Origin of the sequence: Kribbella yunnanensis (genome assembly GCF_039529655.1) — a bacterium.
GTDB classification, from domain to species: domain Bacteria; phylum Actinomycetota; class Actinomycetes; order Propionibacteriales; family Kribbellaceae; genus Kribbella; species Kribbella yunnanensis.
Genome location: NZ_BAAANF010000016.1, coordinates 348,750 through 450,401, shown reverse-complemented (window position 1 = coordinate 450,401; position 101,652 = coordinate 348,750). Strand labels below are relative to the sequence as shown.

The 101,652-nt window shown below is 68.1% G+C and carries 102 protein-coding genes (1 of these 102 cut by a window edge); 30 read left to right on the top strand and 72 right to left on the bottom strand.

The annotated features are described in order from the left end of the window. Window positions 1-62 precede the first annotated feature (62 nt). The gene (locus ABD231_RS23070; protein ID WP_344155561.1) at window positions 63-1,406 is read right to left on the bottom strand and encodes a 6-phospho-beta-glucosidase; all 1,344 of its coding nucleotides are present in this window, start codon (window positions 1,404-1,406) and stop codon (window positions 63-65) included. A gap of 49 nt (window positions 1,407-1,455) precedes the next feature. Next, window positions 1,456-2,208, bottom strand: coding sequence for a DeoR/GlpR family DNA-binding transcription regulator (locus tag ABD231_RS23065; RefSeq protein ID WP_344155558.1), 753 nt, complete (start codon window positions 2,206-2,208; stop codon window positions 1,456-1,458). Window positions 2,209-2,336: 128 nt separating this feature from the next. Here ABD231_RS23065 and ABD231_RS23060 point away from each other — a divergent pair, with 128 nt between their 5' ends. Genes ABD231_RS23060 through ABD231_RS23030 form a run of 7 tightly spaced genes read left to right on the top strand, consistent with a single transcriptional unit; the run spans window position 2,337 to window position 8,775 of the window. Continuing rightward, window positions 2,337-3,284 (top strand): carbohydrate kinase family protein, encoded by a 948-nt coding sequence (locus ABD231_RS23060; protein ID WP_344155555.1) that lies wholly within the window; start codon window positions 2,337-2,339, stop codon window positions 3,282-3,284. A 4-nt stretch (window positions 3,285-3,288) separates the two neighbouring features. Then, window positions 3,289-4,581: an ABC transporter substrate-binding protein gene (locus tag ABD231_RS23055; RefSeq protein ID WP_344155552.1), complete on the top strand. Its 1,293-nt coding sequence runs from the start codon at window positions 3,289-3,291 to the stop codon at window positions 4,579-4,581. Beyond that, complete coding sequence (locus ABD231_RS23050; protein ID WP_344155549.1) at window positions 4,578-5,501, top strand: carbohydrate ABC transporter permease; 924 nt, start codon at window positions 4,578-4,580, stop codon at window positions 5,499-5,501. Before ABD231_RS23055 ends, ABD231_RS23050 begins: the two co-directional genes overlap by 4 nt. Next, window positions 5,498-6,322: a carbohydrate ABC transporter permease gene (locus ABD231_RS23045; RefSeq protein ID WP_344155546.1), complete on the top strand. Its 825-nt coding sequence runs from the start codon at window positions 5,498-5,500 to the stop codon at window positions 6,320-6,322. Before ABD231_RS23050 ends, ABD231_RS23045 begins: the two co-directional genes overlap by 4 nt. Window positions 6,323-6,364: 42 nt before the next feature. Continuing rightward, entirely contained in the window at window positions 6,365-6,559 is a 195-nt protein-coding gene (locus ABD231_RS23040) for a hypothetical protein (protein WP_344155543.1), read from the top strand. A gap of 25 nt (window positions 6,560-6,584) precedes the next feature. Continuing rightward, entirely contained in the window at window positions 6,585-7,931 is a 1,347-nt protein-coding gene (locus tag ABD231_RS23035) for a flotillin family protein (RefSeq protein WP_344155540.1), read from the top strand. Window positions 7,932-7,989: 58 nt separating this feature from the next. Beyond that, window positions 7,990-8,775 (top strand): M23 family metallopeptidase, encoded by a 786-nt coding sequence (locus tag ABD231_RS23030; RefSeq protein ID WP_344155537.1) that lies wholly within the window; start codon window positions 7,990-7,992, stop codon window positions 8,773-8,775. Window positions 8,776-8,827: 52 nt separating this feature from the next. Here the strand turns inward: ABD231_RS23030 and ABD231_RS23025 are convergent, their stop codons facing one another. The 8 genes from ABD231_RS23025 to ffh form a co-directional block, all read right to left on the bottom strand. After that, window positions 8,828-9,952, bottom strand: a complete 1,125-nt coding sequence (locus ABD231_RS23025; RefSeq protein ID WP_344155535.1) for a S1 family peptidase — start codon at window positions 9,950-9,952, stop codon at window positions 8,828-8,830. A gap of 96 nt (window positions 9,953-10,048) precedes the next feature. After that, on the bottom strand, window positions 10,049-10,687 hold the full coding sequence (locus tag ABD231_RS23020; RefSeq protein WP_344155533.1) for a response regulator: 639 nt from the start codon (window positions 10,685-10,687) through the stop codon (window positions 10,049-10,051). Beyond that, a complete protein-coding gene (locus ABD231_RS23015; protein WP_344155531.1) occupies window positions 10,678-11,910 on the bottom strand; it encodes a sensor histidine kinase in 1,233 nt (410 codons plus the stop codon). The genes ABD231_RS23020 and ABD231_RS23015 overlap by 10 nt, the downstream gene beginning before the upstream one ends. Window positions 11,911-11,974: 64 nt before the next feature. After that, the gene (locus ABD231_RS23010; protein WP_344155529.1) at window positions 11,975-13,315 is read right to left on the bottom strand and encodes an N-acetylmuramoyl-L-alanine amidase; all 1,341 of its coding nucleotides are present in this window, start codon (window positions 13,313-13,315) and stop codon (window positions 11,975-11,977) included. A gap of 141 nt (window positions 13,316-13,456) precedes the next feature. Continuing rightward, window positions 13,457-14,533 carry an amidohydrolase family protein gene (locus ABD231_RS23005; RefSeq protein ID WP_344155526.1) on the bottom strand — a complete coding sequence of 359 codons (1,077 nt, stop codon included), beginning with the start codon at window positions 14,531-14,533 and terminating at the stop codon, window positions 13,457-13,459. Window positions 14,534-14,558: 25 nt separating this feature from the next. Further along, entirely contained in the window at window positions 14,559-15,701 is a 1,143-nt protein-coding gene (locus ABD231_RS23000) for a lytic transglycosylase domain-containing protein (protein WP_344155523.1), read from the bottom strand. 215 nt (window positions 15,702-15,916) lie between these two features. Beyond that, the gene (locus tag ABD231_RS22995) at window positions 15,917-17,203 is read right to left on the bottom strand and encodes a lytic transglycosylase domain-containing protein (protein WP_344155520.1); all 1,287 of its coding nucleotides are present in this window, start codon (window positions 17,201-17,203) and stop codon (window positions 15,917-15,919) included. Window positions 17,204-17,357: 154 nt separating this feature from the next. Then, window positions 17,358-18,926, bottom strand: coding sequence for a signal recognition particle protein (ffh, locus tag ABD231_RS22990; protein WP_344155518.1), 1,569 nt, complete (start codon window positions 18,924-18,926; stop codon window positions 17,358-17,360). A gap of 257 nt (window positions 18,927-19,183) precedes the next feature. Between ffh and ABD231_RS22985 the strand changes: the two genes are divergently transcribed. Further along, window positions 19,184-20,074, top strand: coding sequence for an arginase family protein (locus ABD231_RS22985; RefSeq protein ID WP_344155515.1), 891 nt, complete (start codon window positions 19,184-19,186; stop codon window positions 20,072-20,074). Here ABD231_RS22985 and ABD231_RS22980 read toward each other — a convergent pair. Genes ABD231_RS22980 through ABD231_RS22960 form a run of 5 tightly spaced genes read right to left on the bottom strand, consistent with a single transcriptional unit; the run spans window position 20,067 to window position 25,631 of the window. Next, a complete protein-coding gene (locus ABD231_RS22980; protein ID WP_344155512.1) occupies window positions 20,067-20,573 on the bottom strand; it encodes a hypothetical protein in 507 nt (168 codons plus the stop codon). The two genes, ABD231_RS22985 and ABD231_RS22980, sit on opposite strands and share 8 nt — an antisense overlap. Before the next feature lie 45 nt (window positions 20,574-20,618). Next, entirely contained in the window at window positions 20,619-21,674 is a 1,056-nt protein-coding gene (locus ABD231_RS22975; protein ID WP_344155509.1) for a DUF2332 domain-containing protein, read from the bottom strand. A 10-nt stretch (window positions 21,675-21,684) separates the two neighbouring features. Beyond that, window positions 21,685-23,943: a [protein-PII] uridylyltransferase gene (locus ABD231_RS22970; protein WP_344155506.1), complete on the bottom strand. Its 2,259-nt coding sequence runs from the start codon at window positions 23,941-23,943 to the stop codon at window positions 21,685-21,687. Then, window positions 23,944-24,282 (bottom strand): P-II family nitrogen regulator, encoded by a 339-nt coding sequence (locus tag ABD231_RS22965; RefSeq protein ID WP_344155503.1) that lies wholly within the window; start codon window positions 24,280-24,282, stop codon window positions 23,944-23,946. Continuing rightward, window positions 24,279-25,631, bottom strand: coding sequence for an ammonium transporter (locus ABD231_RS22960; RefSeq protein ID WP_344155500.1), 1,353 nt, complete (start codon window positions 25,629-25,631; stop codon window positions 24,279-24,281). The genes ABD231_RS22965 and ABD231_RS22960 overlap by 4 nt, the downstream gene beginning before the upstream one ends. Window positions 25,632-25,894: 263 nt before the next feature. Here ABD231_RS22960 and ABD231_RS22955 point away from each other — a divergent pair, with 263 nt between their 5' ends. Next, entirely contained in the window at window positions 25,895-26,500 is a 606-nt protein-coding gene (locus tag ABD231_RS22955) for a TetR/AcrR family transcriptional regulator (RefSeq protein WP_344155497.1), read from the top strand. On the opposite strand, the gene ABD231_RS22950 is transcribed toward ABD231_RS22955, so the two are convergent. The 3 genes from ABD231_RS22950 to ABD231_RS22940 all read right to left on the bottom strand — a co-directional run bounded on the left by ABD231_RS22950 (window position 26,492) and on the right by ABD231_RS22940 (window position 28,110). Continuing rightward, complete coding sequence (locus tag ABD231_RS22950; protein WP_344155494.1) at window positions 26,492-26,701, bottom strand: hypothetical protein; 210 nt, start codon at window positions 26,699-26,701, stop codon at window positions 26,492-26,494. The genes ABD231_RS22955 and ABD231_RS22950 overlap by 9 nt on opposite strands. Then, on the bottom strand, window positions 26,698-27,054 hold the full coding sequence (locus ABD231_RS22945) for an RNA polymerase sigma factor (RefSeq protein ID WP_344155491.1): 357 nt from the start codon (window positions 27,052-27,054) through the stop codon (window positions 26,698-26,700). Before ABD231_RS22945 ends, ABD231_RS22950 begins: the two co-directional genes overlap by 4 nt. Window positions 27,055-27,159: 105 nt before the next feature. Continuing rightward, window positions 27,160-28,110 (bottom strand): NAD(P)/FAD-dependent oxidoreductase, encoded by a 951-nt coding sequence (locus tag ABD231_RS22940; protein WP_344155488.1) that lies wholly within the window; start codon window positions 28,108-28,110, stop codon window positions 27,160-27,162. 58 nt (window positions 28,111-28,168) lie between these two features. Between ABD231_RS22940 and ABD231_RS22935 the strand changes: the two genes are divergently transcribed. Both ABD231_RS22935 and ABD231_RS22930 read left to right on the top strand, forming a co-directional pair. Then, window positions 28,169-28,744 (top strand): helix-turn-helix domain-containing protein, encoded by a 576-nt coding sequence (locus ABD231_RS22935; RefSeq protein WP_344155486.1) that lies wholly within the window; start codon window positions 28,169-28,171, stop codon window positions 28,742-28,744. A 37-nt stretch (window positions 28,745-28,781) separates the two neighbouring features. Continuing rightward, on the top strand, window positions 28,782-29,741 hold the full coding sequence (locus ABD231_RS22930; RefSeq protein ID WP_344155483.1) for an asparaginase: 960 nt from the start codon (window positions 28,782-28,784) through the stop codon (window positions 29,739-29,741). Here the strand turns inward: ABD231_RS22930 and ABD231_RS22925 are convergent. The 7 genes from ABD231_RS22925 to ABD231_RS22895 form a co-directional block, all read right to left on the bottom strand. After that, on the bottom strand, window positions 29,713-30,936 hold the full coding sequence (locus ABD231_RS22925) for an RNA polymerase sigma factor (protein ID WP_344155481.1): 1,224 nt from the start codon (window positions 30,934-30,936) through the stop codon (window positions 29,713-29,715). The genes ABD231_RS22930 and ABD231_RS22925 overlap by 29 nt on opposite strands. Beyond that, complete coding sequence (locus ABD231_RS22920; RefSeq protein ID WP_344155479.1) at window positions 30,914-31,321, bottom strand: YciI family protein; 408 nt, start codon at window positions 31,319-31,321, stop codon at window positions 30,914-30,916. Before ABD231_RS22920 ends, ABD231_RS22925 begins: the two co-directional genes overlap by 23 nt. 263 nt (window positions 31,322-31,584) lie before the next feature. Beyond that, the gene (ftsY, locus tag ABD231_RS22915) at window positions 31,585-32,763 is read right to left on the bottom strand and encodes a signal recognition particle-docking protein FtsY (protein WP_344155477.1); all 1,179 of its coding nucleotides are present in this window, start codon (window positions 32,761-32,763) and stop codon (window positions 31,585-31,587) included. 55 nt (window positions 32,764-32,818) lie between these two features. Continuing rightward, window positions 32,819-34,387, bottom strand: a complete 1,569-nt coding sequence (cydC, locus tag ABD231_RS22910; protein WP_344155474.1) for a thiol reductant ABC exporter subunit CydC — start codon at window positions 34,385-34,387, stop codon at window positions 32,819-32,821. Window positions 34,388-34,500: 113 nt separating this feature from the next. Further along, window positions 34,501-36,123 carry a thiol reductant ABC exporter subunit CydD gene (gene cydD / locus ABD231_RS22905; protein WP_344155471.1) on the bottom strand — a complete coding sequence of 541 codons (1,623 nt, stop codon included), beginning with the start codon at window positions 36,121-36,123 and terminating at the stop codon, window positions 34,501-34,503. Continuing rightward, window positions 36,120-37,103 carry a cytochrome d ubiquinol oxidase subunit II gene (cydB, locus tag ABD231_RS22900; RefSeq protein WP_344155468.1) on the bottom strand — a complete coding sequence of 328 codons (984 nt, stop codon included), beginning with the start codon at window positions 37,101-37,103 and terminating at the stop codon, window positions 36,120-36,122. Before cydB ends, cydD begins: the two co-directional genes overlap by 4 nt. Window positions 37,104-37,114: 11 nt before the next feature. Beyond that, window positions 37,115-38,533 carry a cytochrome ubiquinol oxidase subunit I gene (locus ABD231_RS22895; protein WP_344155465.1) on the bottom strand — a complete coding sequence of 473 codons (1,419 nt, stop codon included), beginning with the start codon at window positions 38,531-38,533 and terminating at the stop codon, window positions 37,115-37,117. A gap of 79 nt (window positions 38,534-38,612) precedes the next feature. Here ABD231_RS22895 and ABD231_RS22890 point away from each other — a divergent pair, with 79 nt between their 5' ends. From ABD231_RS22890 to ABD231_RS22880, 3 genes are read left to right on the top strand one after another with little or no spacing between them, the layout of a single operon-like run. After that, entirely contained in the window at window positions 38,613-38,999 is a 387-nt protein-coding gene (locus ABD231_RS22890) for a BlaI/MecI/CopY family transcriptional regulator (protein WP_344155462.1), read from the top strand. Further along, complete coding sequence (locus ABD231_RS22885; protein ID WP_344155459.1) at window positions 38,996-39,901, top strand: M56 family metallopeptidase; 906 nt, start codon at window positions 38,996-38,998, stop codon at window positions 39,899-39,901. The genes ABD231_RS22890 and ABD231_RS22885 overlap by 4 nt, the downstream gene beginning before the upstream one ends. Before the next feature lie 10 nt (window positions 39,902-39,911). Further along, window positions 39,912-41,609: an aldehyde dehydrogenase family protein gene (locus ABD231_RS22880; protein ID WP_344155456.1), complete on the top strand. Its 1,698-nt coding sequence runs from the start codon at window positions 39,912-39,914 to the stop codon at window positions 41,607-41,609. Here ABD231_RS22880 and ABD231_RS22875 read toward each other — a convergent pair. The 5 genes from ABD231_RS22875 to ABD231_RS22855 form a co-directional block, all read right to left on the bottom strand. Further along, window positions 41,592-41,837 (bottom strand): dihydrofolate reductase family protein, encoded by a 246-nt coding sequence (locus ABD231_RS22875; RefSeq protein WP_344155838.1) that lies wholly within the window; start codon window positions 41,835-41,837, stop codon window positions 41,592-41,594. The genes ABD231_RS22880 and ABD231_RS22875 overlap by 18 nt on opposite strands. A 210-nt stretch (window positions 41,838-42,047) precedes the next feature. Then, a complete protein-coding gene (locus tag ABD231_RS22870) occupies window positions 42,048-43,139 on the bottom strand; it encodes a threonine aldolase family protein (protein WP_344155453.1) in 1,092 nt (363 codons plus the stop codon). A 33-nt stretch (window positions 43,140-43,172) separates the two neighbouring features. After that, entirely contained in the window at window positions 43,173-43,853 is a 681-nt protein-coding gene (locus ABD231_RS22865; RefSeq protein ID WP_344155450.1) for an anti-sigma factor family protein, read from the bottom strand. Beyond that, window positions 43,850-44,380, bottom strand: a complete 531-nt coding sequence (locus tag ABD231_RS22860) for a sigma-70 family RNA polymerase sigma factor (RefSeq protein ID WP_344155447.1) — start codon at window positions 44,378-44,380, stop codon at window positions 43,850-43,852. The genes ABD231_RS22865 and ABD231_RS22860 overlap by 4 nt, the downstream gene beginning before the upstream one ends. A gap of 37 nt (window positions 44,381-44,417) precedes the next feature. Next, window positions 44,418-44,903, bottom strand: a complete 486-nt coding sequence (locus ABD231_RS22855) for a COG4315 family predicted lipoprotein (RefSeq protein WP_344155444.1) — start codon at window positions 44,901-44,903, stop codon at window positions 44,418-44,420. A 70-nt stretch (window positions 44,904-44,973) separates the two neighbouring features. Between ABD231_RS22855 and ABD231_RS22850 the strand changes: the two genes are divergently transcribed. Beyond that, window positions 44,974-45,297: a nuclear transport factor 2 family protein gene (locus ABD231_RS22850; RefSeq protein ID WP_344155442.1), complete on the top strand. Its 324-nt coding sequence runs from the start codon at window positions 44,974-44,976 to the stop codon at window positions 45,295-45,297. On the opposite strand, the gene ABD231_RS22845 is transcribed toward ABD231_RS22850, so the two are convergent. From ABD231_RS22845 to ABD231_RS22775, 15 genes are all read right to left on the bottom strand, one after another. After that, window positions 45,287-46,255, bottom strand: coding sequence for a zinc-dependent alcohol dehydrogenase family protein (locus ABD231_RS22845; RefSeq protein ID WP_344155439.1), 969 nt, complete (start codon window positions 46,253-46,255; stop codon window positions 45,287-45,289). The genes ABD231_RS22850 and ABD231_RS22845 overlap by 11 nt on opposite strands. Continuing rightward, window positions 46,252-47,277, bottom strand: coding sequence for an alcohol dehydrogenase (locus ABD231_RS22840; RefSeq protein WP_344155436.1), 1,026 nt, complete (start codon window positions 47,275-47,277; stop codon window positions 46,252-46,254). Before ABD231_RS22840 ends, ABD231_RS22845 begins: the two co-directional genes overlap by 4 nt. Window positions 47,278-47,351: 74 nt before the next feature. After that, a complete protein-coding gene (locus ABD231_RS22835; RefSeq protein WP_344155433.1) occupies window positions 47,352-47,918 on the bottom strand; it encodes a TetR/AcrR family transcriptional regulator in 567 nt (188 codons plus the stop codon). A gap of 40 nt (window positions 47,919-47,958) precedes the next feature. Continuing rightward, window positions 47,959-48,363 (bottom strand): type II toxin-antitoxin system VapC family toxin, encoded by a 405-nt coding sequence (locus ABD231_RS22830; RefSeq protein WP_344155431.1) that lies wholly within the window; start codon window positions 48,361-48,363, stop codon window positions 47,959-47,961. Then, window positions 48,360-48,635, bottom strand: a complete 276-nt coding sequence (locus ABD231_RS22825; RefSeq protein ID WP_344155428.1) for a type II toxin-antitoxin system Phd/YefM family antitoxin — start codon at window positions 48,633-48,635, stop codon at window positions 48,360-48,362. The genes ABD231_RS22830 and ABD231_RS22825 overlap by 4 nt, the downstream gene beginning before the upstream one ends. A 38-nt stretch (window positions 48,636-48,673) precedes the next feature. After that, window positions 48,674-52,222 (bottom strand): chromosome segregation protein SMC, encoded by a 3,549-nt coding sequence (smc, locus tag ABD231_RS22820; RefSeq protein ID WP_344155425.1) that lies wholly within the window; start codon window positions 52,220-52,222, stop codon window positions 48,674-48,676. 270 nt (window positions 52,223-52,492) lie between these two features. Continuing rightward, window positions 52,493-52,648: a hypothetical protein gene (locus ABD231_RS22815; protein ID WP_238176310.1), complete on the bottom strand. Its 156-nt coding sequence runs from the start codon at window positions 52,646-52,648 to the stop codon at window positions 52,493-52,495. Window positions 52,649-52,840: 192 nt separating this feature from the next. Continuing rightward, window positions 52,841-53,695 (bottom strand): bifunctional DNA-formamidopyrimidine glycosylase/DNA-(apurinic or apyrimidinic site) lyase, encoded by an 855-nt coding sequence (mutM, locus tag ABD231_RS22810; RefSeq protein WP_344155420.1) that lies wholly within the window; start codon window positions 53,693-53,695, stop codon window positions 52,841-52,843. Then, window positions 53,696-54,448 (bottom strand): ribonuclease III, encoded by a 753-nt coding sequence (gene rnc, locus ABD231_RS22805; RefSeq protein ID WP_344155417.1) that lies wholly within the window; start codon window positions 54,446-54,448, stop codon window positions 53,696-53,698. A 13-nt stretch (window positions 54,449-54,461) separates the two neighbouring features. Further along, window positions 54,462-54,653, bottom strand: a complete 192-nt coding sequence (rpmF, locus tag ABD231_RS22800) for a 50S ribosomal protein L32 (protein WP_132408468.1) — start codon at window positions 54,651-54,653, stop codon at window positions 54,462-54,464. Window positions 54,654-54,720: 67 nt separating this feature from the next. Further along, window positions 54,721-55,236, bottom strand: coding sequence for a YceD family protein (locus tag ABD231_RS22795; protein ID WP_344155409.1), 516 nt, complete (start codon window positions 55,234-55,236; stop codon window positions 54,721-54,723). Between the two features lie 126 nt (window positions 55,237-55,362). After that, complete coding sequence (gene coaD / locus ABD231_RS22790; protein WP_344155406.1) at window positions 55,363-55,836, bottom strand: pantetheine-phosphate adenylyltransferase; 474 nt, start codon at window positions 55,834-55,836, stop codon at window positions 55,363-55,365. Then, entirely contained in the window at window positions 55,829-56,389 is a 561-nt protein-coding gene (gene rsmD / locus ABD231_RS22785; RefSeq protein ID WP_344155403.1) for a 16S rRNA (guanine(966)-N(2))-methyltransferase RsmD, read from the bottom strand. The genes coaD and rsmD overlap by 8 nt, the downstream gene beginning before the upstream one ends. 112 nt (window positions 56,390-56,501) lie before the next feature. After that, a complete protein-coding gene (gene recG, locus ABD231_RS22780; protein ID WP_425554197.1) occupies window positions 56,502-58,745 on the bottom strand; it encodes an ATP-dependent DNA helicase RecG in 2,244 nt (747 codons plus the stop codon). Next, window positions 58,742-60,358, bottom strand: a complete 1,617-nt coding sequence (locus ABD231_RS22775) for a DAK2 domain-containing protein (protein WP_344155397.1) — start codon at window positions 60,356-60,358, stop codon at window positions 58,742-58,744. The genes recG and ABD231_RS22775 overlap by 4 nt, the downstream gene beginning before the upstream one ends. A 302-nt stretch (window positions 60,359-60,660) precedes the next feature. Between ABD231_RS22775 and ABD231_RS22770 the strand changes: the two genes are divergently transcribed. Further along, window positions 60,661-61,647 carry an SAM-dependent methyltransferase gene (locus tag ABD231_RS22770; protein ID WP_344155394.1) on the top strand — a complete coding sequence of 329 codons (987 nt, stop codon included), beginning with the start codon at window positions 60,661-60,663 and terminating at the stop codon, window positions 61,645-61,647. A gap of 172 nt (window positions 61,648-61,819) precedes the next feature. Here ABD231_RS22770 and rpmB read toward each other — a convergent pair whose 3' ends face one another. The 5 genes from rpmB to ABD231_RS22745 form a co-directional block, all read right to left on the bottom strand. Then, entirely contained in the window at window positions 61,820-62,041 is a 222-nt protein-coding gene (rpmB, locus tag ABD231_RS22765; protein ID WP_184830723.1) for a 50S ribosomal protein L28, read from the bottom strand. 84 nt (window positions 62,042-62,125) lie between these two features. Next, window positions 62,126-64,108, bottom strand: coding sequence for an aldo/keto reductase (locus tag ABD231_RS22760; protein WP_344155387.1), 1,983 nt, complete (start codon window positions 64,106-64,108; stop codon window positions 62,126-62,128). Window positions 64,109-64,143: 35 nt separating this feature from the next. Continuing rightward, on the bottom strand, window positions 64,144-64,974 hold the full coding sequence (locus ABD231_RS22755; protein ID WP_344155384.1) for a carbohydrate ABC transporter permease: 831 nt from the start codon (window positions 64,972-64,974) through the stop codon (window positions 64,144-64,146). Further along, entirely contained in the window at window positions 64,961-65,998 is a 1,038-nt protein-coding gene (locus ABD231_RS22750) for a carbohydrate ABC transporter permease (protein WP_344155381.1), read from the bottom strand. Before ABD231_RS22750 ends, ABD231_RS22755 begins: the two co-directional genes overlap by 14 nt. A 1-nt stretch (window position 65,999) precedes the next feature. Further along, the gene (locus ABD231_RS22745; protein ID WP_344155378.1) at window positions 66,000-67,292 is read right to left on the bottom strand and encodes an ABC transporter substrate-binding protein; all 1,293 of its coding nucleotides are present in this window, start codon (window positions 67,290-67,292) and stop codon (window positions 66,000-66,002) included. A 130-nt stretch (window positions 67,293-67,422) separates the two neighbouring features. Between ABD231_RS22745 and ABD231_RS22740 the strand changes: the two genes are divergently transcribed. Both ABD231_RS22740 and ABD231_RS22735 read left to right on the top strand, forming a co-directional pair. Then, window positions 67,423-68,040 carry an HAD-IA family hydrolase gene (locus tag ABD231_RS22740; protein ID WP_344155375.1) on the top strand — a complete coding sequence of 206 codons (618 nt, stop codon included), beginning with the start codon at window positions 67,423-67,425 and terminating at the stop codon, window positions 68,038-68,040. A gap of 139 nt (window positions 68,041-68,179) precedes the next feature. Next, window positions 68,180-69,727, top strand: coding sequence for a GxGYxYP domain-containing protein (locus tag ABD231_RS22735; RefSeq protein ID WP_344155372.1), 1,548 nt, complete (start codon window positions 68,180-68,182; stop codon window positions 69,725-69,727). Between the two features lie 1,182 nt (window positions 69,728-70,909). Here ABD231_RS22735 and ABD231_RS22730 read toward each other — a convergent pair. The 3 genes from ABD231_RS22730 to ABD231_RS22720 all read right to left on the bottom strand — a co-directional run bounded on the left by ABD231_RS22730 (window position 70,910) and on the right by ABD231_RS22720 (window position 73,071). Then, entirely contained in the window at window positions 70,910-71,155 is a 246-nt protein-coding gene (locus ABD231_RS22730; protein WP_344155370.1) for a hypothetical protein, read from the bottom strand. Window positions 71,156-71,329: 174 nt separating this feature from the next. Continuing rightward, window positions 71,330-72,460, bottom strand: coding sequence for an MFS transporter (locus ABD231_RS22725; protein WP_344155367.1), 1,131 nt, complete (start codon window positions 72,458-72,460; stop codon window positions 71,330-71,332). Further along, entirely contained in the window at window positions 72,457-73,071 is a 615-nt protein-coding gene (locus ABD231_RS22720) for an HAD-IA family hydrolase (RefSeq protein ID WP_344155364.1), read from the bottom strand. The genes ABD231_RS22725 and ABD231_RS22720 overlap by 4 nt, the downstream gene beginning before the upstream one ends. Window positions 73,072-73,119: 48 nt before the next feature. On the opposite strand from ABD231_RS22720, the gene ABD231_RS22715 reads away from it, so the two are divergent. Further along, window positions 73,120-74,277 (top strand): ROK family protein, encoded by a 1,158-nt coding sequence (locus ABD231_RS22715; protein ID WP_344155361.1) that lies wholly within the window; start codon window positions 73,120-73,122, stop codon window positions 74,275-74,277. 225 nt (window positions 74,278-74,502) lie between these two features. On the opposite strand, the gene ABD231_RS22710 is transcribed toward ABD231_RS22715, so the two are convergent. The 3 genes from ABD231_RS22710 to ABD231_RS22700 are packed head-to-tail and all read right to left on the bottom strand — an operon-like array spanning window position 74,503 to window position 76,989. Continuing rightward, window positions 74,503-75,231 (bottom strand): DinB family protein, encoded by a 729-nt coding sequence (locus ABD231_RS22710; RefSeq protein ID WP_344155358.1) that lies wholly within the window; start codon window positions 75,229-75,231, stop codon window positions 74,503-74,505. Further along, window positions 75,228-76,025 carry a bifunctional hydroxymethylpyrimidine kinase/phosphomethylpyrimidine kinase gene (gene thiD / locus ABD231_RS22705; protein ID WP_344155355.1) on the bottom strand — a complete coding sequence of 266 codons (798 nt, stop codon included), beginning with the start codon at window positions 76,023-76,025 and terminating at the stop codon, window positions 75,228-75,230. The genes ABD231_RS22710 and thiD overlap by 4 nt, the downstream gene beginning before the upstream one ends. Window position 76,026: 1 nt before the next feature. Then, window positions 76,027-76,989 (bottom strand): thiamine-phosphate kinase, encoded by a 963-nt coding sequence (locus tag ABD231_RS22700; RefSeq protein ID WP_344155352.1) that lies wholly within the window; start codon window positions 76,987-76,989, stop codon window positions 76,027-76,029. A 140-nt stretch (window positions 76,990-77,129) separates the two neighbouring features. Here ABD231_RS22700 and ABD231_RS22695 point away from each other — a divergent pair, with 140 nt between their 5' ends. The 3 genes from ABD231_RS22695 to ABD231_RS22685 are packed head-to-tail and all read left to right on the top strand — an operon-like array spanning window position 77,130 to window position 78,584. Further along, window positions 77,130-77,366: an Lrp/AsnC family transcriptional regulator gene (locus ABD231_RS22695; RefSeq protein ID WP_184806149.1), complete on the top strand. Its 237-nt coding sequence runs from the start codon at window positions 77,130-77,132 to the stop codon at window positions 77,364-77,366. A gap of 32 nt (window positions 77,367-77,398) precedes the next feature. Further along, entirely contained in the window at window positions 77,399-77,854 is a 456-nt protein-coding gene (locus ABD231_RS22690; protein ID WP_344155349.1) for a DUF3515 domain-containing protein, read from the top strand. Between the two features lie 46 nt (window positions 77,855-77,900). After that, on the top strand, window positions 77,901-78,584 hold the full coding sequence (locus ABD231_RS22685) for a DUF4129 domain-containing protein (protein ID WP_344155346.1): 684 nt from the start codon (window positions 77,901-77,903) through the stop codon (window positions 78,582-78,584). On the opposite strand, the gene ABD231_RS22680 is transcribed toward ABD231_RS22685, so the two are convergent. Next, window positions 78,521-79,639: a D-alanine--D-alanine ligase family protein gene (locus ABD231_RS22680; protein ID WP_344155343.1), complete on the bottom strand. Its 1,119-nt coding sequence runs from the start codon at window positions 79,637-79,639 to the stop codon at window positions 78,521-78,523. The genes ABD231_RS22685 and ABD231_RS22680 overlap by 64 nt on opposite strands. A 20-nt stretch (window positions 79,640-79,659) precedes the next feature. Then, window positions 79,660-80,859 carry a cytochrome P450 gene (locus ABD231_RS22675; protein WP_344155340.1) on the bottom strand — a complete coding sequence of 400 codons (1,200 nt, stop codon included), beginning with the start codon at window positions 80,857-80,859 and terminating at the stop codon, window positions 79,660-79,662. Window positions 80,860-80,968: 109 nt separating this feature from the next. Here ABD231_RS22675 and ABD231_RS22670 point away from each other — a divergent pair, with 109 nt between their 5' ends. Together ABD231_RS22670 and ABD231_RS22665 are read left to right on the top strand one after the other, a co-directional pair. Further along, entirely contained in the window at window positions 80,969-81,604 is a 636-nt protein-coding gene (locus ABD231_RS22670; protein ID WP_344155337.1) for a TetR/AcrR family transcriptional regulator, read from the top strand. Further along, on the top strand, window positions 81,594-82,706 hold the full coding sequence (locus ABD231_RS22665) for a trans-sulfuration enzyme family protein (RefSeq protein ID WP_344155334.1): 1,113 nt from the start codon (window positions 81,594-81,596) through the stop codon (window positions 82,704-82,706). The genes ABD231_RS22670 and ABD231_RS22665 overlap by 11 nt, the downstream gene beginning before the upstream one ends. Here ABD231_RS22665 and ABD231_RS22660 read toward each other — a convergent pair. Continuing rightward, window positions 82,690-83,853 (bottom strand): MFS transporter, encoded by a 1,164-nt coding sequence (locus ABD231_RS22660; protein WP_344155331.1) that lies wholly within the window; start codon window positions 83,851-83,853, stop codon window positions 82,690-82,692. The genes ABD231_RS22665 and ABD231_RS22660 overlap by 17 nt on opposite strands. Then, complete coding sequence (locus tag ABD231_RS22655; RefSeq protein WP_344155328.1) at window positions 83,850-84,626, bottom strand: DeoR/GlpR family DNA-binding transcription regulator; 777 nt, start codon at window positions 84,624-84,626, stop codon at window positions 83,850-83,852. The genes ABD231_RS22660 and ABD231_RS22655 overlap by 4 nt, the downstream gene beginning before the upstream one ends. A gap of 52 nt (window positions 84,627-84,678) precedes the next feature. Between ABD231_RS22655 and ABD231_RS22650 the strand changes: the two genes are divergently transcribed. Together ABD231_RS22650 and ABD231_RS22645 are read left to right on the top strand one after the other, a co-directional pair. After that, window positions 84,679-85,839 (top strand): MFS transporter, encoded by a 1,161-nt coding sequence (locus tag ABD231_RS22650; RefSeq protein WP_344155325.1) that lies wholly within the window; start codon window positions 84,679-84,681, stop codon window positions 85,837-85,839. Then, the gene (locus ABD231_RS22645) at window positions 85,832-87,001 is read left to right on the top strand and encodes an MFS transporter (RefSeq protein ID WP_344155322.1); all 1,170 of its coding nucleotides are present in this window, start codon (window positions 85,832-85,834) and stop codon (window positions 86,999-87,001) included. The genes ABD231_RS22650 and ABD231_RS22645 overlap by 8 nt, the downstream gene beginning before the upstream one ends. A gap of 94 nt (window positions 87,002-87,095) precedes the next feature. Here the strand turns inward: ABD231_RS22645 and ABD231_RS22640 are convergent, their stop codons facing one another. The 3 genes from ABD231_RS22640 to ABD231_RS22630 all read right to left on the bottom strand — a co-directional run bounded on the left by ABD231_RS22640 (window position 87,096) and on the right by ABD231_RS22630 (window position 89,597). Continuing rightward, window positions 87,096-87,344 carry a hypothetical protein gene (locus ABD231_RS22640; protein ID WP_344155319.1) on the bottom strand — a complete coding sequence of 83 codons (249 nt, stop codon included), beginning with the start codon at window positions 87,342-87,344 and terminating at the stop codon, window positions 87,096-87,098. 153 nt (window positions 87,345-87,497) lie between these two features. After that, on the bottom strand, window positions 87,498-88,505 hold the full coding sequence (locus tag ABD231_RS22635) for a sugar phosphate isomerase/epimerase family protein (RefSeq protein ID WP_344155316.1): 1,008 nt from the start codon (window positions 88,503-88,505) through the stop codon (window positions 87,498-87,500). A 12-nt stretch (window positions 88,506-88,517) separates the two neighbouring features. Further along, window positions 88,518-89,597: a Gfo/Idh/MocA family protein gene (locus tag ABD231_RS22630; RefSeq protein ID WP_344155313.1), complete on the bottom strand. Its 1,080-nt coding sequence runs from the start codon at window positions 89,595-89,597 to the stop codon at window positions 88,518-88,520. Between the two features lie 73 nt (window positions 89,598-89,670). Here ABD231_RS22630 and ABD231_RS22625 point away from each other — a divergent pair, with 73 nt between their 5' ends. Further along, window positions 89,671-90,792 (top strand): ROK family transcriptional regulator, encoded by a 1,122-nt coding sequence (locus ABD231_RS22625; protein ID WP_344155310.1) that lies wholly within the window; start codon window positions 89,671-89,673, stop codon window positions 90,790-90,792. Here the strand turns inward: ABD231_RS22625 and ABD231_RS22620 are convergent. The 4 genes from ABD231_RS22620 to ABD231_RS22605 are packed head-to-tail and all read right to left on the bottom strand — an operon-like array spanning window position 90,781 to window position 95,516. Beyond that, window positions 90,781-92,445: a hypothetical protein gene (locus ABD231_RS22620; RefSeq protein WP_344155307.1), complete on the bottom strand. Its 1,665-nt coding sequence runs from the start codon at window positions 92,443-92,445 to the stop codon at window positions 90,781-90,783. The genes ABD231_RS22625 and ABD231_RS22620 overlap by 12 nt on opposite strands. A gap of 25 nt (window positions 92,446-92,470) precedes the next feature. Next, complete coding sequence (locus ABD231_RS22615) at window positions 92,471-93,751, bottom strand: aminoglycoside phosphotransferase family protein (RefSeq protein WP_344155304.1); 1,281 nt, start codon at window positions 93,749-93,751, stop codon at window positions 92,471-92,473. After that, complete coding sequence (locus tag ABD231_RS22610) at window positions 93,748-94,749, bottom strand: NAD(P)H-dependent glycerol-3-phosphate dehydrogenase (RefSeq protein WP_344155301.1); 1,002 nt, start codon at window positions 94,747-94,749, stop codon at window positions 93,748-93,750. The genes ABD231_RS22615 and ABD231_RS22610 overlap by 4 nt, the downstream gene beginning before the upstream one ends. Next, a complete protein-coding gene (locus tag ABD231_RS22605) occupies window positions 94,746-95,516 on the bottom strand; it encodes a lysophospholipid acyltransferase family protein (protein ID WP_344155299.1) in 771 nt (256 codons plus the stop codon). The genes ABD231_RS22610 and ABD231_RS22605 overlap by 4 nt, the downstream gene beginning before the upstream one ends. Before the next feature lie 16 nt (window positions 95,517-95,532). On the opposite strand from ABD231_RS22605, the gene cofC reads away from it, so the two are divergent. After that, window positions 95,533-96,204 carry a 2-phospho-L-lactate guanylyltransferase gene (cofC, locus tag ABD231_RS22600; RefSeq protein WP_344155296.1) on the top strand — a complete coding sequence of 224 codons (672 nt, stop codon included), beginning with the start codon at window positions 95,533-95,535 and terminating at the stop codon, window positions 96,202-96,204. Window position 96,205: 1 nt separating this feature from the next. Then, window positions 96,206-96,412, top strand: a complete 207-nt coding sequence (locus tag ABD231_RS22595) for a hypothetical protein (RefSeq protein ID WP_344155293.1) — start codon at window positions 96,206-96,208, stop codon at window positions 96,410-96,412. Between the two features lie 65 nt (window positions 96,413-96,477). On the opposite strand, the gene ABD231_RS22590 is transcribed toward ABD231_RS22595, so the two are convergent. From ABD231_RS22590 to leuC, 4 genes are all read right to left on the bottom strand, one after another. Further along, on the bottom strand, window positions 96,478-97,080 hold the full coding sequence (locus tag ABD231_RS22590) for an HU family DNA-binding protein (protein WP_132413273.1): 603 nt from the start codon (window positions 97,078-97,080) through the stop codon (window positions 96,478-96,480). Window positions 97,081-97,247: 167 nt separating this feature from the next. Next, window positions 97,248-98,408 (bottom strand): magnesium/cobalt transporter CorA, encoded by a 1,161-nt coding sequence (gene corA / locus ABD231_RS22585; RefSeq protein ID WP_344155287.1) that lies wholly within the window; start codon window positions 98,406-98,408, stop codon window positions 97,248-97,250. 245 nt (window positions 98,409-98,653) lie between these two features. Beyond that, window positions 98,654-99,253 (bottom strand): 3-isopropylmalate dehydratase small subunit, encoded by a 600-nt coding sequence (leuD, locus tag ABD231_RS22580; RefSeq protein ID WP_344155284.1) that lies wholly within the window; start codon window positions 99,251-99,253, stop codon window positions 98,654-98,656. A gap of 14 nt (window positions 99,254-99,267) precedes the next feature. Then, the gene (leuC, locus tag ABD231_RS22575; RefSeq protein WP_344155281.1) at window positions 99,268-100,698 is read right to left on the bottom strand and encodes a 3-isopropylmalate dehydratase large subunit; all 1,431 of its coding nucleotides are present in this window, start codon (window positions 100,696-100,698) and stop codon (window positions 99,268-99,270) included. Window positions 100,699-100,810: 112 nt separating this feature from the next. Here leuC and ABD231_RS22570 point away from each other — a divergent pair, with 112 nt between their 5' ends. Further along, a complete protein-coding gene (locus tag ABD231_RS22570) occupies window positions 100,811-101,530 on the top strand; it encodes an IclR family transcriptional regulator (protein ID WP_012922430.1) in 720 nt (239 codons plus the stop codon). Here ABD231_RS22570 and ABD231_RS22565 read toward each other — a convergent pair whose 3' ends face one another. Further along, a protein-coding gene (locus ABD231_RS22565) for a LacI family DNA-binding transcriptional regulator (protein WP_344155278.1) crosses the window boundary here: on the bottom strand, window positions 101,531-101,652 show its end. It continues 859 nt past the right edge of the window; the window shows 122 of its 981 coding nt (coding positions 860-981); its start codon lies off the right edge, out of view — the gene reads right to left on this strand; it ends in the stop codon at window positions 101,531-101,533.

The following is a 101,652-nucleotide window of genomic DNA, read 5'->3' as shown; positions in this document are numbered from 1 at the left end:
GTTAGGCGCGGGGGTGGCTAGGCGCGGGGTGGCTAGGGGCGGGGTGGCTAGGGGCGGGGTGGCTAGGGGCGGAGGTAGGTGAGGTCGGGGAGGTGGGTGGTGTAGGCGTCGAGGAGGTGGTGGGCGGCGGTGACGGAGTCGACTAGGGGGTGCCAGGCGAAGGCTCGGAGGGCGGCGGAGCGGGAGGTGGTGGTGGCGGCCTCGATGGTGGAGCGTTCGACGGCTTTGACGGCGGTGACCAGGCCGGCCTGGTGGTCGGTCAGTTGGGAGACGGCGAGTGGGAGGGCGCCGTTGGCGTCGACGGTGCAGGGGATTTCGACTACGGCGTCGTCGTCGAGGTGGTGGAGGATGCCGCGGTTGCGGACGTTGAGGATGAGGGATGCGCGTTCGTTGTGGGCGATGGCGCGCATCAGGGAGAGGGCGACTTGTTCGTAGCCGCCGGCGGCCATGTCGCGTTCGTCGCGTTCACCTGCGTCGGCGACCTCGCGGCTCTCCACCATGTACGTCGATTCGCGCTCGGCGCGGGTCTTTTGCCACAGCTCGAGCGCCTGGTCGGGGTGCTGGGTCGTCTCGGCGTAGAACGCGGACTGCTGTTCGAGCAGGAACGTCCCGCGAGTCTGCCGGACAGCCTGTACGGCGGCCAGCGTCTCGCGCGCGAAGTAGTAATAGTGCAGGTACTCGTTCGGAATCGAACCGAGGGACCGCAACCAGTCCACCCCGAACAGCCGCCCTTCCTCGAAGGAAGTGAGCTCCTCCGTGGAGGTCAGCAGCTCGGGCAGCCGGTCGACCCCACCGGACCGCAGACCGCGCAACCAACCCAGGTGGTTCAGCCCCGCGTAGTCGTAGAACGCGGTCGCCGGATCCACGCCGAGTGCGAGCGCAGCCCGCCGACCGAGACCCGAGGGTGAGTCGCAGATCCCGATCACGCGGTCACCGAGGTACGGGATCATCGCCTCGGTCACCATCCCGGCCGGGTTGGTGAAGTTGATGACCCAGGCCTCCGGAGCAATCGCCGCAATCCGCTGCGCGATCGCCGTCGCCACCGGAATCGTCCGCAGTCCATACGCGATCCCACCCGCCCCGACCGTCTCCTGACCCAGTACGCCGAGATCCAGCGCCACCCGCTCGTCGACAGTCCGCCCCTCGAGCCCGCCCACGCGAATAGCCGAGAAGATGAAGTCGGCACCACGCAATGCGTCGTCGAGGTCGGTAGTAGCGGTCACCACAGGCGGTTCCAGCACGCCGACCGCTTGCTGGCGGAGTACGGCGGCGATCGAGTCGAGGCGGGTTCGGTCGGTGTCGTAGAGGGTGACTTCGGTGATGCGGCCGGGGCCGTGGTCGCCCAGGAGGGCGTGGTAGACGAGCGGGACGCGGAATCCGCCGCCGCCGAGGATTGTCAGTCTCACTCCGTACCCACCTGTCGTAACGTCCGAAAGCACGCACCGCGTGCGAGGCTCATGCGAGCACCACTTGGGCGCCGGCTTCTGTTAGTTGGGCCCGGGTCGCCTCATCGGCGGCGGGCTCGGTGATGACCGTATGCAGTTCGCCGGGTTCGCAGACGCGGGCGACGCCGTGACCGGGGAACTTGGTCGCGTCGGCGAGCAGCACGACACGGTCGGCGGCCTGGATCATCGCGCGCTTCACCGGGACCTCGATCATCGTGCTGTCCATCACGCGGCCGTCGGGGCGAACCCCGCTCGTGCCCAGGAACAGCCAGTCGACGTGGATCTGCCGCAGGCTCTCCTCGGTCAGATACCCGACGAGTGAGCGATAGCTGCGCCGGACGAAACCGCCGAGGACGATGAGCTCGATCGACTCGTCGTACTGCAGTTCCTCGAGCACAGCAAGGTTGCTCGTGACAACAGTCAGTGATCGCCCATGCAGGTGCTGGGCGACGCGCAAGGCCGTGGTCCCGATATCGAGCAGCACCGACTCGCCGTCCTGAACCAGCTCGGCGGCCCGCCGCGCGATCCGGTCCTTCTCCGCGGCATGGACGGCGTTCACGTCGGCGAACGGCTCATCCCCGCCGTCGACGGCGAGAGCGCCGCCGTACACCCGGGTCAGCCGGCCCTCGTCGTGCAACTGCTCGAGGTCGCGACGGATCGTCGCCTCGCTGACGCCCAACCGGGCGGCCAGCACCTTCACACCTCCGGCCCCGTCGGCCCGGAGTGCGCGCACGATCTCGTCCTGACGCTGCTTCGGCAACACATCACGACCGTATCACGCAAACTCTGTCATTTTCAGTCACAACCGTGATTGGGTATTGAAAAGTTTGACGGTCGGGTTCAAGATTCACGCAAGAGTTTGATCAGACCTGCAGGAGTGTGGGACAGCTCATGAACGAGCTTGACGTGGTCGTATCAGGCCTGGTGTTCCAGGATCTGGTGCTCGGCCTGCCCACGCCCCCGCGGCCGGGCACCGAGGTCTGGGCGACGGATTCGCACGAGAGCCCCGGCGGCATCGCCAACTTCGCGGTCGCCCTCGCGCGGCTCGGGCTGCGCACGGGGATGGCAGCGACGTTCGGGGTCGACGATCTGGGCGCACGACTGTGGGATCGCCTGCAAGCGGAGCACATTGATCTGAGCCTGTCCCGCAAGCTCGGCAACTGGCCGACCCCGCTCACCGTGGCCCTTGCCTATGACAACGATCGGGCGCTGGTCACCCGCGGTACCACTCCCCCGCTGTCGGCCGACGACCTCATCAGTACGCCGCCCAGAGCCAAGGCCGTTGCCGCCCACATCGGTCCCTGGCCGAACGAGTGGCTGGCCAAGGCGAAGGCCGCCGGGAGTCTGGTGTTCGCCGACGTGGGCTGGGATCCGAGTGAGCACTGGGATCCCGCCGTCCTCGACCAGCTCGAGCACGTCGACGTCTTTCTCCCGAACGCCGACGAAGCGATGGCCTACACCCGTACGACGTCGCCGGGCGCGGCGCTGGAGTCACTCGCCACGAAGGTCCCGGTGGTCGTCGTGTCCAACGGCGCGCACGGGGCCGAGGCGATCGACGGCCGGACCGGCGAGCGCGTCGCCGTACCGGCCTTCTCAGTCCCGGCGGCGGACACCACCGGGGCGGGTGATGTGTTCGCCGCCGGCTTCATCGCGGCCACGCTCTGGGACCTGCCGCTCGCGCAGCGGGTCCGCTTCGCCGCCCTCACCGCAGCGCTGTCGGTCACCAAGCTCGGCGGCGCAGATGCCGCCCCGCGCTGGGAAGACCTCGCCCAGTGGCAGCGAGAACACCCCGAAGACCGGCACCTCGAAGCGCTGATCAGCGCACACTCAGGAAGGTAAGACCATGGATCTGTCACGTCGAACGCTGCTTGCTGGGGGCCTCGCAGCCGTGCTCGGCGGCACCGTCGTCGCCTGCTCGTCCGGAATGGACACCGGCTCGACGCCGAAGAAGAACGCCACCGGCAACCTGGCGCTGTGGTGCTGGCCGGGCGGTCTGGGCAAGTCCGTCCTGGACGACACCATCGCGCACTTCCCGGACCAGCACATCAAGTACTCCGAGGTCGGCGGCGACTTCAAGCAGAAGCTGCTGACCACGTTCAGCGGCGGTACGTCGATCCCGGACATCACCGGCATCAAGGGTGAGGACATCGCCTCGCTGTTGCCGCAGGCGAGCCGGTTCGTGGACCTGAAGACGATCGGCGCCGACGACGCCTTCCTCAGCCAGTACCTGGAGTGGAAGGTCAAGCAGGCCACGACGCTGGACGGCAAGGTGCTCGGCATCCCGATCGACATCGGCCCGACCGCGCTGTTCTACCGCGAGGACATCTTCACCGCGGGCGGCCTGCCCGGGGATCCGAAGACCGTCGCCGAGCAGATCAAGACCTGGGACGACTTCCTGCAGGCCGGTGTCCAGCTGAAGGCGAAGAACCCGAAGGCGCTGATCGTCGCGGACGCGGTCGACATGTACGGCACGATCGTCAACCAGGGCACGTCGCGCTACATCGACAAGGACAACAAGTTCATCGGCGACCAGGACCACATCCGCAAGGCGTGGGACACCGCGGTGAAGGCGATCACGCTCAAGGTGGACGGCAGGTCACTCGGCGGGTCGAACGACTGGAACGCCGGTCTCGACCAGGGCACCGTGCCGACCATCGTCGGCGCGGCCTGGGTCGCCCTCGACGTCAAGGCCGCCGCGAAGACCAGCGTCGGCAAGTGGCGGCTCGCGCCGACCCCGAGCGGCCCGGCGAACTTCGGCGGCTCGTTCCTGGCGATCACCAAGAACGCACCCGACCCGAAGGCCGCGTTCGAGGTGATCAAGTACATGCTGAGCGCGGACAACGAGGCCAAGGCGTTCACCGACGCGCAGATCTTCCCGGCGACGCCGGCGGCGTACGACAAGCCGCAGTTGAAGGCGGCCGACCCGTTCTTCGGTGGTCAGGTGCCGATCGAGGTGTTCGGGCCGGCTGCCAAGGACATTCCGATCGCGTACGAGGCCCCGCTGGACGCGGCCCTCTCGGTACCGTTCACCGACGCGCTGAAGCTGGTGCAGGTCGGCAAGAAGACCTCCGACGCGGGCTGGGCCGAGGCCGTCGAGAAGGCCAAGCAGATCGGCAAACGTCAGGGCGTTCAGTGACGCTGACCGCACAAGCTCCCACCAAGCCGGTACGACGAGGGCGCCGCCGCGGCGTCCTGTCGTACTGGCGGTTCTACCTGGCGTTGTCGCCGTTCTACATCCTGTTCCTGGTCTTCGGGCTCTACCCGATGGCCTCGACGATCCTGCTCGGGTTCCAGAAATGGGACGGGTTCACGCCGCGGACCTTCGTCGGCCTGCAGAACTTCGCCTTCCTGCTCGAGGACAGCACGTTCTGGCTGGCCCTGAAGAACACGGTCGTGCTGTTCTTCATGTCCACGGTCCCGACGCTGGCGATCGCCCTGGTGCTGGCGGTGATGCTCAACTCCGCTGTCCGGTTCTCGAGTGTCTACCGGGTCGCCTACTTCATCCCGAACATCACGTCGCTGGTCGCGGCCGCGATCTTCTTCGCGGCCGTCTTCAGCACGAACTTCGGGCTGATCAACTCCGGACTGCGGGCCCTCGGCATCGAGACCCAGGACTGGCTCGGGCAACCGTGGGGGATCAAGATCGCGATCTCGACGATGATCGTGTGGCAATGGGCCGGGTACAACACGATCATCTATCTGGCCGGGTTGCAGGCGATCCCGAAGGAGCAGTACGAGGCGGCCAAGGTGGACGGCGCCGGCCCGGCCCGGACGTTCTTCTCGATCACCCTGCCGCAGCTGCGCCCCGTCGTACTGTTCACCGTGGTCACGTCGACCATCGGCGGCCTGCAGACCTTCACCGAGCCGCAGGTCATGGTCGGCAACAGCGGCGGTGTCGGCCAGAGCGGCATGACGATCGTCATGTACTTCTACCAGCAGGCCTTCCTCAACAACGACTACGGGTACGCCGCGGCGATTGCCCTGAGCATCTTCATGCTCGTGCTGCTGTTCACGGCGATCAACTGGAAGCTGGTCGGCGGAAGGGGTAAGCAGTGAGGTGGCAGTGGCGCGGTGTCACGCTGCACGTCGTCCTGGCGGTCGCGGGCATCCTGAGCCTGTTCCCGTTCTACTGGACGCTGGTGATGGCAACCAACACCACCGCGGACATCTACCGGTTCCCGCCGAAGTTCACTCTCGGCTCGCAGCTGGACGACAACGTCCGCGCCGTACTGGAGAACGTCGCGTTCTTCCAGTCGATGGGCAACACGTTGGTGGTGGCGGTCTCGACCACACTGCTGGTGCTGTTCTTCGACTCGCTGGCCGCGTTCACGTTCGCGAAGTTCCGGTTCCCGGGGCGCAACGTGCTGTTCGTGATCCTGCTGGCGACGATGCTGCTGCCCGCGCAGCTCGGGGCGATCCCGCAGTTCCAGACGATGGCGGCGTTCGGCTGGGTCGGATCCTTGAAGGCGCTGGTCATCCCGGCCGCGGCCAATGCCTTCGGCATCTTCTGGTTGCGGCAGTACTTCTCGAGTTCCATCCACGACGAGCTGGTCGAGGCGGCCACGCTGGACGGCTGCGGCTTCCTGGGGGTCTATCGGAACGTGGCGCTGCCGTCGGCCCGGCCGGCGCTGGCGTTCCTGGGCATCTTCACCTTCGTCGGATCCTGGAACGACTACTTCTGGCCGTTGGTCGTGCTGACCAACCCCGATCACCTGACGCTGCAGGTCGCGCTGTCGACCCTGAACCGTTCGCACGGGGTCGACTACTCGATGGTGATGACCGGTGCACTGATGGCGATGGTGCCGCTGATCGTGATCTTCATCGTCTTCGCGCGGCAGTTCATCAAGGGCGCAACCGAGGGAGCCATCAGAGGATAAGATCCGGAACCGGGAGCAGCAGCGGTACGTCGGAGGGGCGTCATGGTTGGCAAGCGGGGACGCGTGATCGGGCGGATCGCACCAGGAATCGTCGGCGAAGTGATGTTGCCGGTGCGTGGTGCCACCGAAGCCTTCTACGCTTACCCCGCGGTCGACGAAGAGATCGAGGTCGGTGCGCAGGTCGTGGTCGTGGACTTCGACCCGCCGCGCACGGTCTACGTCTCGCGCGCGCTCTAACACTCACGGGTTCCCTGGAGGGGAAATGCTCACGTACCTGATCGGTGGCGCTGTCGCCCTGGTCGTCCTGCTCATCATCTTCCGGATGGTCTGGCGGGTTGCCGAACCGAACGAGGCGCTCATCATCTCGGGTCTCGGGGCGCACTCGAGCAACGAGCAGGTCAACGAGACGCTCGGCTTCAAGATCGTCGTCGGCCGGGGCACCGCGGTCCTCCCCGGTTTCCAGACCGTACGGCGGTTGCCGCTGGACATCCGCGCGACCCCGCTGACCGTCACCTGCGTGTCCAGCCAGGGCATTCCGTTGCACATCAAGGGCGTCACGGCGTACAAGGTCGGTGACGACTACGGCTCGATCGCGAACGCTGCCCGGCGCTTCCTGGAGCAGAGCGACGAGCAGGTGATGGGCACGATCCACGAGCTGTTCGCCGGTCACCTGCGGGCGATCGTCGGTTCGACCACGGTCGAGGAGATGCTGCACGACCGCGAGACGCTGACCACGAACATCCGCGGCTCGCTGGCCGGTGACATGGAGAAGCTCGGCCTGGTGGTCGACTCGCTGCAGATCCAGGAGATCGACGACGAGTCCGGCTACATCCGCAACCTCGGTCGTCCGCAGGCCGCCGCCGTTGAGGCCGCCGCACGAATCGCGCAGGCCGAGCGGGACAAGGAAGCCACCGAGCGCGAGCAGGTCGCCGCGGCGGCCAAGGCGGCCGCCGTACGGCAGAGCTCGATCGCGCAGGCCGGTTACCAGGCCGAGGTCGACCAGGCGAACTCGAAGGCGTCGCAGTCCGGCCCGCTGGCCGAGGCGCTGGCCCGCCAGGAGGTTGTGGTCGCCGAGACCGAGACCGCGAAGCTGAACGCGTCGCTGGCCGAGAAGCAGCTGGAGTCGTCGGTGCTGAAGCCGGCCGACGCCGAGGCGTACCGGCAGCGCACGCTGGCCGGTGCCGCCCGGGACGCGCAGATCGCGGCCGCCGAGGCGAACGCCCGCGAGGTCACGCTGCGCGGTGAGGCGCAGGCGAAGGCGACCGAGCTGACCGGTAAGGCCGAGGCCGCCGCCGTCCAGGCGAAGGCGATGGCCGAGGCGGCCGGTATCAAGGCCCGCGCCGAGGCGCTCGCCACGAACACCGACGCGGTCGTCGCGCAGCAGCTGGCCGAGGCCTACCCGCAGATCGTTGCCGCGGCCGCCTCGTCGTTCGAGAAGGTCGGCAACATGGTCGTCCTGAACGGTGCCCAGGGCATCGAGGACACCTTGGTCAAGACCATCACCATGGGTGGCTCGGGCTTCGCGCTCGCCAAGCAGCTGATCGAGTCGCTGAGCAGCAAGGAAGACGCCAAGCCGACCCTCGAGCCGGTCCCCGACCAGACCGCCTGACATTTATTCACCACGTAGCCTCTTGCGTGGTTTGTTGTTCACGGGCGACACTGCAAAAATGCCGCCCAGAAAATTGTTAGCAGTTTTCGCCGCGCTCCTGCTCGGTGCCGCCACCCTGGTGGCGGCACCGACCCAGGCGCAGGCCGCGCCGAATTTCAAGGCCCCGTTCCCGTGTGGCCAACGCTGGACCTACAGCCATCACTCCGCTGAGGTCCGCCGTGCACTCGACTTCATCCGCTCCGACGGGGGAACCACGAACGGTACGCCGGTGCTCGCATCCGCGGGCGGTACGGCGTACCGGGAGTACCAGGCCGGTGGAGCCGGCAACTGGATCCGGATCGAACACGGCGGTGGCTGGAAGACGTACTACTTCCACCTGTCCGCCTACTCGGTCGCCAACGGGTCAGCCGTTTCCCAAGGCCAGCAGATCGGGGTGACCGGGAGCACCGGCGCCTCATCCGGTCCGCACATCCATTACGAGCAGCTGTACAACGGCACCGGCCAGAACATCGTCATCAACGGCAGCGGGCTCGCCTATCCGGGCTCCTACGGCAGCTACCACCTGACCAGCGACAACGGTTGCAGTGGGCCCGGAAAACCCTTCATGACCTGGGGTTCCGACGTACGGGTCCGGTCCACGCCGCGCCTGAACGGGTCGGTCGTGCACACGTTCGGCGGTCCGACGTCGGTCCGAGTGATCTGCCAGGTCCAAGGTGACACCGTGACCGCAGAGGGGTACACCAACAACTGGTGGGCCAAGCTGAACTCACCGGTCACCGGCTACATGACCAACATCTACATCGACGATCCGAACGCGAAACTGCCCGGCGTACCGGAGTGCTGAACCAGGTGCCCCGGATCCCCTATTGCGCGGGGGATCCGGGGCATCTGCCTTGTTATGCGGTGTGCAGAGTCAGCCCGTAGGCCTGGAGAATCTCGTTGACCGGCTGGAACCACGTCTCGCCACCGCTGCTGCAGTTGCCCCAGCCACCGGACGTCACGCCCTGAGCCTGGTCACCGGTGATGAACGAGCCGCCGGAGTCGCCGCCTTCGGCGCAGACGCTGGTCTTCGTTGCTCCGTAGAACAACTGACCGTTGCCGTAGTTCACCGTTTCGTTCTTGGCCAGTACGGCGCCACAGTGCCAGTGCGTCGTCGAGCCGCTCCGGCAGACCGACGAACCGATCGGCGCTTCCCACGATCCGCGGACGAGCGAGTCGCTGGTCTGACCCCAGCCGAGTACGACGGGCACGGTCCACCAGCCGTAGCCGGTCTGCACCCAGGCATAGTCGTTGCCGGGGAACGACCAGCCGCGGAACTCGCCTTGGTTCGAACCGTCCCAGCCACGGACCACACCGCCGCGGCCGCAGTGTCCGGCGGTGACATACCCGCCGTGCACGGAGAAGCCGATCGAGCAGCGAATGTTGCTGACGTAGTACGGGTCGCCGCCGACCGTGCCGGCCGCGAACGTCCGCGGCGCTTGAGCCGCGACCTCCTTCACCGTCACAACACCGGTCATGGCGATCTTGGCCACGAACGCATCGACGGCCGGAGAACGCTTACCTGCTTGGACATTGACGACGACACTGCCAGTCTTCGCGTCCGCTGCCCAACCACTGACGGCCGCCGGGACCGACTTCCCGGCCAGCTTGTCGACGGCGTTCTTCTGCTTGTCCAGTACGGCGGCCGCCGTCGGTACCGCGACCGTGTCGACACCAGCCGCCTGTACGGCGTTCGCCCGGCTCGAACCGGCGAGTCCGACGACGAGCTTCTGCCGGGCGGCGTCGTACCAGGCACCGCCGAACTCGGGGCCGGCCGCCTTCTGAGCAGCCGGCAACAGCTTGGCGGCGTCGGTCTCGGACTTGAGCCGTGCGTTCATCTGCTGCTCGGTCAGGCCGAAGTCCTTCTGCATCGCGGCGGCCTGACCGGCGACGGTCAACGGCTTGTCGATGCCTGCGGCAACAGCCTGGCCGGGGATGCCGACGGCACTCACCACGAGCACCGCAGCCAATAGAACCTTCATGGATCTCTCCTCACCTAGGGGCGGTTTCGGTGGGTGTGAGAGCGCTCTCTGGACTGAGAGTGGCGTACGCCGCAGCGATCGTCAAGACCGCGCGGGTCAGAGTCCCAAGTAGGCCAGAACCGCCAGCACGCGGCGATGTCCGGAATCGGACGGCGGCAGGTCCAATTTCAAGAAAACGTTTCCAACGTGTTTGTGCACAGCACCTTCGGAGATCACGAGCTTCTCCCTGATCTCCGCATTGCCGAGTCCTTCGGCCATCAGCGCGAGCACTTCCCGCTCGCGCGGTGTCAACCGGTCGAGCGGATTGCTCTTCTTCACCATCAGCTGGCTGACGACTTCGGGGTCGAGCACGGTACCGCCGGCCGCGACCCGCCGTACCGCATCGAGGAACTCGTCGACGCGGGAGACCCGGTCCTTCAGGAGATAACCGACGCCCTCACTGCCGGCCGCGAGCAATTCGGCCGCGTAGATCTCTTCGACGTACTGCGAGAACACCAGCACCGGAAGGCCGGGCCGGACCCGGCGTGCCTCGATCGCGGCGCGCAATCCCTCGTCGGTGAAGGTCGGTGGCAACCGGACGTCGACGACCGCGATGTCCACCTCGTGCTCGGAGATCGCCTTGGCGAAACCGTCGGCATCGGCAGCGACCGCAGAAACCTCGAACCCGGAATTGCTCAGCAGCAGACCGAGCCCCTCGGCCAGGATCGGGTTGTCCTCGAGAATGATCACTCGCACGGAAGGATGACCTCGATCGTGGTGGGTCCGCCGATCGGGCTCCGCAGTTCCAGGTGGCCGTCGATCGCTTGCACACGATGGAGCATGCCATGCAGGCCACTCCCCCGGCCCAGCAGGTCGGACTGCTCGTTGATGCGCGCGCCACCGATACCGTCGTCGGTGATCTCCAGGTAGAGCTCAGGGCCACGCCGCTCCATCGTGAGGTCGACGCGTCCGGCGGCGGAGTGCTTGGTGACGTTGGTGAGGGACTCCGCCACGACGAAGTAAGCAGCAGCCTCTACTGCGGCTGGGACCTGACCCAGCTCGCCCATCCGCAGCTCTACCGGCAGTGGACAGCGCGCGCACAGTGCGGACACCGCACCGGCCAGACCGCGGTCCTGAAGGATCGGTGGGTACATAGTGCGCAGTACGCCGCGTAGCTCGTGCATGGCTTGTTCGGCTCCGTCACGCGCGTCGTCGAGCATCTTGGCCGCCTTCTCGGGGTCATCCGCCATCACCTGCTTGGCAACGCCGATGCGCATCGCCAGCGACACCAGCTGAGCCTGAGTCCCGTCGTGCAAGTCCCGCTCGATCCGCCGCAGCTCAGCACCGTGCGAGTCCACCGCACCGGCCCGGCTACGCGTCAGCTCGTCTACGCGCCGACTGAGCCGCTCAGTCTCCAACTGCTCCGCACTGGGCGCCAAGAGCTTCTGCACTGTCCTGGCGTGGGCTCTGGCGAGTGCTGGTGCCACCCAGCCCAGCAGGCCGAGTCCAACCAGAATCTGCAGCGGCGCGGTCCACAGGACTTCCCACCAGCTGTCGATCTCGACGCCGAGCATGGTGAAGTTGCCAGGGTCGACCGGCCACAGCACTGCGGTCAGCACTGCACTCGGTACGGCGAAGATCGCGCTCACAGCGACGAACATCTCCGGCACCATCGCCACCACACCCAGGTACAGCCAGAGGCTCCGCTTGAACGACTGGTCCTTGGCCAGCGTCACCAGATCCCCCGAGGCCCGCGGCATCGCGGCCGGCAACTGAGGAGAGCTCTTGCCGAGGTACTTGCCGGCCCGGTAGAGCTCGCTGTTCGCGAGCTTGACCAGACCAGCCGTCACGCCGGGAATCAGCCAGCCCAGCATCAGACTGATCGGCGTCGCTGCCATCAGCACCATCGACTTCAGGTACCGGATCATCAGGTACCCACTTGCCGGTCCCCCGCGAGCCAACCGCTGTGTCCACGTCATACCTCGATCATCCGGCATGACGTGGACACGGTCGGTACAGCAGGCTCTACTCTTCTTCCTCCAGCTAGCAGTCCGCTACGCCGGGGAGTTTCGGGTTGGCGGCGGCGATGTAGACGTTCGTCATGTAGCCGCCCTGGTCGCGCAGCTTGGCCCACCAACTGTTGGTCTTGCCTTCGGCATTGACCGTGTCGCCCGGGGTCTGGCAGGTGACGAAGACCTGCGTCGGGCCCGGGAGCTCGGTGAGGATGGTGCCGTTCAGGCGGGGCGTCGCGCGGACGCGGACTCCGCTGCCGTAGGTGGTGAAGTTGTACGTCGGCGGGTTCGGGTCGCCGCCGTTCACCAGTTGCATGTAGTAGGTCCAGTTCCAGTTCGGACCCGGGTCGGTGTGCGTCTGGTTCGGGAACTCGCTGTGGCCCTTGATGTGAGCCCGGTCCTTCGGGATGCCGCGCCGGTCCGCGATGTTGCGGGTCAGCGCCGCCGAGGAGCGGTACATGGCGTCGGTGAACCAGGACGGCTGGTCGACCCAGCCCTCGTGCTCGATGCCGACGGTGTAGCCGTTCTCGGTGCCGACGTGCCAGGCCTTGTCCTTCTCGGCGACCATCTGCGTGACCTGGCCGTCGCTGGACCGGATCACGTAGTGGGCGCTGACCTGGGCCGACGGGTTCTTGAACCAGCTGATGGTTCCGGCGTACGAGCCCTGCGTCACGTGGATGGTGATCGCGGAGATCGCCTTGGTCCGGCCGACGGTGTAGTTGCTGGGACTGGCCGCGTTCCAGATCGCGCCCGGGTAGTCGACGGCCTCGACCGAGGACTCGGTCTGGGTACCGAGCGGGGCGACCTTCGCATACTGGCCACGCTGCGGGGCGACTCCGATGATCCGGAAGACCTCGTCGGTGTACAGGCGAGCGGTCGGCGCGTCGGCGGAATGCGAGTACTTGGCGACGACCTCGTACCAGCGCCGGGCGTCCTTGCGCGCATCACCCTGCAGGCCCGACGCGTCGGCGTACGAGTCGAGGACGGCCGCGGCGCCGAGGATGTTCGACGGGGTGTCCTTGGCGAGCTGCTCGACCGGCAGGCCGGTCAGCTTGGTGGCCTCGGACATCGTGGGGTTCTTGTTGTTGCTGACCAGGTGCATGACGCCGTAGCCGTTGGCCTGGCTCGGCTTGCCGTCATGACCGTCCAGGTGCGACTCCGCGTACCCGACCGCGACCAGCACCTCACGCGGTACGTCGTACTTCGCGGACGCGTTGGTAAAGGCAGTCGAGATGTCGACCGGGGCGGTGCCGACAGGCTCTGACGGCTGGGCGGCGTTACTCGGCAGAGCGCTGAGTGCGAGCGCACCGGCGGCCGCTGCGGCCAGCAGTGCGGAGAGTTTGGACACGGGTACTCGGGCGGATTTCCCCATGGGCGGTTCCTTCCCTTGGCCGGTCCACCGAGGGGCGGTCGATGGTCCCGGAGACAAGCTAGCCGTCACGCTAGGCGAAAACCTTCCGTCATGACCAGCGATTGAGTGAACTTTTTCCGGTCACGACATGAAGTTGCCACGTCACGTGATGATGCCACGCAGACAGATCACCTTCGGGTGCGACAGGACGGCCGGGTTCACTCGCGGATCCTCGTCGTAGACCACCAGGTCGGCCGGGTCCCCCGGCTGCAGCGTGTTCGGTACGCCGAGCCACTCGCGCGCGGCCCAGGATCCGGCCGCCAAGGCCTGCTCACCCGACATGCCGATCGCGGTCAGCGCCTGGATCTCCTGCGCGATCAGTCCGTGCCCGAGGACACCGCCCGCGTCCGTTCCGGCGTACACGGGGACGCCCGCCTCGAACGCATCCCGGAGCCGATGCAACCGCCGCTCGTACAGGTCGGTCATGTGCGCCGAGTAAAGCGGGAACTTGCCGGCCGACTGCTCGGCGTACTCGGGGAAGTTCTCGATTTGGATCAGCGTCGGTACGACGGCCACCTGCCGCTCGGCCATCATCGCCAGCATGTCCGGTTCGACGCCGGTGCCGTGCTCGATGCAGTCGATCCCGGCAGCCAGCAGATCGGGCAGCGCATGCTCACCGAACACGTGCGCGGTCACCCGGGCACCGAGCTCGTGCGCGCGGGCGATGGCCGCGTTCAGCGCCTCGGCGGGCCAGCACGGGGTCAGGTCGCCGGCCTCGCGGTCGATCCAGTCGCCGACCAGCTTCACCCAGCCGTCACTGCGGCGGGCCTCCTGCTCGACGTACGCGACCAACTCGGCGGGCTCGATCTCCCAGCCATAGTTGCGGATATAGCGCTTCGAACGGGCGATGTGCCGACCGGCCCGGATGATCTTCGGCAGATCCGGCCGATCGTCGATCCAGCGCGTGTCGGTCGGCGAGCCGGCATCGCGGACCAGCAGCGCCCCGGCGTCCCGATCGGCGATCGCCTGCAGCTCCGCGGTCTCCCGATCGACACCACCGTGAGTGTCGAGCCCGATGTGACAGTGCGCATCGACCAGCCCCGGAATGATCCAGCCGCCGGTGTGCACGGTGGTGGCATCGCCAGTGGCGGGCCGGTCGACGACCAGCCCGCCACTGACATACAGCTCCTGCTGCTCACCGGACGGCAACACCGTGCCAACGAGCTTGAGTACGGTCATGGGTCGACCGTATCCCGGGGTTTGGTCAGCCGTGCGAGCCGCCGCCCGGCGTACACGTCGGGTTGGTCGGGTCGGCCGTACACGGCGTACCGGTCGGGGTGTCCGTCGGCGTCGGGGTGGGTGTCGGCGTCGGAGTCGGAGTGGGGGTCGGCGTCGGCGTGGGAGTCGGCGTCGGGGTCGGCGTCGGCCGCTGTGTCGGCGGCTTCGTCGGCTTGTGCGTCGGCGGCTTGGTCGGCTCGTCCACCGGGTCCGGCGTCGTCGTCGGCAGCGTTGTCGGCGGCTTCTTCGTCGGCGTCGGCGTCGGGGTCTTGGTGTTGTCGTCCGGCACGTCCGGGACCTGGCGCGGGTCGACCTTGCGCTCGGCGTTACCGGTCGGCTTCGGGACCGACAGCTGACCCTTCTCGTTCGGGATCAGGACCGCGTTCTTGCTGTAGACGCGCATCCACTTCAGCACCGTGGCGACGAAGTCCTTGGAGTGCTGGTACCGCAGCAGCGACTCGACCAGGTCCCGCGGGCGCTTCAGGTCGTCGCCCTCGGCGCAGAGATAGACGGCCACCGTGGTCACCGCGTCGTACACGTTGTTCGGGTTCCGGAAGCCGTCGCCGTTGCCGTCGGCGCCGTAGTCGGCCCAGACCTGCGGGATGATCTGCATCGGCCCGACGGCGCGGTCCCAGGTCAGGTCGCCGTCGTACTTCCCCTTGTCGCTGTCGGGGATCTTGCCGTTACCGCCCTTGCCGTTCAGCATCGGGCCGAAGATCTTGCCGCGGGTGGTGCCGGCCACGTCGACCCGGCCGCCGCTGGCGTGGTCGGACTCGACCTTGCCGATCCCGGCCAGCAACGGCCAGGTGAGACCACAGTTCGGCCGGACCACGGCGAGATTCGCGGTGGCGCGGCGGTAGGCGGGGAAGACCCCGCGCGGGATGCCGTTGACGGCGTCCGGCCGCCCGGGGCGGACGACGGAGCGGCCGTCGGTGGCCCCTTGCACGGGAACGTCGGCACGGGCGGGCTTGTCGGATCCGAGCCGGCCGTCCACTCCGGGACGCTGCGGCACGATCATCGTCAGTTCGTCGAACTCACCGCTGTTCAGTCCGGCTCCAGGCTGGGGAGCTACCGGACTGTCCGTCGCGAGCTGACCGGAGGCACCGGCCCCGCCCGAAGCCACTGTCACGATGGCCCCGACCAGGAGCGGGACTGTGCACAGTGACGCGATGACGATTTTGACCCGACGGTTTCCACTACGGGTTAGGCGCATAGTCGGCTCAACGACCGATGCGCCAGAAAGTTACATCAAGTCGGTGCAAAGTTACCTGACCCGCAAGGGCCCCCGGAAACGGGCACCCAACAGCACGAAAACGTGCAGGTCAAAGGGGTGTTGCGAGGGGCTCAGCTACCGGCCTTCGGCGCCTCTTCCGGGGTCGCGCCGGCCGGCGTCGGGGTCGGCGTGGTGCACGGCGGCGGGGTCGCCGGGTCGTCGGCCTGCGCCTGCTGCCCGGTGGGAGTGCTGTCCGGCGTAGTCGTCGGAGTGCCTTCCGGGGTGGGTGTCGGCGTCGGCGTGCAGACCGGCGGGGTCGGCGTGGGGGTTGGCGTCGGCGTCGGAGTGGGCGTCGGCCGGGGCGTCGGCGTCGGCGTGTACGGCGGCTTCGGCGTCGGGGTGGACGTCGTCGGCGTACTCGGCTTGGTCGGCGTCGGCTTCGGCGTCTTGGTCGGCGTCGGCTTGGGAGTCGGCGTCGGGGTGACCGTCGGCGTCGGGGTCGGCGTCGGGGTGGTGGTGTTGCGGGTCGGGTTGGTGACGTTGCCGTCGTCGTCCGGCGGGTCGATCGCGCCTGGGGTGTCCGGCACCTTCACGGTCTGCTTGCTGTACGACTGCATCCAGCGCAGCACGGTGGACACGTAGTCCATCGAGTGGTTGTACCGCAGCACGGACTGCACGAGCCCCTGGGCATCGGCCAGGTTGGCCCCGCCCGAGCAGAGGTAGTCACCGGCGGCCCGGGCCGCGTCGAAGACGTTGTGCGGGTTCTTCACGCCGTCGCCGTTACCGTCGGCCCCGAACGACTTCCAGGTCCCCGGAATGAACTGCATCGGCCCGACCGCGCGGTCCCACTGCTTGTCGCCGTCGTACTGACCCTGGTCGGTGTCGGAGATGGCGGCCATCCCGGGCCCGCCGTTCAGCACCGGGCCGAGGATCTGGCCGTTGGTGTTCCCGTTCGCGTCGACCTTGCCGCCGTTCGCGTGGTCGGACTCGACCTTGCCGATCCCGGCCAGCAGCGGCCAGGTGATGTGGCAGTTCGGCTTCGCGACGGCCAGGTCGTTCGCGACCTTCTGGTACGCCGCCAGGACGGTGCCGGGGATGCCGGACGCGTCACCGGGGACCCCGGGGATCGGCTGGACGCTGCCGTCGGTCGTCCCGGTGACCGGAACCGTGACCGTGGACTTCTCCTGGGTCGGCAGGCTGCCGTCGACACCGGGCTGGTTCGGTACGTCGTTGACCAGATCGTCGAAGACCGAGTCCGGGCGCTGGCCGGCCAGGGCGTGCGCGTCGACGATGAACGTGTTCGACGTGACGCCGCCGATCACGAACACGGCGACCATCGCGGTCGGCGGAGCCAAGCACACCCAGGTGGCGGTGAGCTTCCCCCGCCACGTGTCCAGGTTCTTGAACTGCTGCCTCATCCGATCCGTCCTTCGACGATCCGCAGTACCGACTTTCTCCGGGCGTAGGCACGATCTTAGCGGGCCCAGGATCATCGACAACGGGTAACGGGGTGTCACTTCGTGCAGTGACCGGTTGTCCGATCGGGCAGCACCATCCCCCCGTCACATCAGGCTACTGCCCGCCGAGCATTTTCTTCAGGTCGTCGGGCAGCTCGAAATCGCCGCCGTTCTGGCCGCCGCCGAACGCGGCCGGCAGCTGACCCGGCTGCGGCTCCTGCGGCTGCGGCGCACCGCCACCGCCGGCCCGCTTGGCCGGGTTGCCCGAGCCGCGCTTCTTGCCCTTCGCCAGCTTCTGCTGCTTCGCCTTGCGCCCACCGGCGGCACCGCCGCCGGGCATCCCCGGCATCCCGGGCATGCCCGGGATCCCCTTGCCGGACGCCATCGCGGCCATCATCTTGCGGGCCTCGAAGAACCGCTCGACCAGACCGCTGACGGTCGCGACCTCGGTGCCCGAACCCTTCGCGATCCGGGCCCGGCGGGAGCCGTTGATGATGTTCGGGTCGTTGCGCTCGGCCGGCGTCATCGAGTGGATGACCGCCTCGATCCGGTCGATCTCGCGCTCGTCGAAGTTCTCCAGCTGGTCCTTGAACTGGCTGGCGCCGGGCAGCATGCCGAAGATCTTGGTCAGCGGGCCCATCTTGCGGACCGACTGCATCTGGGCGAGGAAGTCGTCCAGGGTGAAGTCCTTGCCGCCCTTCTTCTGCAGCTTGGCCGCCGTCTTCGCGGCCGCCTCCGCGTCGAAGGTGCGCTCGGCCTGCTCGATCAGGCTCATCACGTCACCCATGCCGAGGATGCGCGACGCCATCCGGTCAGGGTGGAAGACGTCGAAGTCCTCGAGCTTCTCGCCGTTGCTGGCGAACATCACCTGGCGGCCGGTCACCTGCGCGATCGAGAGCGCCGCGCCACCGCGGGCGTCACCGTCGAGCTTGGACAGCACCACGCCGTCGAAGCCGACACCGTCGAGGAAGGCCTGCGCGGTGGTCACCGCGTCCTGACCGATCATCGCGTCGACGACGAACAGGATCTCGTCCGGGTTCACCGCGTCGCGGATGTCGGCGGCCTGCTTCATCAGCTCTTCGTCGACACCCAGCCGGCCGGCCGTGTCGACGATCACCACGCTGTGCTGCTTGGCCCGAGCCTCGTCCATCGCCTTCCGGGCCACGTCCACCGGATCGCCGACACCGTTACCCGGCTCGGGCGCGTAGACCGGCACCCCGGCGCGCTCGCCGACCACCTGGAGCTGGGTGACCGCGTTCGGCCGCTGCAGGTCGGCCGCGACCAGGATCGGCGTCTGGTGCTTGGTCTCCTTCAGCCACTTGGCCAGCTTCCCGGCCAGGGTCGTCTTACCAGCACCCTGCAGACCGGCCAGCATGATCACCGTCGGCGGCCGCTTCGCCATCCGCAGCTCACGGGTCTCCCCGCCGAGGATGCCGATCAGCTCCTCGTTCACGATCTTGATCACCTGCTGCGCCGGGTTCAGCCCCCCGCGCACCTCGGCCCCGCTGGCCCGCTCGCGGATCTTCGCGATGAACTCCCGGACCACCGGCAGCGCGACATCCGCCTCCAGCAGCGCGATCCGGATCTCCCGCGTCGTCGCTTCGATATCGGCGTCGGTCAGCTTGCCCTTGCCGCGCAGATTCTTGAACGCAGCTGACAACCGATCGGAAAGCGTGTCGAACACGGGAAAGTCCATCCTCTAGCGAGCACCGAACAACTCCCCGAGTCTACCGGCCACCCCACGCCCCTCCAGACCGACCGCATCCCTGATCCGCGCACCGACAGGACGTATACGCCCACCGCCCTACCCGACCACCACCATCCGAGCGTCACCCCACCACCCAGCAGACAGATACGTCCTGTCGTTCCGCAGATGATCGGCCTGGGCGGGGTTAGGATGCGCTAACCGGATTGCGATTGATCAATGGTTAGGGAGTCATTGTGGCGCGGAGTCGGGTGGTGCTGGACGGGCCGTCGAACTTGGGGTTGCGGCCGCCGGTGGAGGGGACTGTGCCGGGCTGCTACAAACTGGCCGGGGCATTGCGGGACCAGGGCATCGTGACGCGGATCGGGGCCGCGGATGCGGGATGTGTGGTGCCGCCTCGCTACGACCGCGGGTGCTGGAAGCCCGGGGACGGGGTGTTCAACGCCGCCGCGATGGCGTCGTACAGCGTGCGGCTGGCGGATCGCGTCGGCAGCTTGGTCGACGACGACAAGTTCGTCGTACTGCTGGGCGGTGAGTGCAGCAACCTGCTCGGGCCGGCGCTCGCACTGAAGAGGCGCGGCCGGTACGGCGTGGTCTACCTCGACGGCCATTCGGACATGCGGACGGTCGACAACGACGAGTACGTCGGCGCTGCGGGTGGCGAGGCGTTGGCACTGGTGACCGGGCGCGGGCAGGGCGATTTGACCGACCTGGAGGGATTGTCGCCGTACGTCCGCGACACGGATGCCGTGATGCTCGGGTATCGCGAGGACGAGTCCTACCTGGAGACGCTCGAGGAGGCCGGGATCCCGCACTGGTCCGCCCTCAACATCATCGAAGACCCTGCGGCTGCGGCATCCGGAGTGCTCACCCACCTCGAGCGGGCGGAGCTCGACGGCTTCTGGGTGCACCTGGACGTCGACATCCTCGACGCGGCGATCATGCCCGCGGTCGACAGCCCCGACCCGGGCGGTATCGACCACGCCCAACTGCAGACCCTCCTGCACCCACTGCTCGCCTCGCAGAAATGCGTCGGGATCGACATCGGCATCTACGACCCCGACCTCGATCCCGAGCAGGTCTACGCGGCAGAACTCACCGACACCCTGGTGGCAGCTCTTAGCTGAACGACACCGGAATGTAGACGTCGCCAGTGCGGTCACTCGCCGCGAAGTGGTCGCGGCGGGAAACGATCGCACAGGTGATGTCCGGGTCACTACAGTCGAGACCGCTATTAACCTCGGCAATCCGGATCTGCGCGGTAAAGGTGCCGTTGGAAGCGATCGGGTACGACGCGCTGCCACCGAGCGGGTTGTTCGTCACCCACGCGGACGGCCCAACCGTCGTACCGCCCTGCCCGTCACCACCGGCGCACGGACTGGGCTTAGTGCCGTAGCTGTAGTCCGACGGCACCGCACACAGCGCGACGTAATACCCCTGGGCCGGGTTGTAACCACTGCCGGTAACAGTGATCGTCTCCCCAGCCTTCGCCAGCCCGGTCGCGTTCGACGCATTCAGGGTCTTGCCAAGATTCGAAGCACTACCAGGCGCAGCCGAAGCCGGCGCAACCACGCCACCAGTCAGTGCCACAGCAGCGGTGAGAGTCAGAACGACACGACGCATCATCTGAGCGGAACTCCCTTGAATTAGGTAAGCCTTACCTAATTCACCCTAGTCGTTCCCGGACGCCGAGGGGAAGCTCCAGACCATTCCTTGGCCGTGGGGGTCGGCGTGGCCGAGGACTTGGCGGGTGGCGCCTGGCCAGGTTTCGAGTTCGACCAGGAACTCGTCGCCCCATTCGCCTGGTGGCTCGAGTCGGAGGCGGGCCAGTGGGGTCGACTCGGTCGCGTGTGCGCCTAGGTCGGCCATGGCGGTGTCTACGGCTGACTGCTCGTCCTTGGAGAGGTAGCTCCACATGATTGAGTGCCAGAGGACGGTCAGGTGGCCCTCGGAGAGCTCCAGGCTGCGGACGAACGAGACGGCGTCGGCACGTCGTACGTCGGCCGGCACCTCTCGGGCGATCGTCAGTGCGCCTCGCAGTCGTGTCAGGCGCTCCAGCTGGTCTGCCCAGACGTAGGAGGTGAGTGTTCGCGCGCCCTCCTCGGACAGGGCATTCACTGGTGCCAGGTCGCTTCCGACTCGCTCGGCGATGCGCAGGGGTGAGTGCGGGATCTGCCGGCCCGACCACGCGTCTTCGATCACCACTGGGCTGTCGGCACGGCCGTACGACGTGCCGTCGGCCAGGTTGTAGCGGAAGTGGTCGGCTCGGAGGTTCAGTCCGGCGCTTGAGCCGATCTCCATCAGTCGCACGGGCAGCGGGATCTCGTGGACCAGTTGGAGGAGACCGCCGTACAGGGCGACGGATCGGCGGACCTCGTTGGTTTGGGGTGGCTGGAGGAGCGTGGCTCGCAGTTCGGCGGCTCGGGACTGCAGTACTTGGGCGAAGGCCTCCCAGCCGAGCACTGGGTCCCAGACTCCACCGGCGCTGGGGTAGAAGCCTGCAAGCTCCGGCGCCTCTCCTGCCAGCACGAGCCGGTGCACGGCACCCAGTAGGGGCAAGGCAATGGACTCGTCGCGCTCGTGCCCTTCGTAGCTTCCGAGTACGCCGGCGGTTGCGCCGCCGAGCTCGTAGTCGTCCACCATGAGCCGCGCCAGCTCGGCGTACATCGGCGACCCGAGCTCTTCGCAATCGACGGCTTGCTGCTGTAGTCCCGCTACGACACCCATGGCGTCGAGGTTAGAAGGTCAGGCGATCCAGAACCGTCTTGGCGGTGGTGCGCGCGTCCTCCTCCTCGAGGGGCGAGCCATGGCGGTCGGTGAGGTAGAAGACGTCCACACACTCAGCGCCCAGCGTGCTGACGTGTGCCGAACGGATGTCTGCACCAGTCGCCGCGATAGCCGAGGCAACGTCGTACATCAGGCCAGGCCGGTCGTGAGCACGCACCTGCAGCACAGTCGCCGTCTCGGATGCCCCCGGCAACAGATCGACGCGACTGGCCACTCGAGGAGCCTTTGAGTCCCGCGCCGCCAAACGCCGTACCAGGTCAGTGTTGTCCCGCAGCGCAACCGCAAGCCGGTCCCGCAACCGCACTGGGTCCGGCGCCGAGCCGGCCACCGTCCACTGCGAGATGCCAAGCCCATCAGCCGACGTCACTACCGCAGCACGCACGGAGAGTCGCTCAACAGCCAGTACGGCGGCCACTGTCGACAGCGTGCCCACCTGATCCGGTACGGCGACGTTGACCCGCAGGTCCCCGTGATGATCGACCACGGTCACCCCGAGCCGACCAATCCCCACAACCTGGTGCAATTCGGGCACCGGAATCGGTGGAGTGTCGGTCCACATCCCCTGTCCCCCACCAGCCAGCTCACCACGCACCCGACGGCATAGCTCGCCGACCAACCGCATCCGCCACGGCGACGACGCCGCCGGGCCAGCCGCACGCGCATCGGCATACGTGAGCGCTTCCAGCAGGTCGAGCGTCTCGGTGTCGCGCACAATCCCTGACACCAGCTCAACCGTCATCGGGTCGTCCAGGTCGCGCCGAGTGGCGACCTGCGCCAGCATCAGGTGCTGCCGGACCAGCAGGGTGATCGTGTCGGAGTCTGTCTCGTTGAAGCCGATCCGGCGCGCGATGCGAGCAGCAATCACCGCACCGGTGACACTGTGGTCGCCCTCGACCGCCTTACCGAGGTCATGCAGCAGTGCGGCGACCAGCAACAGATCAGGGCGTCGTACGTCACGCACCATCTTTGCTGCCTCGACACAGGTCTCCAGCAAGTGCCTGTCGACAGTGAAGCGGTGGACCGCCGACTGCGGCGGCCGGAAGCGCACGGTGTCCCACTCCGGCAGGATCCGCGAGATGTACCCGGCCTGGTCGAGCGCCTCCCACACCTCAAGCAGTCCGCTACCCGCACCCAGCAGTGCACACAGCAGCCGCTGCGCCTCACCAGGCCAGGGCTCAGGCAAGGCGAGCGCCTTGGCAGCCAACCGCGCGCAGACAGCAGGCGACAGACCGAGCTCACGATCCGCAGCAACCGCCGCAGCCCGCAGACCCAGTACGGCGTCCCGCTCCGGCCGCGCATCCGGCATCAGCACGACTTCACCCTCGTGCTGGCCGACACCCTCATCGAGCGCGAGCAGCAGCGGCCCACCGGTCCGTTGGAACCGCCGCGAGCGCGGAGGCCGAGTCAGCAGACTCTCCACCCGCCGCCACGACATGTCGCACACATAGGCGAGCGTCCGGCCAGTCGCATACACATGACGCAGCAACTCGTCCCGACCACTCAGTCCGAGCCCAGCCGCAACCTCACCGGCCACATCAGCGACCAGACGGTCAGTCGCCCGACCAGCCACCGTGTGCAGCTCGTCGCGCACATCCAGCAGGTCCCGCCGGGCCCGCTCCACCACGGGATGCGGGATGTCGATCAACCACGACGCCACCAAAGCACGCAGTACGACGGCATCCCGCAGACCGCCGTACGCCTCCTTGAGGTCCGGCTCGGCCAGGTGGGCGACCTCGCCGACGCTGGACGCCCGATCCCGGCACGCCTGCGCCAGCTCGGGCAGCCTGGTCTTCGCAGTACGTCGCCAGTCCGCCATCAGCACGGACCGCAGCTCCAGCGTCAGATGCGAGTCCCCCGCGACATGACGCGCGTCGAGCAGCCCCAGTGCAACTCGTACGTCGTCCGCCGCGGACTCACGTGCCTGGGCAACGGTCCGGACGCTGTGGTCAAGCTTGGTCCGCGAGTCCCACAGCGGGTACCAGATCTGGGCAGCCAGCTCGTCCAGCCGTGGGTACCCGTCGACGTGCAGAAGCATCACGTCGAGATCGCTGTACGGCGAGAGCTCCTCCCGGCCGTAGCCGCCGACCGCGACCAGGGCAACGCCCTCGGTAGGTACACCGAGGGCGTCACAAGCCTTGGAGAGGAGCAGGTACAGCAGCGCGTCGGCCTCTTCGGCCCGGGCGCGCCGCTGTTCTGCCCGATCTGCCATCTAGAGGGCGTCTCCGTCCAGCTCACCGGTGCGCACCCGAACGATGGTCTCGACCGGGGTGACCCAGACCTTGCCGTCACCGATCTTGCCGGTCTGCGCGGCCTTGACGATCACGTCCAGTACGTCGGCGCCGTCACTGTCCTCGACGACCACCTCGAGCCGCACCTTCGGGACCAGGTCCACCTCGTACTCGGCGCCCCGGTAGACCTCGGTGTGGCCCTTCTGGCGACCGTAACCGCTCGCCTCGGAGACCGTCATACCGGTGACGCCGAACGTCTCCAGTGCGGCCCGGACGTCTTCCAGCTTGTGCGGCTTGACCACCGCGGTGATCAGCTTCATGCGTTGGCACCTTCCTTCTCGGAAGTCTCGGTGGAGCCATTGTCCGTGGTCGCCGCCGCGGGCGCCGGGCGGGCCGACAATGCGCCGCGCAGACCCGTCGCGCTGAGGAAGTCGTACGCCGTCTCCGCGTGCTCGACCTGGTCGACACCGGTGATCTCGTCCTCTTCGGTGAGCCGGAAGCCGATGGTCTTGTCGATCAGCTTGGCCAGCAGGAAGGCGATCACGAAGGAGTACACACCGACTGCCACGTTGGCCAGCGCCTGCCGCCCCAGTTGGCCGGCACCGCCACCGTAGAACAGACCGTCGACCGCGGACGGCGCTGCCGCCGTACCGAGCAGGCCGATCGCGAGCGAACCGAACAGACCGCCGACCAGGTGCACACCGACCACGTCGAGCGAGTCGTCGAAGCCGAGCTTGTACTTCAGCGAGACCGCGAAGGCACAGATCGCACCGGCGAAGACACCGAGGATGATCGCGCCGATCGGGGTGACCGCGCCACAGGACGGGGTGATCGCGACCAGACCAGCGACCGCACCCGAGGCCAGACCCAGCGTCGTCGCCTTACCGTGCACGAGCCGCTCGACGATCAGCCAGCCGATGACGGCGGCCGCGGTGGCGACCTGGGTGTTCACGAAGGTGACCGCGGCGGTGGTGCCCGCGCTCAGCGCCGAACCGGCGTTGAACCCGAACCAGCCGAACCACAGCAGACCGGCGCCGAGCAGGACCAGCGGCAGGCTGTGCGGCCGCATCGGGTCCTTCTTCCAGCCGATCCGCTTGCCCAGCACGATCGCCAGGGCCAGCGCGGCTGCACCGGCGTTCACGTGCACCGCCGTACCACCGGCGAAGTCGATCGCCTTCAGCTTGTCGCCGATCCAGCCGCCGTTGCCCTCGTCCAGGAACCACACCGAGTGTGCGACCGGGAAGTAGACCAGGCAGGTCCAGCCGACCACGAACGCGATCCAGCCGCGGAACGTCACCCGGTCGGCGATGGCACCTGAGATCAGCGCCGGGGTGATGATCGCGAACATCAGCTGGAAGGCGACGAAGGCGAGGGTCGGAGTGGTGCCCGTGATCGCCTCCGGCGCCAGCAGGCCCTTCAGCCCGACCTCGGAGAAGTTTCCGATCACGTGCCCGTTGTCACCGCCGAACGTCAGCGAGTAGCCGACCACCACCCACAAGATGGTGACGACGGCGATGGTGATGAAGCTCATCATCATCATGTTCAGCACGCTCTTCACGCGCACCATGCCGCCGTAGAAAAAAGCCAGGCCCGGTGTCATCAGCATCACCAGGGCGGCGCTAGCCAAGACCCAGGCGGTATCGCCGGCGTTGATCTCCATCAACGTCATCCCTTCCATCTGCATCTGGGGGTGGCCGGCGTCCTCGATCGGGAGAACTCCACAACTCCGGGGAGCCCGCGCCCAGCCACACCGCACACGGTGCCGACACGCCGTTTCAGCCGATCGGTCCAAATGTTTCCGGCATGTGACAAAGCGCCCTCCCAGGTGACATCGGCGTGACATGGGTACCGGGAGGGCCAGGTATGGCACTCTGGCCTGGACCACACGGGACCGCAGCCGCGCCACTGCCCCCGTCCGAAGTAGGGAACGAAATGGAGATCGATCACGGGGTGACGCCGCGTCGCGGCCGGCCACGCGACCCGGACGCAGAGCCGAGGATCCGCCGGTACGCCGTCCAGCTGCTGCTGGAACGCGGATTCGACGGAATGACGGTGGACGATGTCGCGGAGGCCGCGGGAGTCGGCAAAGCGACGATCTACCGGCGGTGGGCGAGCAAAGAGGAGCTCGCGAACGATGCCATGGCCGGTCTGTTCGACATCGAGATCCCGGACGCCGACACCGGCTCGCTGGCCGGCGATCTGCGCGAGGTCTACGGGAACGCCCTGAGCTTCGTGAACAGCCCGGCCGGAGTCGCGCTGATGCGGCTGGGGATCAGTGAGGCGAACCGCGACGAGCGGTCCGCGGCCATCTACCGATCGTTGATCGATCGCCGCATCGAGCTCACAAAGGCTGCCCTGCAACGCGCCTGGGCCCGCGGTGAGCCGGTACGCCGCTCGGCGGACCCGGTGATGATGGTGCAGTGGCTGTCCGGTCTGTTCGTGCTCAGGATCCTGCTGAACGAGCCGATGCCGGCGATCGAGGACGCCGACCATCTGGTCGAGATCACCTTGCGAGTGATCCAGGAGGAGTCAGCCTGAGACGGGCAACCAGCCGTAGGCGAACGCGACCAGGACGGCCAGCGCGATTCCCAACGCCAGCAGCACTCCGACGACCGTCGTACGGCGTCGGCGGCGTTTGAGGATCACGCCGGCCGTCCAGGCCCGGTCCGCCAGATCGAGCTCCGGCAGTTCGTCGGACACCTGGCTGAGTAGCGGACCGACGTCCTCACGCCTCATCATCTGGTCTCTCCCGCCGTGAGTGCTCTGCGGAACCGTTCGAACGCGGACAGTCCCTGCGCGTGCACAGCGGTGTGCGACATGGTCAGTACGTCGGCCACTTCGAACTCGGTGAGTTCTTCCAGGTGCAGGAGCACGAGGATCGTGCGCTGGGTGGGTGTGAGGTCCGCGAGGGCCCGTTCGACCGGGTCCTCACTGTCCGGAAACGGCCGCACCCGGCTCCACCGCGTCAGGGCCGGCTGGTAGAGCAAACGCTGGACGAAGACGTCCGGATCGTCCACCTTGGGCCAGGTCAGTGACAGCCGGGTGAAGGCGTGCAACAGAGCGTGCTCTGCCCGCTCCAGCTCTCCATACACAAGGTACGCAGTGCGTAGCCATCTACCCTGTCGCGCATCAACGTACGAAGCGAACTCCGGGTCGACCGTCTCGAGCATCCACCCCTCCTGAGGCCATTCAACCTCTCAACTACCGCGCGCGGCGAGAGCCAATCGCGTCTCTTCTGCGATCAGATCCCCATTGATCGCCGCACCGGCCCGCAGCCCCGCACCGGCCGCGTGCAGGACCTGTGCCATCGGGTCCGTCACGTTGCCGGCCGCAAACACCCCAGGCACTGCAGTCTCCCCCTTGGCGTCGACTTCAATCGCGTCTCCGTAGACGGACCCGGCCATCTCCAGTACGGCGGTTTTCAGGCCGAGGTCGATCAGGAAGCCGGCGCGGGAGCGCAGGACCGTCTGCACGGTCAGTGCGTCGCGAGGGATCACCTTGCCGCCCGCCAGCCGCACGCTGGTGAGCTTTCCGTCCACCACCTCGACCTGCTCGACTCTGCCTTGTACAACAGCGATCTGACGCGCTGCGAGTTCCTCCCACTGCGCATCGGTCAGCTCGATGCTGTCGTGGAGGAACAGCGTGACGTCGTCACTCAACTGCCGGAACATCTGCGCCTGGTGCACAGCCTGCGGACTGGTCGCCAGCACACCGATCGCCTGGTCCTGCACCTCCCAGCCGTGGCAGTACGGACAGTGCAGCACGTCCTTACCCCACTGCTCAGCCAGACCAGGCACATCAGGCAGTACGTCGGTCAGTCCGCTCGTGACCAGGATCCGCCGGCCCTGGTACGTCGTACCGTCCGCCAGCTCGACCGTGAACCCGTCACTGCGCCGGACCGCCGTGACGGTGCCGGTGGCGAACTGACCGCCGTACCCGGCGACCTCCTCGCGGCCGATGGCGTAGAGCTCGCTCGGTGGGGTGCCATCCCGGGTCAGGTAGTTGTGCACGTGGCCGGCCGGGGCGTTCCGCGGCTGACCGTCGTCGATCACCAGCACCGACCGGCGCGACCGCACCAATGCGAGCGCCCCACTCAGACCGGCCGCACCGCCGCCGATCACGATCACGTCGTACTCAGTCGTCTTCATATCGCAAAGATCCGCGATGACATTCGTTTTCGACAACATTGTTTGCCATAGTGGCAAGGTGGAGGATTTCGAGGATGTGCTGGATGCGGTCGGGCCAAGGCTGCGATCGCTGCGGGCCGAGAAGGGCACGACACTGGCGCAGTTGTCGGACTCGACCGGGATCTCGGTGAGCACGCTGTCCCGGCTGGAGTCCGGTCAGCGCAAACCGACGCTGGAACTGTTGTTGCCGTTGGCACGCGCTCATCAGGTGCAGCTGGACGAACTCGTCGACGCACCGACAACCGGCGACCCACGGATCCACGCCAAGCCGATCGTGCGGCACGGCGCGACCTACATCCCACTCAGCAAACGGCCCGGCGGGCTGCAGGCGTTCAAGCAGATCGTGCCGGTGGGCTGGCCGGGTGGTGAGGTCATTCAGAAGACCCACGAGGGCTATGACTGGGTCTATGTGCTGTCCGGACGGCTCCGGATCGTGCTCGGCGACAAGGACTTCATCCTCACCGAGGGAGAGGTGGCCGAGTTCGACACGAGGGTGCCGCACTGGTTCGCGAACGCCGGGACCACACCGGCCGAGATGCTGTGCCTGTACGGACCGCAGGGGGAACGGATGCACGTCAGGGCGCGCACCCGCTAATCTTCGGCCGTCGGTCCGGACTGTGGAGGAGCTGGTAGTGAGCGTCGCGTTGTTCACCTTGGGCGGCACCATTGCGATGGTCGGCGACGGCCGACTGACCGGAGCGGAGCTGACTGCCGCCGTACCGGGTCTGGCCGAGCTGGGCCACGCGGTGGAGATCCAGGACGTCGAGAAGGTCTCCAGTGCCAACCTGACGATGGCGAAGATGCTCGAGGTCGTCGACGCCGCTTCGAAGGCCGTCGCCGCCGGCGCCACCGGTGTCGTGGTCACGCAAGGCACCGACTCGCTCGAGGAGACGGCGTTCCTGGTCGATCAGGTGTGGCCGCACCCGCAGCCCTTCGTGCTGACCGGTGCGATGCGCAACCCGACCCTGGCCGGGCCGGATGGACCTGCCAACATCGTGGCCGCGTGCCGCGTCGCCTGCTCCCCCGCTGCCCGCGACCTCGGCGCCCTGGTGGTGTTCAAGGAGGAGATCCACGCCGCCCGCTGGGTACGCAAGACACACAGCACCAGTACGGCGACCTTCGTGTCGCCGAACGTCGGCCCGATCGGTCACGTGGTCGAGGACCAGGTCCGCATCCTCGCCCGGCCCGTTCGCCTGGACGGTGTCCAGGGCAGCGCCGAGCCGGCCGATCTGGACGCCAACCAGGTGGCGCTCTACTCGATGACCATGGACGACGACGGGCTGCTGCTGAAGAACCTGGCCGAGACCCATCGCGGTCTGGTGGTGGCTGGCTTCGGTGTGGGACACGTCCCGGAGAAGCTCGCTCCGGTGCTCGGTGAGCTTGCGGCGGCGATGCCCGTCGTACTGACGTCGCGGACCGGCGCCGGCTCGATCGTGCGGAACACCTACACCTCGGCGGGCTCGGAGATCGACCTGCTGCAGCGCGGACTGATCGACGGTGGCTTCCTCGACCCCTACAAGGCGCGGGTGCTGCTCCGGTTGCTGCTGGCAACCGATGACGACATCACTGCGGCCTTCGCTCAGTACCAGTGAGGGCGTCCGCCTTCATCGTCAGATAGTCGCGCTCGGGCAGGCTCGTCGTACGGCGAGCTGCCGCCCGGAAGTACTCGACCGCCGTCTCGTGGTCGCCGCGCATCTCATGCAGATGCCCGCGCGTCGCATCGAGACGGTGGTTGTCCTTCAGCTCGTCGTCGATCGCCTCCAGCAGCTTCAGTCCGGCGTCGGGTCCGTCGACCATGGCCGCAGCGATCGCGCGGTTGAGCTTCACTATCGGGTTGCCGGACAGGTCCTCCAGCAGTCCGTAGAGCGCATAGATCTGCGGCCAGTCGGTGTCCTCGGCGCGCTCTGCCTCGTCGTGGAGAGCAGCGATCGCGGCCTGCAGCTGGTACTCACCTAGCGGTGGCGCATGGAAGGCTTCGACTGCCAGTGCGACGCCTTCGGTGATGTAGTCCGCGTTCCACAGCGTGCGGTCCTGCTCGGCGAGTGGGATGAGCTCTCCGGCGCTGCCGGTGCGTGCTGCGCGGCGTGCGTCGGTCAGCAGCATCAGGGCCAGCAGACCGGTGACCTGTCCGTCCTTGAGCTGCGCATGCACTGCGCGGGTCAGCCGGATCGCCTCACTGGACAGGTCGTTGCGCTGCAGCTCTGCGCCGCTGCTGCTCGCATAGCCTTCGTTGAACATCAGGTAGAGCACATGCAGCACGTTGCGCAGCCGGTCCGCATCGGCGGTGAGCTCGAAGGTCGCACCCTTGAGCCGGCTCTTCGCCCGGCTGATCCGCTGCGCCATCGTTGCCTCAGGCACCAAATACGCGGTGGCGATCTCGGCGGTGGTGAGTCCGCCGACCGCCCGCAGCGTAAGCGCGATCGCCGACGCCGGGGTGAGCGACGGGTGGCAGCACAGGAACAACAGCCGAAGCGTGTCGTCCTGCTCCTCAACCTCCTCCGGCGGCAGCTCGCGCAACGCGGCGCGTTCCTCGCGGCGGCGTCGGGCCTGGGCCTGCCGCACCTCGTCGATGAACCGTCGCGAGGCAGCCTGAATCAGCCAAGCCTTCGGATTGTCCGGCTGCCCGTCCCGCGGCCACGTGGTCGCCGCCGACAGCAGAGCCTCCTGTACGGCGTCCTCGGCCGCCGCGAAGTCGCCGCAGCGCCGAACGACCACGCCGAGGACCTGCGGCGTCAGCTCACGCAGCAGGTCCTCGAGCGCGTGGTCAGATGTCCCAGAAGTCTGCATCCGACTCCATCAGTCGACGCACCTCGATCGGCTGCTCGATCGGCACGCCACCAGGCCCAGGCGCACTGGACTGCTCCGCGGCGATCTCCAGCGCCCGCTCCTCCGACTCAACGTCGATCAACGTGTACCCGGCCAGGATCTCCTTGGCCTCGGCATACGGCCCGTCCGTCACCACCGGCGCCGTGACACTCGCCGCCCGAACCACCTTCGCATGCTTTGGCCAGGTGAGCCCCTGTACGTCGACCAGTTCACCGTTCTCGCGGAGGCGATCCAGGGTCGCGTTCAGGTGGTCCAGGTGAGCCTGCCGGTCCGCCTCGCTCCACTCGTGCATGGTCGTCGTCGACGTGCCGCCGTCATGGTTCATCAGCAGCAGAAACTTGGTCATCTCAGGTCCTCCTCGGTGAGCATTTACCCGAAGGACGAAGCCGGCACCGGGCCCTCGACATGCTATGCACCCGCAAGGGTCGGTGGGGTATCAGATGGCGTGGGTTCGACCGGAAATCGGGTCTCCACTCCACCGCCCCTCACGCAAAGGTGGGCGCGCTGCTCTTTGTGCGCGAACACCCACTTTGTGAACCCACCAACCATTTCGAGGCGCTCTGCGTGGTTGGTGCGTGCCCAAAGATGCCCAGCATGAACAAAGATGGGTCAGTCGAGGAGGGCGTCTACGAACTGTTCGGGGTCGAAGGGGGCCAGGTCGTCGGCGCCTTCGCCGAGGCCGACCAGTTTGACCGGTACGCCGAGTTCGCGCTGCACGGCGATCACGATGCCGCCCTTCGCCGTACCGTCGAGTTTGGTCAGCACCAGACCGGTGACGTTGATGACCTCGCTGAAGACGCGCGCCTGGGTGAGGCCGTTCTGTCCGGTGGTGGCGTCGATGACGAGCAGCACCTCGTCGACCTCGGCGGACTTCTCGATTACCCGCTTCACCTTCCCGAGCTCGTCCATCAGGCCGGCCTTGGTGTGCAGCCGGCCGGCGGTGTCGATCAGGACGACGTCGGCCTCCTCGGCGATGCCTTCCTTGACCGCGTCGAACGCGATGCTGGCCGGGTCACCGCCCTCCGGGCCGCGCACGGTCCGGGCGCCGACGCGCTCGCCCCAGGTCTGCAGCTGGTCCACTGCCGCGGCGCGGAACGTGTCCGCCGCGCCCAGGAGGACGTGCTTCTCCTCGGCGACGAGCACCCGGGCCAGGCGGCCGACGGTCGTGGTCTTGCCGGTGCCGTTGACGCCGACGACCAGGACAACCGCCGGCTGCGACTCCTTGCGGGTGACGGCGAGCGAGCGGTCCATCGACGGGTTCACCAGCGCGATCAGCTCCTCGCGGAGGATCTCCCGCGCCTGGGCCGGTCCGACTCCTTCGACGCGCATCCGGGTCCGGAGCTTCTCCACCAGCTCCTGGGTCGGCGCAACGCCGACGTCGGCGGTGATGAGGGTGGTCTCGATGTCCTCCCACGCCTCTTCGTCGAGCTTGTCCCGCGACAGCAGCGCGAGCAGCCCCTTGCCGAGCGAACCCTGCGAGCGCGCCAGCCGCGCCCGCAGCCGAACCAGTCGGCCCTGCGCCGACTCGGGCTTCTCGAGCACCGGTGGCTCGGGCAGCTCGGTGTCCTCGAGCGTCCGGGTCGGGGTGTCGCGCGGTGTCTCGGCATCCTCACCGACCGTCGGCTCGGCCGTCTCGAGCGGGGCCGGGCGGTCCGCCGAGGGCAGCGCGGAGCGGCGACGCCGGGTCACGACGAGTCCGGTCGCGCCGCCCAGTACGACCACCGCGACGACGATGATCGCGATCAGGACCTGGTCAGTCAGCAAGGTGACAAGCTCTGGGGTCAACACGGTTCCCCATCTTGGCAGACACCCGGCCCGCCGCCAGCATCCATCAGATCAGCCGTCACGGGAGGTGTACTGCCTGTCGCCGTGCGTGAGTGGGTGCTAGGTCAGGTCTGTGGGTCAGCAGCACCACAGTCCGTCTGCCTGCGGCTTGGAACAGGTCGGCGAGGAGCGCGCGGCCGGTCTCCTCGTCCAGGTGTTCGGTGGGCTCGTCCAGCACGAGTACGTCGCGGTCCGCGAGCAGCAATCGGGCGAACGCGAGCCGCTGTCGCTCACCACCGGACAGCCGAGCCCCGTGCTCGCCGACCATCGTGTCCAACCCGTCCGGCAGTCCTTCGACGAACACTCCGAGCCGGGCGAGGTACAGCGCCCGCCACAACCGCAGGTCGCTGGCTCCGGGGTGGGCGAGCAGCAGGTTCTCCCGGATGGTCGTGTCGAACACATGGCTCTCCTGGGTCAGCAGCCCGACCACCGACCGCACCTGATCGCCTTCGAGGCTCGCCAAATCCACACCGTCCAGGAGCACCTCTCCATCGCGCGGCTCCAAGAACCGGAGCAGGACCGCCGCCAGCGTGCTCTTCCCCGATCCGCTCGCCCCGGTGATCACCACCCGGCTCCCGGCCGGCATGTCCAGGCTCAGCCCATCCAGTACGTCGTCGTCGCTGTACCCGACCCGGAGGTGCTTCACCTCCAGGTCACGCCCGCGCGGCAGCGCCACCGCGGTGGCCGGCTCACGCACCGGCTCGGGGGCGTCGACCAGCTCCTGCACGCGGCCGAGGGCGGCTCGCACCCGAATGGCGAGCTGCGCCGCAGCCGGGATCCCGCCGAGGACATCTGCCAGGGCGAGCGGGGTGAGGACGAGCACGGCGAACACCGCGCCGGTGATGTTCGCCGTGCTGCCCAGAACCAGACCGGCAATGCTCGCGCCGCCCACACACAGCACGAGGAGCGCACCGCCCAGCCCGGCGCTCCAGGCCGAACGGCGCTCCGCCGCAGCCAGCCTGGCGTCACTGGCACTGAAGTCCGCCAGTACGTCGTCGACCGCGTTGAACGCGACGATGTCGCCCGCAGTCAGCAGCGTCTCGGTAGCGGACGCCGCCACGTCGCCCCGCTCCCCCGCCAGCCGCCGCTCAGCACGCGCCGCCGTCCGCGCGGTCAGCCACGGCACGACGGTGCACGCGACCAACACAGCCACCGCGACCGCAGCACCGGCGGTCGGCAGCAGCAGCGCCAACAGAGCCACGGTCGCGAGCGCCGTCACCATCGCGACGGCGACCGGCAACAGCACCCGCAGCCACAGATCGAGGACCGCATCCACGTCAAGCACCAGCCGTGCCAACAGATCGCCCTGCCGACGACCGCTCAACCCGCCAGGCGCGATCCGCTCCAGCCGACCGGTGATCCGCGCCCGGGTCTCCCCCAACACCCGGTACGCCGCATCGTGGCCGGCCAGCCGTTCGACGTACCGGAAGACGCCCCGCCCGACCCCGAAGGCGCGCACAGCCACGATCGGCACCAGCAAGATCAGCACCGGCGGCTGAGCGGCAGCCGTGGTGATCAACCAAGCCGACGTAGCCAGCAACGCCACCGCAGACCCCGCAGCCGCAACCCCCGCCACGAGAGCAAGCACCAACCGCCACCACACTCCCCGCTGCGGCCGCACCAACGCCCAAGTCCCCTTCGTCACGCGATGTGGGGATCGGGGAGTAGGCGGGAGGTGGCTCGCGGGTTGTTGTTGGCGGCTCATGCTGGCACCAGTTCCTGGTTTCCGACGACGACTGTGCGGTCGGCGGCTGCGATCAGGGCGGGGCGGTGGGCTACTAGGAGGACTGTGCGGCCGGTGGCTCGAAGGGTGGCGATGACGGTGGCTTCGCTATCGGCGTCGAGGCCGGCGGTGGGCTCGTCCAGGAGGAGGACCGGGGCTTCGGTGATGAGGGCTCGGGCGAGGGCTACTCGGCGTTGCTGGCCGCCGGAGAGGAGTTGGCCGCGTTCGCCGACTGGTTTGTCCAGGTCAAGGTCGGCGCCGGCCGCCAGAAGGGCCAGGCGGACGGCGTCATCCGTGGCGGTGGGGTTGCCGAGGCGGACGTTGTCGGCGACCGTCCCCATCCGCAGTCCCGGCCGCTGGGGCACCCAGGCGAACTGTCGCCGCCACACAGTCGGATCGAATTCGTCCGCCGCACTCCCACCGACGACAACCACACCCCGCTCCGGTACGACGAAGCCAAGCAGCACTGCGAGCACCGTCGACTTGCCAGCACCGCTTGCTCCGGTGAGCGCGACCACCTCCCCCGGCCGCACCTCCAGGTCGAACCCTTCGAGTGCCGGCTCCGACCTCCCCGGATACCGCACCGACACGTCAAACAACTGCAGAGTGTGAGACCGCAGATCCGGTACGTCGGTCCGCTCGCCCCGCTCCGGCAGTGGCGTCTCCAGCACCCGAAACACCTCCTCGCCGGCCGCAACCCCGTCCGCGCTGGCGTGGAAGTGCATGCCTACCTGACGCAACGGCAGGTAGGCCTCCGGCGCGAGGATCAGCACCATCAGCGCGGTCTGCAGGCCGAGGTGTCCTTCGATCAGCCGGAGCCCAACCCCGACCGCCACCAGCGCCACCGAGATGCTGGCCAGCAACTCCAACGCGAACGACGACAGGAACGCGACCCGCAAACTGCTCATCGACGCAACCCGGTGCCGGTCCGTGACCCGGCGTACGGCGTCCTCCTGGGCCTTCGCCCGACCAAACAGCTTCAATGTCGGCAGACCGGTCACGACATCGGTGAAGTGGTGTGCGAGCACCCCCAGCGCCTGCTGACGCCGTCGGCTGTGTGCCTGGGTCGCCCAGCCGATCAACGCCATGAAGATCGGAATCAACGGCAGCGTGACCACCACCGTCCCGGCCGCGATCAGATCGCCGGTCGCCATCCAGCCGACCACTCCGGCCGGAACTGTTGCCGCGAGCACCAATTGCGGCAGATACCGGGCGAAGTACGGATCGAGGTCGTCGAGTCCCTTGGTCAGCAGCGTGGTCAGCGCACTGCTGCGCTCACCGCTCAGCCACACCGGACCAAGCTTCAACGCATGCTCCAGCACCTGGCGACGCAGTGTGGACTTCACTGCGGCCGCAGCGCGCTGCGCCACCACCTCCTGCAGCCACAGCAGCGCCGCACGCCCAGCCACCACCGCAGCCAGCGCCCACGCAACCCCTGTCACGTCCGCACCGTGCAGCACCGCTCCCGCAATACCCTGCGCCAACAGGACCGCCTGCACGATGATCAGCGCCCCACTGGCGATGCCGATCAGCACCGACGCCACCAGGAAGCTCCGCGCCGCCTTGGCCCGGCGCAGCAACCGTGGATCGAGGGGCTTCATGCCACCACGACCCGCTTGCGGAAGACCCAGTAAGTCCAACCCTGGTAGAGCAGAACCAGCGGCGTGAAGATCGCCGCGATGATCGTCAGGATCTTCAGCGTGTACGCCGTCGATGCCGCCTCGACCGCGGTCAGCGTCGACTGGGGATCCAGGGTGGACGGGATCACCACCGGGAACAGCGCGGCGAACAGCGACACCACGGTCAGGCCGGTAGCAACCGCCGTACCGGTGAAGGCCCAGCCCTCGCGGCCGAATCGGTTGGCTACCAACCCGCCGACGAAGGTCACCGCAGCCGCAACCGCGACGACCGCCGAGCCAGTGTCACCGCGTAGGGCCTGCGCCCACCAGAGGAAGGCGACCGCCAGCAACGCGGTCACCAGGCCGAGCCGCCTAGCCAGCCGGTTCGCCCGCTCCCGCAGGACGCCGTCGGTCCGCAATGCCAGGAAGATCGCACCGTGGGTCGCGAAGACCGCCACGAACGTCACTCCGCCGAGCAGCGCGAACGGCCCGAACAGATCGCCGAGACTGCCGACGAACTCATGTGAGCCGTCCAACGGAACGCCGCGGACCACGTTGGCGAAGATGATCCCCCAGAGCAGCGCAGGCACCACCGAGCCGATCGTGATCAGCGTGTCCATTCGGCCACGCCACTCCAGGTCGGCCCGTTTCCCGCGGTACTCCAGTGCGACGCCACGCAGGATCAGCGCGACCAGGATCGCGAACAGCGGCAGGTAGAAACCGCTGAACAGCGTCGCGTACCAGTCCGGGAAGGCCGCGAATGTTGCCGCACCGGCCATCACCAGCCACACCTCGTTACCGTCCCAGACCGGGCCGATCGTGGTGATCGCCGCCCGCCGCTCGGGTTCGTCCCGGCCGATCACCCGCAGCAGCGCGCCGACCCCGAAGTCGAAACCCTCCAGCACGAAGTAGCCGGTCCACAGCCCCGCGATCACGAGGAACCAGACAGTCGTGAGCTCCATCAGTCAGCCCTTCAGTACGCGAACGACAGTGGTTTGTCGGCGGGTTCGGAATCGTCGTCCGGTGCGGAACCCGGTGCCGGGGTGTCCGTCCCGGCCAGGCCGGCCCGGATGGTGCGGAGCATCAGCTTCACCTCGACCACCGCGAGCACGCCGTACAGGACGGTGAAGCCGGCCAGTGAGGTGATCACCTCAGCGGCCGTGGTGCCCGGTGAGACGCCCGATGCGGTGGGCAGCAGCCCGAACACCAGCCACGGTTGGCGTCCGGTCTCGGTGAAGATCCAGCCGAAGCAGTTCGCCACCAGTGGCATCAGGGGTAGTGGTGCGACCGTCCAGATCAGCCACTTGGCCGGCGCCCGGCCCTTCCTGGTTGCCCAGAGCAACCACAGCGCGATCCCCCCGGACGCCAACCCGACGCCGATCATCAACCGGAACGTCCAGTACGCCAGCGGGATGTTGGGACTGTAGGAGCCCGGGCCGTAGAGCTTCTCGTAGGCCTCCTGCAGCGAGTCGATGCCCTTGACCTCGCCGTCGAAGTGGCCGGTGCCGAGGAACGACAGCAAGTACGGCACCTTGACCGAGAAGATCTCCTTCGAACCGTCCAGCGTGCCGATCGTGAACACCGAGAACGACGCCGGCTTCTCGGTCTCGTAGAGCGCCTCGGCGGCCGCCATCTTCATCGGCTGCACCTCGGTCATCACCTTGCCTTGCTGGTCACCGCTGATCGCGACCCCGGCGCTGGCCGCGAGCACGATCACCGCGCCGATCTTCAGCGCCGTCCGGAACACATCGCGGTCCACGTCGGGCCGCCGGAGCAGGTGCCACAGCGCGACCGCGGCGACGAACGCACCGCCGACCATGAAGGCGGCGAAGATCGTGTGTGGGTAGGTGACGAGCACGACCTTGTTGGTGAGCACCGCCCCCAGATCGGTCAGCTCGGCCCGGCCGCGCTCGGCGTTGTAGCGGAAACCGACCGGGTTCTGCATCCAGGAGTTGGCGGCCAGGATGAAGTACGCCGACAGCTGCGTGCCCAGCACCACCATCCAGATGCAGCCGAGGTGCACGAGCTTCGGCAGCCGGTCCCAGCCGAACATCCACAACCCGATGAAGGTCGACTCGACGAAGAACGCGAGCAGCCCCTCCAGCGCCAGTGGCGCGCCGAACACGTCACCGACGAAGCGCGAGTAGTCGCTCCAGTTCATCCCGAACTGGAACTCCTGGACGAGGCCGGTGACCACGCCCATCGCGATGTTGATCAGGAACAGCTTCCCGTAGAACTTGGTCAGCCGGAGGTACTTCTCCTTGCCGGTCCGGTACCACGCGGTCTGCAGACCGGCGGTGATCGCGACCAGCGCGATCGTCACCGGGACGAAGAAGAAGTGGTACACGGTGGTGACGGCGAACTGCCACCGGGCCAGATCCAAGGTGTCCACGAGCCCTCCAGACACGTCTACGACGTTGCGTAGTAGATCGTAGCGCAGATCTACTACAACGCGTAGTTATACTGGTCACGTGACCAGTGAGGAGAAGGCCCCGCGACCGCTCGGCGATCTCGAGCGCGTCGTCATGGAGCAGCTGTGGGCGGCGCCGGACGCGCTCACCGTGCGCGCGGTCTACGAGCAGGTCTCCACCACCCGCGACCTGGCCTACACGACCGTGATGACCGTGCTGGACCGGTTGGCGAAGAAGAAGCTAACCGAGCGCGAGCGCGACGGCAAAGCCTGGCGGTACCGGGCTGCCGCGCCCCGTGAGGAGATGGCCGCCGACCTGATGCGCGACGCACTCGACCGCGCTGGTGATCGCCGTGAGGCGCTGGTCCGGTTCGTCGACCAGGTGAGTGACGAAGAGGCCGAGCTGCTCCGAGAGGCGCTGGCCAGGTTGGAGGAGCGGGAGGGGTGATCACCCCGGTCCTGCTCGCCGTACTGGCCCTGGCGCTCACCGGACCGGCGCCGGCCCTGCTGGCACGTTCTGCCTGGCCGTACCGGGTCCCCCGCGCCGCGGTCGCACTGTGGCAGGCGATCGCACTCGCCGCCGTACTGGCCGCACTCGGTGCCGGTATTGCGCTCTCCTACTCGACAGCCGGTCAGCCGGGTGAGCCACGCTTCAACCCGTCGTCGCCCCGCGACCTCTTGGCTGCAGCAATCCTCGCGATGACCGCGCTGGTTGTACTGCGTCTTCTGTGGGCCACCGGGAAGGTGGCCGTCGGCACTCGGGCCCGACGCCGCCGGCATCGCGACCTGGTCGACGTACTGGCCACTCCGGACGGTCTGATCCCCGGACTGCGCGTTCTGGCTGAAGAGACTCCACTCGCCTACTGCCTGCCCGCGATCAGCGGCCACCGGGTGGTCGTCTCCGTCGGCGCACTCGACCGGCTCGACGGCACCGAGCTCAAAGCCGTCCTCGCCCACGAGCAGGCACACCTGCGGGCGCGACACGACCTGGTCCTGGAGGCGTTCACCGCACTCCACGCGGCCTTCCCGCGCTGGGTGCGCAGCGAGGTCGCGCTCGAACAGGCCCGCACGCTCGTAGAGCTACTCGCCGACGACGACGCCCGCCGCCGCAACGGTCCGCGCCCACTGGCCCGGGCATTGGTCGCACTGGCCGGCTCCCCCGCCCCTGAGGCCGGTCTCGCCGCTGCAAAATCATCTACTGTCCTGCGAGTCCAACGACTGGCCGACCCCGAGCCGGGGAACACTGCACTTGCCGTCGGCACCTATACCGTCGCCGCCCTGTTGCTGGTCGTGCCGACCATCACCGTCGCGGCCCCTATCGTGCAGGCAATCGTCAACGCCGTCAGCTGAGGAGCCCCCCATGGACAGCACCGCCCTCGACCAGGCCGTCCGCGACCTCACCGATGCGAAGGACCGCTGGGCCGAGCTGCCCATCGCGGGCCGGATCGGCTATCTCGATCGGATCCGGTCCCTGCTCGCGGAGCGTTCGGACCGCTGGGTCGCCCTGGCAGCAGAAGCCAAGGGGCTGCGCGAAGACTCGCCGCTGCTCGGCGAGGAGTGGCTGGCGGGCCCGTACGGCGTACTGACCTGGCTGGCTGCCATCTCGGAGACGCTGCAGGCGATCGACGCCGGCACGGATCCGCTGCGAGGGTCTGTCGTGAGCGAGCGCGCCGACGGTCAGACGGTGGTGCGCGTCGCGCCGCACGACTTCAACGAGTGGCTGCTCCTCAACGGCTTCAGCTCCGAGGTGTGGATGCAGCCTGGCGTCACGGCTGCGAACGTCCGCGACCACCTCGGTTCCGCATATCGCGGCCCGCGTGCCGCCGGCAAGGTCGCGCTGGTGCTCGGTGCTGGGAACGTCTCGTCGATCGCACCGCTCGACGTGCTCTACAAGCTGTACGCCGACAACGAGGTCGTGATCTGCAAGCTGAACCCGGTGAACGACTACCTCGGCCCGCTGTTCGAGGAGATCTTCGCCCCGCTGATCGCGGACGGCTTCCTCCGCTTCGTCAACGGCGGCGCGGACGTCGGCGAGTACCTCTGCACCCACCCCGGCGTCGACAGCATCCACGTGACCGGCAGCGAGCGCACCCACGACGCGATCGTGTACGGCGTCGGTCCCGAGGCCGCGGCCCGTCGGGAACGCGACGAACGCGTCAACCCGAAGCCGGTCACGTCGGAGCTCGGCGGGGTCGGCCCGACGATCGTCGTGCCCGGCCCGTGGTCGAAGGCCGACATCGCCTTCCAGGCCGAGCACATCGCCACCCAGAAGCTGCAGAACAGCGGCTTCAACTGCATCGCCGCGCAGGTCTTGGTACTGCCCGAGGGGTGGGAGCACACCGAGGCGCTGACCGTCGCCGTACGGGACGCTCTCGCCCGGGCTGAGCAGCGACCGGCCTACTACCCCGGTGCCGACGATCGGCGGCAGGGTGTGAACGACGCCTACCCACAGGCGGAGACGCTGGCCGGCAGCCGCACCCTGGTGCCTGGGATCGACGCCGCGGACCCGAAGGCCTACGCGTTCACGACCGAGTTCTTCGCACCGGCACTGGCCACCACCTCGCTGCCCGCCGGATCAGCCGCCGACTTCCTGGACCAGGCGGTGACCTTCGCGAATGAGCAGCTCCACGGCACGCTTGGCGCCAACCTCCTGATCCACCCGAAGACGATCCGCCAGCTCGGTCCGAAGCTCGACGACGCGGTGGCTGCCTTGCGCTACGGCACGGTCGGGGTCAACGCCTGGACCGCAGTCGGCTACAGCAGCCCGCGCGCGACCTGGGGCGCATTCCCCGGTCACACGCCGGACGACGTACAGAGCGGGATCGGTGTGGTGCACAACGCGCTGCTCTTCGACCGCCCGCAGAAGACCGTCGTCCGCGGGCCGTTCACCCCGTTCCCCCGCTCGATCAGCGCGGGCGAGTCGTCGATGTCACCGCGCCCGCCATGGTTCGTCACCAACAAGACCTCGCTCGTCACCTCGAGGCGGCTCGCCCGGTTCGCAGCCGACGGGAAGCTACGTCACCTCCCCGGCATCCTGCTCTCAGCGATGCGCGGCTGATCCCGTCGGCCGGTAGCGCAGCAGGGACCCGTGCTCGCCCCACGCGCGCGCCTCGATCAGCTCGAGGCCCAGCGTCGAGCCGTCGGCGGGGAACACGCCGCGCCCCGCACCGAGCAGGATCGGGCAGACCCGCAACTCGATCTCGTCGACGAGGCCGGCGGCGAGCAACGAGTGGAACAGCGAGATGCTGCCCCACAGGATGATGTCCTTGCCGTCCTCGGCCTTCAGCGCGCGGCGTGGCCGTCGAGAGTGACGTACTCCTGGAAGATGAGCTGTCTCATCCGGGGAGGTTAGCCGAAGTGTTTGCCTTCGCCGCGGGCGACAGCGAGCAGGACCAGTCCGGCCAGCACGAGTAGAACAACCATGGTTACAACGAACGTCAGCACTTCTCTCCCCGATTTCCCCACACGATCCCCAGCATCTATCGGGTGGACGTGTTCAGCCTCGCAAAAGTTCCCCATACGCCTTGGTGATCTCGGCCACCGACCACTGCAGGGTGTTCGGAGTGATCACCAGCTCGAGCCACGACCAGCCCGGTACGGCGGCCGGCTGCCAGCCAGCGCAGATCGACTCGCGGGTCCGCTCCATGCGGTCGACCGCGGCGGCGTCCATCGCCGCGGCGTCCCGTGGTGCGTACACCTGGAACGAGTTGGTGTGCGGCGGGTCGGGCACCACGCGATAACCCTCACCCTGCAGAGCCGTGGCCACCTCGACCGCACGCTCATACAGCTCGCCCATCAGCGGGAGCGCAGTGCGCAGACCCTCGCGTGCAGCAACGGCGTACGGGAGCATCGTGTACAGGTTGCCGCCGAGTCGGCGCTGCCAGCGTCGGGCCTCGGCTATCAGGTCCTCGGGCCCGGCCAGGACCGCACCGGCCAATCCGCCAAGACCCTTGTAGAACGACACGTACACCGAGGTCGCCAGCGCGGAGATCTCCGCCAGGCTGTGCCCCAGGTACGGCGTGCTCTCCCACAGGCGGGCGCCATCGAGATGCAGCGGTACGCCGCGGTCCGCGCAAGCGGCCGCGAATACCACCAGCTCGTCCCAGGTGGGCAGCAGGAATCCCGGGTCGCGCAGCGGCAGCTCCAGCGTCACCGCGGCGAGCTTGCCGGGAATCGCGGCCAGCTCGTCCGGCCGCGGCTGCCGTGGGTCGGAGGTGAGCCGCTCGATCCGAAGCTGGTGCACCTCCTCCAGCGCGTTCAGCTCATGAACCAGGAGGTGCGACTGCCCGTGGACGGCGACCCGCTTGGTCCCGGCACGGTCGGCGTATACGCGCAGGATGCTCTGCTGCGCCATGATGCCGGACGGCATGAACACCGCCGCCGGCTTGCCGAGCAGGTCGGCGACCTCCTGCTCCACGGCCTCGATGTCACCACCGTGGCCGTAGCTGTCGTACTTCTCCTCAGTAGCCGCCTCGGCCAGGCGCCGCAACCGCTCCGGCGCCGGCACGAAGGCATGTGACAACCAGCGGTCACAGTTCTCGCTGGCGGACTTACGACGGTCTCGGAGGTCGTCTGCGGAGGTAGCCACGAGTCCATCCTCTCGTGCGCCGCAAGAAGATTTTCAGACCGTCGTCGTGACCACGTGCTCGCCCTGCACGGTCTTGATCTCCACCGACTTCACCTGGTCCGGTGGCACCAGCACTCCACCACCGAAGCGGCTGCCGTCGCGCGCAGCTTTGTCAGAGATGAGCCAGCTGCCCGCAGTCCACGTCTTCCCGGCCTTGTCGGTCACGAGCATCACGCACTCGGCACCAGGCTTCAGACCGGTGATCTTGACCTGGATCCAGGCCCAGCCTTCCCGGGGCTCCACTGTGGTCGCCATCGTCGTCCCGGTCGCCGCATCCGTCGCCGTAACCTGCCTGGAACCCGGAACGGGCGCATCAGCCTGGTCGACGGTCTGACGACCGATCAGCACGCCGCCGCCCAGCACACCCGCCACCAGGACCACTGCGGCCGCGACCAGCAGCCACGGCTTCCACTGGTTCTTCTGACGGACAGGCTTTGCGGTCTCCCGCACCTCGCGCAGCGTGCGCTGCAACAGCAGGTCACCGTCCTCGGGCGGCCCGTCCAGGAACGCCTCCGGCGGCACCTCGCCGAGGAACTCCTTCATCTCCTCGAGCTCGGCCAGCTCGGCCTGGCACTCGGCACACGTGGCCAGGTGCTCATCCACCTCGCGCCGCTCGGCGGCGTCCAGCGCATCCAACGCGTAGGCACCCAGTTGTGAGTGGTCATGCTCAGTCATCGGGCCACCTCCCCGTTGTGTCCGGCCATCACCGCGCGCAGAGCTCGGAGGGCGTAGTACGTTCTTGATTTCACGGTACCCGGCGGCACCCCGAGTTCTTTGGCCGCCTCTGCCACCGAGCGGTCCCGGTAGTACAGCTCGACCAGCACCTCGCGGTGCTCGGGTGATACCTGATCCAGGGCACCCAGCACCACCATGGTGTTCACCACCGACTCTGAATGATCCCGCTCGACCGGAGGCTGGTCGACCACGTCCGCCACCTCGACAGGTCGCGCGGCTCGCGCTCTGGCCCGGTCGGTGACGATATTGCGCGCCACCGTCAGCAGCCAGCCCCGCACCGAGCCCTTGGACTGGTCCAGGTCGTCTGCGTGCTTCCACGCCCGGACCAGCGTCTCCTGTACGACGTCCTCGGCCGCGGCCCGGTCGCCGGTCAGGCGGGTCGCGTACGCCAGCACGCTACGACCGTGCTCGGCGTACAGGTTGCGGACGAACGTCTCGCCCGCATCCGGACCCTGGTAGGCACTCACCGACGGAACGATAGCGGGTGCCCAGGCCGGGAAGAACTCAGTAGCCGGCGTTGCCATCGTTCGAGGGCTGGGTCGTGATCTTCTTACCGTCCGGGCCGACCACCCACCAGATCCCGCCAACAGCCTGTCCCTTGGTGTCGCCGCCCTTGCCGTCACCCGCGAACAGGTAGATCGGCAGTCCGCCGACCGCCAGCTGCTTGCTGCCGTCGGAACGGGTGATCGTCGTCACCTCGACCCCGTCGAGTTTCGGCGTGCTGTCGCCGGCCGCTACCGCCGGCCACTTCGCGAGGCACTCCCCCTCACAGTTGGACTTGCCGGCCGTGTCCTTGTCGAACACGTACACGGTCCGTCCGTTGCCATCGACAAGGATCTTGCCGAGTCCGCTGTCCGCGGTCTTCAGCTGCGCCGCGGACTGCGACGTACTGGTGCTGGGGTTGCTCCCCGCGCCCGTGTCGTCACCACAAGCAGTCAGCGCACCGAGCCCCAGCACGATCGCTCCCACCACACCGGCCACACGCTTCATCAGGTCCTCCTCGGAATGTCCGTTGAACACCTGCCATACGTGCCGATCCGGCTAGTGGTTCAATCGCGTTATGAGCCAAGAGATTCCGGCCGCGGTCCAGCGTGCGCTCACCGCGATCGACCAGCAGGACAACGACGCGTTCGTGGCAGCCTTCGCCGACGACGGGTACGTCGACGACTGGGGCCGCCAGTTCCGCGGCCACGACGGTATCCGGTCCTGGAGTGACAACGAGCTGATCGGCAAGCGGGCGACGTTCACCGACACCCGCGTGTCCACACCAGGCAATCCGATCACCCTGGTGACTCAGGTGGGCGGTGACGGCTTCAACGGCCCGTCCCACTTCACCTTCGACGTCCAGGGCGATCAGCTTGCCTCGATGACCATCACGGCCTGAGCAGTACCTTCCCGGTGCGGTCCGGCTGCCGCGAGTGCTGCACTGCCTTGGCGAACTCCGCCACGGGGTAGGTCGCCGCGACCCGCGCCCGCAGTACGCCGTCCACGGTCAGCCGGGCCAGTTCGCCGTACGTCTGCTCGATCTCACTCGCAGGTGTCTGCTCAAGCCAGTTAGGGATCCACAGGCCGCGCAGCTGCAGCTGCTGGAAGATGTGGTCACCCAAACCGACAGCTGGCGCTTGGCCGGTCACTGACGAGTAGCTGACCACAGTGCCGCCAAACGCGGCCCAATGCGCCAGTGCGCCGACTGTTGAGTCCCCGGCGCCGTCGAGCACCAGCTCGAACCGGTCCGTCCCCAGTGCGGATCGGATGCGCTCACTGAGGTCGTCACCGTCGACCAGGACCACGTCGGACTCCAGTCCCTCCGCGGCTTCCGGTCGCCGTACGACGCTGAGCACCTTGAGCCCGGCGTGTTTCGCCAGCGCGGTCACGTACTGCCCGACCGCGGAGTTGCCCAGGTTCTGGCCGATCCAGTCACCCGGTTTCAGATCGACGAACTTGGTCAGCGCGAGGTGCGCCGTCAACGGGTTGGTGCCGACCATCGCCAGCTGCAACGGATCGCCGCCGTCCGGGATCGGTACGACGTTCGTCGCCTTCACCACGACCTGGTCGGCCCAGGTGCCCTGCTCGTAGTTCGGCAGGATCAGCACGCGCCGTCCGTGCAGGGCCGGGTCGACGGCGGTACCCACCTCGGTCACCCGCCCGATGCCTTCGGTGCCGAGATCGAACGGCACCTTGGGCAGGTAGCCGTAGTTGCCAGAGGCAAGCATCGTGTCGACCGGGTTGATCGTGGCCGCCTCGATCGCGACCAGCACGTCGCCCGGCCCGACCGGGTCTGCGGCGGATTCGAGGACCGAGCTGTCGAGCAGCTCGCCCAGTGCCTTCAGGACTACCTTCATCGTGCTGCTCCTGTCGTGAGAACCATCCGGAATCGGGCCGCGCCGGACATCATCCGGGCGTAGGCCTCCGCGGCCTGCTCGAGCGGGACCCGCTCGACCATCGGCCGCACGTCACGGGCGAGGGCGAACGCGAGGTTCGCCTCGTTCTCGCTCGGGGTGCCGGTGAGCGACCCCTCGATCGACCGGCCACCGAAGATCAGCGCGCCGGTGCCGACCTCGATCGGGTCGGCGGCCGCGCCGAGCACGATCAACTTGCCGCGCAGGCCGAGCCCCTCGACCAGCGGTGACATCGAGGCGCCACTGGCCGCGGTCGCGACGATCACCTGGGCACCGCCGAGCTCCTGCAACGCCTTGCCCGGGTCGACCGCCGAGCTGTCGATGTAGTCGGTCGCGCCGAGCTTGAGCGCCAGTTCGCGCTTGTCCACACCGCGAGCGATCGCGACCACGCGCAGGCCGAGCTTGGCGGCGTACTGGATGGCGAGATGGCCGAGCCCGCCGATGCCCTGCACCGCTACGAGACCACCCGGGCCGGCCGCGCCCTTGCGCAGACCGTTGAACACCGTGATGCCCGCGCACAGCAGAGGCGCTGCCTCCGCCGCATCCCACTCATCCGGTACGGCGACCAGTCCGCTCGCCGGCGCGGTCAGGTACTCGGCGTACCCGCCGTCGATGGTGTCGCCGGTGACGGGCTGGTCGGTGCAGAACACGAAGTCGCCGCGGCGGCAGCTCTCGCAGACACCGCAGTGTCCGGCGAGGAAGCCGACACCGGCGCGTTGGCCGACGGTCCAGTTCGCGACCCCGGTGCCGACCGCGTCGATCCACCCGACCACCTCGTGGCCCGGGACCACCGGCGTACCGGCTGGACGGCTGCCGTTCAGGTTGTGCACGCCCAGGACGTCGCTGTGACAGACCCCGCAGGCCTCGACCCGGATCCGCACCTGGCCGGCGCCGGGTGCGGACAGCTCGCGCTCGACCTGTTGGAAGGCTCCGTCGAGAGCCTCGATCGCGCGATAGGTAGCCATGATTCTCCTCTAAGACGGTCGGTCATCTTGGATTACTCAAGAGAAAGCCGCCCTCGTCTGAGGACGGCTGAAATTCAGGCCAGCAGAGAGCTGAAGGTGAGGTCGAAGAAGATCTCGAAGGCCTCGCCGGACTTGTCCGCCCGGGCCCGCAGGATCGCGCCCTCCCAGGCGCTGGTCAGGTAGCGAGCGGTCCGCTCGGGATCGAGGCCGGCGCGGATCTCCCCCGCTGCCTGCCCCGCCGCGATCGTCTCGGCCAGCGCCGACGACCAGTAGTCCAGGCCACCCTTCACCCGCAACCGCAGCGGCTCACTGTGGTCGACCACCTCGGCCGCGAAGTTCCCGTACATGCACCCCTTGGTGTACTCCGACAACTCCGCCCCCAATGACTCGAAGTGCCGCCGGATCCGCACCACCGGCGCCAGCGACTCGTCCCGCAACAACGGCACCGGCCGCGTCTCGCCGTACCGCTCCAGCGCCACCGCGGCGAGTGCCTCTTTGCTCTCGAAGTGGTTGTAGAACGACCCCTTCGGCACCCCCGCCCGGTCAGTGATGTCCTTCACCGCCGCCGCGTTGAACCCCCGCTCCAGGAACAACTCCACCCCGGACTCGAGGATCTCCTCCCGCATACTCCGTCTGGCCATGAACCCAATATGACCGGTCGTCTCAGCAATTGCAAGCGGTTCAGACCGAGTAGACGGTCAACACGTCGTCGAGCCCCCGGAAGTCCGCCGGATTCCGCGTGTACAGCGGGAGGTTTCGGCTCGACGCCGTAGCGGCGATCATCAGATCCATCCGCCGCGGCCGCGGATCTCGGCCTGCTGCGACCGTCAACGCCACCAAGGTCCCGTACCGCGCCACGGCATTCCCGTCGAAAGGCAGCGGGTCGAACATTCGCGCCGCCGAGGCCAGCACCTCAGCCCGAGCCGCGCGAGTGAACGGATCCTTCGCCATACTGACGCCCTGGTGCAGTTCTGCCAGCGAGACGGCCGCCAACTCCCAACGCTCGGGGAGGTCTGCAGTCTCCAGATCCAGCAAGTCGATGTAGGTGCAGGTGTCCAGAACACCCACCGATGGCAGCTCGCTCATACGCGCTCGAACGGATCGTCATCATCCCCGAGGCGGTCTTCGGAACCGAAGAACTCATCCGCCTCTCTCCGCATCGCCGCGGCGTCGATGCGAGGCAGGAGCCGGGCCTGAGCCAGCAACTCCTCGGTCGTCGGCTGACGCCGCCTGGTCAGCGGACGCAACTCCGCGACCTCAGTGCCGTTCCTGGTGATGTGGTAGGTCTCGCCGGCCTCGACAGCATCCATCACCGCCGCGGACTGATTGCGGAACTCCCGCTGAGTAATCACCTTCATGAATCAAGCGTAGCGCGGTGAGACACACCGCGCTGCAGCTACACCGGTTCGGGTTCGCGGATGCGTTGGGAGATGACCGCGGAGACGCCGTCGCCGCGCATGGTGACGCCGTACAGGGCGTCGGCGACCTCCATGGTGCGCTTCTGGTGGGTGATGACCAGGAGCTGGCTGTTCTCGCGGAGTTCTTCGTAGATCTCCAGGAGGCGGCCGAGGTTGGTGTCGTCGAGGGCAGCCTCGACCTCGTCCAGGATGTAGAAGGGCGAGGGGCGGGCCTTGAAGAGGGCGACCAGGAAGGCGACCGCGACCAGGGAGCGCTCGCCACCGGAGAGCAGTGAGAGGCGCTTGACCTTCTTGCCGGGTGGGCGGGCCTCGACGTCGATGCCGGTGGCGAGCATGTCGTCGGGGTCGGTGAGGATCAGGCGGCCTTCGCCGCCGGGGAAGAGCCGGCTGAAGACGTGCTGGAAGGCGATCTCGACGTCGCGGTAGGCCTCGGTGAAGACCTGTTCGACGCGGTCGTCGACCTCCTTGACGATGTCCATCAGGTCGCGGCGGGACTTGCGCAGGTCCTCGAGCTGCTCGGACAGGAAGCGGTGCCGCTCCTCCATCGCGTCGAACTCCTCGAGCGCGAGCGGGTTGATCCGGCCCAGCTGGTTCAGCGAGCGCTCGGCGGACTTGAGGCGCTTCTCGACCTTGGCGCGGTCGAAGGGTTCGCCCTCGAGCTCCAGGGTGTTGTCGTCGCCGTCCTTGGGCAGCGGCGGCACCAGCTGGTCGGGACCGTACTCCGCGACGAGCGCCTCGACCGCGATACCCAGCTCGCCGAGCGCCTTCTCGTACAGCTGCTCGAGCCGCATCTTCTGCTCGGCCCGGGCCAGCGCGTCGCGGTGGACGGTGTTCGTCAGCTGCTCCAGCTCGGAGCTCAGGTTGCGGGTGGCGGACCGGGCTTGCGCGAGCGCCTGCTCGCGGTCGGCGCGCTGGGCCTGGATCGCGGCCCGCTCGGTCGCGGCCAGGTGCAGCGAGTTCTCCAACCGGGCCAGCACGTGACCGGTCGCGAGGTGGACAGCCTGCGCGGCCTCGGACTGGCGAGCCCGGCGAGCAGCACGAGCGACCGCACGGGCGCGCGCTTCGCGCTCCTGGCGAGCCGAACGCTCCAGCTGGTCAGCCCGGCCGGACAGTGCCCGCGCCCGCTCCTCGGTGGTGCGCAGCGCGAGCCGCGCCTCCATCTCGGCGGCACGCCCGGCCTTGGCGGACTCGGAGAGCTGGTCGCGGGTCGACGTGTCGGGCTCGTCGCCGTCCTCGTCGAACATCTCGGCGTCGGTCAGCCGCTCTTCGAGCTCGGCCAGACCGGACAGGTTCTTGTCGCGCTCGGCCTCGGCCGCGGCGATCGCCTCGGCCATCCGCTGCGCCTCGCCACGGGACGCCTTGGCCAGCGACCCGAAGTGCGCGAGCTGCTCGGCCACCGCCGCCATCGCGGCATCCGACTCGTGCAGCCGGGCCAGCGTGATCTCGACGGACTCCTTCTGCCGGGACCGCTCGTCCTCCATGCCGGCCAGCTCGAACCGCAGCCGCTCACTGCGCGCTGTCGCCTCGACCAGCTTCTCGGCGGCCTCGTCGACGGCCGACTGCACCTCGATCAGGCTCGGGGCCGCGTCAGATCCGCCGTACGCGAAGTGCGCACCCAGTACGTCGCCCGCTCGCGTCGAGCACGTGACGTCGGGCAAACCGCGGACCAGCGACTGCGCCGCCGGTACGTCGTCCACGATCGCGACCTTGCGGAGCAGTCGGCGCAACGCGGGGCGCAGGTTCTGCGGGCACTCCACGACATCGACGGCGTACACGGCGCCGTACGGCAGGGTCGGCCAGCTCGGGTAGTCGTCGGTCGGCGCGTCGCCCAGGAGCATCCCGGCGCGGCCGAGGTCGTGCTCCTTCAGGTGACCGACCGCAGCCAGCGCAGCGTCGGCATGGGTGATGGCGACCGCGTCGGCGGCCTCGCCGAGGGCGGCCGCGATGGCCGTCTCGTACCCGGAGCGCACGCTCAACAGAGCCGCGACCGAGCCCATCAGGCCGTTGACCTGCTCAGAGGCGGCTAGCAGAGCGCCGGCGCCGTCCTTGCGGTTCAGGCCTAGCTCCAGCGCCTCCTTGCGGGCGCTCAGACCGGTCCGCTCACGCTCGGCGTCCCGCTCCTCAGCGCGGAGCTTGGCCAGCCGCTCGTCCAGCTCGTCGAGAACCGACTGAGCCGCCTCGTACTGATCGTCGAGACCGCGCTCGCCGGCATCCAGCCCGGCGACCTGGGTCTCCAGTGCGGTGAAGTCGTGCTGCGCCTTGGCCGCCCGGGCCTCGGCTTCGTTCATGTTCGTGGCGAGGCGGCCGATCTCGGACTCGGCGGCGGCCGCGCGGCTCTTCAGCGCATTCACCTGACCGGTCAGCCGGGCCAGGCCCTCGCGGCGGTCGGCGGCAGCCCGGATGAGCGCGGAGATCCGGCGCTCCTCCTCGGCCTCCTGGTTCTCCAGCACCTGGCGCCGCTCGACGGCCTCGGCCAGCAGCTCGGAGTGGGCCTCGACCTCGGCCTCGATCTGGGCCTCGGTCTCGCGCACCCGGGCCGCCTCGAGCTCGAGCTCCTCCGGGTCCCGGCCGGAGCGCGGGCCGTCGTCGGCCTCGTCGTTCAGCGAGCGGATCCGGTCGGCGGCGATCCGGGCGGTGCCCTTGATCTTCTCGCCGAACCCGGACAGCTGGTACCAGGTGTCCTGTGCGGCCTGAAGCGCCGGCGCGTCCTCGCGGAGCGCCTCCTCGAGCTCGGCCTCCAGGTCGCGCGCCTCGCGCAACTTGGCCTCGATCTCGGTACGGCGTTCTGTCATCCGCGCCTCGTCGGCCAGCTCGGCCTCGAGCGCGGACTGGGCCTGGACGATGTCGTCGGCGAGCAACCGGGCCCGGCCGTCGCGGACCTCGGCCTGGATCGTCACCGCCCGGCGCGCCACCTCCGCCTGGCGCCCGAGCGGCTTCAGCTGGCGACGGATCTCCTGGATCAGGTCACCGAGCCGGTGCAGGTTGCCCTCGGTGGCCTCCAGCTTCCGGATCGCCTTCTCTTTACGTTTGCGGTGCTTGAGGACACCGGCGGCCTCCTCGACGAAGCCGCGGCGGCCCTCCGGGGTCGCGCGCAGGATCGAGTCGAGCTGGCCCTGGCCGACGATGACGTGCATCTCGCGGCCGATACCGGAGTCGCTGAGCAACTCCTGGACGTCCAGCAGCCGGCAGCTCTGGCCGTTGATCTGGTAGTCCGAGCCGCCGTTGCGGAACATCGTCCGGCTGATCGTGACCTCGGCGTACTCGATCGGGAGCGCGCCGTCGGTGTTGTCGATGGTGAGCACCACCTCGGCGCGGCCCAGCGGGCTGCGGCCGGAGGTGCCGGCGAAGATGACGTCCTCCATCTTGCCGCCGCGCAGGGATTTGGCGCCCTGCTCACCCATCACCCAGGCGAGGGCGTCGACGACGTTGGACTTACCGGAGCCGTTCGGGCCGACGATGCAGGTGATCCCCGGTTCGAAGTTCATCGTCGTGGCCGACGCGAACGACTTGAAGCCTCGGAGCGTCATGCTCTTGAGATACAAAGCGATGCTCTCCAACCCGTGAAAGGACAGACGATACCGAAGGAACCGTCGCAACTCGTAACGCTGTCGCTACCCGGGGAAGTAGTTCCGTCGCACAGTCTACAAAGCGCCGTACGCGAAACCGTGGAGGCCTACCGGTCGGAGCGGCAGGCGGGTGGATGGGGGAGCACAACATTTGCGGACAGGCACAACCGGCGGAGGCCCGGACGGGGGCCACCGCCGCCATCGTGCGGTAGTTCAGGTGCGGCCCGGTCCTCAGACCGTGGCAGGAGTGCGCAGAGCCTCGTCGACTGTCAGCAGCCGGCCCTCGTGGACCTGTGCGACGAGATGGTCGTTCTCTGCCTGCAGGCGCATCACGTGCGCCTCCAGATCGGCGACACGCCGGTTGAGCAGACGAACCTGCTCAAGCATGCGCGGGTCAGTGCCTCCAAGATGCCCTAGAAGAGCCTTGGCCATTGTGCTGTCCTCCGGAAGGGTTCTGGCCGGGTGTGCGCACCCCTGCTCAGATCGCGATGGGGAGCGCTGAAAATGTGTACCGTCTTTCAGGGTGACACCCGTAAGGCGGGCGGTCAACCTGGGCCACACTTATTAACAATACCTCGCTCACCAGCGGACGAGCCGCGGAACCGGCTGGCATCTCGGACAGCGGTACGACGAACGGTTCATGAACGGCTCGCGGCGGATCGGGCGGCCGTCCCGGGGGCACGGTGAACCCTCCTGCCCGTAGACGTTCAGACCGCGTTCGAAATAACCCGATTCGCCGTTCACGTTGACGTACAGGGCGTCGAAGCTGGTCCCGCCGACGTCCAGCGCCGCGGCCATCACCTCATGGGCGTGGCGGAGAATTTCCCTTGCCTGCAAGGGTTTCAGCGACTCGGTGGCCCGCGCGTAGTGCAGTTTCGCGCGCCACAACGCCTCGTCGGCATAGATGTTGCCGATCCCGCTGACCACGGTCTGGTCCAGCAGGGCCCGCTTCAGGCCGGTCTTGCGGCGCCGGAGCGCGGCGGCCGCGGCCTCGGCGTCGAACAAAGGATCGAACGGGTCCCGGGCGATGTGGGCGATCTCGGCGGGCAGCTCGGCACCGCCCTCGGAATAGGACAGACCACCGAACATCCGCTGGTCCACAAAGCGGACCTCTCCGCCGTCGTCGGCGAAGCGGATCCGGACCCGCAGGTGGGCCTCGTCCGGCGCGCCGACCGGCTGGACCCGGAACTGGCCGCTCATCCCGAGGTGGGTGAGGACCGCGTCACCCGAGGTGAGCGGCAGCCAGAGATACTTCCCGCGCCGGGCCGGCTCCGCGAACACCTGCCCCTTGAGCCGGGCGACGAAATCGTCCGGCCCGGCGGCATGACGCCGTACCGGGCGGGGGTGCAGGACCTCGACCGCGTCGATCGTCCGGCCGGTGGTGAAGTCCGCCAGACCGCGGCGGACGACCTCTACCTCAGGAAGCTCGGGCACCTAGGGCTGCTGGGAGGGATCCGTGCTGTCGGGATGCGCGGCGCGCAGGGCCTTCCAGGCGGTCTCGGCGGCCTGCTGCTCGGCTTCCTTCTTGCTCCGGCCGATGCCGTGACCGTAGGTGTCGGCACCGATCCGGACCCGCGCCTCGAAGGTCTTGGCGTGGTCGGGACCGGACTCGGCGATCACGTACTCCGGGACGCCGACGCCGAGCTGGGCGACCAGCTCCTGCAGTGACGTCTTCCAGTCCAGGCCGGCGCCGAGCCGGGCCGAGGACTCCATCAGGTCGTCGAACAGCCGGTGCACGACGCTGCCGGCCACCTCGAACCCGCGGTCCAGGTAGACGGCGCCGATCAGCGCCTCGACGCAGTCGGCCAGGATCGACGACTTGTCCCGGCCGCCGGTGGCTTCCTCCCCGCGGCCGAGCCGCAGGTACTTGCCCAGTTTCAGCTCGCGGGCGACCCCCGCGAGGGCGCGCATGTTGACCACGGCGGCGCGCAGCTTGGCCAGCCGGCCCTCGGAAAGGTCCGGATGGTTGCGGAACAGCGACTCCGTGACGATGACCCCGAGCACGGAGTCCCCGAGGAACTCCAGCCGCTCGTTGGTCGGCAACCCGCCGTTCTCGTACGCGAACGAACGGTGGGTGAAGGCGTGCTCCAGCAAATTGTCAGCCAGCGCTACGCCGAGCCGTTCGTTCAGCTCGGCGTAGAGCCCCCCATGCGCCGAGGCAGGCTCAGCGTTGACCGATGAATTCACTGATGGGTGCCGTTTAGCTCTCGACGACCTGGCGACGCTCGCCCTTCGCGCCGTACTGGCCGCAGGTGGGGCAAACGGTGTGCTGCAGGTGCTTGGCGCGGCAGGCGGGGTTCACGCAGGTCACCAGCGCCGGCGCAGTGGTCTTCCACTGAGCCCGGCGGTTGCGGGTGTTGCTGCGCGACATCTTCCGCTTCGGAACGGCCACGGTTATGACTCCTCGGTTCGGCCGGGGGCTGGTTGACCCGGCCGGCTGGTGTGCGTGTGTTCGATGTTCAGTTGTCTTGCTGGTCGTTCTGGAGCAGTCCGCCCAGGGCGGCCCACCGGGGGTCGGCCGCGTCCTCGTGCTTGTGTCCGGGCTCCTCCACCAGGCGCACCCCGCACTCGGGGCACAGTCCCGGACAGTCGTCCGTGCACAACGGCTGGAACGGCAGCGCAAGCACCACCTGATCCCGCAGCGCCGGCTCGAGGTCGATCAGATCGCCCTCCATCCGGCTGGCCTCGTCCGGCTCGGCCTCGCTCTCCGGGTAGACGTACAGCTCCTGGACGTCAGCGAGGAACTCGTCCTCGATATCGACCAGGCACCGCGCGCACTCCCCGACCAGCCGGCCACTGGCCGATCCGGTGACGAGAACCCCTTCGACCACCGATTCCAGCCGGAGATCGAACTGGATCGGATCGCCCTCGGGGACGCCGATCACGTCGATACCGAGATCTGCCGGTGCTGCGGCCGTGAAGGAGACTTCGCGCTGGGACCCGGCGCGGCGTGACAGCTCGTGGGTGTCGATCACGAGTGGGGACCGCGGATCCAAGACGCTCAGGGCTTCCCTTTCAGGCGTGGGCAGGCATAAATCTCGGTCTCAACGAGACCGGTAGACCACATTATCAACTACCCGGCCCGACACCCAATTCGGGGCCTACCGGTGTTTCGCCAGTAACCGGGTGTGAACACTGACCGTCACGAAGGTTGACACGTCGCCGCCGAGCTTGGCGATCTCCTTGACCCAGCTCGACGAGATGAAGCTGTGGTCGGCCGCGCTCGGCAGGAAGACCGTGTCGACGCCGGTCATCCGCCGGTTCAGGTGGGCCATCTGCAGCTCGTAGTCGTAGTCGGCCGCGGTCCGCAGGCCCTTCACGATCACGCTCGCGCCCTGCTCGGTGCAGAAGTCGACGAGCAGCCCGTCGAAGGTGGCGATCCGGACGTTCGGGAACGGTTCGGCGAGTTCGGTCAGCATCTCGACCCGCTCGTCGTCGCTGAACAGCCGCTTCTTGGACTGGTTCACCCCGGCCGCGACGATCAGCTCCTCGAAGGCGCCGGCCGCGCGGGCGATCACGTCCAGGTGGCCGATCGTGGGCGGGTCGAACGAGCCCGGAAACACAGCCTTAGCCATGGCGGTGACCGTACCAAAGACGGGCCTCGCCGTACTTGCGGTCGCGCAGCCCGGCGAACCCCTCCGGCCACTCCCAGGGCTCCCGCTTCCCGCGCTCGACGACCACGAACGCGTCCGCCGCGAGCCAGCCGTTCGCGGCCAGCGCGACCAGCACGTCCTGCAGCTCGGCGGTCTCCAGCTTGTACGGCGGGTCGGCGTACAGCAGGTCGAATTCGGCCGGGGCGTCCCCCGCGGCGAGCTTCTCGACCGGCCGACTCAGCACCGTGACCCCGGGTAGCCCGACGACCTTGACGTTCGCCGCGATCACCTCGGCCGCCCTGCGGTCCGCCTCGACCAGAACCACCTTGGCCGCACCACGCGACAGAGCCTCAAGCCCGATCGCCCCGGATCCGGCGTACAGGTCGAGCACCGTGACGCCGTCGAAGCTGCCGAACTCCGCCTCCAGCGACGAGAACAGCGCCTCCCTGGTCCGATCCGCCGTCGGACGCGTCCCGTCCCCCGGCGGTACGGCGAGCCGCCGCCCGCCCGCGACTCCCCCGATCACCCTGGTCATGGCGCCCCCGGACTGGACTGAGGAGCGCAGGGAGCGAAGCGACTGGAGCGACGAGGGAAGGACGGGAACCAGGCGCCATGACCCGCCGCGCGGAGCGTGGCATCCAACACAGTCATGTCTTCTCCAGGTACTCGGTGGATTCGGACTCCAGCGCGCTCTGCACGAAGGAACGCAGGGCCGGGTAGTCGGCCAGCTCAGGGTCGACCGAGATCAGGGACTGGGCCACGTGGCGGGCGGTGAAGATGATCTCCTCGTCCCGCAACACGCTCAACAGCTTCAGGCTGCTCCGCTTGCCCGACTGCGCCACGCCCAGTACGTCGCCCTCGCGGCGCGTCTCGAGGTCGATCCGGGACAGCTCGAACCCGTCCGTCGTCGACGCTACCGCGGCCAGCCGCCCGTACGACTTCGTCCCGTCCCACAGGTCGGTGACCAGCAGGCACAGCCCCGGCACCTTGCCGCGGCCGACCCGGCCGCGCAGCTGGTGCAGCTGCGAGATGCCGAACCGGTCGGCGTCCATGATCACCATCGTCGAGGCGTTCGGTACGTCGACGCCGACCTCGATCACCGTGGTCGCGATCAGTACGTCGACCTCACCGGCCGCGAACCGGGTCATCACCGCGTCCTTCTCGTCGGCCGGCAACCGGCCGTGCAGGATCTCCACCCGCAGTCCGTGCAGGATCTCGGCCAGCGCTTCGGAGACCTGCAGGACCGAGATCGGCGGCCGGGCCTGTTTCTTGCCGTCGCCCTCCTCGTCACCGGCGGCGAGATCACCTTCCTCGTCGGCCGCGTTCTTCACGTCGTCGCCGATCCGCGGACAGACGACGTACGCCTGGTGGCCCTTGCCGACCTCCTCGCGGACCCGCGCCCAGGCCCGGTCCAGCCAGTCCGGCTTCTGCTTGGCCGGTACGACGGAGGACTGGATCGGCGACCGCCCGGCCGGCAGCTCGGTCAGTGTCGAGACCGCGAGGTCGCCGAACACCGTCATCGCGACCGTCCGCGGGATCGGGGTCGCCGTCATCACCAGCACGTGCGGCGTGTTCTCGCCCGATTTCGCGCTCAGCGCGGCCCGCTGCTCGACGCCGAACCGGTGCTGCTCGTCGACCACGACGAGCCCGAGATCGGCGAACTGCACCTTGTCCTCGAGCAACGCGTGCGTCCCGACCACGATCCCGGCGGATCCACTCGCGGCGTCCAACATCGCCGTACGGCGGGCTGCCGCGTTCAGCGAACCGGTCAGCAGCCCGACCTTGGTCGCGTGCTCAGCACCACCGAGCATGCCTTGCTCGGCGAGGTCACCGAGCATCCTGGTCAGCGTCTTGTGGTGCTGGGTGGCGAGCACCTCGGTCGGCGCCAGCAGGACCGCCTGCCCACCGTTGTCGACCACCGACAGCATCGCCCGCAGCGCCACCACGGTCTTGCCGGAACCGACCTCGCCCTGCAGCAACCGGTGCATCGGATGCGGTCGCTCGAGATCGGCGAAGATCTCCTCCCCCACCTCGGCCTGGCCGGCGGTGAGCGAGAACGGCAGCCGCTTGTCGAACTCGTCGAGCAACCCACCGGACGTCCGCGGCCGGGCGACCGCCTTCAGCGCATCGGTGACCGCGCGACGCTGCGCGAGGATCGTCTGCATGACCAGTGCTTCCTCGAACCGGAACCGGTTCTGGGCGGCGCTGATGTCCTTCTCGGTCTCCGGCAGATGCACCTTCTGCAGCGCGTCGACCAGGCCGAGCAGCTTCTCCTTGCGCCGGATGAGTTCCGGCACCGGGTCCTCGAGCTCCTCGCTCAGGTTGTCCAGGACGATCTTGATACTGCGCTCGATCGTTGCGGTGGGCAACTTCGCGGTCGCCGGGTAGAGCGGGCGGAACGGCCGGGCCCGGCGTTCGATCTCGGCCTCGGTGAGGTCCTCGTCGTCGAGGATCTCGGTCCCCGGGCCCTTGAGCTGCATGATGTCGCGGAACATCGTCACCTCGCCCCAGAACAGGGCCGCCGTACCGGGGGTCAGCTTGGTCGCCAGCCAGGGCTGGTTGAAGAACGCCAGCTCCAGGTCGTGCCGGCCGTCGGTGACCACGACCTTGGTCAGCGTCTTGCGCCGGGTCCATTTCTGGACGTCGGTGAGCGGGATCTCGGCCTTGGTGTCGAGTGAGCGGACGGTGACCTTCTTGACCCGGCCGTTGACCGTTGCCTGGTCGCCGACCTCGAGCTCGTCGAAGGGGGTGAGCTCACCCTTCTTCAGGTACCGCCGGGGGTAGTGGCGCAGCAGTTCGCCGACGGTCTCGATCTCGAGCACGTCCGCGAAAGTCTTGGCCGTCTTGGCTCCGACGAAGTCGCGGAGTTTGCGGTCCATATCGGTTTTCATTCGACCCCGATCAGCAACGGGTACCTGTCCTGCCCTCCGTCGTACACCACGACATCGACATCTTTGCGTTGCCGCCGCACGTGCCGCTCGATCGCGGCGGCCAATTCGGGGTCAGCATCCCGTCCCGTCACGATCGTCAACAGCTCGCCACCACCGCCCAGCAGCCGATCGACAACGCCGACCGCTGCCTCGGTCAGGTCGTCGGTGATCAGCGCGAAGTCACCGTCGACAACACCCAGCGCATCGCCCACGCGGCAGCGGCCGGCCATCGTCCAGGCGTCCTTCACCGCGATCGTGACCGCCCCGTGCCGGGTCTGCCCAGCAGCCGCAGATTGGTGGACGACGTCATCGTCGAAGCTCGCCGCAGCATCGTGTACGGCGATCGCCGCCAGCCCCTGGACCTGGGCGCGGGTCGGGATCACGGCGACCCGCAATCCGTCCTGGCGAGCCGCCGTAGCAGCCGCTTCGGCGACGGCGATGGAGTCCTTGTCGTTCGGCAGCAGCACGATCTCGGCCGCCTGGGACTTCTCGATCGCGGTCAGCAGCTCGCCGGTCGAACACCGCCGACCAGGTCCGCCGACCACGATCTTGGCGCCGGCCTCGGCGAACAGCGCGGCCAGCCCATCACCCGCGGCGACCGCGATCACGGCCCGGCCCGGCGGCGGTTCGTGATGCGGCAGATCCGCGAAGTGCGTGACGCGGATCCGATGCGGCCGACCGATCGCGATGCCCAGCTCGATCGCGGCACCGACATCGTCCGCATGCACGTGGACGTTCCAGAGGCCGTCTCCGCCGACCACGACGACCGAGTCACCCAGGTCCGCGAGCCGCCGCCGAAAGTCCGCGACAGCCTCGTCAGCGGCGTCCAGCAGGTACATCACCTCGTACGCCGGCCCGTCCGGGCTGAGGTCACCCGCAACCTCCTGCGGTTCGACCCGGGCCGGTACGTCGATCGTGACGGTCCGCCCGGTGAGCACGGACTCCATCGCCCCGAGGATCACGACCAGCCCCGCTCCCCCGGCGTCGACCACGCCTGCCCGCCGCAGGACATCGAGCTGCTCGGTCGTCCGGGTGAGCGCCAGCCGCGCGGACGCGACCGCCGCCAGACACACATCGGCCAGGCTCTTCCCGTCGTTGGCCGCCGTCATCGCCCCGTTGGCGGCCGCGCGGGCGACCGTCAGCATGGTCCCCTCGACCGGTTCCGCGACCGCGCCGTACGCGGCATCAGCGGCGTACGTGAGCGCGTCGGCGAAGGCCGCGGCCTCGCTCATCCGCGGATCAGCCAGTACGCCGTCCGTGTCGCGATCCCGCGGCAGGTTCTCGGCGAGCCGCATCCCGCAGGCCCGCACGAGCTGCGAGGTGATCACGCCCGAGTTCCCCCGCGCACCCAGCAGCGCGCCCCGGCCGAACGCCTGCACCGCCTCCGCGAACGTCAGCTCGCCCTTGGGCAGTGCCTCGCAGGCCGCTTCCCAGGTCAGGTACAGGTTCGTTCCGGTGTCACCGTCTGGGACCGGGTACACGTTCAGCTCGTCGATCCCGCTCCGGGCCCGCCCCAGCTCCACCAAGGCGGTCCGAGCCCACGCGCGCAACACCGCGACCGTCAGTTCCTCCACGCCCGGAAGGTTAACCCGCCGACCGACAGGACGCGCGCCATCCGCCCCCCGCCGCCCACGCGCACAAAGGTGGGTCCGCTTCTCTTTGTGCATGCACACCAACTTTGAGAACCCACCAACCATTTGAGCGCCTCCCAAACGGTTGGTGGCTACTCAAAGACGAGCATCGTGCCCAAAGGTGGGGCGGCTGCTCTTTGGGCACGGGGCGGGGGTGGGGCGAGGGGCGGGTGGGGGCGGGGCGCGGGCGGGTGCGAGGGACTGGGGATGGGGGTGTCGGGCCTGTCCTTGGGTACGGTCGGGCGGTGAGCGTGTTGTTCTCGGTTGCGGCCGACAGTTACGAGTGGGCTGTGCGGGAGATCCGTGGGGTGTTCGGGAAGGTGCCGATCCAACGGGTCGGGGCCGATATCGGGCGGGTGAGCGGGCCGGCGGTGCATGAGTTGGCGGAGGCTTGTGACTCCGGGCGGATCATGTTCGTCCGGCATCTGACCTCGGAGATCGGGAGTTTCGACGAGCTGCCGCCTGGTTATGAGCTCGCGGAGCTGATTCTGGGTGAGCTGCCGGAGTATCCGAAGGCACTCGCTGTGCAGGCATGGACCGACCGTGCGGGCACCGGCGGGTCGTACTTCCACCGGATCGAGGAGGCGCTCGGCGAGCGCGGTGTGAGCGTGACCCGGTCGGACCAGAAGTGGGTCGTGTCGTGTTTCGAGAGCCCGCGGACGATCCTGCTCGGCGTGAACCGGCTGGCGGACAGCTTGTCGGACTGGCCGGGTGGGCGGATGCGGCTGGCCCGGGGCGAGGAGCGGGTGTCGCGGTCGGAGTTCAAGCTGGAGGAAGCGATCGCGACCTTCGGGCTGGAGCTGCCGGCGGGTGGCAAGGCGGTCGACCTGGGCGCGTCACCGGGCGGGTGGACGCGGATCCTGCGGGAGCACGGGCAGGAGGTGTGGTCGGTCGATCCGGGCTACCTGGACGTGCGGCTGCTGCGGGACCGCGGGATCCATCACGCGGAGACGACGGCCGGCCGGTTCTTCGCGGAGAACCGGATTCGCTTCGACGTCGTGGTGAACGACATGCGGATGGATCAGATCCTGAGCGCGCGGATGATGATCGACGCGGCCGCGCATCTGCGCCGCGGTGGTTTGGCGGTGGTGACACTGAAGGGTGGCGGGAAGAACCCGCTGGACGGCGCCCGGCGCGGACTCGACGTGCTGCGCGCGGAGTACGACGTACTGCACGCTCGTCAGCTCCACCACAACCGCAACGAGATCACCGTGATTGCGGAACGCCGGTAGACATGACAAGGCGCCCCGGGTCGAAACCCGAGGCGCCTACATCAGCCCTACACGGAAGGGGGTGCGGGTGGCGGAGCCCCCGCCTGCGGCAAGCGAAGCGCAGCCGCACAGCACGACGAGGAGCCACGCCGAAGCGCTACAGCGCGAGCATGCCTCGCCCAGCTCCGAGTCCTCAGCCGACTACGCGCTGGACCTTGCCGGCCTTGATGCAGGACGTGCAGACCTTCATGCGGGTCGGGGTTCCCTTGATGATCGCCCGGACCGGCTGGATGTTGGGGTTGAAACGGCGGGGCGTACGAGCCTTGACCCGCCGGATCATCGCGCCCTTACCCAGGCGGGCAACGCTGTTGCCGAACGTCGGCTGCTTGCCGCAGACATCGCACTTCTTAGACATGATTCTCCGTGTTCAGGGTCGTGACACCGACAAACCATGTTACATGGGTGTCAGGGCTCGACCAATTCGGTCAGCAGGCGCTCCTCAGGCAGTGAGGTACGCCACTTCTTCGTCGCTCAGCGAGACGGTCAGACCAGGTGTCGAGGTCCGCGTCTCACTGATGTGCCGAGGCCCGATCAGCGGGAACACCGGGTACGGCTGGTGCAGCAACCAGGCCAGTGCGATCGCGGTCGGCTCGACTCCCTTGGCGGTCGCGAGCTCCCGGGCACGGTCCAGCCTACGGAAGTTCTCGTCGGAGTAGAAACAGCGGACCAGTTCCTCGTCCGACCGGTCCTCCGGCTTCGCCCGTCCGGTGAAGAATCCGCGGGCCTGGCTCGACCACGGGAACAGTGCCACCTGCCGGTCCCGCAACCACGCCTGCGACTCGTCGTCCGACACATGCCGGCACCCGGCCCACGGTACGTCGTACGCGCGCGCGAGGCTCAGGTGGTTGCTGAGCAGCGTGAACGGCTGCTTGCCGTTCGCAGCCGCATACGCATTGGCCTCGTCGAACCGCTCCAGCGACCAGTTGGAACCGCCGTACGCCTTGATCCGGCCGGCCTTGAAGTGCTCATCCAGTACGTCGACGAACTCGCCGACCGGGATGTCCTCGTTGTCGCGGTGCATCAGGTAGAGGTCGACGTGATCGGTCTGTAGCCGCCCGAGGCTCTCCTCGAGCTGCCGGGTGATCGATGCGGGATCGCAGTGCGGGGTGTGCGCACCCTTGCCGATGACAACGACCTCGTCGCGGTTGCCGCGGGTCTTGATCCACTGGCCGAGCAGCTTCTCGCCGTACCCGCCGCCGTAGATGTAGGCGGTGTCGAACGTCGTCCCACCGCGCTCGACGAAGTCGTCGAAGACGGTGGCAGCGTGGGTGAGGCTGTGCTGGTTGTCCACGCCCATCACCAGCCGCGACACCTGCTTGTCGAAGCCCGGGACCGACCCGTAGGTCATCGGCGCATCGGCCCGCTTGGTCAGCGGCCGTCCGCTCGCGGTCGGGACCGCGGCGTCGTCCCGCTCACTCGAGTACTGCTGACCGATCGCGGCCCGCCAGGCGTCCAGGACGGTCAGGTTGCCGAGGGTGTCGGCCCAGTTCATCTCGGGCGCCTGGCGTTCCGCGATGGCAGCAGCGACCGCTTCGGCCTCGGCCGCGTAAATGAGTGCAGGCTCGGCGGAGATGTCGCGGATCTCCTCGCCGACCTTGTGCAGGGTGACGTGGGTCGGCTTGCCGTCGCCGCCGAACCACGGGTCCTCGACGATCAGGTAGCCCTGGCTGCCGACGATCCGAACCTGGTTCAGGTCACCGAGGTGGACACCGGTGGTGACGTGCGCGGTGACGCCGCCGTCGAAGAACAGCGTCGCGGCGGTCCATTCGTCGGCGCCGGTCTCGCCGACCGTCCCGACCGCGTTCACGGCGGCAGGTTCGGCGTACGGGAGTCCGCTGTCGGCACCAGCGATCAGCCGCGCGTACGAGACCGGGTAGCCGCCGACGTCCAGGATGCCGCCGCCGGCGAGCTCGTCGGCGTAGATGCGGCTGGTCGGGTTGAAGGAGGCGTTGAAGGCGAAGGTGGCCTCGATGTGATGCACCTTGCCGAGCTCACCGTCCCGGATCAGCTGGGCGACGAGCTTGGTCTGCGGGAGGCAGCGGTACATGTACGCCTCCATCAGGAACACGTCGTTGCGGACCGCTGCCTCGATGATCGCCTCGGCCCACGCCTTGTTGATCGCCAGCGGCTTCTCGCACAGCACGTGCTTGCCGGCCTCGGCCGCCTTGATCGCCCATTCGGGATGCATCGGGTGCGGGGTCGCGACATACACCGCGTCCACGGTCTCGTCGGCCAGCAACTCGTCGTACGAGCCGTGCCGGTTCGGGATGTTGAAACGCTGGCCGAACTCTTCGGCCGAGGCGAGCGACCGGCTGCCGACCGCGACCACCTCATTGGTCTTCGAGGTCGGCACCTGGTCGGCGAAACGGGACGCGATGTTGCCGGTCCCGAGGATGCCCCAGCGGAGCTTGCTGTCAGTCAAAGTCGATCCCTAGTCAGTGTTTGTGAGAGGTGAGGTCAGAACTTCATGGCGCCGGCGGCGAGGTCGGCGATGAACGAGCGGGCGCCGATCAGGAACACCCCGATCAGCGGGATCACGCTCATCAGCGCACCCGCCATCACCATCGAGTAGTCGGTGCCGTAGATCCCGTTCAGCTGGTCGAGCGCGACCTGCAGCGTGAGCCGGTTCGGGTCCGTCATCACGATCAGCGGCCACAGGTAGTCGTTCCAGACGTTGATGAAGGTGAAGATGCCCAGGAAGGCCAGCCCCGGCCGCAGGACCGGCAGGCCGACGGTCAGGTACTGCCGGAAGAAGCCGGCACCGTCGACCTTGGCGGCCGAGATCAGTTCGTCGGGGATCGCACCCGCGGCGTACTGGCGCATCCAGAAGATGCCGAAGGCGTTCGCGGCGCCGGGGATGATGAGCGCCTTCAGCGAGCCGATCCAGCCGAACTCCGCCAGCGTCACGAACTGCGGCACCAGGGACAGCTGGGCCGGGATCATGAACGTTGCCAGCAGCAACCCGAAGAGGAACTTGCGGCCGGGGAACTCGTACTTCGCGAACGCGAACGCGGCCAGTGAGTCGAAGAACAGCACCAGCACGGTGACGGAGACCGACGCGATCAGCGTCAGCAGCATCGAGCCGAAGAAGTCGACGTTGTCGAGCACCTTGCCCATGTTCTCGAACAGGTGCGAACCGATCAACAGCTTGGGCGGGTAGGCGAAGATGTCGGGTGTGGTGTTGGAGGCCATCACGACCATCCAGTAGAACGGGAGCAGCGAGACCACGACGCCGAGCATCAGCACGACGTGACCGACTACGGTGCGCAGGCGCTCAACGGACCCCATGTGCCGCCTCCTTCTCTTGCGCTGCCTTCTGTACGGCGATCTTCCGGTCCGCTCGGCGTTTCGCCCGGCTGGTCAGGCGTTGTTCGTCGGTTCCGCCGATCAGCCGCCAGTTGATGATGCTGAACAGCACGATCAGGATGAACAAGGCCCAGCCGATGGCGGCGCCGTACCCGAACTGGTTCTTGATGAACGCGCTCTGGTAGAGGTACGAGACGATCGTCATGCCGGCGTCGCCCGGTCCGCCGATGTTGTTGGTGTCGCCGAACAGCACCCGGGACTCGGTGAAGATCTGCAAGCCGCCGATGGTCGAGGTGACCACGGTGAACAGGATGACCGGGCGCAGCATCGGCACGGTGATCCGCCAGAACGTCTGCCGCGGGCTCGCGCCGTCGACCTTGGCGGCCTCGTAGACATCGGCCGAGATCGCTTGCAGGCCGGCCAGGAAGATGATCGCGTTGTAGCCGACCCAGCGCCAGGTGACGATGGTGGCGATCGCGATCTTGATCCCCCACGGCTGCGTCAGCCACTCGACCTTGGCGATCCCGATCGACTGCAGGAACGCGTTCAGCAGACCGAAGTTGTTGCTGAAGACCGAGCCGAAGACGAGCGTGACGGCGACGACCGAGGTGACGTTCGGGATGAAGTATGCGATCCGGTAGAAGGTGCGGAACCGGGTCGCGTTGTGCAGCGCGTTCGCCAGTACCAGCGCGAGCAGCAGCATCGGGACCGTGGACAGCACCCAGATGATCATCGTGTTGCCGATGGTCTTCCAGAACTTCGGATCGCTGATCAGGTAGCTGTACTGCTCGAGCCCGACCCATTTCATCGGGCCGATGCCGTCCCACGAATGGAACGAGATCCAGATCGAGAACAGGATCGGGAACGCGCCGAAGATCGCGAACAGGATGAAGAACGGCGAGATCGCGGCGTACTGCGGGAAGGCCTGGCGGAACTTGTTCGGCGGCTTCTCCGCGGTCGCCTCGCTGGTGTGTGCAATGGCCGGAAGTGTCTTGGTCGCGGTCATCTCAGATCGCCCCCGCCCGGGTCAGTTCCCGCTCGATCTGCCGTTGCGCATCGGTCCAGGCCTGGTCCGGTGACTTGCCGGCGGTCTCGACGTTGACCAGCTCGGCGCTGAGCGGCGAGCCGATGATCGAGTCGTACGGCGAGAAGTAGGCGCCCGGGTACTTCTTGGCGGACTCGGCGAACACGTCGACGATCTGCTGCCCGCCGAAGAAGTCGTCCGGCGCGCTCAGCCGGGGATCGGTGTAGGAGGCCGGTGTGGACGGGAAAAGCACCGGATCGAGGAAGGCCTCGGCCTGGTTCTTCGCGGTCTCCAGCCAGCTGATGAAAGCGAACGCGGCCTGCGGGTTCTTGCAGTACTTGGTGATCGCCAGGAACGATCCACCGCGGTTGCCGGCGCCACCAGGAGCCGCAGTCACCCGCCAGAGTCCCTTCGTCTTCGGCGCCGCGTTCTTCGGGCCGAGCTGCGCCCACCAGACAGCAGCGTTGAAGGCCACCAGCTTGCCGTTGCTGATGATCGCCTTCGCGTCGGTCGACCCGTCCTGCGCGTTGGCCGACAACCCTTCCTTGACCACCCGTACGGCGAGATCGAACGCCTCGCGGACGTGGTCCTGGTCACCGATGTACTGGCCGTCGGCGGTCATGTACCGCTTCGGCTGCTGAGCCATCCGGTAGGAGAAGATGCTGTTCACGTTGTCGGTGATCGCGGAGCCGGGGACGGCCTGTTTGATCTTGTTACCGAGCGCGATGTAGGTGTCCCAGTCCGGCGCCTGTCCCGCGATCGCGGCCGGATCGACGTCGATCCCGGCCTTCTCGAGGATGTCGCTGCGATAGAACAGCGCGGTCGGGCCGGTGTCCATCGGATAGGCCATCATCTTGTTCTGCGGGGTGACGCCGAGCTTCCACTTCCAGGGCAGGAAGTCGGATTCGCGTTCCTTCGCACCGAGCTCGTACAGGTCGTGGAACTGGTCCGAGTTCGGAAAGTACGTCGCGACGTCGTCGTTGATCGCGACGATGTCCGGTACCAGCGACTTGCCGGCCAGGGCGGTCAGCACCTTGGTCTTGTAGTTGCTGCCGATCCGGGTCATCGACAGCTTCAGGCCGTCGTACCCAGGGATGGCCTTCTCGGCCTGTCCGATCAGGTCGTCGTTGACCGAGCCGACCCAGGTCCACATGCTCAGTTCGTTCGCGGTTCCCAGCGAACTGCGGGAACCGCACCCGGTCAGCCCAGTCATCCCGGTCAACCCGGCGGCGGTGGCGGCACCGCCTGCGAGGAACGTCCTTCTGCTCAGCGGCATAGCCTCACCTGGCGCTTTCTGTTGGATTTCGCCGGAAGGTGTCTAATCGTGTTTACGTAGCCATTAGGTAAGCGCATACCGACTTAACCGGTCAAGGGGTAGCGGTCCCCCGGACTGACAGGATGGGCGCATGACGCCCTCGATCACCACCGTCCTCTTCGACGCCGACGGCGTCATCCAGCGCGGCACCCACGACTGGGCCGCCCGACTCCACGCCATGGTCGACGGCGACGGCGAGGCCTTCGTCAACGACCTGATGCTCGCCGAGCGGCCGGCGATCTGCGGCAAAGAGGAGTTCGAGGACGCACTGGCCGCCGTACTGCGCCGGTGGAACGTGACCGCGACCTTGGACGAGGCTATTGAGCCATGGAGCTGGTTCGCCGCTGAGCCGGTCGTTGTCGACCTGATCCAGGACCTCCGGCAGGCCGGCATCAAGTGCCACCTGGCCACCAACCAGCACGCCTACCGCCGCGCCATCATGAACGACGAACGCGGGTACGCCGCCCTGTTCGACCAGTCGTTCTATTCGTGCGACCTGGGGTTGGCCAAGCCCGACCCGGCCTACTTCCGCGCCATCCTCGCCGCGACCGGCGCTCCCGCATCATCGGTCCTGTTCGTCGACGACATCCCGGCAAACGTCGAAGGCGCTCGCTCCGCCGGGCTGCACGCCGAGGTCTACGACTTGGCCGACGGGACCGACGTACTGGTCGCACTGCTCGGTCGCTACGGGCTGCCGATTTCGGTCTGAGGGCTTGTCGGCCTTTGGTAGGTGTGGCATCGTCGCGGCCAATTGACAACGTAGGACAGTCACCAGCCGCTCCTGGAGGCACCACATGTCCGATCCGTACCGTCTGAGTCGTCGTGCTGCCCTGGGACTGGGCGCTGGCGTGGGGTTTGGCCTGGGCCTCGGGTCCGCCGTTCCAGCCTCGGCCACCGGGGCGTCGCCGTACCCGAAAGGCCAGCGGCCGCGCCTGCTGACCGTGCTCGACGAGAATTCTTTGACCCTCCCGGAACGGACCCTCGCGACCACTCTGCAAGGCCTGCTCGCCCGACGCGGTCCCGAGACGCTCTACCTGAACCTGCCCTCTCTCGGATACCAGTTCTGGCTGGACGATCTGGTCACCCGCTACGGCGTCCGAACCCAAGAAAGTGACCTGTGGACAACTGTTCGACGGTCCGGTGTCCGCGGATATGTTCTCTTTCGAGCGGGCACTCCATCGGTCAACGTCGCGACGACGCTGGCCGGTGTCACCGGTGCTGTCGCGATCGAGGAGAGCCTGGAGGCCCTCGCGATCCGCAACGGCCTGCGCAAGGTGCTGGACGTCCGCGACAAGGACGACCGCTGGGTCGTCGACAACTATTGGCACCGCGTGCGGCACGACGTCGCGATCGAACAGAGAGGAGATATCGCCGAGCGACTGCGGGACTACGTCACGATGGCGGGGACGCTCGCCTTCTTCGACGGCAACACGGCCTTCCGGGCCGAAGTGATCGGCAAACTCGACGATGACGCCACCGTCATCGGCTGGGGCGACGCCTCCGACGGCGAGGACAAGTTCATCGGCCCCAACTCCGACGCCGGCGCCAAAGCGCTGCCCGCCGACCACGCCCGGAACCTCTCAGTCCTGTCCGGCATCCGCAACAACCGCCTGAACCAGAGCGGAGGGGGTGGGGGGAGGGCCCTCGACCCGGACCCTAATGCCCACTATGTGACGTTCCTGATCACCGACGGGGACAACATCCAGTGGATGCTCGGCGACTTCCCGACCGATCGCCGCTGGTTCGGGAGCCCGCATCGCGGCAAGGTCGACCTCGGGTGGGGGATTTCGCCGTCGCTGATCGATCTGGCTCCCTCGGTGATGCGCTGGTACTACGACCAATCCGTCAAGGACCGCTGGGTCGTCGGACCGTCGGGCGGCGGGTACATGTACCCGAGCCGATATCCGGCGGCGGCGCTCGAAAAGCACACCGCCTCGCTCGCCGCCGCGATGGGTCGGGCCGACTTGTCCGTCGTACAGATCATCGACTTCGACTCGTTCGAGAACACCGAACTGTGGTCGTCGTACCTGAAGCGGCGTGAGATCGACGGTCTGATCTACCTCGAGTACTCCCGGTACGACGGCCACAAGGGCAAGGTCGTGTGGGCGGATGGCAAGCCGGTGATCTCGGCGCGGACGATGCTGTGGGACGGCCTGGATGGTGCCGACGAGGCATCGGTCATTGCCGAGCTCAACAATGCGCCCCGGGACCCGCACTCCACGGCCGGCTACTCGGTCGTCCTCTGGCATGCCTGGAGCAAGTCGGTCGACGACGTCATGACCGTCGTCAACGGCCTCGCCCCACACGTGAAGGTCGTCCCGCCGGACACCCTGGTCAAGACGCTCGCCCGCCACGCCAAGCCTTGGCCTTCCCACCGGACAGCTTGGCGAAGGTGATGAGCCGGCGCGCCAAGCTGTCGGCGTCTCGCGGACCGCCACCACCGTGCAACCCATGCCCCGACAGCTCCCGCACGCTCAATCAAGCGTGCGCCGAGGGCCCAGCGGCCGGTTCGACGGTGGTGGCGGTCCGGCCGTCTCGCAGGAGTCGGCTCACCTGGCGGCGATGTTCCAAATGACGTGCACGCGGACGCAGGCGCGGGCGTGGAGGTGGACGCAGACGCCATCACAAATGACCGGTCGAGGCGTTGTTACGCGGGGAGGCGAGGCGCTGCCTGCAATTGTGATGGCGTTGCGGTCCGCACCGGTCGCCCGAGAGAAGTCGAAGGCACCCGGCCTGGGCTCGACCTCCACGTGAAGGCGGTTCCGGCTGGCTCGCCCTGCAAGTGAAGGGGGTCTCGCCCTGTACGTGAAGGCGGTCTCGGCGGGCAGCGGACGTCCCCGGCCGAGTCCTTTCGCGCCTGTACCTCGACTCGACCGCCCAAGGCGGCCGACAAAGCAAGAGGGCGGGCCATGCGGGTGGCTGGGCTGGTTGGCGAGGCCGGCGACCGCGGCTGCGCGTCGTTTGGGGCTGACGGGTTGTGGCTGAGGTGCGTGAGGCTCGAGGTCTTGCGTTAGTAGGAGGATTTTCGGGTCCAGGCGCCGACTTCGTTCCGACTAACGCGCCAGCTACCCCCGAGCCCCGAGAACGCGGGCCGGCGATCACCTTGAGCACCGACCAACCAGCTGACACCCCACCGAAACGGTTGAACCGTGCTCAAGGTTGCCCGGCCAGCTCGCTTTGAGCGCCGCTCAATCACCTTCCGGGCGCGCGCGTGGTTGACCTGTGCACAACGTCGTACCGGCTCTTGGTGGAGATGGTGGGTCGGCGGGCCCAACTGCGGGGGCCGGTCTGCTTGATGGGGGGCGGATGCAGGTGGACGGGGAGGCCATCACGAGTGGGGGGCGGAGGCGTTGTCACGCGGGGCGCGAGGTGCTTTCTGCAGTTGTGATGGCGTGGCGGTCCGCAGGGTGACCTCGGAGGCGTCGGAGGCACGCTCGATCGGGTGCTGGCCGGTGCGCGGGTCCGGCGTCGGGAACGACACGTAGTAGTGCCCGGAAGGCCGCGCCGGCTGCGTACGGCAGGCGGCGCGGCTCCACGGGCGGCGGACTACTACGTGTCCTTCCGTACGCCCGGGCCGTTCAGCAGGGGCCGGTCCACTTGGCGGAGGCGGCGTTGTTCCAGACGGAGGCGCCGTAGCCGGAGAGGCCGAAACCGCGGTCGAACTTCAGGTTGGGATCGCCGCCCTTGCCGTACGTCACACCGCGCGGGATGCAGATGAAGGCGCCGTGGTAGTTGGAGCCCCAGTAGAGGCGGATCGTGTCACATCCCGAGCAGGGGTAACCGCTGTTCTGGATGATGACGTTGTCGTTGGCACAGTCCCCCAAGGTCGGGGTGTTGTTCGGGAAGTCGCACCGAAGGCCGTTGTTGCGCCAGACGCTGAAGTTGCCGTCGTCGGCCTAGGCAGGGGCTGCGGACAAGAAGCCGGTGAGCAGAATGAGAGCGGCTCCGAAGAGCAGGCAGAGTTTTCTCATACCGCAAAGGGCCGGTGCCGCTTCCTGCTAGACCAACCGTTTCAGTCTTGGCCGAAGGTTCTCCGGATTGCTGGTGCGGCTGAGGGTGAAGAGGGCTAGGAGGAGGGGGATGGTGATGAGGTAGGCAAGGCGGAGGTTGACGAGGCGGGCTAGGGCGGCCAAGGCTGCGGGGGTGATGAGGATCGCGGTGCCGGAGGCTAGGGCGCCTAGGGCGGCTAGGCGGGTGGGGCTTAGGCCGGGGAGGGCTACCAGGGCGGCGAGGGTGACTGGGTAGAGCGGGGCTACGCCGATGCCGGCGATGATGAGGCCGAGAGCGATCAGGGCGGGGGCGTTCAGGAGGCTGACTAGCAGGGTGCCGAGGATGGCTAGGGTGCCGCCGATGATGACCGGGGGTAGGGAGCGCCAGTGGACTGGGCCGATCGCGCGGCCGACGGCCATGCCGATGGGGAAGCTGCTGCCGAGGAGGGCGGCGACGGCGAGTGTTAGGCCGGAGTCGACGAGGCGGGCTACGGCCCAGACGACGAAGCAGAACTCGACGCCGACGGCCAGTACGACGCGCAGCCAGCCGAGGCCGACTGTCCAACCGACCGCGTGACCGGTCGGAGCCTCGGAGAGGACGGGCGGTACGACGTCTGGGCCTTTGACGGTGGCGAGGATGAGCAGGGGCGGTACGGCGACCAGCATGGCGACCCGACCGGTGATTCCGAGTGCGTCGACGAGGCCGATCGTCAGTGGGGCGAGGATGCCGGCGGCGCTGGCGACTGCGTTGACGCGGCTGAGGCGTGCGGCTGCGGTGGGTCCGTGGAGCATCAGGGGCGCGACCAGAACGAGCAGCGCACCGCCTAGGCCGACACAAAGGCCGCCGACGACCACACCGGCGTACACGGGGGCCAGGGCTAGCAGTGCGCCGCCGCCGGCGCAGATGAGGGAGCCGACGCGCAGTACGACGCCTATCGACCAGGAGCGGAGTAGCGCCGGGCCTACTGCGGCGATGATGACCAGACCGACTGCGAAGGCGGACGAGAGGAGCGCCAGCCGGCCGGTGGGTTCGTTGAGGTCGCGGGCGAGGATGGCGACGCACGCGCCGAGGCCGGCGAGCAGGTAGCCCATTGAGGAGAGGCTGACTCCGATCTGGAGTTCCTCGGAGCGGGCGGTCATTCGGTGAACAGCTGGACGAGGTGGTGCAGGTCAGGGAGCCGGATGTCGGCTGGTACACCCTTGAGACCGGCCGTGGTCGCGCCGGACGCGCGCCCGGCGGCCAGGCCGACCTGGGTGTCCTCGACGACCAGGCAGTGCTGGATGTCCACGCCTACGAGCTCGGCCACGCGGAGGTAGCCCTCGGGGTCTGGTTTGCCGTGGGCGACGTCGTCGATGGTGACGAGGATGGAGGGCGAGATGCCGGCCGCCTCTAGACGGACCTTGGCCAGGCGGTTCGGTGCGCTCGTGTAGACGGCCCAGGGCAGGCCGAGGCGGTCGAGGGTCGCGATCAGCTCGTGCGCGCCTGGGGTCGGGACGACATCGGAGAGGTCGTCGCACTCGAGGTCCAGGACGCGTGCACCTGCAACCGCGCGCTCGGAGTCGGAGAGGTTGGGCAGGAAGTGCGCGACGGTCGCCACGGCCGGGTTGCCGTGGGCGACGGCCAGGACGTCGGCCGGAAAGAGGCCGTATTCGGTTGCCCAGGTGCTCCAGCTCCGGTCGACGACCGCGTCGGAATCGACCAGCGTGCCGTCCATGTCGAACAACACCGCCCGAATGTCCCGGATCTTCACTGCCCCTCCAATTAAACTCGTACTCCGAGTATAAGATGGGACAATGTTATGACCAGTGGGCGCCGGGGACAATGGCAGACCGCCGCGGAGATCCTCACCCGGGTGAGCCGGGAACCGGGGATCACGCGGGCGGCGGTCGCGCATGAGCTCGGGTTGAGTAGTAGTTCGACCACTGAGGTGACCGCGAAGCTCCGTGAGGTGCAGCTGCTCGCCGAGGTACCGGCACCGAGCCGGGGGCGTGGCCGGCCGACCACGCTGCTGCGGGCGCATCCGTCTGGTCCGGTGACGCTGGTGCTCGATCTACGGCAGAGCAACTGGCGCAGTGCGGTCGTCGCACTCGACGGGTCCTTCCTGAGCCAGGACGACCGCCGCCACCGCACGCGGCGTGCACAGGTCGTGCTCGGGAACCTGCGCGGCGCCGTACAGGAGGCACAGGACCAGTACGGCGATCGGCTGCGGGCTGTTGGGTTGGCGGTGCCGGGGACGCTTCGGGACAACCACCTGCTGCAGTCTTCGGCGCCGGAGTGGTTCGAGCTGGATCTTGAGACTGTGACGGCGGGGACTGGGGTTCCGCTGTTGGCTGGTAATGACGCGACGCTGAGTGGGGTTGCTGAAGCGCGTTCGGGGGCGGCGGCTGGGGCTGGGACGGCGCTGCATCTCATCATCGAGGCGGGGATCGGTGGGACGTTACTGATCGACGGGGTGCCGGTGCTGGGGGCTTCTGGGGCGGCTGGTGAGTTTGGGCATACGCCGTACGGCGATCGCAGCAGGCAGTGTCTGTGTGGTGCGCGCGGGTGCTGGAACCTGGAGATCGATGGGCGGGCGTTGGCTCATCATTTGCGGGAGCCGGAGCCTGATGATCCGCATGGTTACACACAGGCCGTCCTGCGCCGGACAGATCGTACGGCGGTGCGGGCGGTTGAGCAGGTGGTTACCGCGATCGCTGCCGGGCTGGCGGGGCTTGCCAACGCGCATGACCCGGATGTGATCACGCTGGGCGGACTCGCGGTGCCGCTGCGGGCCGCGGCTGAGGAGGCGTTCAATCGCACGTTTCTGGAGGGCCTGATGGCGTTTCACCGGGCGGCTCCCCCGCCGGTCGTCGCGGCGGCTCACCAGACCGACGGCCCGCTCCGGGGCGCTGCCGCACTGGCGCTCGACCACCTGACGACCGAGTCCGCCATAGCTACCTGGGCGACAACCCGTTAGCGCCCTCGCCACCTTCGGATCCGACCGTGGTGAGCAGGGAGGGAATGGGCCGCAGGATCCGACTCCCATGGCTGAGGAGTGCGGCCGCGAGGCGCCTCGGGCTGCGGGTTGTCAGGAGTGGTGTCGGTGGGCTGGTCGGCCGCGGGTCGTCAGGGAGTGGCGCCCGTGGGCTGGTCGGCGCGGGTTGTCAGGGGGTGGGGCCAGCGGGCTGGTCGGCCGCGGGTGTCAGGGAGCGGTGTCCGTGGGCTGGTCGGCTGCCGGGGTGTTGGTGACCTCTTCCGACAACTCGGAGTTGGGCGTGGGGGTGTTGGTGAGGTCTTCCGACGACTCGGAGTCGGGCTTGGGGGTGTCGGTGGCCTCTTCAGGCGCCTCGGGGTCGGGCTCGGCTGGTTTGGGTTTGGGGATGATGGGGGGTTCGAGTTTTGCCAGGATGGTGATGATGTCGTGGCGGTGGTGCTGGATTTCGTGGGCGGTGTGGCGGATGACCCAGCCCAGGGTGCGGGGCATTCGGACCGGGTAGTTGTAGAGGCCTAGTTTGCCCAGTTGGGGTGGGGTGAGGACTCGGGCGGCGGCGCCGAAGTCCTTGGCGAAGCGGACCAGGGCGGCGGCTACCTCCATCGGGTCCTGGAGTTCGTACTTCTCCTGCTTCACCCGGCCGGTGCGGTCCATCGGCGCGTAGACCGGGCGGTCCTCGGCCAGGCACTGGGCGATGCGGAAGCGCTGCACCTCCAGTACGTCGCGCACGTGGCAGGCGTATTCGATCGCCGACCAGACTTCGGGCTCCGGCCTTAGCCGTACGACGTTGGTGTCCGGGCCTGCGGCGGCTTTGGTGAGCGCCATGCTGCAGTCGGCCGCCTGGCGGACCAGCAGGGTCACTGTGCCCTGCAGGTCACCGGTGTCGTAGTTGAACCCGCACTGCTCGCAGTACCCGTCTACCGGGGGCTGCTTCGTCAACTGCCACTCCCTCGAAATCTCCACGCGTGATCGACCGGACCGATGCCACCGCCGAGTGCGAACCCGGCCTGGATCGCACCGGTCACGTACTCCTTCGCTGCACCGACCGCACTCTCGACGTCGGACCCACGTGCCAGGTACGACGCGATAGCGCTGGCCAACGTACATCCGGTGCCATGGGTGTGCCGATTGTCGGCCCGGACCGCACTGTAGGTCCGTCGGACCCCTGCACCGTGCAACACGTCAACTGATTCGGGTCCCGAATCATGCCCGCCCTTGACGAGCACCCAGGACGCACCGGCCTCCAGCAGCGTCTTGGCCGCCAACTCGCGGTCGTCCAGGACTCCGGACACCGGTCCGAGCTCAGTCAGGTTCGGCGTCAGCACAGTCGCCAGCGGCACGATCTCTGCCCGTACGGCGTCCATCGCGTCCGCACCGAGCAGCGCGTCGCCATGCTTCGACACCGCGACCGGATCGACCACCACCGGCACCGACGGGGGCAGTGTGCGCAGTAGCGACGCTACGACGCGCACCATCGAGGCGGAGGCCAGCATGCCGGTCTTGACGGCGTCCACGCCGATGTCGTCGACGACACTGCGGAACTGCGCCCGCACCTGCTCCTCGGGCAGCTCCCACGCGCCCTGCACGCCCAGACTGTTCTGCGCGGTGATGGCAGTCAGCACGCTCATACCGTGCACGCCGTTGGCCAGCATCGACTTCAGGTCGGCCTGGATCCCGGCGCCTCCCCCGGAGTCCGAGCCGGCGATGGTGAGCACGCGTGGCGGTCGGTTCATCTCAGCTCCTGAAGTGGGCGTGGCCGGAGCTGCCGGCGTACGGCGCTCCGTCGACGGTGACGGTCCCGGCCGGGCGGTCCTCATTGCCTTCGGCAACCGAGCCGATGACGGTCCAGCCCTCCGGTACGTCGGCCGGCTCGAAGGTACCGACCAGGGCGTGGTCCTCTCCCCCGGTCAGCACGAACTGCATCGCATCCAGCCCAGTGGCGGCCGCAACGGCTTGCAGCGGCTCCGGAACGGCCAGGGCGTTCGGGTGGACGTCGATGACGACCTGACTCGCCACTGCGATGTGGCCGAGGTCCGAGAGCAGCCCGTCGCTCACATCACACATCGACGACGCACCGGCGCGTGCCGCGCGCGGACCTTCGTCGTACGGCGGTTGTGGGCGTCGGTGCGCTTCGACGACAGTGCGCGGTGACCGGAAGCCGCGGGTCAGCACGGTGTACCCGGCCTCCGCCCATCCCAGCCGGCCGACCACGGCGACCTCATCACCGGGTCGCGCCCCAGAACGCAGTACCGGCGCACGGCCGTCGAGTGTCCCGAACGCGGTCACCGATACGACGATCTTGTCCGACTGCACGGTGTCGCCACCCACAATGGCCGCACCGACCAGTTCACACTCGTCCACGAGCCCCTGGTACAGCTCCTGGACCCAGGCGACCGGCAGCTCGGCAGGTGCACCGAATCCGATCACGAGTGATGTCGGCCGGGCTCCCATCGCTGCGATGTCGGCCAGGTTCTGTGCGGCGGCCTTGCGGCCCACGTCGTACGCGGAAGACCAGTCCTGGCGGAAATGGCGGCCCTCGACCAGCAGGTCGGTGGTGATCACCATCCGCCCGTCCGGTGCGGCGACGACGGCGGCGTCGTCGCCTGGACCGACCAGGACGTCCTCACTGGTGGACAGCCCTTTGGTGACGGCCTCGATGAGACCGAATTCACCTGTGCTCCCCAACGTCTCTGTCACGTCAGCAGACCTCCCATATCGCCAACCGGAGTCTAGGCGGTACCGTGACCGGGCAACGAAGAGTACGCCCGGCCCGTTGTCAGTACACAGAGCAGTACCGGAGCCGGTGCCCAGCTGAGGACGACTGAGTGGAGAACGACGTGGTGGTCCAGGCCTACATCCTGATCCAGACCGAGGTCGGCAAGGCTGCCGACGTCGCGGCACAGATCGCCGAGGTCCAGGGAGTCACCCTGGCCGAGGACGTCACCGGTCCGTACGACGTGATCGTCCGCGCGGAAGCCCGCAACGTCGACGAACTGGGCAAACTGGTGGTTGCCCGGGTTCAGAACGTACCGGGGATCACCCGGACGCTGACCTGCCCTGTCGTCCACATCTGAGCCTGAGAAGAGCTACCGCCGACTCTTCAGTCATGCCCAAAGTTCTGCTCGCTGCACTCGGCCTGCTCATGCTCGCCGGGTGCAGCCCAGGCCCCACGCCAGTCCCCGTGCCGTCACCGGCACCGGAGGTCGCTGCGGCCTGTGAGCCGCTGATCAAGGCCCTGCCTGCCAAGGTGCTGGACGCCAAGCGCCGCAAGGCCGAGCCGCCTAGCCCGCTCACCACCGCGTACGGCGATCCGCCGATCGAGGTGACCTGTGGCGTCGCAACGCCGGCTGGGATGGCCGAGGCGCAGTCCCAGTGTTTCGAGGTGAACGGCGTCGGCTGGTTCGCCAAAGAGGTCACCAACGGGTTCATCTTCACCACGATCGGCCGTGCGCTCTACCTGGAGATCGCAGTCCCCTCGAAGTACCACCCCGAGGCGAACGCGCTCACGGACGTCTCCGACATGGTCAAGCAGTACAACAAGGTCATCACCCCCTGCACCTAAGGGCAGAACCCGGCCAACCACGCCCCCAAGCCCCTAGCCTGCAAAGGTGACTCGACGGGGTGCGATCGTCCTGACCACAGGTCTGGTCTTGACCGCCATCGTCGTCCTGGCCGCATCCAGCGGCACAGTGCACCCGTGGAGCGACCGTCCCCCGCGAACGCCGCTCCAACACCGGTCCGGCGACAGCACGAGCGGTCCGCGCATCAGCAGCGACCCGATGCCCGACTGGTTCGACACGATCCTGACTGTCGCCCTGGTCATGCTGGCCGTCCTCGTCGGACTAGTGCTGGTGTGGGCGCTGTACGCCGGGGTCCGGATGCAGCGTGACAAGTCAGCGCTCGCCAAGGGCGAGCGGGTCCGCGCGGAGCGCCTCGCCGCCGCAGTCGCCACCGGACTGGCACAGGTCGAGACCGGCACGCCCGACGACGCTGTGATCGCCTGCTGGGTCGCACTGGAGCGAGCAGCCGCCGCAGCCGACCTCAACCGGCGCCCCGCCGAGACGTCCGCCGAATTCACCGCCCGAGTCTTCGGTACGGCGAACGTGTCGCGCGACGACCTCGACGCGCTGGCAGCGCTCTATCGCGAAGCGCGCTACTCGACCCACGCGAGTTCGGAAACAGACCGGTCGGCAGCCCGCGCCGTACTCCAACGACTGGAGAACGACCTTCAGCGCAGCCCGGTCGGGCGCGTCATCGCCAGAGTCAGCAGCCGGTCGACGAGTGCCGGATAGTCGACTCCGGAGGCGTTCCACAGCAGCGGGAACATGCTCTTCGGGGTGAAGCCGGGCATCGTGTTGATCTCGTTGATGATGACCCGACCGTCGGGCTCCAGGAAGAAGTCGACCCGGGCCAGCCCCTCCCCCTCGATCGCCTCGAACGCGGTCACCGACTGTGCGCGGATCTCGGCCGCGACCTCGTCCGGAAGGTCGGCCGGGATCGACAGCGCGGCGAAGTCGTCGCCCTCGGGCAGGTACTTGGTCTCGAAGTCGTAGAACTCGTGACCGCCGCCGGAGACCGTGATCTCGCCACAGACACTCGCCTCGGGACGGCCGCCGTTCAGACCCTGCAGTACGGCGACCTCGATCTCGCGCGGGTGGTTGGCCGCGGCCTCGACCAGCACCTTCGGATCGTGCACGTGCGCCGCTGCGAAAGCCTCGTCGAGCTCGTCGGGCCCGTCCACCTTGCTGATGCCCAGGCTCGATCCACCGCGGGCCGGCTTCACGAACACCGGGTACCCGAGTGCGTCGACCTTGGCCCGGCACGCCGCCGGATCGGCCGCCCACTCGCGGTCGCGGACGACGACGTACGGCGTGATCGCGAGACCAGCGGCCTGGAAGACGACCTTCATGAAGTGCTTGTCCATGCCGACCGCGCTCGCCAGTACGCCGGAGCCGACGTACCGGATGTCGGTCATCTCGAGCAGTCCCTGGATGGTGCCGTCCTCACCCCAGGGCCCGTGCAGCAGCGGGAAGACCACGTCGACCTCGCCGAGCGTGTTCGGCACCGAACCGGGGTCGTTGACGACCAGCTCACGGTTGGAGCCGAAGAGCACCGGGAGCGCGGTGACGTCGACCTCCGGAAGCTTGCCGTCGCTGATCGACAGGCGTTCGGGGTCACCGCTCTCCAGCACCCAATGACCGCTGGTGCTGATCCCGATCGGGATCACTTCGTACTTGTCCCGGTCGATCGCCTGCAGGACGTTGGCCGCCGTCACACACGAGATGGCGTGCTCGCTCGAGCGGCCGCCGAAGACCACTGCGACCCGGATCTTGCGTTCAGAGCTCACCGGGCCGACTGTAGCGTTTCCTACCAGGTGACCGGCAACGACTGGACGCCGTACACGAGGGTGTTGTCCTTGAACTGGATCTCGTCGAACGGAACGGCCAGCCGCAGGGTCGGGATCCGCGTGTAGAGGCGGCTGAAGACCTCCTGCAGCTCGACGCGGGCCAGTTGCTGACCGAGGCATTGGTGCGGGCCGAAGCCGAAGGCGACGTGGGCCGTGCCCTCGCGAGTCACGTCCAGCTCATCCGGGTTGTCGAACACGGACGAGTCGCGGTTGGCCGCCGACAGGGCTGCCACCAGGAAGTCGCCCGCCTCCAGAGTCGCCGGGCCGGCCGGGATCTCGCCGGTCACGTGCCGGAACAGGCCGAACTGGACGACGGACAGGTAGCGGAGCAGCTCCTCGACCGCGGTGGCCGCGAGCTCAGGCTGGTCGCGCAGGGCGGCGAGCTGGCCGGGTTCGCGGAGCAGCGCGAGCGTGCTGAGCGCGATCATGTTGGCCGTGGTTTCGTGGCCTGCGATCAGCAGGGTGGTCCCGATCGTCACCAGCTCTTCGATCGTGAGGTCCTCGCCCAGCTCTTCGCCCCGGGTGATCACCCGGGACAGGAGGTCATCGTCCCGCTTGGCCTGCTTGGCGATCACCAGACCAGCCATGTATTGATTGAGCTCCTCCATGGCCTGCCAGGTCACCTCGGGGTCGAGGTCGATCGACACCAGCACCGCGCTGCGCGCCTGGAACTCGGCCCGGTCCGCATACGGCACCCCGAGCAGCTCGCAGATCACCAGCGACGGGATCGGCAGCGCGAACGCCTCGACCAGGTCCAGCGGACCGCCGGCGACGAGCATCGCGTCGATGTGCTCGTCGATCAGCTTCGCGACCCGCGGCCGGTACGCCTCCATCCGCTTGACCGCGAACTCGGTCGCCAGCAGCCGCCGCAACCGCCGGTGCGCGGGCCCGTCGACCTGCAGGATCTGGCCGGACTCGACCTCCCGGTCCAGCTCGGCGCCCACCACGACGTGTTCGGACGGCGCCGACCGCGAGCTGAGCCGGGCATCCCGCAGTACCGTCCGCACGTCGTCGTACCGGGTGAAGACCCAGGCGTCGACACCGGCCGGGGTGGACACCTTCGACGGCGTCTCGCGGTCGCGGAGCGCGGCGTACCCACTGGCCGGATCGAACGGGCAGCCGGTGGGCCGCTCGGTCGGGAACGTCGGATTCTCGGTCATGTCCACCCCTGGTGAGAGATTTTGGTAGTGACTACCATATGACTGTAGTTGCCAATCGGCATCGGCTCCCGGAGAGTCGTGACCGGGTACTCTGCCCGCGGAGGTCGAGATGGGACTGCGGGAGCTGAAGCGGGAACGGACCCGGCGGCTGATCGCCGACAAGGCGTTCGAGCTGTTCTGTCACCACGGCTTCGGCCGGACGACGGTCGAGCAGATCGCGGCCGCCGCCGAGGTCGGCCCGAGCACGCTCTACCGCTACTTCCCGACCAAGGAGACGCTGGTCCTCGAGTTCGTCGAGGAGTCCCTGATGGGCGCCGTCACCTGGTTCCGCGACCAGCCCGCGACCGCCGTGCCGGACGGCCTGCAGGCGGTCATCGAGCGCGTCCTCGACGAGCTGGAGCGCAACCCGGACCGGGTGCGCGCGGTCTACGAGATGGCCGACGAGACCTGGTCGGTCGCCGCCCACCTGCAAGCGCTGATCTGGCGCTTCCGCGAAGAGCTCACCGACGAGCTGGTACGGCGGATGTCCGGCCCGGACCCGGTGCTGGTCAAGTTCAGCGCGGCCCTGTCGGCCGGGAGCGCGATGAACATCATCGAGACCGTGGTCGGGATGTGGGTGGAGAACCCGGACGGCCTGGAGGTCAGGGAGTTGGCCCGGCGCGCGATGGGTCTGCTGCACGGCGACGGTATCCCCCTGCCCGCCGCGGTTCCCGGCCCCGGCGACAATGCTCCGCATGGCCCCTGATCTCGATCCGTCCACTGTCGTCGTCCATGCAGGCCGCCCCGAGCGGGCGCCGAACGCACCGGTCAGCGATTCGCCGGTGTTCAGTTCGACGTACGTCGCCGGTGGTGATCGCGGCTACGGACGGTTCGGGAACGACGCGTGGACGGCGTTCGAGGAGACGCTCGGCGCGCTCGAAGGTGGCCGCGGTCTGACGTTCGCCTCCGGTATGGCGGCCGCCGCGGCGGTCTGCGATCTCGTACCGGTCGGTGGACGAGTCGTCGCGCCGATCCACGCCTACTCGGGTGTGCTCGCGCTGCTCGATCAGCAGGCGGCGACTGGACGCCTGTACGTCGATCGGGTCGATGTCGCGGACACCGAGGCTGTTTCGCGTGCTGTGGTTGGCGCCGACATGTTGTGGGTCGAGTCGCCGACCAACCCGGCGATGGAGGTCGCCGATCTGCCCGCAATCTCGGCCGCCGGGCGAGCGGCCGGGGCGACTGTGGTCGTCGACAACACGTTCGCGACACCACTGCTGCAACAGCCGCTGCGGATGGGCGCGGACATCGTCATGCATTCCGCGACCAAGTTCATCGCCGGCCACTCGGACGTCGTACTGGGTGCAGTGGTCACCGCTGACGACGAATTGTGGTCGCCGCTCGAACTCCGCCGCCGCAGTCTCGGTGCGATTCCGGGGCCGATGGAGACTTGGCTTGCTCTGCGCGGTCTACGGACTCTCGCGCTCAGGCTGGAGCGGTCGCAGGCCACAGCAGCCTTCCTGGCTCAGCGGCTGCTCGAACATCCGCGGGTCAGCCGGGTGCGGTACCCCGGTCTGCCCGACGATGCCGGTCATGCGCGGGCGGCGGCGCAGATGTCCGGGTTCGGCGCGATCCTGTCGTTCGAGGTCGGTGGCGACGCCGAGTTCGCGCAGCGGATCTGCGAGAGCACCAAGTTGTGGCTGCACGCAACCAGTCTGGGTGGCGTGGAGTCGCTGCTGGAACGGCGTCGCCGGTGGGCGATCGAGGTGCCGACCATCCCCGACGACCTGATCCGGTTGTCGGTCGGGATCGAGCACCCGGACGATCTTTGGGCCGATCTGGAGCAGGCGTTCACTTCCGCGAGTTGAGCACCGGCCCGCCGAAGAAGGTCAGCACGCACAACACCAGCGGCAGGATGAACGCCAGGTTCAGCGGCATGAAATGCGCGAGCCCGCCGATCAACGCCGGGCCGGCGAGCAGACCGACGTACCCGAGTCCGACCACGCGCGCCATCAACGCACCGGCCGCGCGCGGGTCGAGGTTGCCGGCGGCGGTGAACAACTGCGGTACACCGCCGGCCAGACCGATCCCGAATAGCGCCCAGCCGAAGAGCCCGAGCGCTACCCACGGGCTGACGATGACGATCGCGATCCCGACCGCCGCGATGGCAGCGCCCCACCGCACGATCGCGGCCGGACCGACCACCGCCGCGACCCGGTCGGTGAGGAAGCGGCCAACGGTCATGGCGACGGCGAACGCGCCGTACGCGTAGGCCGCCGTACTGACTGAGGTGCCGAGGACGTCGCGGAACTGCAGCGCCGCCCAGTCGTTCGCCACCCCCTCGGACAGCATCAGGCCGAACGCCAACCCACCGAGCGCCCAGACCAGCTTGGCCGGCGGCTTGGCGCGCTCCTCGACCTGCTCCTCCGCCACCGGTTCGGTTGCCTCTAGCAAGAAACGCCCAGCCCCGAGCGCAATGACGATACACACGACACCAGCCACGCTCAGCGTGATCTGAGTCGGTACGCCGGCCCGTAGCGTCGCCGCACCGATCAATGCAGCGATCGCACCGCCGATCGACCAGACCGCATGGAACGACGCCATGATCGGGCGCGGATAGCCGCGCTCGACCACCACGGCCTGCGCGTTCATCCCGACATCGATCGAGCCGTTCCCGAAACCGAGGCAGATCAAGGCGAGCCCGAGACTCCACCAGTTGGTGGCGAGCCCCGGCAGGAACAGCGCGACGCCGATCAGTACTCCGGTGGCGGGGACGAGCCGGCGCTGGCCGAGCCGGTCGACGAGCGGACCGGCCAGCTGCATCGCCAGGAAGGCCGCACCGCCGAGTGCCAGCAGCAACAACCCGAGCATGCTGTGCGTGATCCCGGTCGCACGTTCGATACTCGGGATGTGGACGACCCACATCCCGACCGCGAACCCGTTCAGGCCGAAGTACAGAAAGGTCGCAATGCGGGCAGCTCTTGGCGGGGCGGCTGCTTCAAGAGTCGAAGTCACGCGGATTCCTCCGGGTCAGCCACCTCGACGAGCGTGCCGCGTTGCGTGAGCAACGTGCGCTGGTCCTCGGGGGCGGACGGGTCGGTGATGATCAGGTCGGGCCGTTCGGCCGGGCAGACATAGGCGAGTGCAGCGCGGTCCCACTTGGCGCCGTCGGCGAGCACGATCGACCTCGCCGCGACTTCGAACGCGGCCTGTTTCACCTCGGCGTCGCCGAGATCGAAGGCCGTCAGACCGGCATCCAGACTGAACGCACACGGACTCAGTACGGCGACATCGAACCGCAACGCCCGCAGCGACGCGACGGTCAGCGGGCCGACCAGGGACAGCTCGCCCTTGCGCGCCTCGCCCCCGGGCATCAGCAACCGCACCCGCGGCGCCTCGGCCAACTCGAGCGCGACGCGCAGCGACAACGGCATCACCGTGACCGCGCGATTCTGGAGCAACCGCGCCACCTCGAGCGCCGTCGTACCGGAGTCGAGGACGATCGTGTCGCCGTCCTTGAGGTGCGCGACCGCGGCGCGCGCGATCGCCTGCTTGGCGGCGACCGCGGCCTGGGAACGCAGCGAGTACGGCGGCTCGACGCCCGACGGCATCGCCGGAACCGCGCCACCGTGGACCCGCTTCAGCACGCCCTGGGCGGCGAGGTAGTCGAGATCGCGGCGGATCGTCATATCCGAGGACGCAGTGGCCTCGACCAGTTCCTGGACGGAGATTCGGTTTCCGCCGCGGAGTCGATCTACGATCGTTTGATGCCGTTCTGCACTTCTCACGCGCAGAAATCTACCATCCACATGATCGTTCGAACAAACAGATTGTTTACTTGTGGCTGACACCGCCCAACTGGTCAAACGCTCGCGGTACGCCGTGGCGGCCGTCTTCTGTGTGCACGGATCGGTCACGGGGTCGTTCGCGACCCGGGTGCCGTGGATCCAGGAGCACTCCGGTCTGTCGGCCGGCGAGCTCGGACTCGCCCTGGCGTTCCCGGCGATCGGGGCCGCGCTGATGATGCCGCTGGCCGCCCGGATCAGCCACCGCTTCGGCACCCGGACCGCGCTGCGCGCCCTGCTCGCGCTCTGGACCCTCTCGCTGATCCTGCCGTCGTTCACACCGGGTTTGCTGACGCTGTGCGCGGCGCTCCTCGTGTACGGCGGGACGTCGGGGATGGCGGATGTCGCGATGAACGCCCTCGGCGTCGAGGTGGAGCATCGGCTGCAGAAGTCGATCATGTCCGGCCTGCACGGCATGTGGAGTCTGGGCGCCCTGATCGGCTCCGCAGTCGGCACGGTCGCGGCACACGCCGACGTGAGCGCGCAGGTGCACCACATCATCGCGGCGATCGTGCTGACCGTGCTCGGGGCCGTGGTCTGCCAGTTCGTGCTGAACATTCATCCGGAGGAGGACGAGGAACCGCCGGCGCGGTTCGCGTTGCCGCCGCGGTCGGCGCTGCTGATCGGCGCGGTCGGGTTCTGCGCGGTGTTCGCCGAGGGTGCGAGTCTGGACTGGTCGGCGGTCTACCTGCGCGACGTACTGGCCAGCTCGCCGGGTGTGGCTGCGGGTGCGACCACTGGATTCGCTCTGACGATGGCGATTGCCCGGCTCACGGGGGATGCGATCGTCAACCGGTTCGGCGCGGTTCGCACGGTTCGCTGGAGCGGTCTGATCGCGGTGATCGGTGGCGTCCTGGTGGTGCTCGCGCCGAACGCGGTGGCCGCGATGGCCGGGTTCGGACTGATCGGGATCGGCGTGGCGGTCGTCGTACCGCTGGCTTTTGTCGCCGCGGCCCGCAGCGGTTCGAACGCATCGCACGCTATTGCTGGCGTTGCGACCATCACCTACGCGTCGGGGCTGGTCGCGCCGTCGATCATCGGCGGGATCGCGCAGGCCAGCAACCTGACTGTCTCGTTCATCGTCGTCACAGTCCTCACCGTTGCGTTGGCTGTCTTCGCTCCCGTACTGCGGACTCGAGCGCGCGTCGATGTCTGATCGGCGGCGCTGGGCCGTAGTCATCACCGCAACCGTCTTCCTGGTTGCCCTGTGCCTACGCCCAGCGCTCACGGCGGTCGGTCCGGTCCTCCCCCGGATCGGCGCCGATGAGAACCTCGGTGAAACCGCCCAAGGCCTCCTGGCCGCCCTGCCCCTGCTGGCGTTCGCCGCCGCGTCGCCGCTGGTGCATTTCGCGTCCCGCCGGTTCGGGATGGAGCGGACCGTCCTGATCTCGCTGCTGGTGCTCGCGGTCAGCAGCGTCGCCCGGTCCTACACCGGCCAGGCCGGTCTCTGGATCGGCACGGTCGTCATCGGCGCATCGATTGCGGTCGGCAACGTCCTGGTCCCGGTCATCCTGAAACGGGACTACGCCGCGCACGTCTCCCGAGCCACCGGCATCTACACCGCCTTCATCACCGGCGGCGCCGCGCTGGCCTCGATCGTCGCCGTACCGATCGCTGACGCAGCCGACTGGCGACTGTCCCTCGCAGTCTGGGGCGGTCTGGCTCTCCTGGCCGCCCTGGTCTGGCTCCCCCGATCCCTCGGAGCTTCCCTACCGCTACCAGTCTCGCAAGCGGCTTCTCCGGTCAGCGTCTGGCGACAGCCGATGGCCTGGCTGGTGACCGGCTACATGGGCCTGCAGTCGACCAGCTTCTACCTGCTCGTGAACTGGCTGCCAACCATCGAGATCTCCACCGGCATCTCGGAACGCACAGCCGGCGTCCACGTCTTCCTCTTCCAGGGCTTCGGCCTCATCGGCGGCCTCACCATCCCCCGCCTACTGAAGAACCCAGTGAGCCAACGAGCCGGCGCGGTCACCGCCAGCATCCCCATCCTGCTAGCCCTCCTGGGCCTCCTCCTCGCCCCCGACCTAGCCATCCTCTGGGCGATCATCGCCGGCCTAGGCCAAGGCGCAGCCCTGGTAGCAGCCCTCACCCTCATCAGCCTCCGCGGCCGAACCCACCACGAAACCACCCAACTCTCCGGCATGGCCCAGTCCATCGGCTATCTCCTGGCCGCCACCGGCCCCGTCATAGCCGGCACCCTCACCGAACAAACCGGCACCTGGACCGCCACCCTCACCACCTTCGCCGCCCTAGCCGCCGTACAAGTCCTCCTCGGCTTCGCCGCCGGCCGCCCCCGCCCACCCTCCACCATCTGATGGGTTCCCCCATCAGCTTGTGGGTTCCCCCATCGCATGCGGGTGCAGAACCCACAACCCCGTGGGTGAACCCAGCAGGTGGCAGCGCCGGCGGTTAGAGGAGGGTGTTGAGGACTTCGGTGGCTTCTTCGTAGCCGGCGTCGCTGATGCGCTGGAGTTCGCGGAGGTCCTTGGCGGCGGCGGCTCGGCGGGTGAGGTGTTCGCCGGCCCGGTCGTTGCCTTCGTCGAGGAGGTCGTTGAGGGTGCCGAGGTCGGAGCGCTCGTCGGCCAGGTCGGCGAGCTTGTCGGCTGCCTTCTCGTTGCCTTCGTCGGCCAGGGCCCGGAGAGTCTCGAAGTCCGTCATACCCCGAGTATGGCGCCCGCCGGCCAGCCGGCCGCCGGGGGCGTGAACAAGAACTGGAGGCCTTGAACAAGTTATGACCTGTTCAAGGCCCCGTCAGGGTGTCCGGACCCCCGTCAGGTGGCAGCCGTTTACTCGCCTTCGGGGATGGGGGGCCTACTTGTCGGTGGCGAAGGCGGCGTCGAAGGCGGCGGTGGGCTTGTCGAAGGCTAGGGCGCGGATGACGTTGACGGCTTCGGCGGCGCCGACCTTGCGTTCCATGCCGGCGTCTTCCCATTCGACCGAGATCGGGCCGGTGTAGCCGATCGAGTTCAGGACGCGGAAGCAGTCTTCCCACTGCACGTCACCGTGGCCGGTGGAGTAGAAGTCCCAGCCGCGGCGCGGGTCGCCCCAGGGCAGGTGCGAGCCGAGACGGCCGTTGCGGCCGCCGCCGACGCGCATGCGGGTGTCCTTGCAGTCGACGTGGTAGATGCGGTCCTTGAAGTCCCAGAGGAACGCGACCGGGTCGATGTCCTGCCAGACCATGTGCGACGGGTCCCAGTTCAGGCCGAAGGCGGGGCGGTGGTTGATCGCCTCGAGCGCCAGCGTGGTGGTCCAGTAGTCGTACGCGATCTCCGACGGGTGCACCTCGTGCGCGAACCGGACACCTTCGGCGTCGAACACGTCGAGGATCGGGTTCCAGCGGTCGGCGAAGTCCTGGTAGCCGGCGTCGATCACCGAAGCGGGCACCGGCGGGAACATCGCGACGTACTGCCAGATCGAGGAGCCGGTGAAGCCGATCACCGTGTCGACGCCGAGCTTGGCGGCGGCGCGGGCGGTGTTCTTCAGGTCCTCGGCCGCGCGCTGGCGGACGCCCTCGCCGTCACCGTCGCCCCAGATCCGCGACGGCACGATCGCCTGGTGCCGGAAGTCGATCGGGTTGTCGCAGACCGCCTGGCCGACCAGGTGGTTGGAGATCGCGTAGACGCTCAGGTTGTACTTCGCCAGGATGTCCTTGCGGCTCTGGACGTACGTGTCGTCGTCAATCGCCTGCTGTACGTCGAAGTGGTCGCCGGAGCAGGCGATCTCCACCCCGTCGTACCCGGCCTCGGATGCGAACTGGCAGACCTCCTCGAACGGCAGGTCGGCCCACTGACCGGTGAACAGCGTGATCGGGCGTGGCATGTGTGAGGCTCCTTAGACGGTGATCCAGCTGCTGTCCGCAGCAGCTGAGCGCAGTACGGCGTCGATCAGCTGGGCAGACCGCGCACCAGCGGCGAAATCGGGCAGACCGTCCGGGCGGTCACCCAGTACGGCGGCGTAGCTGTCCGCGACGAATGAGTCGAACGCGTCCTGGTACCCCTGGGCGTGTCCGGCCGGTAGGCGGTTCACGCGAGCCGCACCGGGGCTCAGCGTGTCGGGGTCGCGGGTCAGGATCTGCGAGGCGGTACGGCGGCCTGCCCACAGCCGGTCGGGGTCTTCCTGGTCGAACCCGAAGCTCCCGTCGGTCCCGGAGACCTCCAGGTAGAGGCGGTTCTTCCGGCCGGCCGCTACCTGGCTGACGACGATCGTGCCGACTACTCCGGCCTCAGTGCGGAACTGCGCGGTGGCCAGGTCTTCAGTGCGAACCTCATGGCCGCCACGAACGGCATTGACGGTCCGCAGCTGCGCACTGATCGCGGCGATGCGGTCCCCGGTCACGAACTCGGTCAGGTCGCACCAGTGTGAGCCGATGTCGGCGAAGGTCCGCGACGGGCCACCGGTCTCGTCGTCGACCCGCCAGTTCTGATCGTCCGCACCGGCCAGCCAGTCCTGCAGGTACGAGCCGTGCAGGCTGGTGATGACACCTGCCTCGCCAGCAGCGAGGCGAGCCCGCAGCTCGCGCACCATCGGGTGGTAGCGGTAGACGAACGGTACGGCGCCCACCAGGCCGGCCTCGTGCGCAGCGGCCTCCAGCCCGGTCGCATCGGCCACAGAGGTCGCTAGCGGCTTCTCACAGATCACGTGCTTGCCTGCGGCGAGCGCCTGCAGAGTCACCTCGCGGTGGGTGTTGTTCGGCGTGCAGACGTGGATCACGTCGACGTCAGCGGCCAGCAGGTCGGCCAGCGTCGCGTAGCCACGCTCGGCTCCGGAGGCCTCAGCGGCCGCCTCGGCTCGGGCTGGGCTCGATCCGACCGCACCGACGATCTGCGCGCCGGAGACCAGCGCCGATCTGCCGTGCACCCGGCCCATGAAACCGCCGCCGACAATCCCGACCTTCAGCTTGTTGGTGGACACGTCGAACGACGCTATGTGAGACTTTTGAACCCTGTCAAGCAAAAGTCCAGCGACCACTGACGGAAGTACGGTGATGAGCGATTCCGAGGTGATGGCACCCGACGCACTTCTGCAGTTGCTGCTCGACGGGCGCCCCCGGACCCGGGCCGAGCTCGTCGCGTCGAGCGGCCTCGCGAGGTCGACGGTCGCCGGCCGGATCGACGCACTGCTGACGTCAGGCCTCGTCGTCCCGTCGGGCGACGGCGTGTCCACGGGTGGCCGGCGGCCGGGCCGGTTCCGGCTCAACCCGGCCGCCCGGCTGATCCTCGCCGCGGACGTCGGCGCCACCCATGTGTCGGTCGCCCTGACCGACCTCACCGGCGTGATCCTCGGCCGGCTGACCACGCCACTCGACATCGCCGAAGGCCCGGATGTGGTTCTGGCCGAGGTCGTCCGCATCGGCCGCGCGCTGCTGCACGGCATCGGCCGTGCAGACACGGACCTCGCCGGAACAGGCGTCGGTCTGCCCGGGCCGGTCGAGCACTCGACCGGGCGGCCGAATCATCCGCCGATCATGCCGGGCTGGGATTCGTACGACGTCGCCGGGCGACTGAGCCGCGAACTCCCGGGACCGGTGCTCGTCGACAACGACGTGAACATCATGGCGCTAGGCGAACACGCGACCGAGTACGCCGACGTCGAGCACCTGCTGTTCGTCAAGGTCGCCACCGGGATCGGGGCCGGCGTGATCAGCGGTGGCCGGCTGCATCGTGGCGCCCAAGGCGCGGCCGGGGACATCGGCCACATCCAAACCCCAGGTCACACCGAACTCTGCCGTTGCGGCAACACGGGTTGTCTGGAAGCGGTTGCGTCGGCGGCGGCCATCGCCACCCGCCTCGGTGTTGCCGGCAGCCACGACATCGTCGAGCTCGTCCGCGCCGGCAACACCGCCGCCATCACGGAGGTTCGCCAAGCCGGTCGCGAGATCGGCACCGTCCTCGCCGCCGCCGTCAGCCTGCTGAACCCGTCGGTCCTCGTGGTCGGTGGCTCACTCTCCCAAGCCGGCGACCACCTACTGGCCGGGATCCGCGAGACCGTCTACGCAAGGTCGTTGCCCTTGGCCACGACCGGCCTGCACGTCACGACCACGCGGTCCCCGTACGACGCCGCGTTGCGCGGTGCCGCCGTCCTGGTGCAGCGGCAGCTACTCAGCTGATATCTGCGCGACCGCTGCGGCGAGCTCCGCACGGTCGGTCGCGAGCGTCTCCCGCAGTACGGCGAGCTCGGCCTCGGTCAACGGCCCAGGACGGCCGATCCGTTCGCGGAACCAGTCCGGCCACGGACCGCCGAAGTCGAACCGTCCCAGGTCGATCTGAACACCGGGCCGCAGCTCGGCCGCCTCCGCACTCAACGCGTCCTGCCACGCCAGCTGGTCCCGCAGGAACAGCAACAGCTGCGCCTGGTCCGGTTCGGCGGCAGGGGCCGCTCCTGGCCACATGGTCCGGTAGCCATGCAGCCGGGTACCGGCCAGCCGATCGGCCACCGGTGTGACCTGCGAGCCGAGCTGAGTCAACAGGATGAAGGCAGTCGCGCGTTCGACCGGGTCATCGGACGCCACCAGTACGTCGACCAACTGGTGTGCGAACGCGACCGGCTCAGCGGTCCGCATCCACGACTGGCCTTCCGCGTCGGCGACCATCCGGCGCATACTCGCCGCTATCCAGGCCCGTACGTCGGCAGTGGTCATCTCTGGCCGCCATGGCCCGGCCACGAGCGGCCAGCGTCCGGGACGGTCGATGCGGAGCCAGGGCAGCAGCACTCCTTGCACCCCGAGCGGACTGAGCTTCGTACCGCTGTCGTCGAACATCCCCAGCCGCCGCAGCCGATCGACCGCGATCCGCACCGGCTCGCTGCTGAGCGACTCGTCGAAGCCCGCCGGGAGACCCGGGTGGTACGCCGCGTAGACCGCGGCCATCACCTCGTCCCGATCGGACGCCGGTACGTCGCCAACCACCGCACGCACCAGGTGATCCCAGGACGCCGGCCGGCTGCCCGGGTCGGCCCACGCGGTCAGGCGCGGTCCCCGCAGTACATGGGCACCTGTCCAGTAGACGAGTTCGGAGAGTACTGCGATCCGCCAGGCCTCCTGAACCGCGGCAGCGTCGCCGAGGGTCGTTGCGGACAGGGCCTGTGCCACGGTGTCGTCATCGAGTACGCCACTCGCGCCGACCGACGGCTGAGCTACCAGCCACAGCGCCAGCTCGACAGCGGCCGACACCAACGGCGCCTGCTGCGCGGCCGCACCGGCCACGGACGGGAGCACGAGACGTGGGGACGGGATCGTCACCCCGCCGTACGGGTCACCGCCGAGTGAGACCTCCCCGCGGCGCAACGGGCCGGCGAGTCGATCCGCCTCCTCCCAGGACAGCTCTTTGTAGCGGGCCAGCCAGGCGTCGACGTCTGTCCCGGTCGTGAGGTGGTGCAAGCGGCGAACGGTCGACCAGCCGAAGGCATCCTGCATCCGCTCGCCCGCACCGCCAGTCAGCACGGGGTGGAGCGACTTGACCTCACGCCGGAGAACCTCCGCGGACTCCCGGTCGCCCTCGAACACCACCACATCCCGCAGCACCGGCAGCGTCACCGCGGCCGCAGCCCGCCAGGACGCATCGAACCTCAGCACGAACGGCGCGATCCCCATCACCGTCTCGACGAGCGACCCCTCGGGCCAGCTCAACGGATCGGTGTGCCCTAGCACCGCGGCGCGACACTCGAGCAACTCCCGCAGTACGTCGAGATCCGGCTCGGCCAGCGCACCGGTCTCGTCCAGCCAGTCCGGGATACGGTTGACGAAGGCATCGATCTGGTCCATGCCGAAACGCTAGTAGCGCGTCGGGTCAGGCCCAGTTGATCGCCAGCTCGTCAATCATCTGCACCGCCGGATCACGCGCAATGTCCCCACGCCGGACTGCCCCGACCCCGTACCGCCGCACCCAGTACGCCGTCCGCACGAGCTCGAGCTGAATCCACCGCCGTACCCGCTGGCGGTCGAGTTCCGCGGCTTCGCAATACGCCGCCAGCTCGCGTTCCATCCCTTGCAGCAAATCCCCGTGCATCAGCACCAGCGTCCGAGCCTTCAGGAACGTCACCGCGTCGTACGCCGGATCCCCGATCAACCCCTTCGGATCAACAGCCAGCCACGGTTCTCTGTCGGCGCTCAAGATGTTCCGATGATGCAGATCCCCATGCACCAGTACGTCGGGCTGCTCCCGCACCAACTCGTCAATCACCGCCAAAGCCCGAGCAACCACGATGTCAGGCAGCGCACCCGCAAACTCCACGGCGTCCCGCGCCAGCTCCTCAGCCCACTCGTCAGCACGATCAGACAACCGAGGAAGCTCGCGAGCGTGGTCTCGGAGGGGTGGAGCGCCGGGCGCCTCCAGCACGGGAGTTGCGTTGTGGATCTGGTCCGGGACGGGAGTCGCATCGGGGGCCTGGTCCCGGAGGGGAGACGCGTTGTGGGGCTGGTCCCGGATGGGAGTCGCGTCGGGGGCCCGGTCCGGGACGGGAGTCGCGTCGGGGGCCTGGTCCCGGAGGGGAGACGCGTTGTGGGGCTGGTCCCGGATGGGAGTCGCGTCGGGGGCCTGGTCCGGGACGGGAGTCGCATCGGGGGCCTGGTCCCGGAGGGGAGACGCGTTGTGGGGCTGGTCGCGGAGGGGAGGGGTGTTGTGGGCGGCGTGCGTGCTGGCGGGGTGGTGTGGGTGCGGGAGTGCCCTGGGGGCGGGGATCGTGAGCAGGCGGCTCATCTCCCCTCCCACCACCGCTACGTCGGCGCCGGAGTCTCGGAGGGTGGTGGGGTGGGCTCGTTCCAGGAGCATCGCGTAGTCGGCGTCTGCACGTTCGTGGAGGTGGACTGCGCCTCGGCCGTTCCAGGCTGTGTAGGCGTCTGGTTCGTGGACGTTGCCGGGGTGGGGGAACGACACCTTCATCACCAGGGGTTCGCCGGTACGACGGACTGGGACGATGACGCCTACTTCGCCGTGCATCCAGTCGCCGTCCGGAGTGCACGACCAGCGGTCGAGCAGGTCTTGCACGATGGTGGGTAGATCGTCCAGCCAGGCTGCTCCGGTTTCGCCTTCGCGAGCGGTGGTGCCGGCAGCGAAGGCTGCGGGGATCACCAGCGCTCCGCCTTGGCCGAGCGGGACACGAGACTGAACAGCATGTCCTTCGGGGTCATCTCCCCCGCCACCACCTTGGTGACGGCTTCGGCGATTGGCATCTCGACATCGTGGTGATGCGCAAGCTCGGCGATCGACGAGCAGGACTTCACGCCTTCGGCCACCTGCCGCGTCGCACCGGCGATCTCGGCAACCGTCATCCCCTGGCCGAGCTTCTCGCCGAAGGTGCGGTTGCGGGACAGCGGCGACGAACACGTGGCGACCAAGTCACCAAGCCCTGCGAGCCCGGAGAACGTGTGCTCATCCGCACCCAACGCCGCACCCAGCCGAGCCGTCTCAGCGAGACCACGCGTGATCACCGACGCCCGGGCGTTGTCGCCAAAGCCGAACCCAACAGCCATCCCCACGGCCAGCGCGATCACGTTCTTCGTTGCGCCACCGAGCTCACACCCAACGACATCCGTGTTCGTGTACGGACGGAACGTCCCCGAATGACACAGCTTCTGCAGCCGGTTCGCCGTACCTTCATCCGCACACGCAACAACCGCAGCAGCGGGCTGGCCTTCGGCGATCTCGCGCGCGAGATTCGGACCCGACACGACCGCGATCCGCTCCGGACCCGCACCGGTCAGCTCCGCGATCACCTCGGACATCCGCAACGTCGTACCGACCTCGACGCCCTTCATCAAGCTCACCAGCGGTACGGCGTCCGGCAGCACGCCGGCCCAGTCGCGCAGGTTCTCCCGCAGTGACTGCGAAGGCACAGACAGTACGACGGCCTCCGCGCCATCGGCCGCTGCGGCCGGATCGTGAGTCGCAGTGATCGCTTCGGACAACCGGATCCCCGGCAGGTAGTCCGGGTTCTCGTGCTGGGTGTTGATCACGTCGCACACCGACTGCCGCCGGGCCCACAACGAGACCTGGTTCCCCGCCCCCGCCAGCACCGTGGCGAACGCCGTACCCCAGGAGCCGGCACCGAACACCGCGACCTTTGTCATTCCTTCTCCTCACGACGGGATTTACGCAGGTCGAACAACTCTGCAGGCGGAGTCTCACCGCGCAGCTCGCCCAGCGTCTCGGCGAGTGCCCGCATGATCACCTCGGTTGCCTCGTGCAACAGCTGGTTGGTGATCGGCTTGCCCTGGAACGCGCTCAGGTCGACCGGCTTCCCGGCCCGCGCCATCACCGTCTTCCGGGGCAGCAACCGGATCTTCAGCCGCCCGGTGTAGGACTGCAGAATCTCCTGCGCACCCCAGTTCGCGATCGGAATCACCGGAGCACCAGTCATCAACGCGATCCGGGCCGCGCCCGTCTTCCCATTCATCGGCCACAGATCCGGGTCCCGGGTAATAGTGCCTTCGGGATAGACACCGACGCACTCACCGCGTTCGACCGCTGCCACCGCGTCGCGGAACGCATCGGCGGCCTGGGTGGAATCGCGGTGCACGGGAATCTGCCCGGCGCTGGTGATGATCCGGCCGGCGATCGGCAGTTTGAACAACGACGCCTTGCCGAGCAGCCGCGGAATCCGCCGGCATTCCCAGATGAAGAAGCCGAGCACGAACGGGTCGAAATGCGAGATGTGGTTCGGCACGAACACCACGCCACCGGTCCGCGGCATGTTCTCCCGGCCGCTGAACCGGGGCTTGGTGAAGATCAGCATGAAGGGCTTGACGAGCGCGACGATCACGCCGAACCAGAAACCCCGCCGCGGTCTCGGGTCGTCCACTGCTGCCTCCTGGTGCTGGTCACTGCTCTCCGCCATGGGAGAATCCTGCCTGATGGCAGACCTACAGGTCGTTCCCTGGATCCTGGCGATCCCGGTGAAGCGTACGGCGATCGCGAAGAGCCGGCTGGCTGCGGCCTACCCGCAGCACCGGCCGGAGCTCGCGCGCGCCTTCGCTGTCGACACTACTGCGGCCGCGCTGGCTTCGGGCCTGGTGCGCGCCGTTCTGGTGGTCACCGACGACCCGGTGGTGGCCGCAGACGTGACCGCGGTCGGCGCCCACGTCGTACCGGATCTGGCCGCCGACGGGCTGAACGGCGCGCTCCGGCACGGCGCCACGATCGCCGCCGTAGAGTTCCCCGGGCATGGCGTCGCCGCGTTGTCGGCCGACCTCCCGGCACTACGCCCGGCCGAGCTCACCGCCGTACTCGCAGCCTGCACAGCCCCACGCTCGTTCGTGATCGACCAGCCCGGCACCGGTACGACGTTGCTCGCGGCCACGGCCGGTGTCGAGCTCGACCCCCGCTTCGGGATCGGCTCCGCCCTGGCCCACCAGGCGTCCGGGGCAGTCCCCATCGACCTGCCGAACATGGACTCGGTACGGCGCGACGTCGACACTGCCGCGGATCTGGCCCACGCCGTACAGCTCGGTGTCGGCCCGGCGACTGCCGACGTCATGTCGCTCGTCCTAGGTGCTGCCACCGGCACCGAAGGTCTAGCCTGCTGACATGCAAGCCACAGTGAGCCGGTACGACAGTGAGAGTTTCTCCGGAGCAGTGCTCACCGACACCGGGATCGAGCTTCCCTTTACCGTGCACGCGATCGCGGAGACTCCGGTTCGCCTGCTGCGGGTGGGACAACGCGTTCGTATCCAGACCACAGGCTCCGGTGCGACTCTTGCGATCACCAAGGTCGACTTCGCAACCGTGCTCTAGAACAAAAGCGAAGGCCGGTCGCTCCTGGGGGGAGTGACCGGCCTTCTGCCGTCGTACTAGTTACTTCAGCGGGCTGCGCGCTTGGCCGGAGCCTTCTTCGCGGCAACCTTCTTGGCGGGGGCCTTCTTGGCCGGCGCCTTCTTCGCCACTGCCTTGACCGGAGCGGCCTTCTTGGCCGGCGCCTTCTTGGCGGCGGCCTTGACCGGAGCGGCCTTCTTCGCTGCGGCCTTGACCGGAGCAGCCTTCTTGGCCGGCGCCTTCTTGGCGGCGGCCTTGACCGGAGCGGCCTTCTTCGCCGCGGCCTTGACCGGAGCAGCCTTCTTGGCCGGGGCGGCCGCCTTGGTGGCGGTCGCGGTGGCCTTCGGGGCTACCAGCTTCGGCAGCTTCTTCGCACCGGAGACAACGGCCTTCAGCTCCGCACCCGCGCGGAACTTCGGCACCACGGTCTTCTTGGCCTTCAGAACCTCGTTCGTACGCGGGTTCCGGACCAGGCGCGCCGGACGGTCGATGGCCTCGAAGGCACCGAAACCGGTGATGGCGACCTTGCCACCCTTCTTGGTCAGCTCGCGCTGGATGGTGTCGATGATCGACTCCAGAGCGTGCTGAGCCTGGCGGCGGTTTCCGTCGAAGTGCACTGCGAGCGCTTCGACCAACTGGCTCTTGTTCACTGTCTTCCCTCCGTGAACTGGGTGTCGAGCACAGCGCTCGATCTCACAGGAACGTTATGGACAGATGAGGCCGTTGCCAAACACCCACGCGGCATTTCGGCTTGTTTTTAGGCGATTCTTGCCACAAATCGCCCGGATCGGGTGCTCCTGCGGGGTTTTGGCCTGTTTCAGAGCCATCCGCGACGCTTGAAGACCTGATGCAGACCGACGCACACCAACGCCATCAGACCGATCGCGAACGGGTATCCGAACTGCCAATGCAGCTCCGGCATCGCGTCGAAGTTCATCCCGTAGACGGTGCCGATCAACGTCGGCGCGAACAGGATCGCCGCCCACGCAGAGATCCGCTTCACCTCTTCGTTCTGCTCGCTGCTCGCGATGGTGAGGCTCTTCATCTCCTCGTTCTGCTGCTGGGCGACCAGGGTCGCGTTCACCGTCAGGATGTCGCGCAGCAGTTCGCGGAATCCGTCGACCTTCTCGACCACCTCGGTGACGTGGTCGGCGACGTCGCGCAGATAACGCTGCAGTTCCTCGTCGACGCCGTACTTGTCGAAGCCACCGCGCAGTCCCTGCAGCATGCCGACGAGCGGCCGGGTCGCGCGCTGGAACTCGATCACCTCACGGGACAACTCGTAGATGCGCCGCGACACCTTCGGGTCGCCGCGGAACACCTCGGTCTCGATCTCGTCGATGTCGTTCTCGAGACCGGCGACCACTGGTGCGTAGCCGTCGACGACCTTGTCCAGGATCGCGTAGAGAACAGCCTCGGTGCCGAGGTTGAGCAACTCCGGGTCGTGTTCGACCCGACGCCGTACGGCGGCCAGGTTGGGCGCTTCGGCATGCCGGACCGTCACCACGAAGTCCGGGCCGACGAACACGTGCACCTCGCCGAACTCGACCTCCTCGGTCGCGTCCCGGTACCGCGCGGCTTTCAGGACGACGAACAACGTGTCGCCGTACCGCTCGAGCTTCGGCCGCTGATGGGCCTGGATGGCGTCCTCGACGGCCAGCTCGTGCAGGCCGAACTCCTGGGCCAGCGAGTTGAGTTCGCGCTGGTCCGGGCGATACAGGCCGATCCAGGCCAGGCCCTGCGGCGCCTTGTGCAGCACGCGATAGGTCTCGGCCAGCGACTCCGGCGACGCGATCCGGCGGCCGTCGCAGTAGATCGCGCTGTCGACGACGCTGTGACCCTTGGGCTTCTGGGTGTCGCGCTGCTTCTCGATGGCCGGCTCGATCACGGGAACGGGTGCAGCGTGCTTACGCGCGGTGCCACGCAGTGACGGCGTACGGCTGAACGCACGAAAAGTGCGCAGGCGAAGGTCGGACATGAGTCCTCCAGGTGCGGTGGTACGGGTGAGTGAGCGCATGTCGCGTCTGCCCGACCACTACTGCACGGAGGAGAAAAGTCAGCCTCACAAAGGTCGAGCGAGACCCATAGGTCTGGAGGGTTCGCTGTTCATCAGCGCCTCACCTCCTCGGTCTCGCAAGCCTTGATCTGACAACCCAGCAAGGGTAACACCAGAGTTATCGCCCCTGTCCATCAAAGTGTTACAGGGGCGAGAACTCTGCTACATCAAGCCTTTGCAGGCAGAGTGGCCGGCTTGAACGACGGCCGGGTTGCTTCGTACGCGGCGATGTCGGCCTCGTGGGACAAGGTGATGCCGACGTCGTCGAGGCCGTTCAGCAGGCGGTACCGCGTGTAGTCGTCGATCTCGAACGGCGCCGAGAGCTCACCGGCGGAGATCGTCTTGGCCTCGAGATCGACGGTCACCTTGGTGCCCGGGTCCTTCTCGATCGTTGCCCACAGCTGCTCGACGACATCCTGGGTGACCAGGGCCGCGAGCAGTCCGGCCTTGCCGGAGTTGCCGCGGAAGATGTCGCCGAACCGCGAGCAAACGACGACGCGGAAGCCGTAGTCGAGCAGGGCCCAGACCGCGTGCTCACGCGAGGATCCGGTCCCGAAGTCGGGCCCGGCCACCAGGACCGAGACACCGCCGTACTCGGGCTGGTTCAGGACGAACTCGGGATCGTTGCGCCAGGCAGCGAACAGGCCGTCCTCGAATCCGGTCCGGGTGACCCGCTTCAGGTACACGGCCGGGATGATCTGGTCGGTGTCGACGTTGCTGCGGCGCAGCGGGGCCGCCGTACCGATGTGCTGGGTGAAGGCATCCATGATTACTGAGCTCCTCAGACGTTCTCGGGTACGGCGACGTTCAGCGGCTGCAGGTCTGCCGGGGCAGCGAGCGTCCCGGTGACGGCGGTTGCCGCGGCGACGAGCGGTGAGACCAAGTGGGTGCGACCGCCCTTGCCCTGACGGCCTTCGAAGTTGCGGTTCGAGGTGGAGGCGCTGCGCTCACCGGGAGCCAGCGTGTCCGGGTTCATCCCCAGGCACATCGAGCAACCCGCGCCCCGCCATTCGGCGCCGGCGTCCTTGAAGATCTTGTCCAGGCCCTCGGCCTCGGCCTGCAGCCGGACCCGGCCAGAGCCCGGTACGACGAGCATCCGGGTGCCCTCGGCAACCTTCCGCCCGGCCAGGACGCCGGCCGCGGCGCGCAGGTCCTCGATCCGGCCGTTGGTGCAGGAGCCCAGGAAGACGGTGTCCACCTTGACCTCGCGCAGCGGCGTACCGGCGGTCAGGCCCATGTACTCCAGGGCGCGCTCGGCTGCGATCTTGTCGTTCTCGTTGTCGAAGTCATCCGGCGACGGGACGTTGGCCGACAGCGGAACGCCCTGGCCAGGGTTGGTGCCCCAGGTGACGAACGGCGCGATGTCCTCGGCGCGCAGCACGACCTCGCGGTCGAAGGTGGCGTCCTCGTCAGTAGCCAGGCTCTTCCAGTACTCGACCGCGGCTTCCCAGTCGACACCCTGCGGCGCGTGCGGCTTGTCCTGCAGGTAGTTGAAGGTCGTCTCGTCCGGCGCGATCATGCCGGCCTTGGCGCCCCACTCGATCGACATGTTGCAGATCGTCATCCGGGCTTCCATGCTCAGCGAGCGGATCGCCTCACCGCGGTACTCGACGATGTAGCCCTGGCCGCCACCGGTGCCGACCTGCGCGATCAGCGCGAGCACCAGGTCCTTGGCCGAGACACCGTCCGGCAGGACGCCGTCGACAGTGACGGCCATCGTCTTCGGCCGGGCCTGCATCAGCGTCTGGGTCGCCAGCACGTGCTCGACCTCACTGGTACCGATGCCGAAGGCAATCGCACCGAACGCGCCGTGCGTCGAGGTGTGGCTGTCACCACAGACCACGGTCATCCCGGGCTGGGTCAGGCCGAGCTGCGGGCCGATCACATGTACGACGCCCTGGTCCGGATCGCCGAGCGTGTGGATCCGGATGCCGAACTCCTTGGCGTTCTTGCGCAGCGTCTCGACCTGGGTCCGCGACACCGGGTCCGCGATCGGCTTGTCCACGTCGTACGTCGGGACGTTGTGGTCCTCGGTCGCGATCGTCAGGTCAGGACGGCGGACAGGCCGGTTCGCCAGGCGAAGTCCGTCGAAAGCCTGTGGACTGGTGACCTCGTGCACCAGGTGGAGATCGATGTACAGGAGGTCGGGCTCTCCGTCTGCATGGCGCACAACATGCGCATCCCAGACCTTTTCCGACAACGTCCTACCCATCAGACTCTCCTTTGAGGTTTCCTGTGTGGTGAGGGTGCTTTCGCTCACAGTGCTCTCGATCGAGGGCCCGAAGCGACTTGCGTTCCACGATTCGAGACGGCAGTATCGTCTCATGGACAACTCTAGCGGAGTCGGCGTGCTCGACAAAGCAGCTCTCGTTCTGTCCGCCCTCGAGTCCGGGCCGGCAACCCTGGCCGGACTCGTCGCGGCCACGGGGCTGGCGCGGCCGACGGCACATCGGCTGGCCGTGGCTCTCGAGCACCACCGGCTGGTCGGCCGGGACATGCAGGGACGCTTCGTGCTCGGCCCGCGACTCAGCGAGTTGGCCTCCGCTGCCGGTGAGGACCGCCTGCTCGCGACTGCCGGTCCGGTGCTCGCACGACTGCGTGACATCACTGGTGAATCCGCCCAGTTGTTCCGCCGTCAGGGCGAGTACCGCGTCTGTGTCGCGGCCGCCGAGCGCCCGTCTGGTCTGCGCGACACCGTTCCCGTGGGCAGTCAGCTGACCATGGCGGCCGGGTCGGCTGCCCAAATACTGCTTGCCTGGGAGGACCCGGAGCGCATGCACCGCGGCCTTCACAACGCGACCTTCAACGCGGCCGCACTGGCCGGCGTCCGGCGTCGCGGCTGGGCACACTCGGTCGGTGAGCGTGAGCAGGGCGTTGCCTCGGTCTCCGCACCGGTCCGCTCCCCCAGCGGCAAAGTGATTGCCGCGGTCTCCGTATCCGGTCCGATCGAGCGCCTGTCCCGTCAGCCCGGCCGCATGCACGCCCCGGCCGTCATGGCCGCGGCCGAGCGCCTCTCCGAGGCCCTGCGCCGCGCTTCGGAGTAATCAACACCCGCACGACGTCCGCGGTACAAGCTCATAGTCCAAGACCACTCTGGCCGCCTCCCGATCGGGGGCGGCCAGTAGTACGTCTACGGCCCGCCGCGCGATCTCGTCGACCGGCTGAC

Coding starts and splice junctions, on each gene's coding strand:
- ABD231_RS23060 (WP_344155555.1), top strand. CDS start 2,337: ATGAACGAGCTTGACGTGGTCGTATCAGGCCTGGTGTTCCAGGATCTG.
- ABD231_RS23055 (WP_344155552.1), top strand. CDS start 3,289: ATGGATCTGTCACGTCGAACGCTGCTTGCTGGGGGCCTCGCAGCCGTG.
- ABD231_RS23040 (WP_344155543.1), top strand. CDS start 6,365: ATGGTTGGCAAGCGGGGACGCGTGATCGGGCGGATCGCACCAGGAATC.
- ABD231_RS23035 (WP_344155540.1), top strand. CDS start 6,585: ATGCTCACGTACCTGATCGGTGGCGCTGTCGCCCTGGTCGTCCTGCTC.
- ABD231_RS23030 (WP_344155537.1), top strand. CDS start 7,990: ATGCCGCCCAGAAAATTGTTAGCAGTTTTCGCCGCGCTCCTGCTCGGT.
- ABD231_RS23025 (WP_344155535.1), bottom strand. CDS start 9,952: ATGAAGGTTCTATTGGCTGCGGTGCTCGTGGTGAGTGCCGTCGGCATC.
- ABD231_RS23015 (WP_344155531.1), bottom strand. CDS start 11,910: ATGACGTGGACACAGCGGTTGGCTCGCGGGGGACCGGCAAGTGGGTAC.
- ABD231_RS23010 (WP_344155529.1), bottom strand. CDS start 13,315: ATGGGGAAATCCGCCCGAGTACCCGTGTCCAAACTCTCCGCACTGCTG.
- ABD231_RS23005 (WP_344155526.1), bottom strand. CDS start 14,533: ATGACCGTACTCAAGCTCGTTGGCACGGTGTTGCCGTCCGGTGAGCAG.
- ABD231_RS22995 (WP_344155520.1), bottom strand. CDS start 17,203: ATGAGGCAGCAGTTCAAGAACCTGGACACGTGGCGGGGGAAGCTCACC.
- ABD231_RS22980 (WP_344155512.1), bottom strand. CDS start 20,573: ATGATGCGTCGTGTCGTTCTGACTCTCACCGCTGCTGTGGCACTGACT.
- ABD231_RS22975 (WP_344155509.1), bottom strand. CDS start 21,674: ATGGGTGTCGTAGCGGGACTACAGCAGCAAGCCGTCGATTGCGAAGAG.
- ABD231_RS22970 (WP_344155506.1), bottom strand. CDS start 23,943: ATGGCAGATCGGGCAGAACAGCGGCGCGCCCGGGCCGAAGAGGCCGAC.
- ABD231_RS22965 (WP_344155503.1), bottom strand. CDS start 24,282: ATGAAGCTGATCACCGCGGTGGTCAAGCCGCACAAGCTGGAAGACGTC.
- ABD231_RS22960 (WP_344155500.1), bottom strand. CDS start 25,631: ATGACGTTGATGGAGATCAACGCCGGCGATACCGCCTGGGTCTTGGCT.
- ABD231_RS22955 (WP_344155497.1), top strand. CDS start 25,895: ATGGAGATCGATCACGGGGTGACGCCGCGTCGCGGCCGGCCACGCGAC.
- ABD231_RS22950 (WP_344155494.1), bottom strand. CDS start 26,701: ATGATGAGGCGTGAGGACGTCGGTCCGCTACTCAGCCAGGTGTCCGAC.
- ABD231_RS22940 (WP_344155488.1), bottom strand. CDS start 28,110: ATGAAGACGACTGAGTACGACGTGATCGTGATCGGCGGCGGTGCGGCC.
- ABD231_RS22925 (WP_344155481.1), bottom strand. CDS start 30,936: ATGCAGACTTCTGGGACATCTGACCACGCGCTCGAGGACCTGCTGCGT.
- ABD231_RS22920 (WP_344155479.1), bottom strand. CDS start 31,321: ATGACCAAGTTTCTGCTGCTGATGAACCATGACGGCGGCACGTCGACG.
- cydD (WP_344155471.1), bottom strand. CDS start 36,123: ATGAAGCCCCTCGATCCACGGTTGCTGCGCCGGGCCAAGGCGGCGCGG.
- cydB (WP_344155468.1), bottom strand. CDS start 37,103: ATGGAGCTCACGACTGTCTGGTTCCTCGTGATCGCGGGGCTGTGGACC.
- ABD231_RS22880 (WP_344155456.1), top strand. CDS start 39,912: ATGGACAGCACCGCCCTCGACCAGGCCGTCCGCGACCTCACCGATGCG.
- ABD231_RS22865 (WP_344155450.1), bottom strand. CDS start 43,853: ATGACTGAGCATGACCACTCACAACTGGGTGCCTACGCGTTGGATGCG.
- ABD231_RS22855 (WP_344155444.1), bottom strand. CDS start 44,903: ATGAAGCGTGTGGCCGGTGTGGTGGGAGCGATCGTGCTGGGGCTCGGT.
- ABD231_RS22850 (WP_344155442.1), top strand. CDS start 44,974: ATGAGCCAAGAGATTCCGGCCGCGGTCCAGCGTGCGCTCACCGCGATC.
- ABD231_RS22845 (WP_344155439.1), bottom strand. CDS start 46,255: ATGAAGGTAGTCCTGAAGGCACTGGGCGAGCTGCTCGACAGCTCGGTC.
- ABD231_RS22840 (WP_344155436.1), bottom strand. CDS start 47,277: ATGGCTACCTATCGCGCGATCGAGGCTCTCGACGGAGCCTTCCAACAG.
- ABD231_RS22835 (WP_344155433.1), bottom strand. CDS start 47,918: ATGGCCAGACGGAGTATGCGGGAGGAGATCCTCGAGTCCGGGGTGGAG.
- ABD231_RS22830 (WP_344155431.1), bottom strand. CDS start 48,363: ATGAGCGAGCTGCCATCGGTGGGTGTTCTGGACACCTGCACCTACATC.
- ABD231_RS22825 (WP_344155428.1), bottom strand. CDS start 48,635: ATGAAGGTGATTACTCAGCGGGAGTTCCGCAATCAGTCCGCGGCGGTG.
- smc (WP_344155425.1), bottom strand. CDS start 52,222: ATGACGCTCCGAGGCTTCAAGTCGTTCGCGTCGGCCACGACGATGAAC.
- ABD231_RS22815 (WP_238176310.1), bottom strand. CDS start 52,648: ATGCTTGAGCAGGTTCGTCTGCTCAACCGGCGTGTCGCCGATCTGGAG.
- coaD (WP_344155406.1), bottom strand. CDS start 55,836: ATGGCTAAGGCTGTGTTTCCGGGCTCGTTCGACCCGCCCACGATCGGC.
- rsmD (WP_344155403.1), bottom strand. CDS start 56,389: ATGACCAGGGTGATCGGGGGAGTCGCGGGCGGGCGGCGGCTCGCCGTA.
- recG (WP_425554197.1), bottom strand. CDS start 58,745: ATGAAAACCGATATGGACCGCAAACTCCGCGACTTCGTCGGAGCCAAG.
- rpmB (WP_184830723.1), bottom strand. CDS start 62,041: ATGTCTAAGAAGTGCGATGTCTGCGGCAAGCAGCCGACGTTCGGCAAC.
- ABD231_RS22755 (WP_344155384.1), bottom strand. CDS start 64,974: ATGGGGTCCGTTGAGCGCCTGCGCACCGTAGTCGGTCACGTCGTGCTG.
- ABD231_RS22750 (WP_344155381.1), bottom strand. CDS start 65,998: ATGACCGCGACCAAGACACTTCCGGCCATTGCACACACCAGCGAGGCG.
- ABD231_RS22745 (WP_344155378.1), bottom strand. CDS start 67,292: ATGCCGCTGAGCAGAAGGACGTTCCTCGCAGGCGGTGCCGCCACCGCC.
- ABD231_RS22740 (WP_344155375.1), top strand. CDS start 67,423: ATGACGCCCTCGATCACCACCGTCCTCTTCGACGCCGACGGCGTCATC.
- ABD231_RS22725 (WP_344155367.1), bottom strand. CDS start 72,460: ATGACCGCCCGCTCCGAGGAACTCCAGATCGGAGTCAGCCTCTCCTCA.
- ABD231_RS22715 (WP_344155361.1), top strand. CDS start 73,120: ATGACCAGTGGGCGCCGGGGACAATGGCAGACCGCCGCGGAGATCCTC.
- thiD (WP_344155355.1), bottom strand. CDS start 76,025: ATGAACCGACCGCCACGCGTGCTCACCATCGCCGGCTCGGACTCCGGG.
- ABD231_RS22690 (WP_344155349.1), top strand. CDS start 77,399: ATGCCCAAAGTTCTGCTCGCTGCACTCGGCCTGCTCATGCTCGCCGGG.
- ABD231_RS22675 (WP_344155340.1), bottom strand. CDS start 80,859: ATGACCGAGAATCCGACGTTCCCGACCGAGCGGCCCACCGGCTGCCCG.
- ABD231_RS22670 (WP_344155337.1), top strand. CDS start 80,969: ATGGGACTGCGGGAGCTGAAGCGGGAACGGACCCGGCGGCTGATCGCC.
- ABD231_RS22665 (WP_344155334.1), top strand. CDS start 81,594: ATGGCCCCTGATCTCGATCCGTCCACTGTCGTCGTCCATGCAGGCCGC.
- ABD231_RS22645 (WP_344155322.1), top strand. CDS start 85,832: ATGTCTGATCGGCGGCGCTGGGCCGTAGTCATCACCGCAACCGTCTTC.
- ABD231_RS22640 (WP_344155319.1), bottom strand. CDS start 87,344: ATGACGGACTTCGAGACTCTCCGGGCCCTGGCCGACGAAGGCAACGAG.
- ABD231_RS22635 (WP_344155316.1), bottom strand. CDS start 88,505: ATGCCACGCCCGATCACGCTGTTCACCGGTCAGTGGGCCGACCTGCCG.
- ABD231_RS22625 (WP_344155310.1), top strand. CDS start 89,671: ATGAGCGATTCCGAGGTGATGGCACCCGACGCACTTCTGCAGTTGCTG.
- ABD231_RS22620 (WP_344155307.1), bottom strand. CDS start 92,445: ATGGACCAGATCGATGCCTTCGTCAACCGTATCCCGGACTGGCTGGAC.
- ABD231_RS22610 (WP_344155301.1), bottom strand. CDS start 94,749: ATGACAAAGGTCGCGGTGTTCGGTGCCGGCTCCTGGGGTACGGCGTTC.
- ABD231_RS22605 (WP_344155299.1), bottom strand. CDS start 95,516: ATGGCGGAGAGCAGTGACCAGCACCAGGAGGCAGCAGTGGACGACCCG.
- cofC (WP_344155296.1), top strand. CDS start 95,533: ATGGCAGACCTACAGGTCGTTCCCTGGATCCTGGCGATCCCGGTGAAG.
- ABD231_RS22595 (WP_344155293.1), top strand. CDS start 96,206: ATGCAAGCCACAGTGAGCCGGTACGACAGTGAGAGTTTCTCCGGAGCA.
- corA (WP_344155287.1), bottom strand. CDS start 98,408: ATGTCCGACCTTCGCCTGCGCACTTTTCGTGCGTTCAGCCGTACGCCG.
- leuD (WP_344155284.1), bottom strand. CDS start 99,253: ATGGATGCCTTCACCCAGCACATCGGTACGGCGGCCCCGCTGCGCCGC.
- leuC (WP_344155281.1), bottom strand. CDS start 100,698: ATGGGTAGGACGTTGTCGGAAAAGGTCTGGGATGCGCATGTTGTGCGC.
- ABD231_RS22570 (WP_012922430.1), top strand. CDS start 100,811: ATGGACAACTCTAGCGGAGTCGGCGTGCTCGACAAAGCAGCTCTCGTT.